The sequence below is a fragment of the Allobosea caraganae genome, from assembly GCF_003351345.1.
Taxonomy (GTDB): domain Bacteria; phylum Pseudomonadota; class Alphaproteobacteria; order Rhizobiales; family Beijerinckiaceae; genus Allobosea; species Allobosea caraganae.
Map to the genome: position 1 here is coordinate 165589 of NZ_QQTO01000021.1, position 111689 is coordinate 277277.

Sequence of the window (111689 nt, forward strand, 5' to 3'; positions counted from 1 at the left end):
ACGCCGCCGCGCGCCCTGACGGCGCGGATCGCCGCGTTGAGCGCCTCGTCGCCTTCGCTGTCGAGATTGGCGTTGGGCTCGTCGAGCACGACGATGAAGGGATCGCCATAGAGCGCGCGCGCCAGCGCGATCCGCTGGCGCTGGCCGCCGGAGAGGGCGGCACCGGCCTCGCCGATCGGCGTCTCGTAGCCCTGGGGCAGGCCGAGGATGAGCTCATGCGCGGCGGCGGCGCTGGCGGCCGCGATGATCGCGCCGGGTTGGGGCGCGGCGTCGAACCGGGCGATGTTCTGCGCGATCGTTCCGTCGAAGAGCTCGACGTCCTGCGGGAGGTAGCCGACATGCCGGCCGAGATGCTCGCCCCATTGGTCGAGGGCGGCGCCATCGATGCGGACGCTGCCCTTCAATGCCGGCCAGACGCCGACCAGCGCGCGCGCCAAGGTCGACTTGCCCGAGCCGGTGGGGCCGATGATGCCGACGGCATCGCCTGCGGCCATGCGCAGGAAGGCCCCGCTCACGACCGGCCTGGCCTGTCCAGGAGGCGCGACGAAGACGGTGTCCGCCAACAGCTCCCGCACAGGCGCCGGCAGCGGCAGCCGCTGCTCGCGTGGCGGGACCTGCGCGAGGCTGCGCGCCAGCCGGTGATAGCCCTGGCGCGCGGCGACGAAGCCCTTCCAGTGGGCGACTGCGGTCTCGATCGGCGCGAGCGCGCGCGCAGTCAGGATCGATCCGGCGATGATCGTGCCGGAGGAGATCTCGCCGTGGATGGCGAGATAGGCGCCGAGCCCGAGCGCGGCCGATTGCAGGACCAGCCGGAACACCTTGGCGAAGGCGCCGATGCCGCCGACGACATCGCTGGCGCGCAAGGTCTCGCTGACATGGCGTTGGCTGATTGCGGTGTAGCGTTCGAGGAAGGCCTGGCGCATGCCGAGCGCGGCCATGGCCTCGGCATTGCGCTTCGTGGTCTCGATCAGCTCCGCGCGCCGCGCGCCGATCTCGGCCAGCGCCTGCGCGGGCGCCCGGCTGCGCTGCTCGGTGAGCAGGGCGAGCGCGACGATGACCAGCGCGCCCCCCACCGCCAGCCAGCCGAGCCAGGGGTGCAGCAGGAAGCTGACGACCAGGAAGATCGGCATGAACGGCATGTCGAACAGGGCCGTCGGCCCCAGCCCGGAGAGGAAGCCGCGGATCTGGTCGAGGTCGCGTATCGCGGTCGTCGCCTCGCTGCCGCGCAGCCCGCGGAGCGGAAATTCGGCCACGGCCTGGTAGACGCGCGGCGCCAGCAACTGGTCGAAGCGCGCGCCGATCCGCGCCAGCATGCGCGAGCGCAGGCCATCGAGCGCGCCTTGCAGCAGGAAGGCGGCCAATACGATCGCGGACAGGGCAATGAGCGTCGCGACGGACCTGCTGGTCAGGACGCGGTCGTAGACCTGCAGCATGTAGAGCGAGCCGGTCAGGTAGAGGATGTTGACCAGGCCGGAGAAGATCGCGACGCCGCCGAACCACGGGCCGCAGGCGCGCAGGGCCTGCCAGACCTCCCGGGATTCGCCATTTCGCGGCGCGTTGCTCATCTCACGCTACAGCTCCCTTGCGACAAGGCCCGGCGCGGTGCCGGAACTGTAGGCGATCCCGCGATCGTTCACAGCAAGAAAGTGAGGTATGCAATACTTGAGCCAGCTACTTTTCTGCTTTCTTGCGGAGTAGTCCGCTGAGCTTTCCCGTTTGGCTGATGTGATCAGGCGAAGCTCTAAATCATCAGCTCGAAGTGAATGCGCGCCCGGCCGGCTCCTTCGCGGGCAGGCTTGCAAGCTTCAGCTTGGAGCCGGGCGCGGGCCAAGCCGAGCGTCGGCTTTCGGTAGAGATCGCCGGTCGGGCTGCCTGACCGCACGGCGCCGGATCAGGCGACGAGGTCACGCGCCGGCACGGCCTCGCCGCGCGAGACGCAGAGGATGTTGCCGAACATCTGGTTCACCGTCTTGGCGAAGTTGTCGGCGGCGATCGCCGCCAGATGCGGCGTCACTACGAGGTTGTCGAGCGTGAGCAGCGGGCTGTCGGCCGGCAGCGGCTCGACCGAGAACACGTCCATCGCGGCGGCGTGGATCTCGCCGGAGCGCAGGGCATCGACCAGGTCGGGCTCGACTACGACGCCGCCGCGCGCGACGTTGATCAGAACCGCTGTCTTCTTCATCGCGGCGAAGGCGGCCTTGTCGATCATGTTGGCGGTTTCGGGCGTCAGCGGGCAATGCAGCGAGACGATGTCGGACTGCGCCAGCAGGTCGGGCAGCGAGGCGTGCCTGACGCCGAGCGCGGCCTCCTCGCCGGCGTCGAGCGGCTGGCGCTTCGAGTAGAGGATCTTGCAGCCGAAGCCCTGGAGCAGCCTGGCGACGTTCATGCCGATGGCGCCGAAGCCGACGATGCCGACGGTCTTGCCGGAGAGCATGAAGGTCTCGCCCGGCAGCCGCCCGCCGCGCCACTCGCCCTGCTTCAGCTCGGCATGGCCATAGGAGATGAAGCGCAGCGCCGAGAGCATCAGCCCGAGCGTGAACTCCGCGACCGGTATCGCGTTGCTGCCCGTGGTGCGCGCGACCCTGATGCCGAGCGAGCGGGCCGTCTCGACGTCGAGATTATCGATGCCGACGCCCCATTTATGCAGCAGCTTCAGCTTCCTGGCGGCGCGCAGCACGTCGCCGGAGACGCCGACCTGGCCGGCGATGGCGTAGTCTGCGTGCTCGATGATCTCCTTCAGGTGCTCGTCGCCGCGCGCGGTGCCATGAGTGAGCGCCATGCCGGGCGGCAGCAGGGCGCGCAGCTTGTCGGCGCGCTCCGGCGTCATCGGGTCGAGAACGACGATGGTCTCAGTCATGTCCGGTCCAGTGTCTTGAAGGGTCAATTGGTCGAGAAGCTGACGCCGGCACGCGCCAGCCCGCCGGAGATCGCAACCGGCGTGCCATCGGCGCGCCAGCAGGCCGCGCCGGTCAGCGTGCCGTCCGGGTTGAAGGCGATGGCGTTCATGCCGCCGGCGACGCGCTGGACGCGGGCGATGACGTGGCCGCGCGCGGCGAGTTCCGCGGCCACGGCGTCGGGGATCGCCGCCTCCAGTTCGAGCGCGCCGCCCTCGGTCCAGACGCGCGGCGCCTCGACCGCCTCCTGCAGGCTCATGCCGTGGTCGATCAGGTTGACGATCGCCTGCAGGGCCGAGGGGAAGATGCGCAGCGCGCCGGGCAGGCCGAGCGCGAAGGCGAGCTTGCCGTCGCGCAGGGCCATCATCGGCGCCATCGAGGTGAAGACGCGCTTGCCGGGCGCGATCGAGAGTGCGCGGCCGGGATGCGGATCGAAGTTGAACATGTAGTTGTTGGCGATCATCCCGGTGCCGGGGATCTGGGTGCAGGCGCCGAACAGGCCGTTGATCGTCTGCGTCGTCGCCACGACATTGCCGGCTGAGTCGGCCACCGTGACATGGGTGGTATCGGCCGATTCCCCGCCCGATATCCCGGCGGCCCAGCGCTTGGCCTGCCCCATCTCGATCTGGGCGCGGCGCTCGCGCGCATAGGCCTTGTCGATGAGTTGCTCGACCGGGACCTTGATGAAGGCCGGATCGGCCGTTGCCACCGCCCGGTCGGCGAAGGCGATCTTCAGCGCTTCCGCCAGCAGGTGAACGGCATCGGCCGAGCCGAAGCCGAGCGCGCCGATATCGTAGCCCTCGAGGATGTTGAGCATCTGGACGATATGCACGCCCGACGAGGAGGGCGGCGGCGGGCCGACGATCTCGTAGCCGCGATAGAGGCCGCGCACCGGCTCGCGCTCCGCGACCTTGTAGGCCGCGAGATCGGCCTGATCGATCAGGCCGCCATTCTCCGCCATGAAGTGCGCCAGCGCCTCGCCGAGCGGGCCGCCATAAAGGGCGGCCGGGCCGTTCGCGGCGATCAGCTTCAGGCTTCGGGCATAATCGGCCTGCACCAGCCGGGCCCCAGTGGCGAGCGGCTGGCCGGCGGGCAGGAACAGCGCGGCGAGGCCGGGATCACGCGCGAGGTCGGCGATGTGGTCGGCGATGCAGGCGGAGAGGTAGGGGCTGACGATGAAGCCGCGCTCGGCCAGCGCGATGGCGGGCTGCAGGACCTCGGCAAGCGGCAAGGTGCCGAAGCGCGCCAGCGCCTCGCACCAGCCGGCGAGCGCGCCCGGCACCGCGACAGCCTTGGGGCCGATCAGGTTGAGCCGGTCGCGCACGTCGCGCGCCTTGCCGATCTCGTGCGAGAGCGGCTCGTACATCGTGGCACTGGCTTTGGCCGGCGCGGTCGAGAGCCCATCGAGCACGACATGGCGGCCATCGGCCATGCGGATATGGGCGACGCCGCCGCCGAGGATGCCGACCATCATCGGCTCGACCACCGTCAGGGCGAAGAGCGAGGCGACGGCCGCGTCGACGGCATTGCCGCCGGCGAGCAGCATCTGCGAGCCCGCCGCCGAGGCGAGGGGATGGTTGGTGACAACCATGCCGCGCGAGCCGGTGGCGGGCCGCTTCTCGCAGGTGAATTCGGCGACGCGGGGCGGGAGGGGGGCGGAGTTCACAGGTTGCCTCGATTGATCTGCTTCATGGCGTGGGGCGCCATCTTGGTCGTGCTGGAGGGGCGGCGATCGTCTCGCGGACTCTCCTCAGTGTCTGACCGATAAAGAAAGCGATGATTTCAACGGTTTGAGAGTTGAACACAACGGTGCCGTCATCCCGGGCAAGCGCAGCGCAGTCCCGGGATCCATCGTAGAGCGCGGTTCCCTACGATGGATCCCGGAGCTCCGCTTCGCTGCGTCCGGGATGACGGCGCGTTTGAGCCGGATGAGACATCCTTGAAATCGCATAAGGCATTTCAGACCGGCCACTCGGAACCGACCTCTCAGGCTTCGACCTTGCCGGCGAAATGCGCGACGAAGCGGGCGCAGATATCGGTCAGCTTCTCGGTCAGCGCCGCGCCGGTCTCGGCCGAGCACAGCCGGGGATCGCCCTTGGCGACACCGAAATTATAGGTCTCGTCGTATTCGTTGGGCATCGCCACCTCGGCGCCCTCGAAGCTCGCGGTGCCCAGCCCGGTGAATTGCAGGTCGAGGATCGGATCGCGCTTCAGCGGCTTGCCGTCCGGGATCAGGTCCTTGCGGATCAGCTCGGGGAAGAGATGCAGGCCGATGCTGGTCAGCGGATCGGCGCCGTGGCCCGCGACCGCGGCGGCTTTCTCGGCGCCAAGGATGCCGGGCAGCAGGCCGTAGCCGATGCGCCAGAGATAGAGGCTCGGCAGCACGATCTGCTCGCGCAGGTAGAGTTCGCGCGCGACCTCGGCGATCGGCCCGACATTGCCGCCATGGCCGTTGATCACGATGAGGCGGGTCAGGCCGTTGCGGTGCAGCGAATCGACCATCTCGGCGATGACCGTGGTCAGCGTCGCCTGCGAGATCGCGATGCCGCCCTTCATCGAGCCGAACCAGTCGGCACCGCCGAAGGGCAGGACGGGCGCGACCAGCGTGCGCACGCCGGCCTTCGAGGCGCGGATGGCGGTCAGCTCGGCGATCTTCTCGGCCAGCAGGTAGTCGCCCATCGGGGCATGCGGGCCCTGATCCTCATGGCTGCCCATCGGCAGCAGGATGACCGGGTTCTCGTCGAGGAGCTTGCGCGCCTCGCCGCCGGTGATGGTGCCCATATGGACGAGCGGGTCGGTCTTGGTGGCCATGGGTCGTTTCCTGGTGGTTGGTTACAGGATTGGGACAGGCTCAGCGGCCTGCCCTGCGGAAAACGGGTGGCGCGGCTGCGGGCTTCATTTGGCCGCCTCCGTGGTGCGTGGGTCGACCGCGTCGCGCAGGGCGTCGCAGAGCAGGTTCATCGCCAGGATGGTCAGGGTCAGGGCGGCGCAGGGCCAGAGCAGCAGCAGCGGCGCCTGCTCCATGGTGGCGCGCGCGCCGCGGATCATCAGGCCCCAGGACGGGGACGGCGGGACCACGCCGAGGCCGAGGAAGGACAGGCCGCTCTCGATGACCACGGCGGCGGCGACGGTGAGCGACAATTGCACCAAGACCGGCCCGGCGATGTTGGGCAGCACCGTGCGCAGCAGCATGTACCAGGTCGAGGCGCCGAGCGCCCGCGTCGCCTCGACATAGTCGCGCCCGCGCACTGCCCGGACCTCGGCATAGGTCACCCGCGCGAAGCCCGGCAAATAGAGCACCGAGAGCACCAGGATCAGCGTCGCCGCGCCCGGGCCGAGCAGGGTCACGACGAGCAGCGCCAGCAGCACCGGCGGAAAGCACAGGATGACGTCCATGCTGCGCACCGAAAGGAAGGCGACGACGCCGCGCGACCAGCCGCCGATCAGCCCGAGCAGGATGCCGGCGACGCCTGCCACCAGCGCCGCGGCGAAGGCGACGCCGAGGCTGGTGCGCGCACCCCAGATCAGGCGCGAGAGCACGTCGCGACCGAACTCGTCGCGGCCGAGCCAGGCGCCCGGCATCGGGCCGGAGAGGCGGCGGGCGATGTCCTGCCGAACCGGATCGGGCAGGCCGAACAGAGGGGCGGCGAGCGCGGCGAGGATGATCAGGGCGACGAGAGCGCCCGGGAGCCAGAGCCGCTTCATGACGCGCTGACCCGCGGATCGAGCGTGGCATGGAGGAATTCGACGATCAGGTTGATCAGCAGGAAGAGCACGGAGATGGTCAGGACGATGCCGACGACCATCGGGTAGTCGCGACCCTCGACCGCGCGCAGCAGCGGCGTCGACAAGCCTGGCCAGTTGAAGACGTATTCGACCAGCACGGTGCCGCCGAGCAACGTGCCCATGTGCAGGCCGAGCACGGTGATGACCGGGTTCAGCGCGTTGCGCAGCACGTGGACGAAGAGCACGCGGCCCGGCGCGAGCCCCTTGGCGCGGGCGGTGCGGACATAGTCGTTCGCCAGCGCGTCGAGCATCGCGGCCCGCGTCATCCGGAACAGCACGGCGGCGAGCCCCTTGCCGATGGCGATGGCCGGCAGGGTCAGGAGCTTGAGGTGCAGGACGGGGTCCTGCGTCAGCGGGGCAAAGCCGCCGGCCGGCATCAGCCTGAGCGTCTGGGCGAAGATCAGTACAAGCAGCGTGCCGACGACGAAGACGGGGACGGCCAGCAGCAGGGCGGTGACGCCCGACGCGACCTTGTCGAAGGTGCCGCCGCGATGCAGCGCGGCATAGACCCCGGCCGGCACGCCGACGACGATCGCAAGCAGCGTCCCGGCGAAGATGAGCTCGAGCGTGCGCGGCAGCCGCAGCGCGATCTCGCTCAGGACCGGATAGTCGTCGACCAGCGAGTTGCCGAGGTCGGCCCGGAGCAGCCCGCTCAGGAAGGCGCCGTATTGCACCAGGATCGGCCGGTCGAGCCCGAGCTTCTCGCGCAGCTCGGCGACCGAGGCGGGGTCGGGCGAGATGCCGCCGGTCGAGAGCAGCAGCTCAGCCGGATCGCCCGGCACCATGTGCAGCGCCAGGAAGACGATCGTCGCGACGATCCAGGCCAGGACCAGCGCGGTCGCAACGCGGTGCGCGAGCCAGGCCGCATTCATCCGAAGAAGGTTTCCTCGAGCATGCAGCCGGACGATGTCGTCAGCGCTCCCGGCAGGTTGGTGAAGCCCTTGACGCCCTTGTCCATGCCATAGCCCTGCGAGCGCCAGGCCAGGCCGACGAGCGGCACCTCCTCCAGCGCCGCGCGCTGCATGTCCTTGTAGATGGCGACGCGCTTGGCCTGGTCGAACTCGGCGCGGCCCTTGGCGAGCGCTGCGATGGTGCGGGGAGCGTCGACCTTGAAGGAGCGGCCATGGCTCGGCGAGAGCGTGGTGTCGAGCACCACGGTCAGCCCGTCCGGGTCGTTATTGTCGGCGGAGACGCCGTGGATGGCCATGTCGTACTGGCCGCGCGAGCCGCGGCTGACGCGGGTCGACCAATCCGGCAGCTGCAGCTCGCACTGGATGCCGACCGCGGCCAGGTGCTGCTGCACCACTTCCGCGGTGTCCTTGTGCATGCCGAACTGCGCGGTGGCGAGCAGCGTCGTCTGGAAGCCGTTGGCGAAGCCGGCCTCGGCGAGCAAGGCCTTGGCGCGGGCGGGGTCGTAGTTCCAGCCATGCGCCAGCTCGTTGTCGTACCAGGGCGTGCCCTCGACGATGGGCAGGCCTTCGAGCGACTTGCCGCGGCCGAAGAAGGCGGCCTTGACGATATCGTCGCGCTTGATCGCATGGGCGACGGCGCGGCGCACGCGCGGGTCGTTGAAGGGCGGCTTGGTGCCGTTGAACAGCACGTCCATGAACGGCCCCTCGACCGAGTCGAGCTTGAGGCGCGGATCGGCCTCGACGGCCGCCATCGACTGCCAGGGCACGTATTCGATCATGTCGACATCGCCCGAGACGAGCGCGGCATTGCGCAGGTTCTCGTCGGCATAGACGATGAACTTGATGCCCTTCAGCTTGGGGAAGCCGGGCTTGTAGAACTTGTCGAAGGCGACGAGGTCGAGCGAGGTGCCACGCTCCTGGCCGGTGAGCCGGAAGGGGCCGGCGCCGATCGGCTCGTTCGCAGCCGATTTCCGCCAGATGATGAAGGTGTTGTAGTTGCCGAACCAGGTCGGCAACGTCGCCTCCGGCTGCTTGGTGACGAGGCGGATGGTGCGCGGATCGGGGATCTCGATGCGCTCCACGCCCTGGAACTGGGCGCGCATGTAGGCGGTCGACTTCTCGCCGGCGATCTGCTCGATCGACCACTTCACGTCCTCGGCGGTGACCGGCTCGCCGTTATGGAAGAGGCAGCCCTGGCGCAGCTTGAAGACCCAGGCGCCGTCGCCGTCGATCGACCAGGATTCCGCCAGCTCGCCGCGCAGCTCGCCATTGGGGCCATAGCCGACGAGGCTGCGGTTGATCAGCATCTTGACCGTGCCGGCCGAGGCGCCGGTGCTGACCCAGGGCTGGAGATTGGGCGGGAAGGCCGAGAGGCCGTAGCGAATGATGCCGTTGGCGCGCTGGGCCAAGGCTGGCCGGGAGAGGAGCCCCGTGGTCAGCAACGGCGCTGCAAGACCTGCTCCGAGAACGGTGCGGCGTGAGATCGTCATCGGCTGATGCTCCCCTTATGGCGGGTGGCTGTGGCGTTCCCTTGTCCAGCAAGAAGAGCGCCATTCCGCATCGTCCGCCACCCATTTGATGCATGGCCTCCATGCGTCATGTATACGTGGTGGATGTTTTGCCGTCGACGGCCTAGCTGGCTATAGATCATGACGGGAAACCGGGGCGGATGAGACAACCATGAGGCGGCGCGAGGCGCAGGAGCCGGCCGGAAAACCTGCGCGCGAGCAGGTCTACCTCTACGTGCGCGAGCAGATCCTGCGCGGGCGCTTCACCGGCGGGTCGTTCATCGAGGAGGAGCAGATCTCCTCGGCGATGGGGGTGTCGCGCACGCCGGTGCGCGAGGCGTTCCACCGGCTCGAGGCCGAGCGCTTCATCGACCTGCTGCCGCGCCGCGGCGCGCAGGTCAGGCAGGTGACGGCGCAGGAATTGGCGGATCTCTACGAGACCCGGCGGATGATCGAGGGCTACGCCGTCGCGCGGATCTGCCGCGAGAAGATCGCGGTGCCGCCGGAGATGGCGGTGATCCTCGACAGGATCGAGGAGAGCGCCGGCGGCGACCATTTCGAGCGGGTCGAACTCAACCGGCGCTTCCACTTCACCATGATCGCCGCGCTCGGCAACGACGTGCTGTCGGAGCTCTACCAGTCGCTGGGATCGCGCCAGCAGCGCGTCGCGATGACGGCGCTGGCCGCGGACCCGAACCGGATCGACCGGATCAGGGACGAGCACAGGACGCTGCTCGCCGCCCTGCACGCGCATGACGAGGGCGCGGCGCTGGCGGTGCTGGAGCAGCACCTGCGCCCGGTGTTCGGCGTGGTCTCGCGCCTGCCGGGATATGCGCTTGCCGAGGGCGGCGCGCAGGACTGAGGTCTGCTGCGACCAAGCGGCAACCTCTCCGCGTCATCCCGGACAAGCCGCGAAGCGGCGCCGCTCCGGGATCCATCGTAGGGAACTGCGCTTTACGATGGATCCCGGAGCTCCGCTTCGCTCCGTCCGGGATGACGGCGCTTGATTCTGGCAAATCACAGCATGTTCGAGCCGCCCGCCGGATCAGGCCTCATAGCCGAAGGGGTCGTCCACCGAATGGGCAGGCTGGGTGAACCAGTGGGCGCCATCCTCGGCCATGTAGATGATGTCCTCCAGGCGCACGCCGAACTCGCCGTAGATGCAGATCATCGGCTCGTCCGAGAAACACATGCCGACCTGCAGCGGCGTCTTGTTGCCCTTGACCATGAAGGCCTCCTCGTGGACGTCGAGGCCGAGCCCATGGCCGGTGCGGTGGGGCAGGCCGGGCACCTTGTAGCCCGGGCCGAAGCCGGCCGCCTCGATGACGCCGCGGGCGGCGGCATCGACCGCCTCGCAGGGCGCGCCGAGCACCGCGGCTGCGAAAGCGGCGAGCTGCGCCTTCTTCTCCAGGTTCCAGATCTCGCGCTGGCGGGCATTCGCCTCGCCGAAGATGTAGGTGCGGGTGATGTCGGAGCGGTAGCCGCCGACCTTGGTGCCCATGTCGATCAGCACCATGTCGCCATCGGCGAGCGTCTGCGGATAGGGCACGCCATGGGGATAGGCGGTGGCCTCGCCGAACTGGGCGGTGCCGCTGGTCCAGCTCATCCCGAGCTTGCGATGGGCGCGGTCGAGGAAGTCGATGGTCTCGGTCGTGGTGACGCCGACCTGGAGGGCGCGGGCGGCGGCGCGGTGGACCTCCATGGTCACGTCCATGGCGCGCTGGATCAGTGCGATCTCGGCCGATGACTTCAGCTGCCGGCAGGTGGCGGTGACCGGGCTGCCGCTGGTGAAGGAGTAGCGGTTGCCGGCCTTGCGCAGGCCGTCGACGATGAAGAAGGGCGTGTGCGGGTCGAGCGCGACAGAGCCGCTCTCATAGCCCATGCTGCGGATGGTATCGACGACCAGCTCGGTCGGGTCCTCATGCTCCTCCCAGCAGCGGACATCGTCGCCGAAGCGCATCAGCTCGCGCGTCTTCGGCTCCTCGAAGGTGGGGCTGAGATAGACGACCTCGCCCTCGGCCGGGATGATGGCGCCATGCAGGCGCTCGGTCAGGCCGAGCTGGATGCCGGTGAAGTAGTTCAGGCTGGTCGAGGTGTCGAGATAGAGCGCCTGCAGCCCCTGCTCGCGCAGCAGAGCCTGTGCCTTCTCGATGCGGGCCTTGTATTCCGTCACCGCGATCGGCTCGATGCCATCCGTCATCGGCTTCAGCTTGGCGAGTTCCTCCGCGAAGCTCGACCCACCCACTCCGATCGTCATGCGTCCTGGTCCTCGTCATCGGCCCGACGCTTTCAGTCGCGCAAGGGGCGTTGCAATGCGCCGCGTCCGACGTCAGGGGGCTTGTGCTGATCCTGCGTCACCGGCGGCCAAATCTGTCCGAGCCCGCGCGCAGTTCCTAGCCGTGCTGGACGCAGGCCGGGCATGAGTTGATGCAGTGGCTTGCGATGGAGCGGGACGCTTCAACCCGCCTTCAGCGAGAAACCGCCATCGACGACGAGGTGCTGGCCGGTGATGAAGGAGGCTTCGGGCGAGGCCATGAACAGGATGGCGGCGGCGATGTCCTCCGGCTCGGCGAAGCGCTGGAGATAGGTGCCGGCGAGCATGCGGTCGCGCACCTCCTGCGGCAGGGCGCGCAGGATGTCGGTGTTGGTATGGCCGGGCGCGACGGCGTTGACCGTGATCGCCGGAGCCAGCTGCTTGGCCAGCGTCTTGGTCAGGTTCACCACGCCGGCCTTGGCGGCGGAATAGTCCATCACGCCCTCGCGGCCGCACTGGTCGAGCCCGCGCACCGAGGTGACGTTGATGATGCGGCCGCTGCCTTGCGCCAGCATATGGGGCGCGACGGCCTGGCAGCAGAGGAAGACGCTGACGAGGTTGGTGTTGAGCGTCTGGAGCATCTCCTCCGCCGTGCGCTCCTCGAAGGGCCGGGGATGGCTGGCGCCGGCATTGTTGACGAGGATGTCGATGCGGCCGAAGCGCGCCGCGACCTCGCCGATCGCCCGCTTCACGTCATCGGAACTGGTCACGTCGCCGAGCACGGTCTCCATCGTCAGACCCTCGGTGGCCGAGCGCGCCTTCATCTCGGCGAGGCTGGTCTCGCCCTTGCCCATGATGGCGACGCGGGCGCCCTCCTGGGCGAAGCGGCGGGCGGTCGCCGCGCCGATGCCGCGTCCTCCGCCAGTGACGAGGGCGGTCAATCCTGCGAGCCGTGCCATGGGTATGTATCCTTCAGAAGCCGTAGAGTGCGGTGGGGTTGTCGACGAGGATGCGGCGGCGCGTCGCCTCGTCGCCGGCCCAGTCGAGCAGCAGGTCGAGGAGGCCCGCGTCGTCGGGCTTGTCCGTGAGCGCGAGATGCGGCCAGTTCGTCGCCCAGACCATGCGCTCGGGCGCGGCGCGCACCAGCGCCTTGGCGAGCGCGCCGACATCGCCGTAGAGCGGTGCGCCGAGCTTCGAGGTCTCGTAGGGCGCGGACAGCTTCACGTAGACGCGGCCGGTCTCGACCAGGTCGAGCAGGCAGCGGAAGGCTGGGTCATCGACCGCGACGGGCTCCAGGTACTTGCCGACATGGTCGATCACCACCGTGCAGGGCCAGGCGCGGATCTGCGCGGCGTAGTAGGGCAGGCGGCGGCCGTCGCACTGGAACTGGACGTGCCAGCCGGCCTCATGCGCCTTGGCGGCGATGGCGTCGAACTGCTCGATCGGCACGGCTGCGCCGCCAAGCAGGTGGAAGCGGGCGCCGCGCATGCCGGCCGCGGTCATGCGGGCCATCTCGTCAGGGCTGATCGAGGCATCGACTACCCCGACTGCGCGCGCCGTATCGAGTCCGAAGGCCGCGACGGCGTCGAGCGTGCAGCGGTTGTCGGTGCCGTAGGCGGTGGGCTGGACCACGACCGTCCTGGTGAGGCCGAGCCGGCGCATCACCTCGCGATACTCGGCGACGCCGGCATCGGGCGGCTGCGCCAGCGCGGTCGGCGCCAGCGGATAGCGCTGGTCGAGGATGTGGATGTTGGTGTCCACGGCTCCGGGCGGCGCCTTGAGGCGCGGCCCGGGCGATGCGGCGGGATCGATCATCGCATTGCCTCTTTCAGCGGCTCTTCCGAACGTTTGGTCGGGAACCTGGATGGTGAAACACCTCCCTTCCCCCTGGCGGGGAAGGGTAATGGGGATGGGGGGCGAACGACGGGGGTGAAGCGCTGCTTGTCGAGGCGAAACGGCAAAATACGGAAACGATCGCCTCGACTTTTCGCCCCCCACCCCAACCCCTCCCCGCAAGGGGAGGGGCTCCCGCGCCCCACCCGGCTTACGGCATGTACTGGCCGCCATTGACCTCGATGATCTGGCCGGTGACGTAGCCGCTGGCCGCATCCGAGGCGAGGTAGAGGAAGGCGCCGGTGCATTCCTCGGCGACGCCGAGCCGGTTCATCGGCACGGTCGCCTGCATGGCGGCGAGCTGCTCGGGCGTCGAATAGCGCTTGTGGAAGGGCGTGGTGATCACGCCGGGCGAGACGGCGTTGACGCGGATCTTGGCGCCGGCGAGCTCCTTGGCCCAGCCGCGCGTCGCGGTCGAGACGAAGCCCTTTGACGCCGCATAGAGCACCGCGCCGCCGCCGCCGCCATTGCGGGCCGCGATCGAGGTGACGTTGATGATGCTGCCGCCAGTTCCCTGCGCCTGCATGTGCCTTGCGCCCTCGCGGACGAAATGGATGACGTGGCGGATGTTGAGGTCGATGACGTCGTCGATCAGCGCGTCGTCATAGTCGCCGATCGGCACGCGCCTCACCAGGCCGCCGGCATTGTTGACGAGAACGTCGAGCCGGCCGAGCCCGGCGACCGCCTCAGCGACGATGCGCGCGGCCGAGCCGTCCTTGGTGACGTCGCCGCCGACGAGGATGGCGGTGCCGCCGGCCGCCTTGATCTTGGCCGCGACGGCCTCGGCCTTGTCCTTGCTCGCGTTGTAGTGGACCGCGACCTTGGCGCCGGAGCGGGCGAAGCCCTCGGCCGCGGCGGCGCCGATGCCGGTGCTGGCGCCGGTGATCAGGACCGCCTTCCCCGCCAGGTCGGGAAAGGTCGGCGCGGCAGCTGAACTCGTCATGGCAAACTCCATAGGCAGTCTGGTGAAGAGAGGGCGGGCGGGCTTATTTCAGCACGCTCGGAAGCCAGAGCGTCAGCGCCGGCACGTAGGTGACCAGCGCCAGCACGACGAGCATCGGGATGTAGAACACCATGATGCTCTTCGAGACGGCTTCCATCGAAACCTTGCCGATGGCGCAGCCGACCGCAAGCGTCGGGCCGACCGGCGGCGTGAGCAGGCCGATGCCGAGGTTGAGGATCATGATGATGCCGAAATGCACGGGGTCGACGCCGAACTGCTTGACGATCGGCAGGAAGATCGGCGTGCAGATCAGCAGCATGGGCGCGAGGTCCATGAAGGTGCCCAGCACCAGCAGCACGACGTTGATCAGCAGCAGCAGCGTGTACTTGTTATCGGCGACGGCGAGGAAGAACTCGGCGGCGCGCTGGGGCACCTGCATCAGCGCCATCATGTAGCCGAAGGCGACGGAGAAGCCGATCATCAGCATGACCATGCCGACCGTGCGCACGACGCGCCCGACCAGGATGTGCAGCTCCGACCACTTGTAGTCGCGGTAGATGAACATGGTGACGCAGAACGAATAGATGCAGGCGACAGCGGCCGATTCCGTCGGGGTGAAGATGCCGCCCAGGATGCCGCCGAGGATGATGAGGACGGTCAGCAGGCCCCAGAACGCCTCGACGACGATCTTGAGCGAGCGGCGCAGCGGAATGACCTCGCCCTTCGGGTAGTTGTTCCTGCGGGCGATGACCAGCACCAGCACCATCAGCGACAGGCCGAGCAGGAAGCCGGGGATCGCCCCGGCGAGGAACAGGTCGGCGATCGAGACCGAGCCGCCGGCCGCCAGCGAATAGATCACCGCGTTGTGCGAGGGCGGGATCAGCAGCGGCTGCAGCGAGCCGGAGACGGTGACGTTGACCGCGAACAGGCGCGGATAGCCCTCGCGGATCATCTGCGGGATCATCACCGAGCCGATCGAGGCGGTATCGGCCACCGACGAGCCGGAGATGCAGCCGAAGAAGGCCGAGGCGAGGATGTTGACCAGCGCCAGGCCGCCGCGGATCCAGCCGACGAAGATCTTGGCGAGGTTGACCAGCCGCTCGGCCATGCCGCCCTCGGCCATGATGCCGCCGGCGAGGATGAAGAAGGGGATGGCGAGCAGGGCGAAGTCGTCGGTGCCGTCCGAGACCTTCAGCATCACCGCCTCGAGCGGCAGGTCGGTGAACAGAGCGGCGAGGATGGCGCCGAGGCCGAGCGCATAGGCGACCGGCATGCCGACCAGGCACAGGATGGTGAAGGAGCCGAGGAGAACGAGCAGATCCATGGCGGCTTATTCCGTGCTGATCGGGGCAAGCGCGTCGTCGCGCTCATGGGCCGCCTGGAAGAGACGTCCGGTCCAGAGCCGCTCGATCACGAACAGCGTGGTGATGGCGCCGCCGATCGGGATCGGCAGATAGGTCAGGCCGACCGAGAGCCAGGGAAATTCGGCGATCGACTGGTAGAAGGTCGTCTGCACCAGCTTGGCGCCCCAGACGAACATGAACAGGCTGGTGCTGGCCATGCAGAGCTCGACGACCCAGCCGATCATCGTCCTGGCCGCGCCGCTCAGCATGTCCGGGATGATGTTGACGGCGATGTGCAGGTTCTCGCGGTAGCAGATCGCGGCCGACAGGAAGGAGAACCAGATCATCAGCAGCACCGCCATCGGCTCCGGCCAGGAGGCGGCGACGTTGAGCACGTAGCGGGTGAAGACGCCGTAGGGGATGATGAGCGTGATGACGACGAGGCATGCCCCGGCAATGATCATCGTGAGCCTGGACACGAGGTCCATGGCACGGACATAGGCCTGCATCATGTGAGGTTCCGCCGTTCGGGGAAGGCCGGCCCCACCCGCGAGCCTGCGGGCGGGGCCGGTGTCAATCCGGCCTCAGGGCCGCCGCGCTCACTGCACCTGCGAGATGCGCTCGATCATCGTCTTGTGCTCGGCGCCGAACTTGTCCCAGACCGGCTTGACCGCCGTCTGGAAGCGCTTCTTCTCCTCCGGCGAGACCGTGGTGACGACGACGTTGTTCGCCTTCATGTCTTCCAGCGACTTCTTTACCATGTCCTGCCAGAGCCCTCGCTGCTCGGCCTGGGCCTCCTTGCCGAACTTCATGACCAGCTTCTGGTCTTCGGGCGAGAGCGTGTTCCAGACCCGCTTCGAGAAGACGATGATTTCCGGGATCATCAGGTGCTCGGTCAGGGAATAGTACTTGGCGTAGTTGTAGTGCTGCCCGGACGCATAGCTCGGCTCGTTGTTCTCGGCACCGTCGACGACGCCGGTCTGCAGGCCGTTGATGAGCTGGTCGAAGCCCATGGCGACGCCGTTGCCGCCCATGTCGTTCATCATCTGCACGAACATGGGGTTGCCCATGGTGCGGATCTTCTGGCCCTTCAGGTCCTCCATCTTGGCCACGCCGCGCTGCTTGCCATAGATGTTGCGGGCGCCGCCATCCATCCAGGCGATGCCGATCAGGCCGGTCTTGTCGTTGGCGGTGATCTTGGCGAGCAACTCGTCGCCGATCGGGCCGTCGACGACCTTGTGCATATGGGCGCTGTCGCGGAAGAGATAGGGCAGGTTGAGCACGTTGAGCTCGGGGATGACCGGGCCCATCACGCCGACCGAGACGCGCGCCATGGCGAGCGCGCCGACCTGGGCCTGCTCGAGGAACTCCTTCTCGCCGCCGAGCTGCATCGACGGATAGACCTGGACCTTGAGCCGGCCGTTGGTGGCCTTCTCGAGCTTGGCGCCCATGCGCTCGACGGCCTCGACCGTCGGATAGCCCTTGGGATGGACGTCTGCCGATTTGAGGGTGAGGTTCTGCTGGGCGAATACGGGGCTGAATAGGGCCGTGCCGAGCATGACGGCTCCGGCCACAGAAATCGCTTTCGCGAATGACATGGTTGATCTCCTCCCGGTATGGCCGGTCGTTGCCGGCTTCCTGGCGCATACGAGCAGATTTCGAGAGCCTGTCTCGTCACGCCGATGAACGCAGTCTGCGTCTCTGTATGGTAATGTCAAGCGTACCATGGCGCGAATTGCCAAAGTTATCAGACAACTTTGGTATAGGCTGTAATTTATACGCTGGCTCTCAACGCAATATGGCGGCTACGGAAGTCAATCCGCGCCGCTATAGCTGCCAGTTACTTTCGGACTCGTCCGCGATCCCGCTCGCGCCCGCGTCCCCTCCAGCCCAGCCGTCTTGTCTCTCTTGCGGCCGGTGCGACACTGGAATATCAGATATGAGACTTCAGGCACAAGCCCCTTCGACCTGTCGGGCGGCCGGGAGCAAAGCGACGCGCATGGTTCTGGTCCGCCCAAAATCCCTCAAGGAATTGACGCTCGACGAATTGCGCCGGCGCATCATCGACGGGCGCATCGGCTTCGGCGAGGCGCTGTCGGAGAATGCGCTCGCCAGCGAGCTCGGCGTCAGCAAGACGCCGGTGCGCGAGGCGCTGATGCAGCTCAGGACCGAGGGGCTGGTCGACATCCAGCCGCAGCGCGGCACCTACGTGTTCCGCCTGGAGGCCGAGCAGGTGGTGGCGATCTCCGAGCTGCGCGCGGTGCTGGAGGTGGCGGCGATCGGCATGGCGATGGAGCGCGCCCCCGACGGGCTCATTGCCGGCATGGAGCGCATCCTCGCCGAGATGGAGCGCGCCTTCGCGGAGGGCGACATCGTCGGCTATCGCACCGGCGACGGCGAGTACCATCAGCTCATGGTGGCGATGAGCGGCAACGACTACCTGGCCGATGCCTACGCGCTGATCACCTTCCGGCTCCAGGCCCTGCGCTCGCGCCTGTCGCGCAATGCCACGCTGAACCAGCGCTCGATCGACCAGCATCGCGAGATGCTGGCGCTAGCGAGGGCGGGGAGGGGCGAAGAACTCAAGGCGCTGCTCGCCTCCCATGCCGGCAACACGCAGAGCGACTATCTGGCGCTGCTGCATGCAGGCAAGGAAGCGCTCGCGTCCTGAGCGTGCTCGGCTGCACGGAATCTGCACGAAATGCCTGAGCTTCTGCGCAGCCGCTCCCTTTAGGCTGCAATCGGCGCCGCTATCCCGGTGGCATGAGACGCCGCCGTCCGCCGCCTGAAGCCCTGCCCCGCCTGCCATCCAGCCTCGCCAGGGATGGCTGGTGGCTTGTCCCTCCCAAAAAGCCGCTAGCCGAAGCCCGCCCCGTCATCGCGGCGGATGCCCCTGCGCGCGCCGCGCCCCTGCTCCTCTTCCCCCGCCTCAAGGTGCAACGCCCATGACCGACCAGACCTACGGACCCGCCGCGCGCGAATGGCTCATGACGCGATTGCAAACCTGCCTCATCGCGTGCGCTTCCCTGATCCTGCTGGCGGACTGGCTGTTCTACGGGCGTCGGCTCGGCATTTCCGTGCTGCTGTTCATGGTCGCGCTGGGCGCCTTCTCCCTGATCGCGAACGGGCTCAACGCCCGCCGGAAGGAGATCGCGACCGCGGTTGCGATCCTCATCGTCGCGCTGATTCCGCTGGTCGAAAGCACCAACCTGCTCGCGCTCGCCTTCGGCGCGGCTGGCGTGAGCGCCTTCGCGTTGATGGTCTCCGGGCATTGGCAAGGCGCGCTGGCGACGCGGCTGTGGGCGATGCTGGGCCTATACGCTGCCGGACCCTGGCGCTCGGCTGCTGCCGCGCTGCACGAGCATCGCGGCAGGCGGGTGATCGGGCAGCGGCAGACGCTGCTCGGCCGCCTCTCGCTCTGGATCGTGCCGCTGCTGCTCTGCGGCGTCTTCCTGATGCTGTTCGCCTCGGCCAACCCGCTGATCGACCGCTGGCTCCATGCCATCGACATCTACGCGCTGCTGGGGATTCTCGATAGCTCGCGCATGATCTTCTGGCTGATCGTCGCCGGCCTGACCTGGCCGCTGCTCTATGTGACCGCGCGCAAGCAGCGTGTGGCGAAAGTGCCGGCTGCCAAGCTGGAGACGACTGAGGCCGAGGAGAAGCCGGCCGGCCTCGCGCTGCTGTCGGACGGCACGATCCTGCGTTCGCTCGTGCTGTTCAACCTGCTCTTCGCCATGCAATCGTCGATGGACGCGGCCTATCTCTGGGGCGGCGTCGCGCTGCCGGACGGGATGAGCTACGCGGCCTATGCCCATCGCGGCGCTTATCCGCTGATGGCGACGGCGCTGCTTGCGGCCGGCTTCGTGCTCGCTGCGCTGCGACCGGGCTCCAGCGCCGAGCGCTCGCCGCTGATGCGCCGGCTGGTCTATCTCTTCGTCGGGCAGAACGTGCTGCTGGTGGTCTCGTCGATCCTGCGGCTCGACCTCTACGTCGCGGCCTATTCGCTGACGATGCTGCGCGTCGCCGCCTTCATCTGGATGGGGCTGGTCGCTTTCGGGCTGGTCATGATCATCGCGCGCATCGCGCTCAACCGCTCGAATGGCTGGCTGGTCGGCGGCAACCTGATCGCGGCCGGAATCGTGCTGTATGCCTGCAGCATGGCGAATTTCTCCGACGTCATCGCGCGCTACAACATCCGCCATGCCTTCGAAGGAGGGCGTGGGCTCGACCTTTGCTATCTCTCAAGCCTGGGGCCTCAGGCCGTTCCCGCGATCGACCACTTCATCGCCCAGCGCCGCGCCCAGGGCGACTTTGACGGCAGCACCGTCAAGGCGTTGAGCGCGCGCCGGGACATGCTGGCGGCGCGGGTCGAAAATCCCAGGCGGGACTGGCGAAGCTGGAGCTTTGGCGATCACCGGCTTTGGCGCTATCTGAAAAAGCGCCGCGCCGCCGGCGCGCCCGATTTGAAGCCCAGCCAGCCGACCGAAGGATAGGACTTCTCCGTGCATCGCATCCTCGTCGTCGACGACGATCCGCATATCCGGGACGTGATCTGCTTCGCGCTGGAGAAGGCGGGGATGGCGACCGAGATCGCCCGCAACGGCAGCGAGGCGCTAAAGCTGGCCGAGCTGCGCGTGCCGGATCTGATCGTGCTCGATATTGGCATGCCCGAGCTCGACGGGCTGGAGGTCTGCCGCCGGCTGCGCCGGACCTCGGAGGTGCCGATCCTCTTCCTCTCGGCGCGCTCGGACGAGATCGACCGCATTCTCGGGCTCGAGATGGGTGGCGACGACTACGTCACCAAGCCGTTCAGCCCGCGCGAGCTGGTGGCGCGGGTCAACGTCATCCTGCGCCGGATGAACGGGAGCGGGAATGGTGAGGCGCGCGAGGCGAAGGCGCTGAGCCATGGCGAGCTGGCGCTCGATCCGGCGCGCCGCTCGGCTGCGTTCGCCGGACGCGAGCTCGGCCTGACCGCTATCGAGTTCGCCATGCTCGCGGCGATGCTGGCGCGGCCGCGCGTGGTGCTGGGGCGCGAGCAGCTGATGAGCGCGGCTTATGACGGCAAGGTCCATGTCTCCGACCGGACCATCGACAGCCATATCCGCAACATCCGGGCGAAATGCGCCGCCGCCGGCTGCGCCAGCGCGATCGAGACCGTGCACGGCGTCGGCTTCCGGCTCGGGGCCTGCGAGGCAGAGCGCTGATGGCGCCGGTGCGCCGCAAATGGCGGCCGACGCTGAGCATGATCGTCTTCGTCGTGCTGGTGACGGTGACGATGCTGCCGCTGATCGGCCTGTTCTTCTTCCGGCTCTACGAGAACCAGCTGATCCACCAGACCGAGTCGGAGCTGATCGCGCAGACGGCGGCTATCGCCGCGATCTATGCGCGGGAGGTCGAGGCCGATCCTGCGGCGCGCGCGCTGGCGCGGCCGGCAGGCTCCCAGGCTCCGACCCGCGACGAGTATCGCTCGCTCGCCGCCCGCGAGCAGGCCATGCGCACGCCGGTCGGCGACTATCATCCGATCGAGCCGAGCCTCGACCTTGCCGGCGACGACATCCTGCCGCGCCGGCCCGATGCGCGCGAGCCGGCCAAGCCCGCCGACCCGGCCTTTCTGGCGATCGGCGCCAGGCTGGCTGGCATCGTCACGGCGACGCAGGACGTGACGCTGGCCGGCTTCCGCATTCTCGATCCGAATGGAACGGTGATCGCGGGACGCGAGGAACTCGGCCGTTCGCTGGCCGATGTCGAGGAGGTCGCGACGGCTCTGCGCGGGCGCTATGGCAATGCGCTGCGCGTGCGCATCTCTAACTCGCCGGCGCCGCCGCTCTATTCCTGGAGCCGCGGCACCGGCATCCGCGTCTTCGTGGCGATGCCTGTGATGGTCGATCAAGCGGTGGCGGGCGTCGTCTATGCCTCGCGCACGCCCAACAACATCTTCAAGCACCTCTTCGCCGAGCGGCGGAAGGTGATCTTCGCCGGCCTCGCCATCGCGCTCGTCACGGCGCTGATCGGCTTCGTCTTCGCGCGCACGATCACGCGGCCGATCCATGGGCTGATCGCGCAGACGCAGGCGATCGGCCATGGCGAGCGGGCGCAGGAGCCGCCGCCGGCGCATTACGGCACGCGCGAGATCGCCAGCCTGTCGCAGAGTTTTCACGAGATGGCCGAGCGGCTCTCGGAGCGCTCGGCCTATATCAGCACCTTCGCCACCCACGTCTCGCACGAGCTGAAATCGCCGCTGACCTCGATCCAGGGCGCAGCCGAGCTGATGAAGGATTCCAGCGCTTCGATGAGCGAGGAGCAGCGCCAGCGCTTCCTTGGCAACATCATCGACGATACCCACCGCCTGACCCGGCTGCTGGATCGGCTGCGCGAGCTGGCGCGCGCGGATAATCCGCAAATGGCGGGCTCGACCACGCTTCAGGCGGTGGTGGGGCTGGTTCGCGATGCGTTTCCGGCGCTGATCATCACGGTCGAGGGCGAGCCCGAAAGCGTGCTCGGGCTGTCGCCCGACAATGCGCTGATCGTCCTCTCGCATCTCGCCGACAACGCGCAGCGCCACAACGCGAAGAACCTGCGCATCGCGGCGAGGCAGGTGAATGATAGACTTGAGCTGCGGGTGAGCGACGATGGCGACGGCATCGCGGCCAGCAATCGCGGGCGCATCTTCGACCCGTTCTTCACGACGCGGCGCGAGAGCGGCGGCACCGGCATGGGTCTCGGCATCGCCCAGTCGATGCTGCGCTCGCATGACGGGGCGATCGCGCTGGAGCCCTCGGAGGCCGGGACCGCCTTCACGATCCGGCTACCCTGGGCCGGGTGCGGTGGCATGCCAGCTTGACGCCCGGGCCTGCTCTGCTCCAGACTGCGCGCATTCCAGGGAGATCCCCGGCAAGGGGCTGAGAAACCGCTGGCAGACCGGGCAACCGGGAAAGCGCGCGGAAATCCTTCGAACCTGATCCGGTTCATACCGGCGGAGGGATTGGATTTCGCGGCACGCGCCGGCAGCCCCACGGGTTGCAGAACTCCTTCCCCAAGCCGGGCGAGGAGATTGCGATGAGAGGCCCGCCACACACCACATTTCGCCGGGCGGAGATCGGCTCGCCAGCCGGCGTGCCCGTGATTCCGGCCCAGACCGATATCGCCATCATCGGCGGCGGGCTGATCGGCCTGTCGATCGGCTGGCGGCTGGCGCGGCGCGGGCTCGACGTCACCGTGTTCGAGCGCGGCACGACCGGGCAGGGCGCCAGCCTCGCCGCAACCGGGATGCTCGCCGCCGCCGCCGAGCTGGAGCCGGGAGGCGAGGAGCATGTGCCGCTTTCGCTGGAGAGCCAGCGACTCTGGCCGGGCTTTGCCCGCGAGCTGGAGGCCGATAGCGGGCTATCGATCGATTATCGCAGTGATGGCGTGCTGCTCGTCGCGCTCGGGCGCGAGGAGGTCGAGCGGTTGCGCTTCCGGCATGAGGCGCAGAAGCGGGTGGGGCTTTCGGCGCAATGGCTCGGCGGGCCGGAGGCGCGGGCGCTGGAGCCGGGTCTGCGGCCCTCGGTGATCGCCGGCATCTTCTGCCCCGACGATCACCAGGTCGATCCGCCGCGCGTGATGGCGGCGCTGCGGCAGGCCTATCTCGCGCTCGGCGGGCATCTGGTCGAGGGCTGCGAGGCCGAGCCGGAGCTGGCCGGCGGGCGGGCCGTCGGCGTCGTGACGCCGGGCGGTGTCTGCAAGGCGCGGGTCGTGCTCGTGGCCGGCGGCGCCTGGACGAAGCTCGCGGGGCTCGACATTCCCGTGCGCCCGCTCAAGGGCCAATCGCTGGCGCTGCGCAGCACGCCGGAGACCGGCGGGCTCTCGCGCGTGGTCTGGACCGAGCAGGTCCATCTCGCGCCGAAGAGCGACGGCACGCTGATCGTCGGCGCCACCATGGAGGAGCGTGGCTTTGACGACACGGTCACCGCCGGCGGCGTCTATGCCCTGCTCGACGGCGCGCGCCGCGCCTTACCCTCGATCGAGGAGATGCCGGTCGAGGCGATCTGGACCGGCTTCCGCCCGACCTCGCTCGACGATGCGCCGATCCTCGGCGAGACCGGCATCGCCAACCTGCTGGTCGCGACCGGGCATCACCGCAATGGCTATCTGCTCGCACCGGTGACGGCGGCGGCGCTCGAAGAACTCATCACCGACAACCGCATCACGGGGCCGGCGGCGCATTTCGGCGCGGCCCGCTTCGCGGCCATCAAAGCATTTTCAAGCGAAGTGGAGACCGGTTCGCGTCAAGAAAATGCGTCCACGCAAGAAGAGGCTGCAGAATGAAACTCATCGTCAATGGCGAGGACCGCGACAGCGCGGCCAAGGACCTCGCGGCGCTCTGGCAGGAAGAGACCGCCGAGCTTGAGCTGTCCGGCCCGCAGGGCTTCGCCATCGCGCTGAATGGCGAGGTGGTGCGGCGCACAGAGTGGTCGCAGACGCCGCTCTCCAGCGGCGACCAGGTCGAGATCATCCGCGCGTTCTCGGGAGGCTGATATGCCCGCAAAGACTGAAAACCTCGTCATCGCCGGGGTGGAGCTGTCCTCCCGGCTGTTCATCGGCACGGCCGGTTATCCCAATCAGCGCATCATGCTCGATGCCGTCGAGGCCAGTGGCTCCGATCTGGTGACGCTGTCGCTGCGGCGGATCTCGCTGCAGGGCCATGGCTCGGACACGGCGCGGCTGCTCGCGGGCAGGCGCTTCCTGCCGAACACGGCCGGCTGCGAGATGGCGCGCGACGCGATCCTCACGGCCGAACTGGCGCGCGAGGCGCTCGGCACCAACTGGATCAAGGTCGAGGTCATCGGCGACCGCGAAACGCTCTATCCCGATGTCGGCGAATTGCTGGAGGCGACGCGGCAGCTGGTGGATCGCGGCTTCGTCGTGCTGCCCTATTGCAACGACGACCCGGTCATTTGCGCGCGGCTGGCCGATCTCGGCGCGGCGGCGGTGATGCCGATGGGCTCGCTGATCGGCTCGGGCATGGGCGTCGCCAATCCCGCCAATCTGGAGCTGATCTGCGCTCGCTCGCCGGTACCGGTGATCGTCGATGCCGGGATCGGCACGGCCTCGGATGCGGTGATCGCGATGGAGCTCGGGGCGAGCGGCGTGCTGCTCAATACGGCCGTGGCGAAGGCGGATGATCCGGTGCGGATGGCGCGGGCCATGCGCCACGCGGTCGAGGCGGGGTACGAGGCGCGGATGGCGGGGCGCATCCCAAGGCGCGGCCGGGCCGAGCCGTCGAGCCCGCAGCTCGGGTTGGTCGGTTCGTGAGGGCGCTGCCCGACCGGTTGCTCGTGGTTACCGACCGGCATCAGGCGCGGCGGCCGCTGGAGGAGGTGGTCGCGGCTGCGCTCGAGGGCGGGGCGCGGTGGGTGTGGCTGCGTGATCGCGATCTTGAGGCCGGTGAGCGTAGGGAGCTGGCGCAGCGGCTCTTGCGGCTGACCGAAGCGGCCGGGGCGGTGCTGACGATTGGCGGGGATGCCGGGCTGGCGGCGGAGGTTGGGGCGTCGGGCGTGCACCTGTCATCCGCCATGTTGGAAACGGGCAAGATTGCCTCCCCCGTCATGGTCGGGCTTGTCCCGACCATCCACGCCTTTGCGCGGGATGGGCTGGGCGTGTCGCTAATCGAAAGCCCGCGCCCACCGCCAGCGTTGCAAGACGTGGATGCTCGGCACAAGGCCGAGCATGACGGGGAGGGCGTCAGGGCGTTGCTTGGCATGTCCGCACATGGCGAGGCGGATATCCGTGCAGCCATTGCAGCGGGAGCCGATTACGTCACGCTGAGCCCGGTCTTCGAGACGGCGAGTAAGCCGGGCTATGGCCCGGCTTTAGGGTTGGCTGCAATCGAGCGCGCGGCCAAGCTTGGCGTTCCGATCATCGCGCTCGGCGGTGTCACGCCGGAGCGGGCAGCGCAGTGTCTGGAAGCTGGCGCCGCAGGTATCGCGGTGATGGGCGAGGTGATGCGGGCAGACGATCCGGCTGCGGTCGTGCGTCGCTATATGGAAGCACTACGGTCCTCCAGCTCGCGCGGGGAACCCTCTCCCGGATGGGAGAGGGCAGGGTGAGGGCCGGACGTCAGACACTGTAGCCGTGAGCTGACCACGGCTCTGTTTCCGTTTCACTGGTTTGCCGTTCGGCCCTCATCCGCCGCGGCCGCGGCACCTTCTCCCGCACGGGAGAAGGGAAGAGAGCCGCTCGCCCGGTCGGGCTGTTTGCGCCCGTCCGGAGGAGGACGGCCGGCTCAGAGATCCTCGACCCGGCTGAAGCGCACGATCGAGTCCGGGCGCTCCTCGATGCCGGGCAGCAGCTCCAGGCCCAGCCCCGGCTTGTCGGTCATGGTGATCATGCCGTTCTCCGCCTTGGGCAGCTCGGTCACCAACTCGGTGTACCAGCCAGTGTAGAAGGCCCGCACCGATTCCTGGATCAGCGCGTTGCGGGCGTGCAGCGAGAAGTGGCAGGAGGCCGCGTAGACCACCGGACCGGTGCAGTCATGCGGCGCCACCGGGGTGTGCCAGGCCTCGGCCATGCCGGCGATCTTGCGGGCTTCCGAGAGGCCGCCGCACCAGGACAGGTCGAGCATCACCACGCCCGCCGCGCCGGTCTCCAGGTAGTCGCGGAAGGAGTGGGTATAGGCCAGCGTCTCGGAGGCGCAGACCCAGGCCTTGGAGTGGCGGGCGTATTCGCCGAGGTCGTGGACGTTGTCGAGGCGGAACGGGTCCTCGTGCCAGTAGGTGTCGAACTCGGCCAGCCGCTCGGCCAGTTTCTTCGCCATGGGCAGGCTCCAGAGCGAGTGGAACTCGACCATGATGTCCATCTTGTCGCCGACTGCCTTCCTGATCTTGCGGAAGGGCTCCAGCGCCGTGTTGAGCTCCTGGGGCGAGATGTCCCAGCCGGCGGTGCGCTCGGCGGCGATGTCGAAGGGCCAGATCTTCATGCCGGTGATGCCCTGCTCCAGCAGGGAGTGGGCAAGCTCGTCGGCGCGGTAGAGGAAGCCTTCGAGGTCCTCGTAGGGGCCGCCCTGCTCGCCGACATGCCAGTTGGCGACGGCCTGCGAGCGGGCGTCGCGGATGTACTTGTAGCCCGCGCAGGTGTTGTAGGTGCGGATCGTGTCGCGGGTCTTGCCGCCGAGCGCGACCGAAACCGGCTGGCCGATCGCCTTGCCGTAGATGTCCCAGAGCGCGATGTCGACGGCGGAGTTGCCGCGCGTCTCGACGCCGGAGCCGCGCCAGCCGAGATAGTTGTTCAGGCTGGCATTGCGCGCCTCGATCTGGAGCGGGTCCTTGCCCAGGAGCTTCGGCGCGACGCTCTCGTGCAGGTAGGCCTCGACCGCGGCGGCGCCCATGAAGGTCTCGCCGAGGCCGACGAGCCCTTCATCGGTGTGGAGCCTGACCCAGACGAGATTGCCGAATTCGGTCAGGCGGATGGTTTCGACGGCTGTGATCTTCATCTTCAATCTCAAGCGATCGACTTGGCGTAGCGGCTGATAGCGTCTGCCGTCGGCGTGGTGCCGGCGCCGGGACGCTGTGGCCGCAGGAAATAGCCGTCGACGACATTGGCGGGCTCGACGAAGGCGTCCTTGATCCAGGGGATGTATTCCAGCAGCGGCGTAGCCTGGTGCCAGTAGGAGAGGTGGACATGGACCTGGCTCATCTCGCCGGCATGGGGCGCGACGGGCAGGCGGCTGGCCAGCGCCAGCTCGGCGACCTGGATGTATTCGGTGATGCCGCCGAGGCGGGTCACGTCGGGCTGGACGTAATGGATCGCGTCGGCGGCGATGAAGGCGCGGAAGGCGTCGAGCGAATAGAGCTGCTCGCCGAGCGCGACCGGGATCGAGGTCGACTTTGCCAGCGCCGCATGCGAGCCGACATCGTCGTACCAGAGCGGCTCCTCGAACCAGAGGATGTCGAGCCCCTCGGCGCGGGCGCAGAAGCGCTTGCAGGTCGGCAGGTCCCATTTGCCGTTGCCGTCGATCGCCATGGTGACATGGTCGCCGATGGCGCGGCGCACGGCTTCCAGGCGGTGGATGTCGGTGCCGATATCGGCATGGCCGACCTTGATCTTGACGCGCCGGAAGCCGTCGCGCTCGACCGCCATGCGGGCGCCTTCGACGAGCTCGTCCTTGGGGATCGAGAGCCAGCCGATATCGGTGTTGTAGGCGTCGAGCTTCTGCTTGGTGGCGCCGCCGAGCAGGTGCCAGAGCGGCACGCCGGCCTTCTTGGCCTTGAGGTCCCAGAGCGCGACGTCGACGGCGGCGAGCGCGAGCTGGGTGATGCCGGCGCGGCCGACCCATTGCAGGGCGGGGTTGCGGGCGAGCTTGAGCCAGAGCCGCGTGATCTCGGAGGCGTCCTCGCCCATCAGCAAGGGCGCGTAGCAGTCGCGGATGCAGGAGGTGATCAGGCGGTCGGAGGGCAGATCGGCATGGGTGCCGGTGAAGCCGTAGCCCTCAAGGCCGTCCTCGGTGACGATCTTCGTGCCGACGACGCCCCAATGGCTGATGCGGTGGGTCGAGTCGGCGATCGAGCCGCCAGTGACCGGGATGTGCAGGATGAAGGGTTCGATACGGGCAATTTTCATTGTTGAACCTTAAGTGATCCGGCCGACTGATCGTCATTGCGAGGAGCGCAGCGACGAAGCAATCCAGGGGGAGTGCGTGAGGCCCCTGGATTGCTTCGCTGCGTTCGCAATGACGCGGATTGAATAGCCTTGATCGAAGCCTATCTCGCCGGCCCGGGTTTGCGCTGCTCACCCGGGACGACGTGATCTGCTTCCAGTGCATCGCAAGTCACGATGCGGGCCTTCCGATCAGTTGGTGCCGCGGATCTTGGCGAGGTCGGCCTTGAGACGCTCGATCGTCTCCTTGCCGATGGTCGCCTCGTGGCGCTGGTACACGGCGGCGGTCGCCTCGCGCATCTTCGTCAGCTCGGCTGGCGCGACCTCGGAGACCTGCATGCCCTGCTTCTTCAGGTTCTCGAACGACTTGTCGTTGAGCTCGCGCGAGACGCGGCGCTCCTCGTCGCGGCCGACGATCGAGCAATCGGTCAGGATGGTCTGCTCCTCCGCGGAGAGCTGGTCCCAGAGCTTCTTGGAATAGAGCGCCAGGAACGGAGTGTAGGCGTGGCGCGTCATCGTCAGGTATTTCTGCACCTCGTAGAGCTTGGAGGTGTCGATGGTGACGAGCGGGTTCTCCTGGCCGTCGATCGCGTGCGTCTCCAGCGCGGCGAAGACCTCGCCGAAGGCCATCGGGGTGGCGTTGGTGCCCATGCTCTTGAAGCTGTCGAGGAAGATGTTGTTCTGCATCACGCGGACCTTGAGGCCGGTGAGCTCGTCGGCCTTGGAGACGGCGCGCTTCGAGTTGGTCAGGTTGCGGAAGCCGTTCTCCCAGTAGGACAGGTTGACGACGCCGAAGCCCGGCAGCTTGTCGGAGATGTACTTGCCGAAGGCGCCGTCGAGGACGGTGTCGGCCTCCTTCTCGTTGCTGAAGAGGAAGGGCAGGTCGAAGACGCCGAGCTCGGGCATGATGCCGACCAGCGGCGAGGAGGAGGTGATCACCATCTCCTGCGTGCCGGCGCGCAGCGCCTGCGTCGCCTGCAGGTCGCCGCCGAGCGCGCCGCCCCAGAAGGCCTGGAGCTTGAGCTTGCCGCCCGACTTGTCGGCCATGCAGGCCTTCATCTTGGCGACGCCGTTGCCGACCGGATGGTCCTCGTTGATGCCGTTGGAGACGCGGATGTTGCGCTCCTTGATCTGGGCCTGGGCGGCGGTGCCGGCCAGCGCCGCGAGGGCTACGCCGGCCAGGATCGAGACGAGACGGGTTTTGAACATGGCTTTCTCCCTGTTTGCCTTGTTGTGGGTTGGGATCAGCGACCGCTCAGCCAGGCGAGCGGAACGGTCACGAGTTGCGGGAACAGGATCATCAGGAACATCATGATCGACTGGGCGACCAGGAAGGGCCAGACCCCCTTGATCACCAGCGTCATCGGGATGCGCGCCACGCCGCAGACGACGTTGAGCACGATGCCGACGGGCGGCGTGATCAGGCCGATGGCGTTGTTGATGATGAAGAGCACGCCGAAATAGATCGGGTCGATGCCGGCCTGCTTGATCACCGGCATCAGCACCGGCGTCAGGATCAGCACCGTCGGCGTGAAGTCGAGCGCCGTGCCGACGACCATCACCAGCAGCATGATGATGATCATCAGGACGGTCTTGTTGTCCATGAAGGGCGCGAGGATGCTGGTGAGCTCGGCCGGGATGTTGGCCTGGGTGATCAGCCAGGCCGAGACGACTGCGGCGGCGACGAGCAGCATGACGGCGCTGGTCGTCTTCGCCGCCATCAACGTGACCTTGTAGAGGTCCTTCGGCTTGAGCTCGCGATAGACGAACATGCCGACCACGAGCGCGTAGACGGTGGCGACGACGGCGGCCTCGGTCGGCGTGACGATGCCGAAGCGGATGCCGCCGAGGATGGCGATCGGCATCAGCAGCGCGAGCGAGCCGTCCCAGGTCGCCTTCCAGCGCTCGGCGCCGGTGCGGCGCGGCAAGACGGTGATCTTGTCGTGGCGGCAGACGATGAACCAGGCGATGACCAGCGACAGGCCGATGAGCAGGCCGGGCACGACGCCGGCGAGGAAGAGCCGGGTGATGGAGAGGTTGGCGGCGACGCCGAAGACGATGAAGCCGATCGAGGGCGGGATGATCGGGGCGATGATGCCGCCCGACGCGATCAGGCCGGCGGAGCGGCCGGTGTCGTAGCCGGCCTGGCGCATCATCGGCAGCAGGATCGAGGCCAGCGCGGCGGTGTCGGCCGCGGCCGAGCCCGAGAGCGAGGCCATGATGATCGAGGCGAAGATCGCGACGTAGCCGAGGCCGCCATGGAGATGGCCGACCAGCGAGAGCGCGAAGTTGACGATGCGCTTCGACAGGCCGCCGGCATTCATCAGCTCGCCGGCGAGGAGGAAGAACGGGATCGCCAGCAGCTGGAACGAGTCCGCGCCGACGATCATGTTCTGGGCGATGATCTGGGTGTCGAAGACGCCGAGCCAGAACATCAGGCAGACCGCGCAGACGATCAGCGCAAAGGCGATCGGCATGCCGAGCGCCATCGCTCCGCAGAGCGAGAACAGGAAGATGGCGACGGTCATTCCAGGTGCCCCTTCAGGTCGCGCGAGGGGCTGTTGCTGTAGTCGCCGACGAACTCGTCGAGTTCGTAGGAGGCGAGCTTTCCGGTGAGGGCCCGGTAAAGGCGCGCCAGCGTGATCAGACCGATGCCGATGCCGGCGAAGTAGAGCACGCCGTAGACGTAGCTCATGCTCAGGCCGGTGACGGGGGCGACGGAGGAGGCGTTGATCTCGTGCTGCTTGAAGGTGCCGTCGAGCAGCATGACGCAGCAGATCAGGATGATCAGGTCGCTGAGGACCATGCAGACCAGCCGGCCGTTGCGACCGAGCGTGCCGACGAAGGTGTCAACGCCGAGATGGCCGTTCTCGCGCATCACCACGACCGCGCCGATATAAGTCAGCCAGACGAAGAAATAGCGCGACAGCTCCTCCGACAGGTCGAGGCCCGAGTTGAAGAGATAGCGCAGCACGACATTGCCGAAGACCATCACCACCATCCCGGCAAGCAGGATGACGAGGATGGCCTCAAGCGCGCGTAAGACCCATCGCTCGGCCGTTGCTAGCATTGAGCGCTCCTTTTGAGATTTCTTGGCGGGTTTCTTGTCGTCGGGCGGGCGGCGGCGGCTTTCGACCGGCGCCGGCCCTGTTCGATATCGGCTTGCGCGCTCTTGAGCAGGACGACCATGGCCGCGCGCGCCTGATCGGGCTCGCGCCCGGCGATGGCGTTCGCGACGTCGCGATGCAGCGTGATCGAGGCCTGGATCCGCACGGGATCATGCATGGACAGCCGGAACGAGGCCTTCAGCATGGCGTGCAGGATCGGCGAAAGCTGGACCAGCAGGATATTGTCGGAGGCGCGCAGGACCGCGTCGTGGAAGCGGAAATCCGCAGCCTCGTGCATGGCCCGGTCCGGCGCGCCGACCATGCCGGCGAGGGCGGCCATGATGGAAGCGACCTGTTCGGAGCTGCCGCGCTCGGCCGCGAAGGCGCAGGCAGCGGGCTCGATCATGCTGCGCAATTCGAGCAGGTCGCGCTCGAAGCCGCTCGCCATGTCGGCATCGCTGAGCCACTCCATCACCTGCGGGTCGAGCAGGCGCCAGGACGAGAGCGGCTGGATGCGGGAGCCGACGCGCGGGCCGGTGACGATCAGGCCGAGCGCCTGCAAGGTCTTGGTCGCCTCGCGGATGACGGTGCGGCTGAGTTCGAAGCGCTGGGCGAGCTCGTCCTCGCGCGGCAGCGTGCCGCCCCGGCCGATCTCGCCGGCGACGATCATCCGCCCGAGGCGGTCGACCAGATGCGCATGGAAACTCGACGGGCGGCTCATGCCGAAGGTCATATCATACGATGAATGACCGGCAAGCCTGGGTCGCGATTAGACTATGGACTCAGGGGGGACGACCTGGTGCGCCGCTCTCTTCCCTTCTCCCCCTGCGGGAGAAGGTGTCCCGGCAGGGCCGGATGAGGGGTCGCGCTGCCCTCTATCGCTGAGTTTGGTTGAAGCTTTGCACGGTAACCGTCGCGCGACCCCTCATCCGTCTCGGCTTTGCCGAGCCACCTTCTCCCGCAGGGGGAGAAGGGGAGCGCGCTTTCCGGCGCGGCGGCGTTCGGCGGCCGCGCCTCAGTGCACGCCTGACACCCCAGCGTTGACGAAGTTGCGCAGCTCGGACGTCTCCGGCGCGGCGAAGAGCTGCTTCGAGGGGCCGCTCTCCCAGATCTTGCCCTGGTGCATGAACACGGTCGTATCCGCGACGGTGCGGGCGAAGTTCATCTCGTGGGTGACGAGCAGCATGGTCATGCCGGCCTTGGCGAGCTTCTCCATGACGATCAGCACCTCGCCGGTCAGCTCCGGATCGAGCGCCGAGGTGACCTCGTCGAAGAGCATGACCTTGGGCCGCATCGCCAGCGAGCGGGCGATGGCGACGCGCTGCTGCTGGCCGCCGGAGAGGTTGTCCGGGTAGGAATCGAACTTCTCGGAGAGGCCGACCTGGGCCAGCACGTCCTTGGCCAGCGTCATCGCATCGGCGTTGGAGACGCCCTGCGTGATGCGCGGCGAGAGCATGATGTTCTGCCCGACCGTGAGGTGCGGGAAGAGGTTGTAGCTCTGGAAGACGATGCCGACATCCTTGCGCAGCTCACGCAGGCGCTTGGGATCCTGGTCGACGGTATGGCCGGCGACCTCGATGCGGCCGGCCTGGAAGACCTCCAGTCCGTTGATGCAGCGCAGGAGCGTGCTCTTGCCCGAGCCGGAGCGGCCGATGATCGCGACGACCTGGCCGGCGTCGACGCTGAGCGAGACCCCCTTGAGGACCTCGAGCGTGCCGAACTTCTTGTGGACTTCGTCAATGACTACGGCTGGCATTCATCACCTTTTCGAGATGTCGGCTGAGCCGGGAGAGCGGGAAGCAGATTGCGAAGTAGATCGCCCCCACCAGCGAGAAGATCTGGAAGGCTTGGTAGGTCGCGTTGTTGACCAGCATGCCGGCGCGCATCAGGTCGACGAAGCCGACGACCTGGACGATCGAGGTGTTCTTCACGAGCTGGACGAGGAAGCCGACCGTGGGCGGCAGCGAGATGCGCGCGGCCTGCGGCAGGATGATGTAGCGGTATTGCTGGCCGCGCGTCAGCGCCAGCGAGGCTGAGGCCTCCCATTGCTGGCGCGGCACGGACTCGATCGAGCCGCGCCAGATCTCGGCGAGATAGGCCGAGACGTAGATCGCGAGCGAGGCCGAGGCCGCCAGGAAGGGCGGCAGCTCGATGCCCACGGCAGACAGCCCGTAATAGCTCATGAACAGCACCATGAGCACGGGAATCGACTGGATCACCAGGATGTAGCCGGCCGCGAAGCGGCGCAGCAGCTTGATCCGCGACAGGCGCATGATGGCGAAGACGCCGCCGAAGATGCCGCCGATGACGAAGGCGATGGCGGTGAGCGCCAGCGTCCAGCTCGCGGAGCGGAGGATGAAATAGGCCTCGGGCCAACCGAAGGTCTGCATCAGGCGGCCTCCCCATGCGCTTCGGCGACGCGGGCGAGCCCGGAGACCTGGGGGAAGATCCTGCGGCCGAGCCAGTTCAGGAAGAGCTTCAGCGAGAGCGCCAGCACGAGGTAGATGATGGTGACGATGATGTAGGTCTCGAAGCTGCGGAACGTGTCCTGCTCGATGATCGCGGCAGTGCCCGAGAGCTCCTGCACCGAGACGAAGGAGCAGATGCTGGAGGCCAGCATCATCAGCACGAACTGGCTCGACAGCGCCGGCCAGACGCGGGCGAAGGCCGGCTGCAGCACGACGTACTGGAAGACCTGGCGCTTGCTCATCGCCAGCGCCAGCCCGGCCTCGACCTGCGACTTGTGGATCGAGTCGACGCCGGCGCGGATGATCTCGGTCGCATAGGCGGCGAGGTTGAGCGTCATCGCCAGGATCGAGGCCTCGAGGCCGTTCATGCGGATGCCGATCTGCGGCAGCCCGAAGAAGATCATGAAGAGCTGGACCAGGAAGGGCGTGTTGCGCATCAGCTCGACATAGGCGTCGACGATGTAGCCGGCCCAGCTGCCCGCGAGGCTGCGCAGCGCGCTCATCAGCGTCGCGAGGATGAGGCCGAGCGCGATCGCGACGAAGGACAGCGCGATGGTCAGCATGACCCCGTTCAGGATCATCGGCCATTTGGAAATGACGTCTTGGAAGAGCAACGGCGCGCTCCTTCGGCCTTCGAGGTCGAGGGTCACCGGCGCGACACGGACTATGTCGCGCCGATATTTTGGAGATCGGCGGAAAGGCCCCGAGCCCTCATCCTGAGGAGCGGGCTGCAAGCCCGCGTCTCGAAGGATGTTTCAGAGGGCGCTGGATCATCCTTCGAGACGCCGCTGACGCGGCTTCTCAGGATGAGGGCTGTGTTTCCGTTCGATCCCCAGGCGGATCAGAAGGTCGGCAGCGGCGGCAGCGGGCCGCCGACCCACTTCTGCGAGATCGCGTCGAGCTCGCCGTTCTGCTTGACGTAGTAGATGAAGTTGTTGAGCCACTGGCGCAGCTCGTAGGCGTCCTTGCGCATGGTCATCGAGTTGGGCTGCATGCCGAAGACGAACTTGAGTTCGGTCTCGGTCTCGCCGCGCGCCTTGATGGCGGCGTTGGCCTGGGCGTCGGGGCCGGCGATGGCCTCGACCTGACCGGAGAACAGCGCCTGCATGGTGGTGGCGTCGTCCTCGAAGCGCAGGATGGTGAGGTTCAGCTCCTTCTCGCGGCTGGTGAACTCGCGCTCGACGCTGGAGCCGCGGTTGACGCCGACCTTGCGGCCCTTGAGGTCGTCCCAGGTTTTGATGGCGACGCCCTTCTTGGCGTAGATGCCGGTCTGGAAGGCGCTGTAGGGGATCGAGAACATCACCGCCTTGGCGCGCTCGGGCGTCGGGGCCAGCGTGGCGACGAGGAAGTCCACCTTGTTGGCTTCCAGCGCGGGGATGCGGGCCGGCGGGGTGAGCTGCACCAGCTCGACCTTGACGCCGAGATACTTGCCGATCAGCGCGATGACGTCGGCATCGTAGCCGATCGCGTTGCCTTGCGAGTCGACCGAACCGTAGGGCGGGGCGCCGATCAGCACGCCGATGCGGACCGAGCCGCGCTTGACGATGTCGGTGATGCTCTGGGCCGAGGCCTGGCCGGCCATGGCGAGAAGGCTGCCGCCAAGGGCGAGAACGGCCGCGGCGGTCTTGAGGTGTTTGAAGAACTTCATGGGTCGTTCCTTGTTTCCCGGCTTATTTTCGTTGTGATCCGGCTTCGTCGCGTCCGGTTCCATGGAGAGCGTCAAGGCGTGTTGCGGCCCTCGCGCACGACATTGATACAGGCCTCGCCCTTGAGGCGGCGACCGACGTTGTCCGCGATCGTCTGCTGCCGCCGCCGGATCGTGCCGGTGGTCCAGCCTGACATGTGCGGGGTCATGACGATATTGGGCAATTCGTGGAATGGCAGAGCCGAAGGCTGCGGGTTCGCACGGCCGGGACCCGGATACTGGTACCAGGTGTCGATGATCGCGCCGCCGATCGTCTTCTGCTTCAGCGCCTCGTAGAGCGCGGCCTCGTCGATGGTCGGGCCGCGGCCGACATTGATGATCACGGCGTCCGGCCGCATCTTCGCGAGGGCGTCCGTGCCGACGATGCCCTTGGTCTCGTCGGTGAAGGGCACGGAGACGACGATGGCATCGGCCGAGCCCCAGAATTCGTCGAGCTGGTCGAGCGTGAAGGCGCGGTCGACCAGGGCGGAGGTCGCGACCTTGCTGCGGTTGGCGACGACGACCTTCATCTCGAAGGCTTTCGCGCGCGCCGCGATCGCCTTGCCGATATGGCCGAAGCCGAGCAGGCCGATGGTCGTTCCGGCGATCTCGCCATGGACGCGCTCCGGCGCGCCGGCCCAATACGTCCACTGGCCCTTGCGCAGGTCGGTATCGGCTGAAGAGAGCGGGATGTTGCGGGCGAGCAGGGCGCTCATCACGTATTCGGCGATGGCCTGCTCGTGGCCGAAGCAGTTGCAGAGAGTGGTCGCCGGCGGCAGCGCGGCGAGGTCGACGGCGTCGTAGCCGGCGCCCGGCACGTGGAAGAGCTTCAGCCCGGGCGGCACCGGCAGGCTGGCGTCGAACTTGGTGGCGACGATCACGTCGGCGGCGGCATAGGCCTCGCGATCGGCACCCGAGAGCACGTCCGGCAGCACCCGGATATCGGCCTTGGCGTCGAGCAGCTCGGCGAAGCCGTTGCTGAAGGAGGCGGCGTTCTCGCCGTGGAATACGATACGCATGGGGCTAGCAGGCTTTCCGTTTAGTCAGGCGCCGAGCAGGGGCTCGACGCTGCAGTCCAAAAGAGAGGGGTCGATCCTGGCCTCCATCACGTCGAACATGCCGTCGACGAAGGCAACGAGGGCGTCGGAGGCCGCGACGGCGCGCTCGACATGGCGGTTGGCGACCGCGTTCAGCACGGCGATATGGCAATCGGTGGTGCCGTCGAGATTGCTGTCGCCTGACGTGAAGCTGTGATGGATGAAGCCGATGCGCCGGAAGATCGTGTGCAGCGGCCGCAGCGTGTGCTCGAGGAAAGGCTCGCTTGCCGCCGCCAGGATCATCTGGTCGATCTTGCGGTCGAGCGTGTTGAACTCGGCGAGCGTGAGAGAGTCCCGCTTCTCGCGCAGCAGGCGCTCCATGTGCAGCATCTGGTTGCGGTCCGACTGGCTGGCGCGCTCGGCCGCGAGCTGGATGACGAAGCGCTCGATGTCGCGGCGCAGCCGCAGCAGCACGCGCTCGCGGGCGAGGTCGATCGGCGCGATCTGGAGGCCGTGGCGCGGGCGGATGACGATCAGCGTGTCGGCGGCGAGGCGGTTGACGGCGTGGTGCACGGGCGTGCGGCCGAAGCCGGTGGCATCCTGAAGGTCCTGCATGGTGAGGAAGCGGCCCGGCCTGAGCTCGCAGCGGACCAGCATCTCCTCGAGGCGCTGATAGGCGAGCTCGAAGAAGTTGATCCGGTTGCGGCGCTTCTTCGGGGCGTCGGTATCGCCGATCTCGACCAGCCGCGGCTGGCTCCTTCCCTTGGCCATCTTACGCTTCCTCTATGGCTAGGCTCGTTCTCCGGCCCGGCTCTGGAAGAGACAATAATCGTATTGTGATATTTTACAAGCGCCCTTATGGTCGCCTCGTTCCGCGCCGCCGAGAGTGCTTGAGGCCGGCAGCATGACAGAAAATCGCAGCGTTCCACAGTCCCGGCTGATGAAGGACGCGCGCCGCCAAGGGAGGCAGGCTTTGCAAGGGAGGCAGGCTTTGAAGATCACCGCGATCGAAACGCTGCGGACGGAGGAGTTCGCCAATGTGCTCTGGGTGCGCGTGCACACCGATGCCGGGGTGATCGGCCTCGGCGAGACCTTCTACGGCGCGGGTGCTGTTGAATCGCACCTGCACGACACGCTGGCGATGCGGCTGCTCGGCAAGAACCCGCTGCATATCGAGGCACTGCACAAGGAGATGACCAACCTGCCGATGGCCCAGGCCTCGACCGGGGTGGAATCGCGGGCAACCTCGGCGGTCGACATCGCGCTCTGGGATCTGTTCGGCAAGGTCTGCGGCCAGCCGGTGCACCAGATGCTGGGCGGCCTCTGTCGCGACAAGCAGCGCATCTACAACACCTGCGCGGGCTACAAATACGTGCGCTCGCACAACATCAAGCCGGTCTCGACCTGGAACCTCGGCGAGTCTGATGGCCCCTACGAAGACCTCGACGGCTTCATGAACCGCGCCGACGCGGTGGCCGAGAGCCTGCTCGAAAGCGGCATCACCGCGATGAAGATCTGGCCGTTCGACCCGCCCGCGATCGAGAACCAGGGCCTCTCCATCACGCCCGAGCAGATGAAGAAGGCGATCGAGCCCTTCGAGAAGATCCGCAAGGCGGTCGGCGACAAGATCGAGATCATGGTCGAGTTCCACTCGCTCTGGAACCTGCCGACCGCGATCAAGATCGCCAGGGCGCTCGAGCCCTACAGCCCGACCTGGTACGAGGACCCGATCCGGATGACCTCGCCGCAGGCGCTGGCTGAATACGCCCGTTCGACGACGGTCTCGGTCTGCGCCAGCGAGACGCTGGGCTCGCGCTTTCCCTACAAGGACATGCTCGACCGCGACGCGATGCATGTCGTGATGGTCGACCTGTGCTGGACCGGCGGCCTGACGGAAGGCCGCAAGATCGCGGCGATGGCCGAGACCTATCACCGCCCGTTCGCGCCGCATGACTGCATCGGCCCGGTCGGCTTCGCCGCGGCGGTGCATGCCTCGTTCAGCCAGCCCAACACGCTGATCCAGGAATCGGTGCGGGCCTTCTACACCGGCTGGTACAAGGAGCTGGTCACCGAGATCCCGGTGATGAAGGATGGCTACGTCCTGCCGATGGAGGGGCCGGGCCTCGGCACCGAGCTGCTGCCCGCCGTCTTCGAGCGCTCGGACCTGACGGTCCGTCGCACCAGCCTTTGAGGATCAGCCCATGAGCAACCCGCTTTTCGATCTCACTGGCCGCACCGCGCTCGTCACCGGCTCCTCGCGCGGCCTCGGCCGAGCCATGGCCGAGGGTCTCGCCAAGGCCGGCGCCAAGGTGCTGGTCAACGGCACCGATCCGGCGCGCGTCGCGATGGCCGTCGAGGAATTCCGCGCGGCCGGCCATCAAGCCGATGCCGTGGCCTTCAACGTCACCTCGGAAGCCGAGGTCGTCAGCGCCTTCGAGGCGCTCGATGCGGCCGGGACCGCCGTCGACATCCTCGTCAACAATGCCGGCATCCAGTTCCGCAAGCCGATGGTCGAGCTGGAGACTGCCGATTGGCAGCGCGTGCTCGACACCAACCTGACCAGTGCCTTCGTCATCGGCCGCGAGGCGGCCAAGCGCATGATCGCGCGGGGCTACGGCAAGATCATCAATATCGGCTCGCTGACCTCGGCGCTCGCCCGCGCCACGGTCGCGCCCTATACGGTCTCGAAAGGCGGCATCAAGCTGCTGACCCAGGCGATGGCGGCGGAATGGGCCGCGAGCGGCATCCAGGCCAATGCGATCGGCCCCGGCTACATGATCACCGACATGAACCAGGCGCTGATCGACAACCCCGAGTTCGACGCCTGGGTGAAGGGCCGCACGCCGGCCAAGCGCTGGGGCAAGCCGGAGGAGCTGATCGGCGCGGCGGTGTTCCTCGCCTCGCCGGCCTCGGACTACGTCAACGGCCAGATCATCTATGTCGATGGCGGCATGCTGGCGGTGCTGTAGGTCTCGCCTGGTCGCCGGAAACACGCCCGTCATCCCGGACAAGCGGCGAAGCCGCGCCGCTCCGGGATCCATCGTAGGGCTCCGGAGCTTTACGATGGATCCCGGGACTGCGCTGCGCTTGCCCAGGATGACGCGGTGAGGTTTTCACCAAATTCATGAACGAGCTGTTGCGCCATGGCCGCCTGATCTTCTACCGCGAGATATAGCTCCTCACGCGGGACGTTCCGGCCATGGCCCTGTTCGAGAACATGCTGATCCTGGTGCTGGTGGCGATCGTGCTGCTCCAGGTCTCGCGCCGGCTCTCGGTTCCCTATCCGACCATGCTGGCGCTGGCTGGCGTGCTGGTCGCGGCGCTGCCTTGGGCGCCGGATATCGCCATCGATCCGCAGCTTGCGCTGGCGCTGTTCATCGCGCCGGCGCTGCTCGATGCCGCCTATGATTTCGCGCCGCGGGAGGCGCGCCGCTTCTGGCTGCCGCTCTTTGCGCTCGCCGCCATCGCGGTGGTGCTGACCACCGCGGCCGTCGCCTGGGCCGGCGTGGCGATCGTCGGGCTGCCGTTGGCGGCCGCGATCGCGCTCGGCGCGCTGGTCGCACCGCCCGATGCCGCGGCTGCCACGGCCATGCTCGGCCGCTTCGCCCTGCCGCGCCGGACCGTGACCGTGCTCAAGGGCGAGAGCCTGTTCAACGACGCGGTGGCGCTGCTGATCTTCAGCGCGGCAGTCGTGGCTGCGACCTCGACCGAGACCTCGACGGCGCAGATGTTCGGCATCGCCATCGCGGTGCCCGGGGGCGTCGTGCTCGGCATCCTGTTCGCGCGCTGCTACCTGATGATCGCGCCGCACCTGGCCGGCACGCTCGGCGGCAGGTTGCTCGAGTTCGTCGCGGGCTTCGGAGCCTGGATCATCGCCGAGCGCCTGCATCTCTCCGCGGTCATGACGATGGTCGCCCTCGCCATGACGCTCGCGCGCTATGGGCCGGAGCGGCAATCGCCGCATGACCGGATCCATTCCTACGCGATTTGGGAGGTCGTGGTCTTCCTGCTCAACGTGCTCGCCTTCCTGCTGATGGGGCTGCAGGCGCGCGCCATCATCCTCAGGCACGATCTCGACCAGCTCTGGCCGGCCCTCAGCTTCGCGGGGATCGTGCTGCTGATCGCCATCGCGGTTCGGCTGGTCTGGGTGCTCTTCTACAACAGGCTGGTGAATTACTGGCCCCGACTGCTGGGACCCCTGACGCCGCCGACCCTGGCGCAAGGCATTTTGGTCGGCTGGTGCGGCATGCGGGGCGTGCTGACGTTGGCTGCTGCGCTGGCCTTGCCCATGGGCTTCCCCGGCCGCGACCTCATCCTGCTCAGCGCGCTCGCCGTCGTGCTGGGCACGCTGATCCTGCAAGGCCTGACGCTTGGGCCGTTGATCACGCTGCTGAATTTCGCGCCGGACGAATCCTTCGACGAAGCGGTGACCAAGACCCGGCTCGCGCTGCTCGATGCGGCGCTCGGCGAGCTCGGTGGCAATGAGAGCGATGCGGCCCAGCACCTGCGCGAGGCCTATCTCAGCGACCGCGCCACGGCCGAGAAAGGGCTGCATCCGCGCTCTGTCGGCGACATCAACGACCTGTGCCGGGACGGCATTGCCGCCAAGCGGGCCAAGCTCGCGGCGATGCGGCGCAGCGGCGAGATCGAAGACGACGTCTTCCACGCGATGCAGGAGGAGCTCGACTGGATCGAGCTTGCCGCTTCGCCGCCGGACTGGGTGGAGATCGAGGAGAGCTGATTGCCGCTTGGTCCAACCTCAGCCCTCATCCTGAGGAGCCGCGAAGCGGCGTCTCGAAGGATGCTCCAGTTTGCTCCGACAGTGATCGCTGGAGCATCCTTCGAGACGCGATCTGCGATCGCCCCTCAGGATGAGGGCTGTGGTTCCGGGCGGCTCTCGTGGAGCTTCAGACCCGCGTGCCGCCATCGGCCATGATCACCGAGGCGGTCATGAACGAGGCCTCGTCCGAGGCGAGCCAGAGGATCGGCCAGGCGACCTCCTTCGGATCGGCCCAGCGGCGCTGGATGTTGTGGTCGACCTTCTCGGTGCGCAGGTCGTGCTCGGTCTTGCCGGTCGCGGCGAAGCGGCGGACGTGGAACGGCGTCAGCGTCAGGCCGGGGCAGACGGCGTTGACGCGCACGCCGCGCTCGGCCTCCTCGAAGGCGAGCGTCTTGGTCAGCGAGATGATGCCGGCCTTGGCGACGTCGTACTGGCCCATGCCGGCGCGCGGGTTGTAGGCGTGGGTCGAGGAGATGTTGACCATCGCGCCCTTGCCGGACTGGCGCAGGGCGGGGAGCGCCTCGCGGGCGAGATAGGCGTAGCTCAGCAGGTTGACCGAGAGGATTTTTTGCCAGGTTTCGGCCTTGGCCTCGTCGAGCGGCTCGTAGGAGCGGATGCCGGCATTGTTGACGAGGATGTCGAGCCTGCCGAAGGCATCGAGCGTCTCCTTGACGATGGCGGCGGCCGAGGCCTCCCGGCCGACATCGCGGGCGATCTCCAGCACCTGCGCGCTCGGAACCTGCTTGCGGATATGCGCGGCGACCTCGGCCAGCGCGCCGGCGTCGATATCCACCAGCGCGACCTTGGCGCCCTCCGAGGCGAAGACCTCGCCCGTCGCCGCGCCGATGCCGCCGGCCCCGCCGGTGATGATCGCGGCCTTGCCGCTCAGACGTGCCATCTCGTTCGTCCTCTTCAGTTCGGTCTCAGCCGATCAGCGTCGCGGTCGATTCCAGCGCCGCCTGGCCGCGAATGACCCGCCAGAGCCAGACGAGGCTGTAGAACGCCATCAGCGCGCCGCAGAGCGGGATGGCGGCGTACCACCAGCCCTTGTCGAGCCGCAGGAACGGCGTGGTCTCGCCCGACATCTGCATGAACTCCCAGCCATAGAAGGCGAGGATCAGCGCGAAGGCGAGCATGGCGAGGTTGATCAGGATTTCGAGCGCGCGCTGGGCCTGATGCGGCAGCAGGTCCTCGAAGATCATCACCCGGTAGAGCGCGCCCTCGCGCCAGAGCGCCAGCGAGGTCAGCATCACGATCCAGATGAAGAGCAGCTCGACGATCTCGTCATAGCCCTGGATGGTGAAGAGCGGCAGGAGGCGCAGGATGATCGCGGCGCCGAGCAGCACGAACAGCGCCAGGAAGCAGGCAATCGCTGCGTACTTGCAGATAATCGCGACGCCGCGATCGGCGGCCTTGAGCAGGTCAGGGATCATCGCGCCACTCCGTAGCCGAGCAGGTTGGGCAGCCAGAGCGAGATGGCCGGGATGTAGGTGATCAGCATGAGCACGCCGACCAGAGCCAGCACATAGGGCCAGATCTCGCGCGTGAGATCGGCGATCGAGACCTTGGCGATGCCGGCGACGACGTAAAGGCACAGGCCCACGGGCGGCGTCACCAGGCCGATCATGATGTTGAGCACCAGGATGACGCCGAAATGGATCGGGTCGACGCCGATCTTCAGGATGATCGGCAGCAGCACCGGATAGGCGATGATCATGATGGCGATGCCCTCGATGAACATGCCGAGCAGCAGCAGCACCGCGTTGATGATCAGCAGGATCACCCAGGGCTCGGAGGACATCGAGAGGAAGGCGTTGAGGATGGCGTTGGGGATCTGCTGCTGGATCAGCACCCAGCCGAAGGGGGCGGAGACGGCGATGATGAACATCACCTGCGCCGTCTGGCGGGCGGTGTCCCAAAGCACCTCGACCGTGTCGTTCCAGCCGAGCTCGCGATAGATCCAGCGGCCGAGGATGAAGGCGTAGGCGGCTGCGACCACCGCCGCCTCGGTCGGCGTGGCGATGCCGGTGAAGATGACCAGCAGGATGGTCGGCGGCAGCAGCAGGGCCGGGCCGGCCTTGGCGATGATGCCGGCAGCCACGCGGAACGGCGGCAGCGCGTCGCCGCGCGGCAGGTTCATGTGCTTGGCGACGGCGGCGATGACGGCCATCAGCGCCACCGCCATCAGCAGGCCGGGGATGATGCCGGCAAGGAAGAGCGCGCCGACCGAGACATTGGCCAGGCTGCCATAGATGACGAAGGGGATGCTCGGCGGGATGATCGGGCCGATGGTCGAGGACACCGCGGTGATCGTCGCGGCGAAGCGGCCGGAATAGCCGGCCTTGGTCATGGCGCGGTGCTCGATCACGCCCATGCCGGCGGCGTCCGCCACGGCCGAGCCGGACATGCCGGCGAAGATCACGCTGCCGATGACGTTGACATGGGCGAGGCCGCCGCGAATCCGGCCGACGCAGAGCTGCGCCACCTGGAAGATGCGCTCGGTGGTGCCGCCGACATTCATCAGGTTGCCGGCGAGCACGAAGAACGGGATCGCCAGCAGCGGGAACGAGGTCGTGCCGGCATAGGTGCGCTGGATGAAGATGATCAGCAGGTCGGGCCCAACCGTCGCGGCCATGGTGACCGCGGCGATGAGCCCGAGCGCGACGGCGATCGGAATGCCGAGCAGGATGACGACGCAGACGGAGAGCAGGATCGACGTGATCAGCATGAGGCCGGTTGCTTTGAGAGAAGAGCAAACCGGCGCGCGAGCCCGCTCCGGTCATGACGATGCCTGCCGCTGGCAGAGCATGTTCCAGTTGAGCGAAGACCTCTCCGCGTCATCCCGGACAAGCGGCGGAGCCGCGCAGCTCCGGGATCCATCGTGGGGCTCCGGAGCTTTACGATGGATCCCGGAGCTCCGCTTCGCTCCGTCCGGGATGACGACTGAGGGTGTTCCGCCCGGCGCACCATAATCGGCGTCAGGCGCGGGCGGCTGCGACCAGCTTGGTCCAGGCGGTCCAGGTGTCCTCGCCCAGCGCCTTGCGGAGCTGGTCGTAGGCCGGGCCCATCTTGTCGCGGAACGGGCCGACATCCGGCCTTGTGATCTCGACGCCGGCCTTCTGCATGGCGGCGAGGTTGGCGTCCTCGTTGTCGCGCACGCCCTTGCGCGCGGCGGCGCCGGCCCTGGTGCCTTCTTCCGTGACGATCTTGCGCTGCTCGTCTGTGAGCTTGGTTGTCCAGGTGCGCGGGTTGGCGCAGAACATGATCGAGGCGTAGATGTGCCTGGTCAGCGCGAGATGCTTCTGCGCCTCGTAGAACTTGGCGGCGAAGGTGGTGCCGACCGGATTGTCCTGGCCGTCGACGACCTTGTTGGCGAGCGCGAGATAGACCTCCTGGAAGGCGATGGTCTGGGTGCTGGCGCCGAGCGCCTCGAAGGCGGCCTTGATCGCCAGTTCAGGCGGCACGCGGATCTTCAGGCCCTGCACGTCGGCTGGCTGGTTGATCGGCTTGCGGCTGTTGGTGACGGCGCGAAAACCCCATTCGAAATTGGCGATCCAGGTGAAGCCGGCGGTCTTGAGCTGTTCGGCGATCCAGTCGCGCCCGGTGACGTCGAGCGTCTTGTGGGCGTGTTCGTAGCTGTCGAACTGGTAGGGGATGTTGATGACGCCGATGGTCTTCGACAGCGCCTCGATATTGGCCGGGTTGAGCAGCATCATGTCGATGGCGCCGAGCCGGGTCTGCTGCGCCGCCTCGACCGGCGAGCCCAGCGCATTGTTCGGGAAGATCGTGATCTTGACCTGACCGTTGGTGCGCTCGGCGATGCGCTTCACCATCGCCTCGCCTTCTGTATGCACGGGATGGGTGACGTCGGCGGGGTGGGTCAGGCGCAGCTCGACCGCGGCGCGCGCGGGGATGATGCTGGGCGCATAGACCGCCAGCGCAGCGCCGGCGCCGATCACGGTGCGACGCGTCAGTTTCGTGGTCGAACTCATGGCTTCCCTCCCCGGAGCGCCGCACGTTGGCGGCTTGCCGTCGCTGCGGCTGATGCCGGCGACAGTCGCGTTTCCTCATGGCCCGGCTGAGCCGGACTCGACGGGCCATCTGATGCGACCCTGATTGAAATCTTGCATGCAAGAAAAGCGGCGGTCAATCGTTTTGAGGCGCGCCGCCCTCGGTTGCCGCCTTGAGCGAGGTGAGCAGGCCGGAAAGGCCGTTGCGGACATGCTCGCGCATGGTGCGCGCGAGCTTTTCGCCATCACGGGCGCTGAGCGCGTCGAGGATGAGCTGGTGCTCCTGGATCGCTGCCTTCCAGCGCGTCGGCCAGCGATTGGAGGAGAAGCGGGCGCGGTCGACCCGCAGCGCCAGCAGTTCCCAGACCCAGACCAGGATGGAGTTGTGCGAAAGCTCGACGATCCTGCGGTGGAAGGCCTTGTTGGCCTCGAAATAGCCGGGCAGCTCGTCGCGGGTGTGGTGCAGCAGCATCTGGTAGTGCAGCAGTCCGATCTCGGCGATGTCCTCGTCGGTGACATGGGCGACTGCGAGTTCTCCGGCCAGGCCCTCGATCACCACGACGACATCGATCAGCGAACTCAGTTCGTCGGGGTCGAGTTCGGAGACGACGGCGGAGTAGTTCGGCAGCGCGCGCAGCAGCCCGTCCTGCGTCAGCGTCTTGATCGCTTCGCGGACCGGGGTGCGCGAGACGCTGAACTGCTCGCAGAGCTCGCGCTCGTTCAGCCTTGTGCCGGGCGCCAGCACGCCGGTGACGATCATGTTGCGCAGGACCGCGACGGTGGTGCTGTGCAGCTTGCCCTTGCGCCGGCCGGGCTCAGGCGTCGGCAAATGGGCCAGCAGGGAGGCCAGCGGGGTGGTGTCGTTGCTTTCGGTCATGGCGATCCCGGCGGGTAGATCGCCTATTAGAGCGCCAAAACTCTTGCATGCAAGATGTATGCGGTGTCGCGGGAGGTCCGGCTTGAAGCGGGCGAGCTCCAGCACACTCCGTCATGCTCGCCCTTGTGGCGAGTATCCACGCCTCGAACGCTCATCGCAGGCAAAGACGTGGATGGTCGGGACAAGCCCGACCATGACGGCGTGGGGCGGCCTTGTAAGAGGCAGGCGTAGGTGGAGGCCTTAGCCCGCCCGCCCGGCCTTGAGAATGTCGTCGACCAGGCGCTGCGACTCCAGCGCCTCCTCGCCGGTCACGACGGGCTCGTGACCCTTCTCGATCGCGTCGAGGAAATCGGCGATCACGGCGCGGTGGGCATCGTGCGGGAAGTCCATGATGTTGGCGCCGCTGCCGGTGCTGCCCTCGGCCTCGACGACCTCGTTCGTGCCGTCGAGGAAGGCGAGCTCAAGCCTTCCGCCGACCAGCGAGGCGTGGCCCTTGGTGCCGATGATCTCGATGCGCTCGGGATGGCCGGGATAGGCAGCGGTGGTCGTCATCAGAGTGGCGGGCGCGCCATTGCCGATCTCGAGCAGGGCCGAAACGTAGTCCTCGGTCTCCATCTTGTGCAGGCCGGTGGTGCGGACCTGCGCGGCGACGACCTTGGTGACGCCGACGAGCGAGCGGAACAGGTCGAGAGAGTGGATCGCCTGGGTCAGCAGCACGCCACCGCCGTCGCGGGCCATGGTGCCGCGGCCGGGCTCGTCGTAATAGGCCTGCGGGCGCCACCAGGGCACGGTGATCGAGGCGGCTTCGAGCGTGCCGAGCTCGCCACCCTTGAGGGCGCTCTTGAGACGCAGGCTCGCCGGGCGGAAGCGATGCTGCAGCGTGACCGCAAAGACCTTGCCGGATTTGCGCGCGTTGGCGACGAGCTGCTCGCCGCGGGCGGTGGTCAGCTCCAGCGGCTTCTCGACCAGGACGTGCTTGCCGGCCTCAAGGCACTGCGTCGAGGCTTCGAGATGGCTGCTCGGCGGCGTCAGCACGATCGCGGCATCCACGCTCGGGTCGGCCAGCGCGGCGGCGAGGTCCGTCGTGGTCGGGAAGGGGAATTGCTCCGCATAAGCCGCAACGCGCTCGGCCGAACGGCTGACCGCCCAGCGCACGTCGGCGCGGTCGGCAAGGTCGAGCAGGCTCTTCGAATGCGGCAGCGAGGCCGGGCCGAGGCCGACGATGATGACTCCGAGCTTGCGTGTCACGCGGGCGAATCCTCTTTCAATCGGGCTTGTTGTCGTGAGTTCAGCGCGGCTTGACCGGCACGCGCACGGCATTCGCCTGCGCCTCCAGCGCCAGGCGGCAGACGGTGAAGACGTGCTGCTGCGACATCGCGGTCTCCGTGCGGTTCTGCACGTCGGCAATGAGGTTGCGGAAATAGGTCAGCGGTTCCTTGGAGGCGTCGATATGGCGGGTGCCGGAGCCATCGACCAGGAAGACGTGGTCGGTGCCGGGGCGGCCGGCGATGTCGACATATTTGCGCAGCTCGATCGTGCCCTTGGTGCCCAAGATTGTCAGGCGGCCGTCGCCCCAGGTCGGCAGGCCGTCGGCGGTGAACCAGTCGACGCGGATATAGCCGCCGGCCCTGTCGCTGCGCAGCAGGACCTCGCCGAAATCCTCGAAGCCGGGCAGGTCGTTATCACCAAAATGACCGACGCTGGAGGCGACGATCTCGGCGTCCGTGGAGCCGGTGAAATGCAGGAACTGGTCGATCTGATGTGAGGCGATATCGGTCAGGATGCCGCCGAAATACTGCGTGTCGAAGAACCAGGACGGGCGGATGGGGCGGTTGAGCCGATGCGGGCCGACGCCGAGCGTCTGCACGACGTTGCCGATTGCGCCATCGGCGATCAGCTTGCCGGCGATGATCGTGGCGGGAACGATGAAGCGCTCGGAGAAGCAGACCGAGAAGATGCGGCCGGTCTCCTTCACCGCCGCCTCGACGGCGGCGAGCTGGTCGAAGCTGGTGACGCCCGGCTTGTCGACCATGAAATCCTTGCCGGCCCGCATGGCGCGGACGGCGACGGCGGCGCGCTCCGAGGGGATGCTGGCGCAGGCGATCAAGTCGATCGTGGGGTCGTCGAGCAGCCTGTCCGCATCGACCGGCTTCAGCTCGGGAAAGCGCTCCTTGAAGCCCGTAAGCACGCGCTCGTCGCTGGTGCGGGGATCGAAGCCGACGCAGGTCGCGCCGGCTGCGATGAGATCGCCGACCATATGGAAGATATGGCGGTGGTCGAGGCCGATGGCAGCGAAGCGCATGTCAGAGCATGAACCCGAAACGGAAGAGGCCTTCGGACGCGATCATGCTGCAACTCCTTCACTTCGTGGGGCAGGGACTGGGCCCGGAGGCCCAGCTTCTTATCGCAGCCCTCACCCTGAGGAGCCGCTTTAGCGGCGTCTCGAAGGGTGAACCAGTGGGCTTCCGAACCTCCTGGAGCATCCTTCGAGACGCGCTTCGCGCTCCTCAGGATGAGGGCTGAGGCAACGAGGCCTCAGCTTCGGCGCGCCTCATTGCGGCGCGTTGTGGCCGACGCCGATTTCCTGGTCCCAGCGGCGGAAGGCGGCGACGAGACGCTCGGGCGTCAGCGGCGGCCGGGTCGGCAGCTTGGTGATCAGCTCGTCGTAGTGCGGGCGGCCGTACTCCTTGAGCACGTCGCGGCTTTCCTGCGAGGCCATCGAGAGCGGCACGTTCTTCACGGCCGGGCCGGGGTAGAAATAGCCCTTGTCGTAGGTCGCGGCCTGCGCTTCCGGCGTGAGCATGAAGGACATCAGCGCGAGCAGTACCGCGATCTTGTCGTTCGGCACGCCGCGCGGGATGCACATGAACTGGGTGTCGGGAATCCAGTGCGTGTTGTCGAGCACGAAGGTCTGGGCCTCCTTCGGCACGATGCCGAGCACGCGCGGGTTGATGTCCCAGCCCAGCGTCGAGACGATGACGTCGCGGGTGCCTTCGCCGAGCTCCTTCATCGTCGCGGCGGTGCCGCCCGGGTAGTAGTCGACGCCGGAGCCGAGCTCCTTGAGATAGGCCCAGGTCTTGTCCCAGCCCTTGGCGGGATCGCTCGGGTCGCTGTCGCCGAGGATGTAGGGCATGCCCTGCAGGAAGGTCCAGCCGGGGCCGGAGTTGACCGGGCGGGCATAGGTGAAGCGCTTCGGGTTCTGCTTGACGTAGTCGAGGAATTCCTGCGCCGTCTTCGGCACCTTCTTCAGGCGGTCGGCGGCGTATTCGAAGAGCGGGCCCGATGGCGAATAGGCGACGGCGACGCCCTCGTTCTGGCCGAAATTGCGCTGCATCATCAGCGCCTGGTCGTGATAGACGGCCTCGGCCTTGGGCAGCTTGTCGGCATGCGCCTTCCAGACGTCGACCCAAAGGCCCTGCTGGATTCCGTCCGACATGGCGCCGGGGCCGGTCAGGACGAGGTCGATGTCGACGCGGTTGGCCTGCTGCTGCGCCTTGAGCTTGGCCGGCAATTCCGGCGACGGTGCGCGCGAGAAGTTCAGGCGCGAGATCAGCTTCGGATTTTCCTTGGCGAAGCGCTCGAGCGAGACCTGCGTCAGCTGCAGGTTGCCGGCGACGTCGATGATGTTCAGCGACACGGGGCTGGAGGGAAGCTGCACGCCCTGGGCGAAAGCGCCGGTGGCTTGCAGCGCGGCAAGGCTGGACGCGCCAGCAATCACGCCGCGGCGGGTAATCTCGACCATGATCTCTCCCTAAGGTTAGCCCCTCTTTTCTGCGTCAGCGCATGGGGCGTTGCATGCATACTAGTACACCACTCAATACCGCGCTAGCGGGGCAGGCCCGTCCGGCGCGGGGATTTTTTGGACGGCATGCGACGGAAGGCTGAGACATCGCTGAGTTGATACCTCAGATTCTGAGTTGCGTACCTCATGCCTTCGATGCCATCATTGCCCTATGGGGATCGATGGGCTGCGCATGACTCTGGTCGATGTCGCGAGGGAGGCGGGGGTCTCGCTCGCCACCGTCGATCGCGTGCTGAATGGCCGCCCCGGCGTGCGCGGGCCGACGGTGACCCGGGTGAAGGCCGCGATCGAGAAGCTGGGCTACCGGCCGGACCCGATCGCCTCGCGGCTCGCCCATGGCGGCAGCTTCCGCTTCTGCTTCATCCTGCCCACCGGCACCAACACGTTCATGACCAATCTCGGCGACGCGGTGACGGAGGCCGCGAGCCTGATCGCTGGCCAGCGCGCCTTCATCGACATCCGCCAGACCGATGTTTTCGATCCCGATGCGCTGGCGACGGCGCTGGAAGGCATCGAGAGCCATTATCACGGCGTCTCGGTCGTGGCGCTCGACCACCCGAGGGTGAGGGCGGCGATCGACGATCTGGTCGGCCGCGGCGTCGCGGTCGCGACCCTGGTCTCGGACGTGCCGACCAGCCGGCGGCAATGGTATGTCGGTATCGACCATACCGCGGCCGGGCGCACCGCCGGCACGCTGATGGGCCGCTTCGCCGGCGCGCGCTCGGGCCCGGTCGGCGTCATCGCCGGCTCGCTCAGCCTGCGCGACCATGTCGAACGCCAATTCGGCTTCGGCCAGGTCGTCGGCGATGAATATCCAGCCCTGCGCATCCTGCCGACGCGGGTCGGGCGCGACGATCGCGAGCGGACGCGGGTGGCGGCGCAGGCGATCCTGGCCGAGCATCCCGACCTCGTCGGCATCTATAATATCGGCGCCGGCAACCAGGGCATCGCCGATGCGCTGGAGGAGGCCGGGCGCACCCGCGAGGTCATCCTGATCGGGCACGACCTCACCGTGCATACGCGCCGGCTGCTGCTGCTCGGCGTGATGGACGCGATCATCAACCAGGACCCGGGCCACCAGGCCCGCTCGGCGGCGCGGCTGCTGCTGGCGCATTGCACCGGCGAGCCGATCGTGGCGGCGCAGGAGCGTATCCGGATCGACATCTTCCTGCGGGACAACCTCCCGTAGCGGCCGGCGCCAACGAGCGCTGAGCCGATCAAGAACGACAAGAGCCAAGAACGACAAGACTTCGAGGAAACGTTGGGAGAACGAGAATGCCGACGAATGTGAAGGGCCCGGCCATTTTTCTGGCCCAGTTCGCGGGCGATGCCGCGCCATTCAACTCATGGGACGCGATCTGCCGCTGGGCGGCCGGCCTTGGCTACGAGGGCGTGCAGCTGCCGAGCTGGGACGGGCGGCTGTTCGACCTCGCCAAGGCGGCGGCGTCGAAGGGCTATTGCGACGAGATCGCCGGGGTTGCCAAGAGCCACGGCCTCGCGATCACCGAGCTTTCGACCCATCTGCAGGGCCAGCTCGTCGCGGTCAATCCGGCCTATGACACGGCCTTCGACGGCTTCGCGCCGCCGCAAGTGCATGGCAAGCCCAAGGAGCGCCAGGCCTGGGCAGTCGAGCAGATGAAGCAGGCCGCGAAGGCCTCGCGCCATCTCGGGCTCGACGCTCACGTCACCTTCTCCGGCGCGCTGGCCTGGCCCTATGTCTATCCCTGGCCGCAACGGCCGGCGGGTCTGATCGAGGCGGCCTTTGCAGAACTCGGCAAGCGCTGGACGCCGATCCTCGACGCGTTCGACGAGGTCGGCGTCGATGTCTGCTATGAGATCCATCCCGGCGAGGACATTTTCGACGGCGCGACCTTCGAGATGTTCGTCGATGCGGTCGGCGGCCACAAGCGGGCGGCGATCAACTACGATCCCAGCCATTTCGTGCTGCAGCAGCTCGACTACCTCGCCTTCATCGACATCTACCACGAGCGGATCAAGGCCTTCCACGTCAAGGATGCCGAGTTCAATCCTGACGGGCGCCAGGGCGTCTATTCCGGCTACCAGCCCTGGGTCTCGCGGGCCGGGCGCTTCCGCTCGCTCGGCGACGGGCAGGTCGATTTCAGCTCGATCTTCTCGAAGATGGCCCAATACGGCTACGATTCCTGGGCGGTGCTCGAATGGGAATGCGCGCTGAAGCATCCCGAGGATGGTGCGCGCGAGGGCGCGGAGTTCATCCGCAGCCATTTGATCCGGGTCACCGAGAAGGCCTTCGACGACTTTGCCGGGGCCGAGACCGACACCAAGCAGATCAATGCGATGCTCGGCCTCTGACCTGGCCGGGACAATCGCAGCAAGACCAAGAACGACGACACGGCGGGAGGCCGCGATGGCAAGGCAAGGGCTGAAAGCGCCGACGGGACGAATCCGCCTCGGCATGGTCGGGGGTGGCGAGGGCGCCTTCATCGGTGGTGTCCATCGCATGGCGGCGCGGCTCGACGATCGCTACGAGTTCGTGGCGGGCGCGCTGTCCTCGACGCCGGAGAAAGCGAAGCGCTCCGGCGAGGCGCTCGGGCTCAAGCCCGAGCGCAGCTACGACGACTTCGCCGCCATGGCGAAGCGCGAGGCGCGGCTCTCGAATGGCATCGAGGCGGTGTCGATCGTCACGCCGAACCATGTCCATGCCGCAGCGGCGATGGCCTTCCTCAAGGCCGGCATCCATGTGATCTGCGACAAGCCGCTGACCACGACGCTCAAGGATGCGCTCAGGCTGAAGAAGCTCGCGGATGAGAGTGGCCTCGTCTTCATGGTGACGCATAACTACTCGGGCTACCCGATGGTGCGGCAGGCACGGGCCATGGTCGCTGCCGGCGAGATCGGCGAAGTCCGCGTCGTCCAGGTCGAGTATGCGCAGGACTGGCTGACCGAGAAGCTCGAGGATAGCGGCCAGAAGCAGGCCGACTGGCGGGTCGACCCGGCCCGCTCGGGGGCGGGCGGCTGCGTCGGCGATATCGGCACGCACGCGCATCATCTCGCCGGCTTCGTCACCGGGTTGGGCGTTGCCGAGCTGTGCGCCGAGCTGACCACCTTCGTCCCTGGCCGCCGGCTCGACGACAACGTCCAGATCCTGCTGCGCTACGAGAACGGTGCGCGCGGCATGCTCTGGGCCAGCCAGGTCGCGCCCGGCAACGAGAATGCCTTGAAGCTCAGGGTCTATGGCAGCAAGGGCGGCCTGGAATGGCGCCAGGAGCATCCGAACCAGCTCGTGTTCACGCCGCTCGGCAAGCCGGTGCAGACGCTGTCGCGCGGCATGGGCTATGTCGATGGCGCCGCGTCGCGGGTGACGCGCATCCCGTCCGGCCATCCCGAGGGATACCTCGAAGCCTTCGCGACGCTCTACAGCGAGGCGGCCGAGGCGATCGAAGCGGCGCGGAGCGGCGGCAAGCCGGACAAGGCGGTGATGTTCCCCGGCGTCGATGACGGCGTCGCAGGCGTTGCCTTCATTGAGGCGGCAGTAAAATCCTCGGCCAAGGGCGCCGCCTGGGTGAAACTGGGGGGCGGCTGAGCCATGGCCTTCGTCCTCGAAGCCCGCGAGATCGGTAAGTCGTTCGGCCCCGTCGAGGTGCTGCGCGGCATTCCGCTCGCGCTCAAGGCGGGCGAGGTCCATGCCGTGATCGGCGAGAACGGCGCCGGCAAATCGACGCTGATGCGCATCCTTTCCGGGCATTTGCAGCCGAGCGCGGGCTCGCTGGCCATGGATGACGCGCCGACCGTCTTCGCCAACCCGGTCGCTGCCGAGAGCCGCGGCATCGTTCTGGTGCATCAGGAGATCCTGCTCGCGCCCGATCTCTCGATCGCGCAGAACCTCTTCCTCGGCCGCGAGATGCGGCGCGGGCCCTTCGTCGACGATGCCGCGATGAACCGCATCGCCGCCGCCAAGATGGCGGAGCTCGGCGCGCGGCTCGATCCGAACACGCCGATCCGCGAGCTGTCGATCGCGCAACGCCAATTGGTGCAGATCGCCCGCGCGCTCTTGGCGCCGCACCGCGTCGTGATCTTCGACGAGCCGACCGCGACCTTGTCCGGCGTCGAAGCGGAGGCGCTGTTCCTGGCGATCCACGAGCTGAAGGCCAAGGGCGTCGCGGTACTCTACATCTCGCACCGGCTGCCGGAGGTGAAGGCGATCACCGACCGCGTCACCGTGCTGCGCGACGGCCGCCATGTCGCGACGCGCGATGCGGCCGAGCTCGACCCCGCCGGCATGGCCCGGCTGATGGTCGGGCGCGACATGGCCAATCTCTATCCGCCGCGCACGCCGGCGCCTGAAGGCGAGATCGTGCTGGAGGCGCGCGACGTCGCGGTGCCCGGCTATGTCGAGACGGCCTCCTTCGCGCTGCGCAAGGGCGAGATCCTCGGCTTTGCCGGGCTGATCGGGGCAGGGCGCACCGAGCTGTTCGAGGGGCTCGTGGGCTTGCGCCCTTGCCGCGGCGAGGTCAGGCAGGAGGGCAAGCCCGTTAGCTTCCGCGACGCCGCGCAGAGCATGGCGGCCGGCATCGTCTATCTGAGCGAGGACCGGAAGGGCAAAGGTCTGCTCTTGCAGCAGGACCTGCGGGTGAACCTGACTCTGGCGGCGCTGTCGCGCTTCGCCAAAAGCGGGCTCGTCGCCGAAAGCCAGGAATGGGCCGAGCTCGACAAGGCCATCGCCGCCTTCGACATCCGCGCGCGGCGCAAGGAGATGCTCGCCGGCCAGCTCTCGGGCGGCAACCAGCAGAAGCTGCTGCTCGCCAAGATGATGCTACTGGAGCCGCGGATCGTCATCATCGACGAGCCGACGCGCGGCATCGACATCGGCACCAAGGAGCAGATCTACCGCTTCATCGCCGAACTGGCGGCGCAAGGCCGCTCGATCGTGGTGATCTCCTCGGAAATGCCGGAGCTGATCGGGCTCTGCCACCGCGTCATCGTGATGAAGGCCGGCCGCATCGCCGGCGAGGTGACCGGAGACGAGATCGCCGAGGATCCGATCATGTTCCTCGCCACCGGAGTCCATGAAGAGGAGGTGGTCGAAATGGCCGCCGGCGCAGCATGACCGAGAACGCCATACCGACCACGCCGCCGCCGGAGCGCCGCCGCTTCGCCTTCGACCTGCGCGCGGCCTCGCCCTTCATCGCGCTCCTCGCGCTGATCCTGCTGGGCGCGGTGGTCAACCCGGACTTCCTCACCGCCTCGAACCTGACCAACGTGGTGACGCGCTCGGCCTTCATCGCGATCATCGCGGTCGGCGCGACCTTCGTCATCGCCGGCGGCGGGCTCGATCTCTCGGTCGGCTCGATGGCGGCCTTCACCGCCGGGCTGATGATCCTGACGCTGAACAAGCTCGGCGGGGCCGAGACCTCGACGCTGCTGATGGCGATGGGCGTCGCGCTGATGGTCAGCGCCGCGTGCGGGCTGTTCAACGGGCTCTTCGTCACCATTGGCAAGATCGAGCCCTTCATCGTCACGCTCGGCACCATGGGCATCTTCCGCTCGCTGGTGATCTTCCTGGCGGCGGGCGGCACGATCACGCTGCGCGATTCCGGCATGCGCGAGATGTACCGGCCGATCTACTTTGGCTCGGTCCTGGGCATCCCGATCCCGGTTCTCGCCATCCTGGCGGTCGCCGGCCTCGGCGCGCTGCTGCTCTACAAGACGCCGTTCGGCCGGCATGTCGTCGCCATCGGCTCGAACGAGGATGTGGCGCGCTATTCCGGCGTGCCGATCAACCGCGTCAGGCTGCTGACCTACGTCATCCAGGGCGTCTGCGTCGGCATCGCCGTGCTGATCTACGTGCCGCGGCTGGGCTCGGCGACGCCGACCACTGGGCTGCTCTGGGAGCTGCAGGCGATCACCGCCGTCGTCATCGGCGGCACGGCCTTGCGCGGCGGCGTCGGGCGGATCTGGGGCACGGTCGCGGGCGCCGTGATCCTCGAACTCGTCGCCAACATCATGGTGTTCTCGAACTTCGTCTCCGAATACCTCGTCGGCGCGGTCCAGGGCTCCATCATTATAATCGCCATGCTCGTGCAGCGCAGCTTGCAGCGGGCGCGGTGACTATGCCCGGGGAGAGTCACCCGGCAACGGCTGATGGCTCAAACAGAACGAAACGGAGGGAGAGAACGATGAAACATGTGATCCTGAAATCGCTGGCCGTGGCCGGCCTCGCAGCCGGCCTGTCCAGCGCAGCCTTCGCGCAGCCGAAGACCGTAACGATCGCGGTCTCGATCCCGGCCGCGACCCATGGCTGGACCGGCGGCGTGGTCTATCATGCCGAGGAGACGGCCAAGCAGCTCGAGAAGCTGCATCCGGGCCTCAAGGTCATCGTCAAGACCTCGCCGGACGGGGCGGCCCAGGCCAACGCGCTGGAAGACCTGATGGCGCAGAAGGTCGATGCGCTGGTGGTGCTGCCGTTCAACTCGGACGAGCTGACCAACCCGGCCCGCGAGGTCAAGAAGCGCGGCACCTTCATCACTGTGGTCGACCGCGGCCTGAAGGACGCCTCGATCCAGGACATCTACGTTGCCGGCAACAATCCGGAATTCGGCCGCGTCGCGGGCAAGTACTTCGTCGACAACCTGAAGCAGGGCAATGTCGTGGTCTTCCGCGGCATCCCGACCGTGATCGACGAGGAGCGCGTCACGAATTTCGAGAAGGCGCTGGAAGGCTCGGGCGTCAAGGTCATCGACAAGCAATACGCCAACTGGAACCGCGACGACGCCTTCCGGGTGATGCAGGACTATCTCGCCAAGCATCCGAAGATCGACGCGGTCTGGGCCTCGGACGACGACATGGCGCTCGGCATCATGGAGGCGATCCGCCAGTCGAAGCGCGAGGACATCAAGTTCGTGCTCGGCGGCGCCGGCATGAAGGACATGATCAAGAAGGTCATGGACGGCGACAAGATGATCCCGGCCGACGTCTCCTATCCGCCGGCGATGATCGCGACCGCGATGAACGTCACCGCCGCGCATTTCTACGGCAGCGCGCCGATGCGCGGCACCTACGTGCTCAACGCCCAGCTGATCACCAAGGACAACGCCAAGGACCACTACTTCCCGAACTCGCCGTTCTGAGAGCCGGCCCGATAATTCTACTGGCGAGGTCGTCTGACGCGCCTGTCTGCGCTTCGGTGCTCATGTACAAAAGTACGCTCCGCTCCGGTTCTCGACAGCCACGCCAGTCGACTCGCGCCAGCGAATTCTCGAACCGCCTCTGGCGGGAGTTATGCCCCGGCTCTGGCCGCCAAGATTTGCCGTGAAGGCAAGCTTGGCGGCCGTTTCGATTTTGCGCGGTGCTTGCGGCGCTCGACTCCTCGCAATGGCGGCGGGAGGACAGTCCCGGCGGGCCTGTGGATAAAATTTTTGACGTCTCCGATCTTTTTTAGCGGTATTGAACCGGTTCAATGGCAGCGTTGATTCTTCGGCGCAGTGGTTTTGCGCGCGGATGCGGCGGGGCTCCCGCCAGGGCTTGCAGTATCTCCGCAGTATGCAGATGCAAAAGAGCGCTGACATCTGTTGCGCTATCCGGCGTTCAATAGCCGTGCTGCGACTTAATAGTCTATACTTTTAGGGCTGGCTTGGATGTGAGCTTGAGCCTGTCTCACTTCATCATGACAGGGTTCTGAAACGACCGGCCAAGGCGAAGATTAGCCGGCTTGAAATACGCGAAGTTGCGTCACGCGACCGTCATCCACCAGTCCTACCGAGGCCTCGTTATCAAGCGAGGCAGGCATGACACGTCGCAACGTCCTTCTCATCGTCGTCGACCAGTGGCGAGCCGATTTCATCCCGCATCTGATGCGGGCCGAAGGGCGCGATCCCTTCCTGAAGACGCCGAACCTCGACCGGATCTGCGCGGAAGGGGTGACCTTCAGCAACCACGTCACGGCCTGCGTGCCCTGCGGCCCGGCCCGCGCCAGCCTGCTCACCGGGCTCTACCTGATGAATCACCGCGCCGTGCAGAACACGGTGCCGCTCGACCAGCGCCATTTCAACCTCGGCAAGGCGCTGCGCGCCATCGGCTATGACCCGGCGCTGGTCGGCTACACCACGACGACGCCGGACCCGCGCACGACCGCGCAGAAGGACCCGCGCTTCCTGGTGCTCGGCGACCTGATGGACGGGTTCCGCTCCGTCGGCGCCTTCGAGCCCAACATGGACGGCTATTTCGGCTGGGTGGCGCAGAACGGCTTCGAGCTGCCGGAGAAGCGCGAGGAGATCTGGCTGCCGGAGGGCGAGGATTCCGTGCCGGGCGCGACCGAAAAGCCGTCGCGCATCCCGAAGGAGTTCTCGGACTCGACCTTCTTCACCGAACGGGCGCTGACCTATCTCAAGGGCCGCGCCGGCAAGCCGTTCTTCCTGCATCTCGGCTATTACCGGCCGCATCCGCCCTTCGTCGCGCCGGCGCCCTACCATGCGATGTACCGGCCGGAGGACATGCCGGCGCTGGTGCGGGCTGAATCGCCCGAGGCGGAGGCCGCGCAGCACCCGCTGACCAAGTTCTACATCGACTCGATCAAGCGCGGCTCGTTCTTCCACGGCGCCGAGGGTTCGGGCGCGACGATGGACGCGGCCGAGATCGCCCAGATGCGTGCGACCTATTGCGGCCTGATCACCGAGATCGACGATTGCCTCGGCCGGGTCTTCGCCTATCTCGACGAGACCGGGCAGTGGGACGACACGCTGATCGTCTTCACCAGCGACCATGGCGAGCAGCTCGGCGACCATCACCTGCTCGGCAAGATCGGCTTCAACGACGAGAGCTTCCGCATCCCGCTGGTGGTCAAGGACCCGCGCGGCGCAGACGACAAGCGCGGCGCGATCGAGCCCTCCTTCACCGAGAGCGTCGACGTGATGCCGACCATCCTCGACTGGCTCGGCGGCGAGGCGCCGCGCGCCTGCGACGGTCGCTCGGTGATGCCGTTCCTGAGCGAGGGCCGGCCGGCGAATTGGCGGACCGAGCTGCACTACGAGTACGATTTCCGCGACGTGCACTATTCGCAGCCGGAGCAGGTTCTGGGCCTGCACATGGACCAGTCCAGCCTCTGCGTGATCCAGGACGAGCACTACAAATACGTCCATTTCGCCGCGCTGCCGCCGCTGTTCTTCGACCTCGCCAAGGATCCGAACCAGTTCGTCAACCTGGCGGATGACCCCGCCTATGCCGCGCTGGTGCGCGACTACGCCCAGAAGGCCCTGTCCTGGCGGCTGACCCATGCCGACCGGACGCTGACGCATTACCGCTCAAGCCCGCGCGGGCTCGAAGAGCGCGACCCCAACGCCATCCCATCAGGAGACGAAGCATGGTCGGTTCCCTCACGCGTCGCGGCGCAATAGCGCTCGGCGGCTCCGCCCTCATCCTGCCGCGCTTTGCGATCGCGCAGGCCGATAACCGCCCCTCGATCACGATCGCGGTGCAGAAGATCGCCAATTCCAACCAGCTCGACGTGCTGCGCGAGCAGTCCAATGTCGGCGAGCGGATCTTCTTCTCGTCGCTCTGGGAAGGGCTGATCGGCCGCAACTGGCTCGGCGGCCTGAACACCATTCCCGGCCTCGCGACCGAGTGGAAGCGCATCGACGACAAGACCGTCGAGTTGAAGCTGCGCCAGGGCGTGAAGTTCCACAATGGCGACGAGCTCACCGCCGAGGACGTCGCCTTCAGCTTCAGCAAGCAGCGCATGTTCGGCGACAGCCAGCCCGTGGTCGGCAAGACGATCTCGGCCGATTTCGTCGTCGGCGGCGGCCGCGCCGGCAAGGAACTGCCGGCGGAAGTGCCGGCGGTGGCGCGCCGCTCCTGGCCGGCCCTGCTCGGCGTCGAGATCGTCGACAAGTACACGGTGCGCTTCGTCAACGGCACGCCGGACGTGACCATCGAGGGGCGCATCTCGCGCTATGGCAGCGAGATCATGAACCGCCGCGCCTTCGACGAGGCCGCGACCTATAATGACTGGGCCGTGAAGCCGGTCACGACCGGCCCCTACAGGGTGGCCGAGTACCGTCCCGATGTCTCGCTGCTGCTCGAAGCGCATGACGAGTACTGGGGTGGCCGCCCGCCGCTGAAGTCGATCCGCTTCGTCGAGGTGCCGGAGACGGCCTCGCGCATCAACGGGCTGCTCTCGGGCCAGTACACGTTCGCCTGCGACATCCCGCCGGACCAGATCTCCCAGATCGAGAAGAACCCGGCCTTCGAAGTGCAGGGCGGCACGATCCTGAACCACCGCCTCACCGTGTTCGACAAGAACCATGCTCAGCTGCAGAACCCGCTGGTGCGCCGCGCCATGACGCATTCGATCGACCGGCAAATGATCGTCGACTCGCTCTGGGCCGGCCGCACCACCGTGCCGAAGGGGCTGCAATGGCCCTATTACGGCGAGATGTTCGTCGAGGATTGGTCGGTGCCGGCCTTCGACCTCAAGCTGGCGCGCGACCTCGTCAAGCAGTCCGGCTACAAGGGCGACCCGATCCCCTATCGCCTGCTCAACAATTACTACACCAACCAGACTCCGACCGCGCAGATCCTGGTCGAGATGTGGAAGGAGGCCGGGCTCAACGTCGAGATCCGGATGGTCGAGAACTGGCAGCAGATTCTCGAGCGCACCCCGACCCGCGCCGTGCGCGACTGGTCGAACTCGGCGCCATTCAACGACCCGGTCTCGTCCATCGTCGCCCAGCACGGCCCCAACGGCCAGCAGCAGCAGGCCGGCGAATGGAGCAACGCCGAGCTGAACACGCTCTCGGTCGAGCTGGAGACCTCGACCGACCGCGCCCGCCGCAAGGCCGCCTTCCGCCGCATGCTGGAAATCGCCGAGCGCGAGGACCCGGCCTATACCGTGCTGCACCAGAACGCGACCTTCACCGCCAAGCCGAAAGCCATCGCCTGGAAAGCCGCCCCGGCTTTCGCCATGGACTTCCGTGCCGGCAACTGGGGCCGGCAGAGCTGATCCCCATCCATCACGGCGCGCCCCTCAAAGGGCGCGCCGCTTTCGTTTCGACGCCGGCCTTTTCTCTCGACGCCAGCTTTTCCTTTGCGCCACCAGGAGGGTTCGATGACTGGACTCACTCGCCGCCATACGCTCGCTCTCGGCGCCGCCTCGGCCGCCGGCCTGATCCTGCCGCGCTTCGCCATCGCGCAATCGGATAACCGGCCCTCGATCACCATCGCGGTCCAGAAGATCGCCAATTCCAACACGCTGGAGACGCTGCGCGAGCAGTCCAATGTCGGCACACGTACCTTCTACAGCTATGCCGAGGCGCTGATCGACACCGATTGGGGCGGCGACCTCTCGCTGCGGCCCGGCCTCGCCACCTCCTGGCGACGCATCGACGACCGCACCCTGGAGCTGAAGCTGCGCCAGGGCGTCAAGTTCCATAATGGCGACGTGATGACGGCCGAGGACGTTGCCTTCTCCTTCGGCGTCGACCGGATGTGGGGCGGCTCGGCTCAGACTGGCCAGAGCGGGCTGTTCGGCTCGGTCACCGGCGGCGCGGTCGGCAAGCAGCCGCCGGCCGAGGTGGTCGCGGTCGCCAAGCGTGCCTTCCCGAGCTTCGAGACAATCGAGATCGTCGATCCGCAGACCATCCGCTTCGTCAACAAGACGCCGGATGTGACGCTGGAAGGGCGCCTCTCGCGCAATATCGGCATCATCGTCTCGCGCCGCGCCTTCGCCGAGACCGCCTCCTGGCTCGACTGGGCCCGCAAGCCGATCGGCACCGGCCCGTACAAGATCGCCGAGTTCAAGCCGGACCAGTCGCTTACGCTCGTCGCTCATGACGAATACTGGGGCGGCCGCCCGCCGCTGAAGAGCATCCGCTTCGTCGAAGTGCCCGAGACCTCCTCGCGCATCAACGGCCTGCGCTCGGGCGAATACGACTTCGCCTGCGACATCCCGCCGGACCAGATCGGCGAGATCGAGAAGGACCCGCGCGCCGAGGTGCTGGGCGGGCTGATCGGCAACCATCGCCAGACCGTGTTCGACAAGACCCATCCGCAACTCGCCGACCCGCTGGTGCGCCGGGCGATGACCCATGCGATCGACCGCCAGACCATCGTCGATGCGCTCTGGGGTGGCCGCACCCGCGTGCCGAAGGGCCTGCAATGGGAGTTCTACGGCGACATGTTCGTCGCCGATTGGGATGTGCCGGCCTTCGACATGAACGAGGCCAAGCGGCTGGTGAAGCAGTCCGGCTACAAGGGCGACACGATCCCCTACCGCCTGCTCAACAACTACTACACCAACCAGGTCGCGACCGCGCAGGTGCTGGTCGAAAGCTGGCGCGAGATCGGGCTCAACGTCCAGATCGAGAGCAAGGAGAACTTCCCACAGGTCCTGGCCAAGGGCCCGACGCGGGCGGTGCGCGACTGGTCGAACAGCGCCTCCTTCAACGACCCGGTCTCCTCGATCACCTCCAGCCATGGCCCGACGGGCCAGCAATGGCAGGTCGGCGAATGGACCAACGCCGAGATGGGCAAGCTCTCCGACGTGCTGGAGAGCTCGACCGACCGGACCCAGCGCAAGGCCGCCTTCCGCCGCATGCTCGAGATCTGCGAGCGCGAGGACCCCGCCTACACCGTGCTGCACCAGACGGCGAACTTCACCGCCAAACGCAAGGATATCCAGTGGAAGGCGGCGCAGTCCTTCGTGATGGATTTCAGCGCGCGTAACTGGGGCGGTATCCGCTCGTGAGCGAGAGGCTCGACAGGTTCGGCAGCGTCGAGACCCCGCTGGTCGACATCCGCGGGCTCACCGTCTCCTTCGACGGGGTGAAGGTGCTGCACGGCATCGACCTCTCGATCGCGGCGGGCGAGGCGGTCGGCCTCGTCGGCGAATCCGGCTGCGGCAAGTCGGTGACCTGGCTCGCCGCGCTCGGCCTGCTGCCGAAGAAGGCCAGCATCACCGGCAGCGTCAGGCTCGACAGCACCGAGCTGATCGAAGCCAAGCCCGACGTGCTCGACAAGGTCCGCGGCGGGCGCATCGCCATGATCTTCCAGGACCCGGCGAGCGCGCTCAACCCGGTGATCCGGCTGGGCAAGCAGGTCGGCGAGGCGCTGGCGCTGCATCGCGGCCTATCGGGCGGCGCGGTCAAGGCCGAGGCCAAGCGGCTCTTCGACCTCGTCGGCATTCCCGATGCGGCGCGCCGGCTCGACGCTTTCCCGCATGAACTCTCCGGCGGCCAGAACCAGCGCGTCATGATCGCGATGGCGCTCGCCGGCCAGCCGGACCTGCTGGTGGCCGATGAGCCGACGACCGCGCTCGACGCGACGATCCAGGCGCAGATCCTCGAATTGCTCGGCGACATCCGGCGCGAGACCGGCATGGCGCTGGTGCTGATCAGCCACGACCTCGGCGTGATCTCGCAGACCTGCGACCGGGTCTGCGTGATGTATGCCGGGCGCATCATCGAGACGGCCGAGGCCGTCGAGCTGTTCCAGCAGCCGCTGCATCCCTACACGCAGGGGCTGATCGCGGCGCTGCCGCCGCTCGAGGGCGTGCGCCGCAGGCTCGACCCGATCGAGGGCAACGTCCCCGAACCCTGGAACCTGCCGCCCGGCTGCGCCTTCGCACCGCGCTGCCCGCGCCACAGCGAAGCCTGCGATGCCGGCGTGCCGCCGCTCGCCATGAAGGCGCAGGGCCGCTTCGCCGCCTGCATCAAGACCGCGCAGGCCCAGTCGGCGCGCACGTCGGAGTTCGTCTTCGCATGAGCGCGCCGCTGCTTCAGGTCCGCAATGTCGCGCGGTATTATTCGATGCGCCGCGGCCTGCTCGGCCGCCCGGTCGATGTCCGAGCGGTCGATGGCGTCTCGCTCACCGTCGAGCGCGGCAAGACGCTCGGCGTCGTCGGCGAATCCGGTTCGGGGAAGTCGACCACCGGCCGCCTCGCGCTCGGGCTGGAGAAGCCCGATGCCGGCGACGTCCTGTTCCAGGGCTCGGCCCTGCCGGCGCTCGGCACTGCCGAGTGGCGCAAGGTCCGGGCGCGGATGCAGATGATCTACCAGGATCCGCTCGGCGCGCTCGACCGGCGGCTCTCGATCCTCGAACAGGTGCGCGAGCCCTATGACGTCCATGGCATCGGCGCTGCCAAGGAGCGCGATGCGCTCGCGGTGAAGCTGCTGCAATCGGTCGGCCTGCGCGCCGACCAGGGCGAGCGCTATCCGCACGAGCTCTCCGGCGGCCAGCGCCAGCGCGCCGTGATCGCTCGCGCCTTGGCGACCAAGCCCGACCTGCTGGTCTGCGACGAGCCGGTCTCGGCGCTCGACGTCTCGATCCAGGCGCAGGTGATCAACCTGCTGGTCGACATCCAGCAGGAGCTCGGCCTCGGCCTGCTCTTCATCAGCCACGACCTCAAGGTCATCCGGCAGGTCAGCCACCGCGTCGCGGTGATGTATCTCGGCCGCATCGTCGAGGAGGGCGAGGCCGACCTGCTGCTCTCGACCCCGGCGCACCCTTACACCGAGGCGCTGGTCTCGGCCGCGCCGGTGCCGGGGCGGCGAGCCCGCCCGCGCATCGTGCTGCAGGGCGACCCGCCCAATCCCGCGGCGCGGCCCTCGGGCTGCGCCTTCCATCCGCGCTGCCATGCCGCGCGCGAGCGTTGCAAGGTCGAGAGCCCGGCGCTGCTGCCGCTGCCCGATGGCCGCCTGACCGCCTGCCATGTCGCGCATGACCAGGCCAACTTCCTGAAAGCCGCAAGCTGATGCTGCGCTTCTTCTTCATAAGGCTCGGCCGCGCGGCGCTCACCGTCGCGCTCGTCGTCACCTTCGCCTTCATCGTGCTCAGGCTCTCGGGCGACCCGGCGCTGATCATCATGAGCGTCGATGCGCCGCCCGAGGCCATCGCCGCCTTCCGCAAGGCCTGGGGCCTCGACGATCCGATCTGGCTGCAATACCTGCGCTATTTCTCGGCGATCGGGCAGGGCGAGCTCGGACAATCGATGCGCGACGGCCGGCCGGCAATCCAGCTCGTGGCCGAACGCATCCCGGCGACGCTGGCGCTGACCTTGCCTGCCCTGGCGCTGAAGCTCGGCATCGGCATTCCCGCCGGGATCTACGCCGCGCTGCACCGCGACAGCCTGACCGACCGCATCGTCATGATCACGGCGGTGGCCGGCTTCACCATTCCGAGCTTCGTGCTCGGGCTCGTGCTGGTGCTGATCTTCTCGGTGCAGCTCGGCTGGCTGCCCTCGGGCGGGCAGGAGAGCTGGCGCCACGCCATCCTGCCGGTGCTGACGCTCGGCATCGGCGGCGCGGCGGTGCTGGCTCGCTTCACCCGCAGCGCCATGCTGGAGGTGCTCGGCCAATCCTATATCCGCACGGCCAGCGCCAAGGGCGTGCCCTGGGCTCAGGTGGTGCGCGGCCATGCCCTGCCGAACGCGGCGATCCCGACCGTGACCATCGTCGGCTTCATGGTCGGCAGCCTGATCGCGGGTGCGGTCGTGGTCGAGAGCGTGTTCTCCTGGCCCGGCGTCGGCCGGCTGCTCGTGGTCGCCGTCTCAAATCGCGACCTTGCCGTGGTGCAGTGCATCCTGCTGCTGGTCGCGGTCACCATGGTCAGCGCCAACCTGATCGTCGACCTGCTCTATGGCGTGCTCGACCCGCGCCTGCGCAGCGGCGCCAAGGCCGGGGGGCATTGAGATGGCCGATATCACAGCCTCAGCCGCCCCGGTCGTCGCCAGCAAGGCCGCGCCGAAGCCGAAGAAGCGCATCCCGCTGCTGGTCTGGTTCGGCATCATCTGGATCGGTTTCATCATCGTCGTGGCTGTGTGCGCCGACTGGATCACGCCCTATCGCTTCACCGCCTACGACCTGCGCAACCGGCTCTCGCTGCCCTTCCACCCGCTGCACTGGCTCGGCACCGACGAACTCGGCCGCGACGTGCTCTCGCGGCTGATCATCTCGATCCGCATCTCGCTGCTGGTCGCCTTCGGTGCGACGGTGATCTCGGCGGTGTTCGGCACCTTGATGGGCTTCATCGCGGCGCATTTCCGCGGGCTGGCCGAGCAGGCCGTGCTGATGCTGGCAGACTTTCAGGCGGCGATGCCGTTCCTGATCCTGGCGCTGTCGGTGTTGGCCTTCTTCGGCAACTCGCTGTCGCTCTTCATTTGCCTGATGGGGCTCTATGGCTGGGAGCGCTACGCCCGCATCGCACGCGGTCTCGCCATCTCGGCCGGCGCGCAGGGCTATGCCGGCGCGGTCAGACAGATCGGCGCCACGCCGTCGCGGGTCTATCTGCGCCACATCCTGCCGAACATCGCCTCGACGCTGATCGTCTCGATGACGCTGACCTTCCCCGAGGTGATCCTGCTGGAGAGCGGGCTCTCCTTCCTCGGCCTCGGCGTGCAGCCGCCGATGACCAGCCTCGGCAACATGGTCGGCTATGGCCGCGAGTACCTGACCCGCGCGCCCTGGATCATGCTGGCCCCGGCCTGCACGATCGTGCTGACCACGCTCGCCGTCAGCCTCGTCGGCGACTGGCTGCGCGACCGGCTCGACCCGACTCTTCGCTGAGGACTTAGCCTATGACCACCACCAAGCCTGCGGCCGACAAGGTCGTCATCTGCGTCTTCGACGGCCTGCGCCCGGACTTCATCACGCCGGAGCAGACGCCGAACCTCGCCCGCTTCGCCGGGCAGAGCACCTGGTTCCGCGAGGCGCGCAGCGTCTTCCCGTCGATGACCCGCGTCGCCACGACCTCGATCGCCACCGGCGCGCCGCCGCGCGTGCATGGCATCATGGGCAATGCCTTCCTGTTTCCCGAGGTCACGCGCGAGCATGTGCTCGACCTCGGCCGGGCCGACGACATTGCGCTGGCGGAAGAGAAGACCGGGGGCCGCTTCGTCGAGGCCGAGAGTTTTGGCGACGTGCTGGCCCAGGCCGGCAAGAAACTCGCCGTCGTCCATACCGGCTCGGCCGGTTCGGCCTATCTGATCAACCCGTCCGTCCGAGCGAACGGGCACTGGACCTTTTCGATCTTCGGGCGCGACCACACGCGGACACCGGAGGCGGTCGACGAGGTGATCGCGCGCTTCGGGCCACTGCCGCCGCGCACCCTGCCGCGCTTCGAGGAGACCGACTATGCCGAACAGGTCTTCCGCGAGCATGTGCTGGAGACGCTGAAGCCGGATGTCGCGCTGGTCTGGTTCAACGAGCCCGACACCTCCTTCCACTATCGCTTCCTCGGCTCGCCGGAGACGCTGAGCGTGCTCAAGCATGTCGATGCCGCCTTCGGACGCATCCTCGACTGGGTCGCGGCGCAGCCCGATGCCGAGCGCTATGCGGTGGTCGCCGCCTCCGACCATGGCCAGATTTCGAGCAGCGATGCGCTCGACCTCGCCGGCCTGATCAATGCGCAGGGCCATGCCGGCCGCCGCGCCGCCGAGCGGGTGCTCGAAGGCGCGAGCTTCGCCATGACCGGCGGCAACATGGGCGAGATCCGCATCCTCGAGGGTGGCATTGAGAGGCGCGATGCGATCGCGGCCTGGCTGCGCGAGCAGGACCTGCTCGGCATGCTGTTCTCGGCGGCGCGCAACGAGGTCGAGGGCGAGGTCGAGGGCAGCTTCGCGCTGCCGCTGGTCGATCTCGGCCATCGCCGCCAGCCCGACATGGTCTATGTGCTGCGCTCCGGCAACGAGGCCGACGCCTACGGCAATCCCGGCCTCGGCCTGATCACCAAGGGCGACGTCCCGGTCGGCGGCGGCATGCATGGCGGCCTGAACCGCTACGAGCTCAATACGGTCCTGATGGTGCAGGGCGAGGGCTTCGAGGCGGGCCGCACCGAATCCGGCCCGAGCGGCATCATCGACATCGCCCCGACCGTGCTCGGCCTGCTCGGGCTTGCGCCGGCCGCCAGCATGGTCGGCCATTCATTGGCGAGCGCGAATGGACTGGAACTGCGCCCGCGCAGCTTCGAGGCGGGGGCGGGCGGCTTCCGTCAGATGCTCGACATCGTCGACCGCGGCGGCGCCCGCTTCGTGGTGCAGGGCGGCCGCGCAGCTTAAGCCCGAGGCGGAGCGCCTCGCCCTTACTCGGCCTCTTCGGCCGAGGGAGCAGGGGCGCGGCCACGGGCGGGGCCGGCAGGAGGGGCTGGTGCCGCCGAGCCGGCGCGGGCCTGGTCCAGGCATTGCGCCATCTCGGGCGAGCCGACCAGCATGCCGCGGCCCTGGCAGCGCTGGCTCGATTCGACGAGGTCGCCGGTCGGCCGCCGCTCCGAGGACGGGGAGGAGGAGAACATGGACGAGACTGTGGAGCAGCCGCCCAGGAGCACGACCGCAGCCGCCGCAGCAATCAAACGCATCAATCAATCCCCATTACGCAAGTGAATCCCCGCGCCATGGTGCGGAATGAGCGGCGCGATTTCAATGGGTTGTCGTCGCTGCGCCGCAGCGAGACGGCGCGCGCGCCTTCAGAACGACGAGCAGGCCTGGTTCGAGCGGGTCACGGTGGTGTTGCCGGCCGTCGTCGTGGTCTGGTTCGTGGTGCAGTTCATCGGCTGGGCCGGTGCCGGCGTGGCCGCAGGCTGGCTGCCCTGGGTGCGGTTGAAGTCCTTCCAGTTCTGGTCTTCGCGCCTCTGCCAGTCGCGCTCCTGGGCCGCGGCCCGATCAGCGTCGGCGGAGCGGGAGGCGGCGGCGGTGTCCATGCATTGCGCCAGCTCCGGCGAGCCGGCAGCGAAGCCGAGGTTCTGGCATTGCTGGCTTTCGGCGATGAGGTCCCTGCGGCGCTGTCCCTCGGGTGAAACGCACCCGGTCAAAACAAGTGCGGTGGCGATCAGGGGAAGCAGCAGGCGCATAGGCGAAGTCCTTGTGGAAGTCCTGAACCCTACACGGCTCCAGCGGCTTTGCCACGGGGGGTCGCTTGTCTGCGTGCCGGATTTTGAAATGCGAAGGGCCGGCGCATCGGGGATGCGCCGGCCCTTCCATTGGTACTTGTCGTCGGCTCAGCGCTTGGCGCGGGCGACGATCTGCGTCGGGTTGACGAAGCGCAGCGCGATCACCAGCCAGATCAGCGTCGTCACCATGTAGACCACGGCCATCGCGTCGATCGACTGCACGGCGCGGACGCCGGCGGCGAAGACTGCGTAGTAGAGCGCCACCACCAGCGTCTGGCTGGTCGGGCCGGCCGTCAGGAAGGTCAGCTCGAACATCGCGATGGTGCGGACCAGCACCAGGAGCAGCGCCGCCAGGATGCCGGGCATGAGCAGCGGCAGCAGGACGTGGATGAAGAGCTTGAAGGTGTTGGCGCCGAAGACCCGCGCCGCGGCCTCGATCTTCGTGTCGATCTGCTCGATGAACGGGATCATCACCAGGATGACGAAGGGCACGGTCGGCACGAGGTTGGCGAGCACGACGCCGGACATGCTGCCGGCGAGGTTGAGCCGGTAGAGCACCGTCGCCAGCGGGATGCCGAAGGTGATCGGCGGCACCAGCAGCGGCAGCAGGAAGAGCAGCATCACCAGCTTCTTGCCGGGGAAGTCGCGGCGGGCCAGGGCATAGGCGGCGGGCACGCCGAGCAGGCCTGAGAACAGCACCACCAGGAAGACGATCTGGAAGGTGACGCTGAGCACGTCGCCGAGCTGGAACTCGGCCCAGGCGGCGGAGTACCAGCGCGTCGTCCAGCCGGCCGGCAGCCAGGTGCCGAGCCAGCGCGTGGCGAAGGAGCTCGTGACCACGGTCGCGATCATGCCGAGCAGGTTGAGCAGGAAGAAGCCGATCAGGAACCAGTTGGCGGCGGCCCAGAGCTTCGTGGAGAGACGGGTATCGGCAACCATGTGGCTCAGCCCTTTCCGCCGCCGGCCGGACCGCGATAGAGCATGCCGCGCGCGGCAAGCACCAGAACGACGATCGCGAGCTGGACGAGGCCCATGATCATCGCGACTGCGGATGCCATGGAGTAATCATATTCCTCGAAGGCCGCCTGATAGGCCGCGATCGAGATCACCCGGGTCGGACCCGCCGGCGCGCCGAGCAGCACGGCGGAGGGGAAGACCGAGAAGGCCTGCACGAAGGACAGGCAGAAGGTGATCGCGAGGCCCGGCAGCAGCAGCGGGAAGAGGATGTTCTTGAAGCGCTCCCAGGGACCCGCGCCCAGCGTCGCACCCGCCTGTTCCAGCGCCGGGTCGATGCCGGTGAGGTAGGAGAGCGTCAGCAGGAAGGTGAAGGGGAAGCCGGTGATGACCAGCGAGAGCATCACGCCCCAGTAATTGTGCAGGAGCTTGATCGGCGTCGAGATCAGCCCGATCGTCATCAGGGTGCGGTTGAACCAGCCTTGCGGTCCCAGATAGTTCAGCAGGCCCTCGGCGACGAGCACGGTGCCGAGCGTGATCGGGATCACCAGCAGCGTGGTCAGCAGGCGCTGGTGCTTCATCAGGCGGACGCGGAAGGCGATCGGCACCGCCAGCACCAGCGTGGCGATGGTGACGGGCAGAGCGAGCCAGAGCGTCGTCGCGATCGTGCCGTACAGGAACGAATCCGAGAAGAAGCGGGTGTAGTTGGCGAAGGCGTTGCCCGCCTTCGGCGTGAAGGACAGGAACAGCCCGTACAGGAACGGGTAGATGAACAGCGCCACGACGAAGAGCGCCGCCGGCAGGACCAGCATGGTCAGGCCGTCGAGCCCGCGCGCGGCGAGCCTCTGTTTCAGGGGAATGGCGTTGACCGCCTCGACGGAGCTCATGCCTTGCCCCCGGTGAAGACGAGCACGCGGTCGGGATCGGCGCCGAGCGTGACGGTGGCGCCGGGCTGGAGCTTCTGCTCGGCAAGGAAGGAGAGGCTGGTGCCGTCCTCCATCTTGGCGAAGCCGACGAACTCGCGGCCGCGGAACTCGGTCGAGACCAGGTTGGCGACGAGGCCGCTCTGGCCAGGCGCGTTCGGGTGCAGGTCTTCTGGCCGGATCGCGACCCAGGCGCTCTGCCCGACGGCGACGCTCTCGCGGACGCGGCCGGTCACGGTCGCGCCGCCAATGGCGATCTGGGCCGTGCCGCCGTTGACGGCGGTGACCTTGCCGGCAACCGTGTTGCGGAAGCCCATGAACTCGGCGACGTCGAGATGGTCGGGCCGGGAGAACAGGTCTTCGGGCGTGCCGACCTGCCGAACCACGCCTTCGCGCATCACGACGATGCGGTCGGCGAGCGAGAGCGCCTCTTCCTGGTCGTGCGTCACGTAGATCGTGGTGGCGCCGAGCGTGTTGTGGATGCGGCGGATCTCGGCGCGCATCTCGAGGCGCAGCTTGGCGTCGAGGTTGGAGAGCGGCTCGTCCATCAGCACGAGCGGCGGCTCGACGACGATGGCGCGGGCGATCGCGACGCGCTGCTGCTGGCCGCCCGAGAGCTGGCCGGGCAGCTTCTCGGTCTGGCCCTGCAGGTGCACCAGGGCGGCCGCCTCGGCGACGCGCCGGTCGGCCTCGGCCTTGGGCACGCCGCGCATCTTCAGGCCGAAGCCGATGTTCTTGTTCACGCTCATATGCGGGAACAGGGCGTAGTTCTGGAAGACCATGCCGAAGCCGCGCTCTTCCGGGCGCAGCTGGTCGATGCGCTTGTCGTCGAGCCAGATGCCGCCGCCGGTCGCGGGCAGCAGCCCGGCGATCAGGTTCAGCGTCGTCGACTTGCCGCAACCGGACGGGCCTAGCAGGGCGATGAACTCGCCCTTGGTGATCGTCAGTGAGACCTCTTTCAGCGCGTTGAAGCTGCCGAAATCGCGACTGAGTTTGTCGAGCTTGAGCTCGCGAAAGTTCGCTGCGTGAATCGTCATGGGGCCACGTGGTTGGAGCGGACGTTGGTGACGTGCCGGGACTGGCGATGAGGGAACAGGCCGGTTGGAGCCTGGCCGGTTTGGTAGCTGTATAGCCGAGTTAATTGCGCTTGGCGTCGCCGATTTCGTCAGGCGGAGTGGCCTTGAGCGGCTTGTTCTGAGCCATGGTTTCCCCTCCTGGCGATCGGATGTCGCCTTTTCGGTGTTCGTTCGCGGATCGTCTCGAAGCCTCGCCTGCGCGCATTCTCCGGAGCGATTCACGTCACGGCGGTTGACGTCGTGATGTGCTGATAAGTATGCTAGTATACTAGTGAACGAGGGCGTTGCAATGGCCATTTCCGCTGCTCGCCAGGGCACCGACCAGATCCACCGCGCCCTGCGCGCCGACATCCTCAATGCGGCTCTGCTTCCGGGCGAGGCGATGTCCGAGGCGCGCATGGCGGTGCAGTTCGGCGTCAGCCGCACGCCGGTGCGCGAGGCCTTCAAGCGGCTGGTCGAAGAGGGCTTTCTGGTGGTCGTGCCGCAGGTCGGCACCTTCGTGGCGCCGATCGACCTCGCGGCGGTCTATGACAGCCAGTTCGTGCGCGAGACCCTGGAGTGCCGGACGGTGTCGCTCGCGGCCGAGCGAATCAATGCTGCCGGCAAGGCGGCGCTCGACAACCTGATCGCGCAGCAGCGCATGGCGCTGAAGGCCGGCGACCGGCCGAACTTCTTCCGGCTCGACGAAGATTTCCACACCGAATTGTCGCGGCTCTCCGGTCACCCTCTGGTCTGGAGCCTGATCGAGAGCGTCAAGGCGCAGCTCGACCGGGTGCGCTGCCTGTCGCTGGAGACGCCGTCCTGGTCGGACATGATCATGAGCCAGCACGAGGAGATCGCGGCCTGCGTCGGCGCCGGTGACGCGGCAGGAGCGGAGCGGGCGATGCGGGCGCATCTGCGCACGGTGTTCGACGCGATCGAGGCGATCGCCCGCAACCATGTCGACGCCTTCGACAAGGGCGCGGCTGCAAACAAGTAGCTGGCCGGCTACCGGCGCCGGCTGCTCATTTCGATGTGCCGGCTCCAGCGCGAGAGCGCGAAGCAGATCAGCCAGTAGATCGTCCCGGAGAAGGCATAGGCCTCCATGTTCATGCCGACCCAGCTCGGATCGGCGAGCGAGGCTTGGGCGATGCCGAGCAGGTCGAGGATCGAGACCACGAGCACGAGCGTGGTGTTCTTGACCAGCGCGATGAACTCGTTGGTCATCGCCGGCAGCGAGATGCGCAGCGCCTGCGGCAGGACGATGAAGCCGGTCGCCTTCCAGTAGCCCAGGCCGAGCGCGGTCGCGGCCTCGCGCTGGCCGGCGGGCAGTGCCTGCAGGCCGCCGCGCACGGCCTCGGCCATATAGGCGGCGATGACGAAGCCGAGTCCGATCACGGCGCGCGCCAGCCTATCGATGCCGATGCCGCCGGGCATGATCAGCGGCAGCAGCAGCGAGGCCAGGAAGATCACCGCGATGATCGGCACGCCGCGCCAGAACTCGATGAAGAGCACGCTGACCAGCCGGATCACCGGCAGCTCGGATTGGCGTCCGAGCGCGAAGGCGATGCCGAGCGGGATCGCGATCAGGCTCGAATAGATCGAGATGAACACGGTCAGCATCAGCCCGCCCCATTCGCGGGTCTCGACCGGCCTGAGGCTCAGCCCGCCGCCGAGCAGCCAGATGCCGAGCAAAGGCAGCACGACCAGCGCGGCGAGGCCGAGCTTCAGGCGCAGGCGCGCGGGAGCGAAGACGATGGCGGCGCCGGCTAGCACGAAGATGATGCCGGCGAGGTTGACGCGCCAGCGCTCGTCGGGCGGGTAGAACCCGTACATGAACTGGCCGAAGCGGGCGCGCACGAAGACCCAGCAGGCGCCGCCGGCGGTGCAATCGTTGCGTGAGGTGCCAGACCAGCTTGCGTCGATCAGCGCCCAGCGGATCAGCGGCACGGCGATCCAGAGCACGAAGAGGCCGATGGCGAGGGTGAGCACGCCGGTTGCCGGCGTGCCGAACAGGCGGGTGCGCCAGCTTTGGGCGGCAGTGGCGCTCATCGCGTCACCAGCGCGATCCTGGCATTGTACCAGTTCATGAAGGCGGAGACGGCAAGGCCGATCACCAGATAGACCGCCAGCGTCATCGCGATGATCTCGATCGCCTGGCCGGTATTGGTCAGGGCCGAGCCCATGAACAGGCTGACGATGTCAGGATAGGCGATGGCCGCGCCGAAGGACGAGTTCTTCAGCACGTTGAGGTACTGGTTGGTCATTGGCGGGACCATGATCCGCATCGCCTGCGGGATGGTGACGAGGCGCAGGATCTGGGGGCGGCGCAGGCCGAGCGCCGAGGCCGCCTCGGTCTGGCCGTGCGGCACGGCCTGGATGCCGCCGCGGACGATCTCGGCGATGAAGCCGGCGGTGTAGGTGACGAGCGCGGCGAGCAGCGCCACGAATTCGGGGATGACGACGAAGCCGCCGCGATAGTTGAAGCCGCGCAGCACCGGCACGTCCCAACGCGTCGTCAGGCTGGCATAGGTCACGGCCAGGACCGGCACGAGGATGACGAGGACGAGGCCGATCGTCAGGACGGGTGCGTCCTGGCCGGTCCGCTCCTTGCGCAGCCGGGCCCAGCGCGCCACCAGCCATTGCGCCAGCCAGGCGAGCAGGATCGCCAGCAGGGCCCAGCGGAAGTTCGCCGGCGCATCGGGCAATGGGATGGTCAGCCCGCGGTTGTTCAGGAAGGCGACGCTGAAGACGCTGAGCGAGTCGCGCGGCGCCGGCAGGGCGGCGATGACGCCGAAATACCAGAACAGCACGAAGAACAGCAGCGGGATGTTGCGGACGAACTCGATATAGGCGCCGGCGATGGTCGAGAGCAGCCAATGCGAGGAGAGCCTGGCGATGCCGACGACGAAGCCGAGCAGGGTGGCGAGCGCGATCGCGATCACCGTGACCAGCATGGTGTTGGCGACGCCGGCCCAGAACAGGCCCAAGATGTTGTCCTGCTGGGTATAGCCGGTGAGGACGAAGGGCACCTCGATGCCCGAGGTCCGCCAGAGGAAGTCGAAGCCCGAGGCGATGCCGGCCTTGACCATGTTCTCCGACGCGTTGCGTACGAAGTAGACGATCAGGCCGACGAGCCCGAGCAGCAGCGCGGCCTGGTAGAGCAGGCCGCGCACGCGCTTGTCGTTGATGAACGCGAGAGCCTTGTCCAAGGCGTCAGGCCTTCAGGCCAGCCTCAGGCTCTCACTGGAAGGGCGGGGTGAAGAGCAGGCCGCCCTTGCTCCAGAGCTGGTTCTGGCCGCGCTCCATCTTCAGGGCCGAGCCCATGCCGACGGTGCGCTCGAAGCTCTCGCCGTAATTGCCGACCTGCTTGATCGCCTTGTACATCCAGTCGTCGGGCAGGCCCATCATGGCTCCGAAGCCGCCCTCGGCGCCGAGCAGGCGACGGACTTCCGAGTTCTTCGAATTGGCCTTCATCTCGTCGACATTGGCGGAGGTCACGCCGAGCGCCTCGGCGGCGATCATGCCGTTCAGCACCCAGCGCACGATCAGCTGCCAGCGCTCGTCGCCCCAGCGGGTGACCGGGCCCTGCGGGTCGTTCGAGATCGGCTGGGTCAGGATGACGTGGTCGCCCGGGACCTTGAGCTTGACGCGCTGGCCGGCGAGGGCGCCGACGCCGGCGGTATAGGCGTCGCAGCGGCCGGAATCATAGGCGGCGATGGCGTCGTCGTTCTTCTGGAAGTTGGTGATGGTGACCTTGAGGTTGCGCTCGCGGAACCAGTCGGCGGCGTTCTTCTCCTCGGTCGAGCCGGCGGCGACGCAGACCGAGGCGCCGTCGAGATCGGCCGCCGTCTTGGCGTTGGTCGACTTGCGGACGATGAAGGTCTGGCCCTCGTAGAAGTTGATGCCCTGGAAGTTCAGGCCGAGCGTGGCGTTGCGCGAGAAGGTGATGGTCGAGTTGCGCGAGAGCACGTCGACCTGGCCCGATTGCAGGATCGGCCAGCGCTGCTGCACCGAAGTCGGCGTGTACTTGACCTTGCTGGCGTCGCCGAGGACGGCGGCTGCCAGCGCCCGGCAATAGTCGACGTCGATGCCGCTCCACTCGCCCTTGTCGTTGGCGAAGGAGAAGCCGGGCAGGCCGAGATGCACGCCGCATTCGAGATTCCCGCGCGCCTTGATCGCATCGAGCGTCGGGCTGGGCGCGAGCTGTTGCGCCGTGGCGGTCGAGGCGCCGCCGGCAAGGAGCAGCGCCGCAATCAGATATCTCATGATGTGTTCCCCGGTTTTTTGATGCGCTTTTGAGGCTGCGCTGCGCGACTATGCAACAGACAGGCCGCAGCCGGTAGCTCGCCTTTCGGCACAGTCGGTTTGGGATCGCAGCCCATCCTCGCCGTCATTGCGAGGAGGCATAGCCGACGAAGCAACCCAGGGGGACCGGGTGAGCGAGACGCCCCTGGGTTGCTTCGCTGAGCCTGTACTCGGGCTTGCCGAAGGCAAGACCCGGGTGCTCGCAATGACGGCGAGGACGGGGCCAGCAGCTTCAGGCCACCGACATGGTGAGCGGTGGTTTCACCTCGGTGGGGAGCGGCGAGATGTAGCCCTCCGCGCCGACGCGGGCCTTGAGGTCGGCCTTGGCGGCTTCCATCAGCGCGGGATTCGAGAGCACGGCGGCGCCCGTTGCCGCCATCGCCTTGGCGACCTGGATCATGGCCTTGTGCGCGGCGGGAGCCTTGCCTTGCGCCACGACCTGCCAGGTGTGGAAGGGCGTACCGATCGCGACCGTCGGGGCATGGGCCTGCACGGTCGGCACCACCCAGCTGACGTCGCCGACATCGGTCGAGCCGATCATCGGGTTGCGCGGCGCATCCAGAGGCACGGTGAAGTCGGCCAGCGGCGCGTCGGTCTGGGCCAGGCCGATCGAGCGCCAGGACGAGGCGATCTCCTGCGGCGACAGCGTCGCGCGGATCTGGCGGGCGAAGTCCTTGTCGGCATCGTCGAAATGCGGCGGGCCGAGCTCTTCGAGGATATCGTGCATGGCGTGCTCGAGCGGGCCGTTGCCGACGACGTTCGAGACGGCGCTGACGATGCGCATCTCCATCTTGGTCTCGGTCATCAGCGCCGCGCCCTCGGCGATCTTGCGGACGCGCTGGACCAGTTCGAGCATGCCCGGCAGGTCGCGGGCGCGGATCGAATAGCGCACGCGGGCATGGGCCTGCACGACGTTGGGCGCGATGCCGCCGGTGTCGAGCAGGGCGTAGTGGACCCGCGCGTCGCTCGGCATGTGCTCGCGCATGTAGTTGACGCCGACATTCATCAGCTCGACGGCGTCGAGCGCGCTGCGGCCGAGATGCGGCGAGGCGGCGGCATGGGCGGCGCGGCCGGTGAAGACGAAATCGGCGCGGGTATTGGCGAGCGAGAGCGGCGGGGTGACCTCCCAGAAGCTCGACGGGTGCCAGGAGATCGCGACGTCGGCGTCCTCAAAAGCGCCGGCGCGGACCATGAAGGCCTTGGCGGCCCCGCCTTCTTCCGCCGGGCAGCCATAGTAGCGCACGCGGCCGGGGATCTTGTTCTCGGCGAGCCAGTCCTTCATCGCGGTGGCGGCGAGCAGTGCCGCAGAACCGAGCAGGTTGTGCCCGCAACCGTGGCCGTGGCCGCCATCCTCGATCGGGGCGTGCTGGGCTACTCCCGCCTCCTGGCTCAGGCCGGGCAGCGCATCGTACTCGCCGAGGAAGGCGATGACCGGGCCGCCTTCGCCGGCCTCGCCGATCACGGCTGTGGGAATCTCGGCGACGTTCTCGGTGATCCGGAAGCCCTGATGGCGCAATTCGGCGACATGTTCGGCGACCGAGCGCGCCTCGGTGTAGCAGACCTCGGGCATGCCCCAGACCCGCTCGCTCAGCGCGATGAAGCGCTCCTTGCTGGCATCGACATGGCGCCAGAGATCGTTTCGGTTGTCCATTTTAGTCTCACGGTGATGAGGAACGCGCCATTTGAGCAATTGGTGTGCCAGCCGTCCAGCGACTGGAGGGCGTAACGTCAACCGTTGCGCTGCACAATTGACGCATCGGTTGGCACATGCCTTGCTCTCGGGTCTCGGGGAAATGAGGGCTGAAGCCCTCGCGAGGTTACGTGGGTCTGAGGACCAGTGGAGGTTCCATGAACGAGCATAAGCTGCAGAAACTGATCGATGATGTGAAGGACGGAGGCCTGTCGCGGCGCTCGTTCATGCGGAAGGTGGTGGCTGCAGGCATCGCCGCTCCGATCGCCAGCCAGATGCTCGTCTGGAACGGCGTGGCGATGGCGCAGGCGTCGCTGCCCTACAAGCCGACCAAGGCCGGCGGCGGCGGCCCGCTGAAGCTCCTGCTCTGGCAGGCGCCGACGCTGCTGAACCCGCATTTCGCCAGCGGCACCAAGGACCAGATCGCCTCGCGCATCTTCTTCGAGCCGCTCGCCGGCTGGGACAAGGAGGGCAACCTCACCCCGCAGCTCGCCGCGGAGGTTCCGACCAGGGCGAATGGCGGGCTTTCCGCCGATGGCAAGGAGGTGATCTGGAAGCTGAAGCCGGGCGTCAAATGGCATGACGGCAAGCCGCTCACCGCCGACGACGTCGTGTTTACCTGGGAATATGCCGCCGATCCGGCGACCGCCGCCTACACCACCGGCGCCTACACCGACATCAAGGTCGAGAAGATCGACGACCTGACCGTCAAGGTCATCTTCAAGCAGCCGACGCCGTTCTGGGCCGACGCCTTCGTCGGCGTGACCGGCCAGATCCTGCCGAAGCATCATTTCGGCGAGTACAAGGGCGCCAAGTCGCGCGAGGCGCCGGCCAACCTGAAGCCGGTCGGCACCGGCCCCTACAAGTTCGTCGACTTCAAGCCGGGCGATATCCTGACCGGCGAGCGCTTCGCCGACTACCACGTCAAGAACCAGCCGCATTTCGACACGCTGGAGGTCAAGGGCGGCGGCGACGCGGTCTCGGCGGCGCGCGCCGTGCTGCAGACTGCCGAGTTCGACTATGCCTGGAACCTGCAGGTCGAGGACGAAGTGCTGAAGCGCATGGAGACCGGCGGCCGCGGCAAGGTCAGCACCGTGGTCTCGGGCGATATCGAGTTCATCATCCTCAACACCACCGACCCCTGGACCGAGGTCGACGGCGAGCGCTCCAGCGTCAAGACCAAGCACCCGACCCTGACGGACCCGAAGGTGCGCGAGGCGATCAACCTGCTGATCGACCGCGAGTCGGTGCAGAAGTTCATCTACGGCCGTGGTGGCATCGCGACGGCGAGCTTCGTCAACGAGCCGAAGCAGTTCAAGTCGCAGAAGCTGAAATACGAGTTCAACATCGACAAGGCGAACAAGATCCTCGACGACGCCGGCTACAAGCGCGGCTCCGACGGCATCCGCGAGAAGGACGGCAAGAAGCTCAAATACGTCTTCCAGACCTCGATCAACGCCCCGCGCCAGAAGACGCAGGCGATCATCAAGCAGGCCTGCCAGAAGGCCGGCATCGACCTCGAGCTGAAGTCGGTGACCGCCTCGGTCTTCTTCTCGTCGGACGTGGCGAACCCCGACACCTACACCAAGCTCTATGTCGACATGGAGATGTACACCACCACGCAGCCGCAGCCCGATCCCGAGCGCTTCCTCAACCAGTTCGCCTCGTGGGAGGTCGCCACGAAGGAGAACAAGTGGCTCGGCCGCAACGTCTCGCGCTACTCCGATCCGGCGGCCGACGAGGCCTACAAGGCGGCGCAGAAGGAGCTCGACCCGGCCAAGCGGGCAGCGCTCCTGATCAAGGTCAACGAGATCTTCTGCGAGGCGAACGTGATCCTGCCGCTGCTGTCGCGCACCCGCGTCGCCGCGGCCGTGAACAACCTGGCGCATGACCATAGCGGCTGGGACGTCGACACCTGGAACCTCGCGGCCTGGTATCGCACCTGAGCATGGCGACGCCCGTCGCGGAACCGTAACGCACTTCCGCGACGGGCGGGACCGCCGCTTCATCGACCCGGCTCGGCCGGATCGATGAAGCGGGTGGCAGCATGGCCCTTCCGAGCCGCCGGCCCAGCCTGCGGCTCACGCCCAACGATAAAGAGATATCTCCATGGCGACCTATCTCATCCGGCGATTATTGATCGCCATTCCCAGCCTCCTGGCCATCAGCCTGATCCTGTTCACGGTTCTGGCGCTGGCCCCGGGCGATCCGTTCGAGGAACTCGCGACCAATCCCAACGTACCGCCCGAGGTGCGCGCCGCGCTGCGGGCCAAGTTCGGCATCGATGACCCGGTGATGGTGCGCTATTTCCGCTGGCTCGCCGCGATGGCGCAGGGCGACTGGGGCTTCTCCTTCGCCAGCCGCATCAACGTCGACTCCCTCATCCTGCAGCGCGTGCCGACCACGCTCTTCGTCGTCGGCTCCTCGCAGCTGCTCGCGCTGGCGATCGCGCTTCCGGTCGGCATCTACGCGGCGACGCGGCCGTATTCGCTCTTCGACCAGATCGCCAACACGCTCGCCTTCGTCGGCTTCTCGCTGCCGACCTTCTTCACCGGCCTGCTCTTCATCCTGCTGTTCTCGATCTACCTGGACTGGCTGCCCTTCGTCTATCGCTCCGACATCGCCGCGACCGGCTGGCGCTGGTACTGGGAGATGCTGCGGCAGGCGATCATGCCGATCACGGTGCTCGGCCTGTTCCAGGCGGCCTCCTATACGCGCTACGTGCGCTCGGCCGTGCTCGACGTGGTCAGGCTCGACTACGTCACGACGGCGCGGGCCAAGGGCCTGAGCGAGCAGAAGGTGACGATCCGCCACGTCGCGCGCAACGCGCTGATCCCGGTCGTCACGCTCGTCGCGCTGCAGATGCCCGCCGTGTTCGGCGGCGCCATCGTCACCGAGCAGATCTTCCGGGTCCCCGGCATCGGCTCGCTGCTGATCAGCGCCATCCTCTCCAACGACACCCCGGTGGTGATGGCGGTGACCTTCGTCTTCGCCTGCCTCGTCGTCCTCTTCAACCTCATTGCGGATTTGCTTTATGGCTGGCTCGACCCTCGCATCTCCTTCCGCTGAACCGGCCGTGGCCGCGTCGGCGCGGGGCGTGTCGGTCTCGCCGGCGCGCGAGACCTGGCGCCGCTTCCGCCGCCACCGCCTGGCGATGATCAGCGCGCTCGTGCTCGGCATGCTCATCCTCGGCGTCGTCGTCGGGCCGTTCCTGTGGCCGGTGGCGATCAACGAGATCGACTTCTCGGCACAGCTGCAGGGCCCGTCCTGGGCCCATCCGTTCGGCACCGACGATCTCGGCCAGGACATCCTGGCCCGGATGATCTATGGCGGGCGCATCTCGCTGGCGGTCGGCCTTGCGGCCATGGTCGTGGCCACGTTCGTCGGCGTCATCGTCGGCGCGCTCGCCGGCATGTCGCGGCGCGCGCTCGACCCGTTCCTGATGTGGGTGACGGACCTGTTCCTGTCGCTGCCGCAGCTGCCGCTGCTGCTGCTGGTGATCTACCTGTTCCGCGAGCAGCTCAAGGCGGTGTTCGGCCTGGAGGGCGGCGTCTTCGTCCTGATCGTCGTCGTCATCGGCGGCCTGCGCTGGATGCCGGTGGCGCGGCTGGTCCGGGCGCAGTTCTTCTCGCTGCGCGAGAAGGAATTCGTCGAGGCGGCCAAGGCGTCGGGCGCGACGAGCTGGCGCCAGATGGTCCACCACATCCTGCCCAACGCGATCGGCCCGGTCATCGTCGCCGCCACGATCGAGGTCTCGTCCGCCATCATCGCGGAATCGACGCTCTCCTTCCTCGGCCTCGGCTTCCCGCCTGACATCCCGACCTGGGGGCGGCTCCTGTTCGACGCGAAGGACCAGCTCGACGTCGCCCCGCATTGGGCGATGTTCCCAGGCGCCGCAATTTTCCTTACGGTGCTCTCCATCAACTTCATCGGCGACGGCCTGCGCGATGCGCTCGACCCTCGTCGCGTGATCTGACAATCGAAACGACCGGAAACCGCACATGGCCAGCCCGATTCTCTCCGTTTCCAACCTGACCACCTCCTTCCGCGTCGAAGGCTTGTGGCGCCCGGTCGTCAAGGGCATCTCGTTCGAGATCGCGCCGAAGGAGACGGTCGCGGTCGTCGGCGAATCCGGCTCGGGCAAGAGCGTCACCGCGCTCTCGATCATGCGGCTGACGCCCCCCGGTTCGAGCAAGATCGAGGGCTCGATCAAGCTCTCCGGCAAGGAGCTGCTGACGCTGCCGGAGCCCGAGATGCGGCACATCCGCGGCAACGAGGTCGCGATGATCTTCCAGGAGCCGATGACCTCGCTGAACCCGGTGCTGACCATCGGCTTCCAGATCGCCGAGGCGCTGATCCTGCACCGCGGCCTGTCGCGCTCGGAGGCCGAGGCCGAGACCATCCGCCTGCTCGAGAAGGTGCGCATCCCGGCGGCGAAGTCGCGCTTCCACGAATACCCGCACCGCTTCTCCGGCGGCATGCGCCAGCGCGTGATGATCGCGATGGCACTGGCCTGCAAGCCGAAGCTGCTGATCGCCGACGAGCCGACCACCGCGCTCGACGTGACGATCCAGGCGCAGATCCTCGAGCTCATCAAGGTGCTGCAGGAGGAGGAGGACATGTCCGTCCTCTTCATCACGCACGACATGGGCGTGGTCGCCGAAATCGCCGACCGCACGGTGGTGATGTATAACGGCCAGGCCGTCGAGACAGGGCCGACCGAGGACATCTTCGCCCGGCCGACGCATCCCTACACCCGCTCGCTGCTCTCGGCCGTGCCGAAGCTCGGCTCGATGGGCGGCCACACGCGGCCGATGCGCTTCCCGGTCGTCGACCGCGCCACCGGCCTCTCCGACGTGCCGACCGAGACCTCCGACACGGTGGCGCCCGCCAGCGAGCGGCCGGTGCTGGAGGTCAGCGGCCTGACGACGCGCTTCGAGATCCGCGCCGGCCTGCTCGGCGGGGTCAAGGGCCGGGTGCACGCGGTCGAGAACGTCTCGTTCAGCCTGCAATCGGGCGAGACGCTGGCGCTGGTCGGCGAATCCGGCTGCGGCAAGTCGACCACCGGCCGCTCGGTGATGCGCCTGATCGAACCGCTCTCCGGCTCGGTGCTGCTCGACGGCGAGGACGTGCTGAAGCTCGACCAGCGCACGCTGCGCGACCGGCGCAAGCGCATGCAGATGATCTTCCAGGACCCCTTCGCCAGCCTCAACCCGCGCATGAATGTCGGCGCCGCCATTGCCGAGCCGCTGATCATCAACGGCCTCGCCACCCGCTCGCAGGCGCGCGAGAAGGTCGCCGAGCTGCTGCGCCGCGTCGGCCTCCTGCCGGACATGGCGAGCCGCTTCCCGCACGAGTTCTCGGGCGGCCAGCGCCAGCGCATCTGCATCGCGCGTGCGCTCGCGGTCGAGCCGCGGCTGATCGTGGCCGACGAATCGGTCTCGGCGCTCGACGTCTCCGTGAAGGCGCAGGTCATCAACCTGATGCTCGAGCTGCAGGAGCGGATGAAGCTCGCCTATCTCTTCATCTCGCACGACATGGCGGTGGTCGAGCGCGTCAGCCACCGTGTCGCGGTGATGTATCTCGGCGAGATCGTCGAGATCGGCCCGCGCGAGGCGGTGTTCGGCAATCCGCAGCACCCCTATACCAAGCGCCTGCTGGCGGCGGTGCCGGTGCCCGATCCGGCGCGCCGGCTGGAGAAGCGCCCGGTCTCGAACGACGAGATCAAGAGCCCGCTGCGCGCGCCCGACTACGTGCCGCCGGTGCGCCAGTTCCGCGAGGTCTCGCCGGGCCATGCGGTGATGATCTGGGGTCAGGAATGGGAGACGCAGCCGGCCATCGCCAAGGTGGCGTGAGCCGCTTTCGATCGTCTGGAGCGAAGCCATCGAGGCCCGGCATGGGATCCCATGCCGGGCCTTTCGCTTCAGGCGCTCCGCTCAGCGCAGTACCTGCGAGGCGCAGCAGAAGTCGCGGACCGCGAGGGCCGGGGCCGGGTTCTTCAGGTGGCAGACCGAGTTGGGCTGCTGCGGCAGCGAGGGGCGCTCCAGCGTGTAGGCCTTGCATTGCGGCTCGTCCTCGCAGGCCTTGCGACAGACGTCCCCCTTCATCTCCCGCGTCAGGATAAAGCTGCGGTAGTCATTGCCGGGCCGGTTGGTGCTGTAGTCGAGCTTGGCTTGCGGCGCAGGGCGCGGCAGCTCCGCCTCGACCGGCAGCGACGCCTTCCACATCTCGTGCTCGAGGTCTTCGCCAAGCCCGTCGATCGATGGCGAGGCGTTCATGGCGAAGCCAATGCCGCTGCCCCAATAGACGAAGCGCGCCATGAACTGATAGTTCAGCGTGGAGCTACCCCAGGTCCAGACGCCGGAGTGCACGGCGCTGTAGCTGTCATCCTCGTTGTGCCGCAGCCTGGTTCCGACGCTGTAGAACCAGCGATCGCCGAGATCCACTTTTGGCCAGTCGCGCGGGCCGGTCTTGAGCAGGCCGAAGCGGGGTTCGAAATGACGCATGAACAGGGCCATGTCTCTGGCGGAGATGATCCAGCCGGCCCATGACGACATGAAGGGCTGGACGAGGCTGATATGGGCCGCGCCGGCGCCGGCCGGCTCCAGCACGAGCCGGCGGCAAGCCTCCTCATAGGGCTGGCCCGTGACCTGCTCGACGATCAGGCCGAGCACCTGGAAATTCTTGTTCTCGTACTGGTGCTTGCCGCCGGGGTCCTGGAACAGGCGCAGCTTGATCGTGTCGCGCATCTGCTCGGCGAGGCTGAGCTTGTGCTGGTCGATATTGGCGTCGCCGATGCCGCTGGTCTGGGTGAGGAGCTGCGCCACCGTGATCGAGCTGAAGCGCCGGTCGGCCGGGCGGCCGTAGCGGGCGAAATAGCCGGCCAGTACGGCGCCAAGTGGCGCGTCGTATTGCAGGCGGCCGGCCTCGACCAGCTTGACGATGCAGATGCCGGTAATGACCTTCGAGACGCTGGCGACCGGCTCGGGCTTGAGCGGCGAGGTCGCGCCGCTCTTGTCGCTGCCGACGATGTGCCCGTCGCGGATGATGGCGACGCTGCTCCGCTTCAACTTGTGCTTGGCGGTCCAGGCGCGGTAGGCGCCGAGCATGCGTTCCGCCACAGCATCGGCGCGAGCTGGGCCGGGCGCAGCCAGGGCCACCGCGATCCCCAGAAGCGCCGCCGCCGCGATCCGAAACCCGTTCATTGGCCGCCCTCCGAACCCTCCTGAAAAGGGGTAGCGGCACAGCTTTCTCGGGCCATCCCCCATATGGAGGACGAAACCTTTCGCATCTGGAGGCTAGTCTTCAGTCAGGATGAGTGTTCGGGCCGGGGGGCTACCGTGATGCGTCGTTCCGCTTACAGCATATGCTCCTGATGCGGCGCCGTTCGCGGCTCGCAAGGCGTTCCAACCCGCTTCTTGGTGGCTCGGGACGGTCTCTAGCGCGACCGGACCGGCAGCTCCGCGCCGCGCAGCAGGGCCGCGACCTGGCTCTGCTGGCGCATCCCGGTCTTCTGGAAGATGCGGGCGAGATGGGTGCGCGCGGTCGAGATGCGCACGTGCTGCTCCTCCGCCGCCTCGGCCAGCGACAGGCCGGAGGCGAGGGCCGAAGCGAATTTCGCCTCGGTCTCGGTCAGGCCGAAGAGCTGCTGCGCCGCTGCGACCAGATCGGCCGCCGGCTCCAGCGGCCGGATGGCGATCATCACGCTGGGCGAGGCGCTTGGCAGGCCGTAGCCCGGCGGCACCGGCAGCACGCACAAGGAGAGGTTGCAGCCCTCGGCTCCGGCGGCATGCGCCTGCAGGTGGGTGCGGCGGGCATTCGGATCATGCGCCGGGGCGAGCGTCTGCGCGACCAGGCGCTTGAGCGCGGCCTGATCCTGCGCGCTGCGGGCGAAGATGCGGCCGGTGCGCAGGCCGAGCGCGCCCTCCGGCTCGGCCAGGAACTGGTCGGCCGTCTCGTTGGCGTAGACCAGCCGCATCTGCGGATCGGCGATGACGATGCCGACGGAGAGCGTGTCGAGCGCAGTGCGCGCCATGTCCCGCTGCAGCGTCAGGAAGCCGATATGGCGGCGCAATTCGGCGACGCGGGTCATGATCGGCGTCAGGCGTTCGAGCAGGGCTGCGTCCTGTGCGTCGAAGGCGTCCTGGTTGCGGCCGCGCTGCACGTCGAAGAACCAGAAGGAGGGGCCGGCCTCCAGAACGCGGCTGCCCAGGCCGCCATACATGTCCTGCGGCGCCATCCATTCGCGCCAGACGCGGCTGGCGCGCAGGCGCTCCTCGCCGATCAGGGCGTGATCGGCATAGGTCTGGCCGATCGGCACCTTGTTGAGCGTCTGGCCGAAGGAGACGAACTCTTCGGCGAACTCCTCATAGGCGCGCTGGTGCATCACAGGATCGAAATTGGTGGTGACGGCGTCCTCGGGACCGAGGTCCGGCCCGACGCGGGCGAAGCAGGCTTTCGACCCGCCGAAGAGTTGCCGTATCTGTTCGACGGCGGCGGGCATCTGCTCGGCGTCATAAGCGCTGAGCAGAAGGCTATCGATCGTCGCGACGACCGCATCGAGATTCGCGCGCGCCATAGCCAACTCCAGCGCCGCCGGACGTGTCACGGTGCGTCACGCGGTTCGCCCCTGCCGCGCTCATTCGCCGCCGTTTTCGCCCTCAGCATGATCGGGCAGAACCCAATCGATACCGCGTTGGCGTGTTTATGGAAAGTCCAAAAACGATCCAATGTGAGCCGGCGGCTTTTATCCGCGGGCGTGCAGGAAATCCTGCAGCGCCGTCGCGGTGGGCAGCGCCTCGAAAACCCCGACGCGCTGCGTCACCAGCGCACCGCAGGCAGCGGCGCGGCGCAGCGCCTCCTTGAAGGGCAGGCCCGCGACCAGGCTCGCCGCGAGCCCGGCGGCGAAGGCATCGCCGGCGCCAAGGCTGTCGACCGCCTCGATGGCGAAGGCGGGCTGCCGCAACGCCGGCTCGCCCTTGCGGAAGGCGATCGCCCCGGCGTTGCCGCGGGTGACGACCAGCGTGTCCGGTCCGTGCTGGAGGATGGAATGCGCCAGCCGCTCGTCCTCGGTGGCCGCGGCATCCGAATTGCTTGCGGGCGGCAGCGCCTCCGCAAGGGCAGAGGCTTCGCTGGCATTGACGATGAGGATCGAGGTGTTGGCGAGAATCTCCGGCTTCACCGCGCGGAAGGGCGAGGGGTTGAGCAAGGTCCTGATCCCGGCCTGGCGCGCCAGCCGGAAGGCCTCGATGATCGGCGCGTCGGCAATTTCGAACTGCGCCAGCACCAGACCGGCCTGCCGGAGCGCGTCCGCCACGCTTCCGACATCCTGCGCGGACAAGGACAGGTTCGCACCAGCGTGAACGGCCAGACAATTCTCCCCGGTAGCATCGGTAAAGCCGACGCCACCACCCGTTGCACCGGGAAACTGCTTCAGCATCGTCAGCGGCAGGCCGGCCCGGCGCAGCGCCGGGGCGGCAAAGACGGAGAGGGGATCATCGCCAATGGCCATCAACCCGTCGACCGCGGCGCCGAGCCGCACGGCGCCAACGGCGAGATTGAAGCCCTTGCCTCCCGGCTCTACGGTCAGCATATCGGCGCGGAGCGATTCACCCGCGGCCGGGAAGCGTGCTACCTTGGCCGAGCAGGCGACGACGAAACTGCCTAGAACGAAGATGCTGCTCGCCATGCCTGCTCACCCCTCACCCTGACCCCATCATAGCCAGTGCCGCGCAGAAGCACGCGAATGCAGCCCCCGTTCGACACCGATCCCGCGACAGCCGCGTCGGCAAGGCCCTCCTTGCCGAACCTGATCGCGCTGCGTGACGATACCGCGAAGCCGCTCTACCAGCAGCTCGAGGATCAGCTGACGCATCTGATCGGCGAGGGCATCCTGCCGGCCGGAACGACGCTGCCGGCGGAGCGGCAACTGGCGGAGAAGCTCAAGATCAGCCGCGCCACCGTGCAGCGATGCTATAACACGCTGCGCCAGCGCAAGCTCCTGAGTGCGCATGGCCGCCTCGGCTCGATCGTCCAGGGCATGGGCGCGCGGCTGCACCCCGGCATGGACCGGCTCAAGGGCTTCACGGAGGAGATGCGCGAGCTCGGGCGGGTGCCCTCGTCGCGCATCCTGGAGCGGGCCGTGGTGGCCGACCGCTCGATCGCCTCGATCTTCGGCCTGTCCTCGAACGCGCTCTTCCTCAAGCTCGTGCGCATCCGCAGCGGCGACGACGTGCCGATGTCGCGCGAGGTCGCTTGGTACAATCTCCAGATCGTGCCCGAACTGGCCCAGGCCGACCTGTCGCAATCGGTCTACGCCGTGCTGCAGACGCTGGGCGCGCCGCTCGTGCTCTGCGAGCAGACCATCGAGGCGGCGGCGCCGACCGAAGAGGAATGCGCCGTGTTCGGCTTCGAGCGGCCGGTGCCCTGCCTGCTGATCAAGCGCCGCAGCTACAGCCGCGACAGCAGCATGGTCGAATATGTCGAAGGTCTGTTCCGGGGCGATGCCTACTCCTACAAGCTGTCCCTGCGAGCTTGAGCATTAGGCCTTTCGGACCCCCGATCATCCCCCATTTGCATGACGCCTGAACCGGCCCGCGCCGGTCAGATGCCGCCATGTGCAACGCCGCCGCATCGCCCTGCGCCACAGGCCATGTCCGGATTTCGCCGCCGATCCCGTTTGACCCGATGAGAGGGCGCGGCAGGCGCGCCCTCCGGCGACAGCGATAGCGGACGGGGGCGAAGCGATGGAACCGGGCGAGCCGCAAGGCAGGATCGGAGAAGGCCGGCAGGGTCCAGCCCGTACGGCCGTTGAGATGAAGCGGCTCGAACTGAAGTTCCGCCGCTATGTCGGCTGGCTTCCGCTGCTGCTCTTTCTGGTGCCGGTCGCGGGTTTTGCGCTCGTTGGGCTCGCGATCTCCTCGGGATCGGGCTTCGGCGTGATCGGCGGCATCCTCGGCTTCCTGCTGATCGTGATCACTGCCCTGGCCGGTGTGGCGATCTCCCTGGCGATTCCGGCCGCGGTCATCGGCGTCTTCGGCTATCTGGTCTGGTCCTATTACAGGAAATCGAAAGCGGGCTCGCCGCAGCCGGCGGGGGGCGGCCAGGCCGCGGCCCTCGTCCAGCCGCAGGCGCAGAACCTCGCGCAATTCTCGGGCGAGATCGCGATGCTCGAGGAGCTGCGCCAGCGGCTCGCGGCGGAGGCGAGGCGGCGAGTCCGGCTGTTCGTGCCGCCGGCGCTCGTCTTGGGGCTGCTGCTGGCGTGGGCCTTCACCTCGCTCGGCAACTCCGGCTCGCGAAGCAGCGGCTCGCCGCTCTTCGTCTACCTCTTCATGCTGGGCTTTGCCGGCATCGGCAGCTGGGTCTATGCGGTCGGCGGTCCCGGCGCGCGCTATGCGCTCGCCTTCAAGCACGAGCTCGTGCCGCGGCTGCTCAAGGCCTATGGCGATCTCCAGCACAGCATCGGCACGATGCCGCCGCTCGGCAGCCTGTGCAGCTACGGCGTGCTGCCGGGCCATGACCAGGCCAGTGCCGACGACGTGTTCGAAGGCACCTATCGGGGCCATGCGATCCGGATCAGCGAGATCGACCTGACCCGCAAGAACGATGACGATGACGTCACGACCTTCCATGGCGTCCTGATTGACCTCGCCGTCGCGACGCCGTTCCGCGGTACGACGGTCGTCGCCGACAAGGCCGAGCGCGGCGGCCGCTTCTTCTCGGCGCCCGACGGGCTGATGCCGGTCAGGCTCGAAGACCCGGTCTTCGACGAGATCTACGGCGTCTATGGCAGCGACCAGATCGAGGCGCGCGCCGTGCTGACGCCGGCCGTGATGCAGCGCCTGCTGGTGATGTCGGACGGGAAGAGCTTCTTCCCGCCGCGCTTCCTGATCGAGGGCACGCGGATGAGCTTCGCGCTCAGCCGCTACCATCCCGGCAGCCTGTTCGAGCCGCCGGGGCTGGAGAGCCAGGATGCCGCCGCGCATCTCGCCAGCCTCGAAGGCGATCTCGCGATGATCTTCGGTCTCGCCGACGCGATGGTCGAGATGCACATCGCCGTGCGGCCGAGCACGGAATTCCAGCAAGGGGGCAAGCGATGACGTGGGTTCTGTTGGTGATCCTGCTTGGTGGAGCGGTCGGGCTCTACATCTGGTACGCGGCGATCGTGACGCGCCGGAACAAGGTCGACGAGACGCTGGGCGGCATCGACGCGCAACTGCAGCAGCGCCACGACCTGATCCCCAACGTGCTCGCCATCGCGCGCCGCTTCATGGAGCATGAGAAGACGCTGCTCGAGGAGATCACCGCACTGCGCACCAAGGTGGCGCCGCAGGTCGGCGAGCGCGACTTCGCCAAGATCGGCGAGAAGTTCCAGGCCGAGGCCAAGCTCGGCGCCGATCTGACGCGGCTCTTTGCCGTCGCCGAGAACTATCCGGACCTGACCTCGTCGGGCCCGATGATCGAGGCGCAGCGCAGCTATAACGAGGTCGAGGCCAACATCGCGGCGGCCCGGCGCTTCTACAACAGCGCCGTCGGCGACCTGCGCAACGCGGTGCAGATCTTTCCGGGCGGGCTGCTTGCCGGGGTCGCCGGGGTGAGTACGCTGCCGCCCTTCTACGAGACGACCGAGGCGGCGCGGGCGCCGGTCAACGCGGTCGACCATCTCTGACGTTGAGGAACTCGCCATGAGAACGGTGCTGGCCGCTATGCTCGCATTTGCCGCTTCGGTCGCCTTTGCCGCCGAGGCCTTGCCCGGCCTGCCGAAGCAGCGCGACTACGGGCAGTTCCGCGTCAGCCTGATCAAGCAGGGCTGGCAGCCGACGAAGCTGCCGGGCGCCGACGAATGCTGGGAGGGCGACAAGCGCTGCACCGGCCGCGCCGAGATGTTCGCTTGCGCCGGCACCGGCGCCGCCAACTGCCTCTTCATCTGGAAGAAGGCCGGGACGCTGATCGAGGTCGCCACCAAAGGCGAGGAGCAGGCGATGGTCAGTGGCCTGCGCTGCCGCGAGGGCTGCAAATAAGCGCTTACTCGACCCGCTCGATGATGCGGCCCTGGCGGCCGTTGACCGTGACAGTCGGGCTCTTGCAGATGTCGACGCCGAACAGGAGCTGCTCGCGCGGCCGCCGGCCGAGCACGATGCGGATATCGTAGGCGCAGGCGCTGCCGGGCACGGTGATGGCGCGCTGCTCGCGCTCCATCAGGTTGGGTCCCATCCGGTCCGGCCCCCAATGATCCTCATTTGCCGGCGCGAGATGGATGCCGCGGATGACGTCGCCGGTGCCGTTGACGATGGTGACCGAGCGACCTTGTTGAGCGGCTGCGGCGCTGGTCAGGGCGACGAGCGCCGCCAGAAGTGGGAGGGCTCGCATCAGGGCTTCCACTGGCCGGGAATGGCGCGGCGCGCCTGGATGGTCGCGGTCGGGCTTTCTCCGGCCGAGAGCCAGAGGCGGCCGTCGATCGACAAGCCGGTGTAATAGGGCCTGGTACCGTCCAGCAGTTTGCGCAGCTCCGCCGGCGTTCCCGGGTCGATCGCGAGCTTGCCGACCGAGCCGAGCCGCTTGTTCTCAGCCACGATCGTATAGGAGCCGAGTGGGCAAGGCGGCACCTGGCACATGACCGGATGATAGGTGACGGTGAAGCGCCCGTCATAATCGGGCTTGGATGCGGGCGACTGCGCCGGCGCCTGCTGCGCCAGGATCAGCGCGGCGGCGATGAGGCCGGGTCGGATGCTTCCGCGCATGGGCGCACTCCACGAGTCGGCGTCATCGCAACATGTTTCCCGCCCGCCTTGCGTCCCTCATCTGGAGGACGCCGCTCCTGCCCGGCTCCTCGACAGTGATGCGCGGGTGGCGATGAGGGCCATGCCCATCCGGCTTCCTGGGATGACGATGAAGCAGCCGATCGATCTGGAACGGGAACGCTGGATCAAGGTCCGCGCGCTGTTCGACGATCTGGTCGAACTCGCCCCCGCCGAGCGCCAGGTGGCGCTGGCGCGCTCGATCCTGCCGCGGGAATTGCTTGATGAGGCACGGGCGTTGCTGGCCGCTGCCGATAGCGCGGGTGATTTCCTCGAGCGCGGCGGCGCGACCGGGCTGACGGGCGGGGTGGCGGCTACGCCGGGCTACCAGTCGCTTGCTTCCGGTGCGCGGGTCGGCGCCTTCCGCGTGGAGGCGCTGATCGGGCGGGGCGGGCAGGGCGAGGTCTATCGCGCCGCCCGCGCCGACGGGCAGTTCGAGCAGGTCGTCGCGCTCAAGCTGCTGCGCCCGGAGGCCGCCGACCATGTCGAGCGCTTCCGGACGGAGCGGCAGATCCTCGCCGGGCTGGAGCATCCCGCCATCGCGCGCCTGATCGACGGCGGCACTGCGCCGGACGGGCGGCCCTATCTGGCGATGGAGTTCGTCGACGGCGCGCCGATCACGACCTATTGCGCGGCGGGGCGGCTCGGCCTCAAGGCGCGGCTCAGGCTGTTCCAGACCGTCTGCGCCGCGGTGGCCTATGCCCACCGCAACCTGATCGTCCACCGCGACCTGAAGCCCGGCAATGTGCTGGTGACGCCGGAGGGGCAGGTCAAGCTGCTCGATTTCGGCGTGGCGCATATCCTGGCCGAAACCGGCAATGAGGCGCTGACGCAGGCGATCCTGACGCCGGATTATGCCGCGCCCGAGCAGTTCGAGGGCCGCCGGCCAACCACAGCCACGGACATCTACGCGCTCGGCGGCATCCTGTTCGAGTTGTTGACCGGCCGCTCGCCCTGGCGGCTCCGGGACACGCCCTTCGCCGGAGCCCTGCGCATCATGCAGGACGCGCCGCCGCAGCCGAGCAAGGTCATGGCCCGGCAGGAGGCCCCGCCCGTGCCGGGCGAGCAGGTGCGCGGCGATCTCGACGTCATCATCCAGAAGGCGATGCGCTACGAGCCGGAGGCGCGCTACGAGAGCGTCGCGGCCTTGTCGGAGGATATCGAGCGGCATCTGGTCTTCCTGCCGGTCGCGGCGCGGGCGGGCGATTTCGGCTACCGGGCCCGGCGCTTCCTGCGCCGCAATCGCGGCCGGCTGCTGGCGGCGACGGCAGTCATGGTCGTGCTGGCGGGCGGCGTCGGCGGCGTGCTCTGGCAGGCGGGGAAGGCGCGGGCGGCGCGGCAGAGCGCCATCATCGAAAGCGAGCGGGCCTCCGCCGTGCGCGACTATGTCATGCTGCTGCTGCGCACGGCCTCGAGCGCCGGCGGCCCGAGCTTCGCCACTGCCAAGCAGGTGCTGGACGCCACCGCCGCGCAACTCGGGCGCGAGGCGAATGGCGGCTCCGTGACGCTGCTCGGCACGCTCGGCGAGCTCTATGCCGAGCTCGACGATTTCAACGCCGCTGCCCCGCTGCTCGAGCGCTACATCGCCATCGCAGAGCGCAACGGCGACGGGTGGGCCTTGGCCAATGCGCGCCAGACGCTCGCGGCCGTCTCGGTTCGCCGGGGACAGCTCGACCAGGCCGCGGCGCTGCTTGGCCAGGCCAAGGCGTTCTGGGCTGGGGACGCCGGCGCCTATGCCAGGGAACAGGCCGAGGCCGCCGGGATCGAGGCCGGCTTGCTGCGCGAGCGCAGCCAGCGCGACGAGGCGATAGCGCTACTGCGCGGCGCGATCTCGCGCCTGTCGGCTCTGCTCGGCGAGGGCGGCGACGGCATCGCGACGCTGCATCACAATCTCGGCGTCCATCTGCTCGAAGCCGGCCGGCGGGACGAGGCCGAGGCCAGCCTCAAGACGGCGCAGCACTTGCTGGAGCAGCAGGGGCGGACGCGCTCGGCGACCGGCATCGGCGTGATGAACAACCGCGCCGCGATCGCCTTCCAGCGCGGCGACGTCGCAGCGGCGGAAGGGATGTGGCGCGAGGTGATCGCGCTGCGGCGCGAGCTCTACGGCCCCTCGATCGCGCTTGCGGCGTTGCAGCTCAATCTCGGCCGCCTGCTGCTGACGACGGGGCGGGCGGAAGAGGCCTTGCCGGTTCTCGAAGAGGCATTGGCGATCGGCACGGCCTTTGCCGGCGAGACGAGCCCGGTGACGATCATGCTGCGCCAGAGCCGGGGGCTCGGCCTGCTGGTGCGCGATCGCGATGGCGAGGCGGCAGTCGAGATCGACAAGGCGCTGGCGGCCTCAGCCCAAGCCTTCGGCGCGCAGCACATCTATTACGGCATGGCGCTCTCGGTGCGGGCGCAGCTCTATTTGCGGGCCGCCGACTGGACTCGGGCCAGGGCCGATATCGATGCGTCCGAAGCGATCCTCGACAGGGCCGGGCCGGCTGGTGCGGTCCATCTGGTCGAGGTCAGGAAGCTGCGCGAGATCCTGGAGCAGAACGCCAAATAAGCCGGCGGTTCAGCCGCCCTGAAGCTCGCGGAAGAGCCAGGCCTTGGCCTGGAGCCAGTCGCGCCGGACGGTGCGGGCGCTGATGCCGAGGATGCGCGCCGTCTCCTCCTCGCTGTAGCCGGCGAAGAAGCGGCACTCGACCACCTTCACCAGCCGCTCGTCGACCTGCTCCAGCGCGGCGAGCGCGTCGCTGATCCTGACGACGTCGCCATCGTCGACCTCAGGCAGCTCGTCATGCTCCTCGTCGAGCGGTACGGCCCTGATGCCGTCGCCGCGCTTGCGGCTCAGGCGGGCGCGGGCTGCGTCGACCAGGACATGGCGCATCGCGGTTGCGGCGCTGGCGAGGAAATGCTCCTCGCTGTTCCAGCCGCGGCTCTGGCGCAGCTTCAGGTAGCTCTCGCTGATCAGCGCCGTGGTCTGCAAGGTCGCGGGGCGGCCGGCCCGCAGCCGCTCGCGATGGGCGATTGTGTGAAGTACGTCATAGAGCGAGCGCGTCAGGTGGTCGAGTTGTAGCGGCGGGGCCGGCGCTGCGCCGTCTCCGTGGGGCTGATCCGGGTCGACATGATCCTGAGCCATGCCCGCAGCCTAGCCGAGGCGTACGCCCATGACCAAGCAAGGTGCTCAAAGAAATTATTTTCGAATGTCCGAAACCGGATGCCGTTCTCGTGAAACCAACCAGGAGACACTGCAGCACGGGAACGGCCAATGACACTCGCAATCGATTTCGGGCCACGGCATGAGGCCCACTTCACCACCGCCCGGCCCACACGCCACAGCAATGACGACGCGGTCAGCGACGGAACGGCGGTGTTCCTGGTCACCGAGGACCTGCGCATCCTCTCGCGCAACCGCGATGCGACGCGCCTGACGGGCGAAGGCATCGTCGGGGACGACCGGTTCAGCACCCGCAGCGCGAACTTCAACGCCCGGCTCCAGGGCTGGATGCGGCGCAACAAGGCCGGCGCGATGATGCCGGAGCTGCGGCTGGCGCTGGAGACGCGCAGCGAGCGGGTCCTGGCCGTCAGCGTCACGCCGATCGGCGCCTTCGCCGACGAGACCAGGTCGATCTTCGCCATCGTCGTCCGCGATCACAGCCGGGCGATCCGCTCCAGCATCGCCGCGATCAAGGTCTTCCACGGACTGACCCCGAGCGAGGCCAAGATGCTCGGCCTGGTCTGCGAGGGGCTCGACACGATCGCCGCCAGCGAGCGGCTCGGCATCGCCAAGACGACGGCGCGCACCCATCTGCAGCGGCTCTTCGCCAAGACCGGCACGACGCGACAGAGCGAGCTCGTCCATTTCGTCGTCAGCTTCGTTCCCGGCGCGGAATAGCGCTGGCCGGCCGCGCCGAACTGCCGTTTAGGCCGCCAGCTCCGGCGGGCAGGGCGGCATCTCGCGCAGGAAGCGGTAGCGGCCATGCTGCTTGATGGCGTCGAGGTCGTGCGAGACGATGCCTTGCGGCCGGACGATCTCGACGCCGACATGGTCGCCATCGAAATCCAGCACGGCGAAGCCGCAGCGCGCGTCACCGTCGAGACCACGCCCGCCGGAGAAGGCGAGCGAAGGCAGCCAGAGATGGCGCAGGCCATCGATGCTGCGGTCGCGGTGCTTGTGCAGGTGGCCGCTGACGACCAGCCGGATATCGGCCCGGCACAGGCGCTGCACCAACTCGCCGCGCGGCGCCGGGCCGAGCGATGCGATGCTCGGCAAGGCCTCGTCCGGGCTTTCGACGAAGAGCGGCTTGTGCAGCACGAGCCCGACCCGGTCGCCCCTGCTCTCCGCGAGCATCGCGTCGAGCCAGTCGTTCTGCTCGGCCTCGCGGGCGAGGCCGGAGCCGAAGAGTTGGGCGTTGACGCCGAGCAGGGTCCAGCCGTCCAGGCGGAAGCGCCAGCGGTCGGCGCCGATGAAGGTGTCCCAGCGCGCGAGGCGGGCTTCGTTGACGATCTGGTTCGGGTCCTGGCCCGGCGGCTCGTCGCCGATATCGTGATTGCCGGGCAAGGGCAGCACGGTGCCCGGCAGCAGGGCCAGCGCCGTGGCGGCGAATGCCATCTCGGCGTCGCTGTCGGGCCCGTCGATGCAGAGGTCGCCGTTGACGATGGTGCAGGCGGCGTCGACCCGGGCGGCGGCGTCGCGGGCGAGCAGCCAGTTCTGCCAGAAGAAGCCGTGGGTCGGCGAGAGGTGCGGGTCGGAGAGGAAGACGACGCGGGTCATGCGAAGCTCAGGTTGTAAGAGCGGAAATCCATGTAGTAGAGCGGGTAGTGCGTCCACTTCACGGCCCGGCGCTTGGCGAAGTATTCGCGTACGGGATAGAGGATGAGGGCCGGCGCCTCGGCCTCGTATTCGTCGAGCAGGCGCAGCCAGAGCCGCTTGCGCTCGGCCGGCTCGGTCGCGAGGCGCAATTCGTCGCTGATCGCGTTGAAGGTCGTCGGCCGCCAGAAGCCGGATTTCTGGATGAAGTAGTCCTTCGCCATGTGCACCAGCAGCCCGCCGCCGAGCGGGTCGGGGAAGCGGAAGGCGATCGAGGTCGGCCGGACGTCGGCGCCGGGGTTCACGACCTGCGACAGGTTCTCCATCGTCTCCAGCCGGCTCTTGACGCCAACGGCCTCCCACATCTGCTGGATGACCTGCACGGCCAGCAGCATCTGGAGGTAGTAGCCGGGCGTGATCCGGATCACGATCTCCTGGCCGCCATAGCCCGCCTGCTTGAGCAGGGCGCGGGCGCGCTCGGGATCATAGGTGAAGCCGCGGCGGTCGGCATCGTAGAGCGCGCCGAACGAGGGCGTCTGCAGCGCCGCCATGCGCTTGAACTCCGGCCCCCAGAGCGACTGGCCGAGCGTGTCGTAGTCGACCGCATAGTTCAGCGCCTGCCGGACGCGGGCATCCTGCAGCACCGGGTTGCGGGTGTCGTAATAGAGGATATGGGCGAATTCGAGCGGCACATCGACCGCTTCCAGCGTCTTGTGGCCGGCGAGCGTCTGCGCCTGCTCGGGCAGGAGGTTGGTGATCAGGTCGTAATCGCCGGCATGCAAACCGGCGAGCCGGCTCGACGCCTCCGGCACCACGGTGAAGACGATCTGACGCAGGGGCGGCTTGCCCATCCAGTACTCGTCATGGCTTTCGAGCACGGCGCGCTGGTCGCGCTGGAACGAGGCGAGGCGGTAGGGGCCGCTGCCGACCGGCTTCTGGCGCAGGCCGGCCTGGCCCTGCTCGTTGTAGAACTTGGCCGAATGGATCCAGCCGCCATAGGCGGCGAGGCGCTGCGGCATCACCACGTCGGGCGTCTTGGTGCGGAACAGGACGGTGTCGCGCGATTCGGCTTCGACGCCGGCGAGATGGCCAAAATTGATCCGGCCCTCATGGTGCTGGACCTGCGGGCCATACATGCGCTCGGGCGAGAAGGTCGAGAGCACGTCGTCGGCCGAGAGCACGGTGCCGTCATGCATGCGCACGTCGCCGCGGAGCTTGACCTCCCAGGTCAGCGGATCGCGCTGGCGCAAGGAGGTGGCGAGATGCGGCACGAGATGCTGGCCGCCCTCCTTGGCCTCCTTCAGGAAGTCGCGGCGCCAGAGCGTGTCGAAGACGTTGTCGGTGACGCGCAGGCCGACATTGGAGATCGCTTCGAGCGGCTCCAGCGTCGCAGGCAGCGCCTGGACGGCGACGCGCAGGACAGGACGCGTATCGCTCTGCGCCCGCGCCAGCCGGGGCAGGAAGGCAGGGGCGGCGAGGCCGGCGGCCAGGACGTGACGACGGGTGACCATGGCAGGCGCTCCTAGCGGGAGCGCGTTCCATGATCCCCGGCCGTTACAGCGCCATGACGAGTTTCGGACCTTTTGGAAACAGAGCCCTTACCCAGAGGAGCCTCCCCCGTCATTGCGAGCGCAGCGAAGCAATCCAGGGGGTCTCGCTCGCGCAATCCCCCTGGGTTGCTTCGTCGCTGCGCTCCTCGCAATGACGGAGGTGGCGGGCCTAGTGAATCTCAGGCTCGGCGATCTTGGCGGTGCCTTCGAGATAGTCGAAGTCGCAGCCCTTGTCGGCCTGCTGGATATGGGCGGCCGACATCTTGCCGTAGCCGCGGGCATAGTCGCGGTTCGGCGGCGACCATTTGGCCAGCCGCGCGGCGATCTCGGCGTCGCTGAGCTCGACCGAGATGCCGCGCGCCTCGACATCGACCGCGATGATGTCGCCGGTCTGCACTGCTGCGAGCGGGCCCTTGATATAGGCCTCCGGCGCGACGTGGAGCACGCAGGCGCCGTAGCTGGTGCCGGACATGCGGGCGTCGGAGATGCGCAGCATGTCGCGCACGCCCTGCTTCAAGAGCTTCTTCGGGATCGGCAGCATGCCCCATTCCGGCATGCCGGGGCCGCCGACCGGGCCGCAATTCTTCAGCACCATGATGTGGTCGGCGGTGACGTCGAGGTTCTCGTCGTTCACGGCGCGCATCATCGCGTCGTAATCCTCGAAGACCAGGGCCGGCCCGCGATGCTTGAGCAGGCGCGGCTCGGCGGCCGAGGGCTTGATGACGCAGCCATTGGGGGCGAGGTTGCCCTTGAGCACGGCAAGCCCGTTCTCGGTCGAGATTGCGCGGTCGAGCGGGCGGATGACGTTGTCGTCATAGACCTTGGCGAGCGCGATGGTCTCGGCGATCGGCTTTCCCGTCACCGTCATAGCGTCGGTGTGGAGCTTGCTCTCGAGCTGCTTCAGCAGCGCGGGCAGGCCGCCGGCATAGAAGAAATCCTCCATCAGGAATTCGCCGGAGGGCCGCAGGTTGGCGATCACCGGCACCGTGCGCGAGAACGTGTCGAAATCATCAGGCGTCAGCGGCACGCCGGCGCGGCCGGCCATCGCGACGAGGTGGATGATCGCGTTGGTCGAGCCGGCGACCGCCATATGGACGGTGAGCGCGTTCTCGAAGCTCTTGCGGCTGAGGATGCGGTCGGGCGTCAGGTCTTCCCAGACCATCTCGACGATGCGCTTGCCGGCGGCCGCGGCCATGCGCGGGTGGGCGGCGTCGGCGGCGGGGATGGCGGAGGCGCCGGGCAGGGTGAGGCCCAGGACCTCGGCGTGGCTCATCATGGTTGCGGCCGTGCCCATCACCATGCAGGTGCCGTAGGAGCGGGCGATGCCGCTCTCCATGTCGCGCCACTGGCCGTCGGTGATGTTGCCGGCCTCCTTCTCGGCCCAGTACTTCCAGACGTCGGCGCCGGAGCCGAGCACCTTGCCGGCCCAGTTGCCGCGCAGCATTGGCCCGGCCGGCACGAAGATGAAGGGCAGGCCGGCGCTGCAGGCTCCCATGATCAGGGCCGGCGTGGACTTGTCGCAACCGCCGAGCAGCACCGCGCCGTCGAGCGGGTGGGAGCGGATCGATTCCTCCGTCTCCATCGCCAGGAAGTTGCGATAGAGCATGGTCGTCGGCTTCTGGTACTGCTCCGAGGCCGACATCACGGGTATCTCGACCGGGAAGCCACCCGCCGCCCAGACCGCGCGCTTCACCGCCTCGGCGCGGTCGCGCAGATGGGTGTGGCAGGGGTTGATCTCGGACCAGGTGTTGATGATGCCGATGACCGGCTTGCCCATGAACTCCTCATGGTTGAAGCCCATCTGCAGCGCCCGCGAGCGATGGCCGAAGGAGCGCAGGTCGCTGGCGCCGAACCAGCGGAAGCTGCGCAGGGTCTCGGGCGTCTTGCGGGGATGGGTCATCGGCGGTTCCTCATTGGTCTTATTCGAGACGTCATCCCGGACGGAGCGAAGCGGAGCTCCGGGATCCATCATAGAGCACTGCGCTTTACGATGGATCCCGGAGCGGCGCCGCTAAAGCGGCTGTCCGGGATGACGGCGCGGGTGATGGAAAGTGGCGCCTATTCCGCCGCCGCGCGCTGGGCGCTCCAGCCGGCGACGATGCGGCGCAGTTCGGTGCGCTCGCCCTCGTTCAGCTCGGGCAGGCCGGGCAGGCGCACCGGGCCGACCGGGGTACCGAGCAGGCCGAGCGCCTCCTTGACCACCGTGACGTTGGCGCCGTTGCCGTATTTGGTGCGCATGGTCTCGAAGCCGGCGATCTCGCTGACCAAAGCACGGGCGCGGTCGTAGTCGTTCTTCTCCAGCGCCTGCCAGATCGCCAGCGAGCGCTCCGGCGCGACGTTGACGAGGCCGGAGGTGAAGCCCCGCGCTCCGAGCGCGTGGAAGGGCGCGGCCCAGCCCTCGGCGAGGCCGCAGATCCAGTTAGCGCTGGTGCCCTCGGTGGCGCGGACGCATTCGGCCAGCAGCATGACGTTGGTCGAGGCGAACTTGACGCCGGCGACGTTGGCATGGGTCGCGACGCGGGTGAGGTCCTTCACGCCGATCGCGTCCGAGCGGATATAGGCGACGACGGGTACGTCGAGCGCCTCGGCGATGGCGATGATGTAGTCGGCCTGCGATTGCGGCGCGGCGAAGGGGTCGAGCGGGTGATGCACCATCACCGCGTCGCAGCCGGCCCTGGCGGCGAGCTTGCCGGTCGCGACCGCCTCGCGCAGGGAGCGGCCGATGCCGGCCGTGACCAGCGCCTTGCCGGCGGCGGCCTCGGCCGCGACGGCGTGGCTGCGCACGACCTCGTCGGTGGTCATCGGATAGAACTCGCCGGTATTGCCGGCGGAGACGATGTTGTGGATGCCGGCCTCGGCGATGCGCCGGACGATCTTGCCGGTGACGGTCCAGTCGGCCTCGCCGTCACTGCCCCAGGCGGTGACGTGCACGCCGGAAATGCCGCGCAAAGCGCTACGCACGCGATCATTCGTCATAGGCCAGTCCCTCCGCATCCGCGCCGAACACCTGCCGCACATGGCTCTTGGCCGAGCGGACGATGTGGCTCCTCATCCTTTGCTCCGCCAGCGCCGGGTCATGCGCTGCCAGAGCGGCGAAAATTCCCTGATGCTCGACGAAGCCCTGCCGGCGCTCGGAGTTGACCGCCAGCAGCGCGATGCGCTGGGCGTGGTCGTACATGCGCTGCCCGTCGAGCCGGCGCTCCAGATAGGCGCAGCCGGAGATGCGGTGGATCATGCCGTGATAGGCCTCGTTCAGGTTGACGAGGTCCTCAAGCGCGCTGTGATCGGTGGCGTGCTCCATCTCGTCGATCAACCGCGCCATCTCGACGATCTCGCTGTCGCTGATGTGGTTGGCGGCGATATGGGTCATGACGCTTTCGAGCGCGGCCCGGCCGAGCGCCATCTCCAGCGCCTGCCTGGCGGAGAACTCGACGAAGACGCCGCGGCGCGCCTCGGTGCGCACCAGCCCCTCGCTCTCCAGCTTGCGGATGGCGTCCTTGACCGGCGTCGTGCTGACGCCGAGCATCTCGGCGAGCTGGCGCTCGTTCAGCCGCTCGCCATTGCGGAAGCTGCCGGCGACGATCGCCCGGCGCAGGCGCTCATGCACGTGCTCGCGCAGGGAGCGCAGCAGGTGAGGGGCGACGGGTTCGATCGTGGTCGGGTCGAGCATCATGGTTCCAGCAGGTGAGTCGGCCCGGCTCGGAATCCCGATCCAGGCAACAACCCTGCATCGTCAGCAAATACCAAAACATCAAGCCGAAGCAAGTCTGAAATTTCAGATTTCAAATGCGAAAGCCTGTGCTATGTCGTCACTCCAAGAGGCCCGCCAAGGGCCGTGCCGGCTGCGCAGCGCAGCGGCGAACCAACCCAAGGGAGGACGACTTGAGCCATTTGACCCGACGCGCCGTGCTTGCCGGCGGCGCCAGCCTTCTCGCCGCTCCCGCCGTGCTGGCCCAGACGGCCTATCCCGCCGGCAAGGTCGTCACCATCGTGGTGCCCTTCGCCGCCGGCGGCACGACCGACCTGCTCGGCCGCATCCTGGCCGAGCGGCTGGCGGCCCGGATGGGCGGGCGCTTCATCGTGGAGAACCGCGTCGGCGCCGGCGGCAATACGGGGGCGGCGACGGTCGCCCGCTCCGACCCGGATGGCTACACGCTGACCATGGGCACGGTGTCGAGCCATGCGATCAACCCGGGCGTCTACATCAAGATGCCCTATGACCACATCAAGGACTTCGCGCCGATCTCGCAGGTCGCGAGCGTGCCGAACATCCTGATGGTCAATCTCGACCTGCCGGCCAAGACGGTGCCGGAGCTGATCGCCCTGCTCAAGGCCAATCCCGGCAAGTACTCGTTCGGCTCCTCGGGGGCGGGAACCTCGACGCATATGGCGGCCGAGCTGTTCAAGGTCTCGACCGGCACCGACATGGTGCACGTGCCCTACCGCTCAAGCGGGCAGGTGACCCAGGACCTGCTCTCGGGCCAGATCCAGCTGACCTTCGACAACATCACCATCGCCTGGCCGCATGTCGAGGCCGGCAAGATCCGGGCTCTCGCCACCGCGACGCCGGAGCGGCTGCCCATCGCCAAGGACCTGCCGGCGCTGTCCGAGTACATTCCCGGCTATGCCGCTGCCTCCTGGCACGGCTTCTTCGCGCCGGCGAAAGTGCCGAAGGAGGTCGTCGCCCGGCTCTCGACCGAGACGCAGGCGATCATGCGCGAGCAGGCTGTGATCGACCAGCTCAAGAAGCTCGGCGTCGATCCCGTCGGCTCGACCAGCGAGGAGTTCACCACCTACATCGCCGCCGAGACCAAGCGCTGGGCCGAGGTGGCGCAGAAGGCGAATGTGAAGATTGAGTGAGAGCAGTTGCCGCAAGGCGTGCTCCCGTCATTGCGAGGAGCGTAGCGACGAAGCAATCCAGGGGGATTGCGCGAGACCCCCTGGATTGCTTCGCTACGCTCGCAATGACGGTATCTGTTTCCCGCCCCAACCGCCGAGACGTTGAACCATGATCCTTACCCCTGAGAACCGCGAAAAGTTGAAGCGCGTCTCGACCGCCACGCTGACCACCGCCCTGTTCAAGCGCGGCTTCCGCAACGCCTTCATCCAGGATGTCAGGCCGGTGGGCGCCAATGCGCCGCGCATGGTCGGGGAGGCCTATACGTTGCGCTACATCCCGGCCCGCGAGGATCTCGATCATCTCGGCGTGTTCGCCGATGTCGAGCACCCGCAGCGCAAGGGGGTCGAGGCCTGCCCGCCCGGCCATGTCATGGTGATCGACAGCCGCAAGGACCCGCGCGCGGCCTCGGCCGGCGCGATCCTGGTGACGCGCCTGATGCAACGCGGCGTCGCCGGCATCGTGACCGACGGCGGTTTTCGCGATTCGCCCGATATCGGGGCGCTGCCGTTCCCGTCCTATCACACCCGCCCGAGCGCCCCGACCAACCTGATCAGGCATCACGCGGCCGATCTCAACGTGCCGATCGCCTGCGGCGACGTCGCGGTCTATCCCGGCGACATCGTCGTCGGCGATGGCGAGGGCGTCTGCGTCCTCCCGGCCCATGTCGCCAACGAGGTGGCCGAGGAAGCCTACGAGCAGACGGCCTATGAGGATTATGTCGAGGAGCGCGTGCGCGCCGGCGACTCGATCTTCGGGCTCTACCCCGCCAACGAGGCGACCAAGGCAGCCTTCGCCGCCTGGCGGCCGAGCTGGAAGTGAGGTCGTAGGCCAGCGAGACTGACTCCAGCCCTCATCCTGAGTGTCTGACTGGACATTCGAGCCCTCACCCTGAGGAGCCGCTTTAGCGGCGTCTCGAAGAGTGAACCAGTGGGCTTCCGAACCTCCTGGAGCATCCTTCGAGACGCGCTTCGCGCTCCTCAGGATGAGGGCTCAGGGAGCTATGAGTCAGACTCTCAGGATGAGGGCTGAGGGTCTGACAGGCTCTACGCCGCCGGGGCGAAGACCGGGATCGTCAGATCGACGCAGAGCAGCGGCGCGAGGCAGGCCTCATCGAGCGCGATGCCGAGCCCGCTTCCGCCTGGGACGGCCGAACTGCCACCGTCGACGCCCGGCAAGGCGGGCGAGGCGAGCTCCCAGAACAGCGGCGTCTCGTCGAGCTGCATCTCCAGCATGGTGAAGCCGGGCAGCGCCGCGCAGGCCTGCAGGCTGGCGGCGTGGCAGACCGGGCCGGTCGGGTTATGCGGCGAGACCTCGACGCCCTGCCTCTGCAGTTCTTCGGCGGTGCGCAGCATCTCCGCGACGCCGCCGACATATTTCATGTCCGGCATCATCACGTCATAGGCGCCGGCCCGGGCGAAGGCGAGGAAGGCCTCGGCGCCGACGAACTCCTCCAGCCCGGCGAGGCGTGTGCCGCGCGCGTTCAGGCGCGAGCGCAGGGCGCGCAGGACCGGCATGGTCTCGGTATTCTCGATGATCGGGCATTCCAGCCAATGCAGGTCGAAGGGCGCGACGGCCTCGATCAGTTCGCTCGCCATCGCATCGTCGAAGCGCCAGTGGCAATCGACCATCAGGCGCCGCCCCGGGCCGATCGCGGCGCGCGTCGCGGCGATGCGGGCGAGGCCGGCCTGCATCGCGGCCGCTCCTTCGCCAGCGGCGCAGCGCTCGCGCGTGACCTCGTCGAAGGGCGCGATCTTGAAGGCCGCGAAGCCGCGCGCCACGGCATGGGCGGCGCTGGCGGCAAAACCCTCCGGCGAGCGGTCGGCGGTGCGGCGGTTGATATTGGCGTAGAGCGGGATCGTGGCGGCGGGATCGCCGCCGAGCATTGCCGCCAGGCTCGTGCCGGCGCGCCGGGCGGCGGCGTCATGGCAGGCGACGTCGAAGGCGGTGCGCAAGGCGGCGATGGGCTGTGCCAGGCCGGCGAGCGGCTCGTCGCCAAAGCCCCGTTCTATCCAGCGCGGCAGGTTCTGCGTGGCGGCGTCGATCAGCCCGCGCTCGCGGCCGTTCAGGCTGGCCTCGCCGATGCCCTCGACGCCGGAGGCGAAGCCGACGCGCAGGAAGGCCCAGATCGTCTTGGGGCTGATGCGGGCGAGCTGCAGCCGGACGCGGCGGATCGGGTCAGCGCGGGTGATCGTCATGGAACGGCTTCCGGGGCGAGGGCCATTTGCGCCAGCAGGTCCTGCCGCGTCTTGGTGACATGGGCTGCGGTCAGCACGCCGCTCGCCTCGGCGTCGCGGTCGCGCAGGGCGCGGATGATGTGGTCATGGTCGCTGGCGACGCCGCCCAGCCGCTCCGGCCGGTAGCCGAAGCGCGACCAGAGCGCGGCCAGCAGCAGCCAGTGCCGGTCGAGCACGGAGAGCGCCTCGTGATTGCCGGGGATCTCGTAGATGCGGCGGTGAAAGCGCTGGTTGGTCTGGACCGCTTCGCGGAAGTGGCCCTGCTCGGCCAGCCCGAGACGCTCTTGTTCGAGAGCCTCGATCTCGGCGAGGTCGCGCTCGGTGACCGCGGTCGCTGCTTCGCGCGCCAGCGTCACCTCCAGGGCGATGCGCATGCTGAAGAGATGGCCGACATGGCGTCGGTCGATGCTGACGACGCGGGCGCCCTTGTTGGCCTCCGCGACGACGAGCCCCTCGCCCGCCAGACTCCGCAGCGCCTCGCGGATCGGCATGTGGCTGGCGCCGTAGCGGCCGGCGAGTTCGTCGATGCGCAGCCTCGAGCCGAAGGCGAGCACGCCGGAGACGATCTCGTCCCGAATCTGGTCCTTGATGGCGTCAGCGCGGATTTGGCCCATTTGATTTGATCAAAAATCTGGTATGTTTGCCCGTGTCAATGAAAAATATTCTCGTATTTGATCATATTGGAGAAGAACGTGCTTGTATGGGACTGGGGACGCCGTGTGCTCGGCGCGGCGGCGGCGGTTTTCGCGCTGGCCGGGGCTGCGCGGGCTGAAGGATGGCCGGAGCGGCCGGTCACGATCATCGTGCCGAGCCCGGCGGGCGACGGCTCCGACATCGCGGCGCGGCTGATCGGCGAGAAACTGCGGATCGCGCTCGGGCAGGGCTTCGTCGTCGAGAACCGGCCGGGCGCCGGCGGCGTCATCGGCTCCCTGGCGACGGCGAGGTCGGCGCCGGACGGCTACACCTTCATCATGGCCAATGCCGGCTCGCACGGCATCAATCCGGCGACCTATGTCAACATTCCCTATGACGCCCAGGCGGATTTCACGCCGATCTCGCTGATCTACCGCGCGCCCAACATCTTCATCGCGAGCCCGAAGCTGCCGGTCTCCAGCATGAAGGAGCTGGTGGCCTATGCGAAGGCGAACCCTGGCAAGCTCAGCTTCGCCTCGGGCGGCGCCGGCTCGTCGGCACACATGAGCACCGAATACCTCAAGGTGCTGACCGGCATCGAGGCGACGCATGTGCCCTATCGTGGCGCCAGCCCGGCGCTGAACGACATCGTCTCAGGCCAGGTCGAGTTCATGGCGGTGAACCTGCCGCCGGCGATCGGGCTAGTGAAGGGCGGGCAAGTCAAGCCGCTCGCCGTCACCACGCTGAAGCGGGCTCCGGCCTTGCCGGACCTGCCGACCGTCGATGAATCCGGCGTCAAGGGCTTCGAGACCGTGGCCTGGTTCGGCCTGCTCGGGCCGAAGGGCCTGCCGCAGCCGATCGTCGACAAGCTCCATGCCGAGATCGCGAAGGCCTGCGCCGACAAGGAGGTGCAGGAGAAGCTCGCGGTGCTCGGCGGTGAGACGGTCTGCAACAGCCCGGCGGAGTTCCGCAGCTTCCTGGCCGCCGATATCGCGCGCTGGAAGGACGTGGCTGCGAAGGCCTCGATCAAGATCGAAGCTCAGTAGCAGCGTTTCCCCCGGCCGAGACGGCGCCGCGGCGCGTGTTGACGGGGGCGGGCTTCTCTGGAAGAAGCGACGCTCCCGGAAAGGCGGACCTTTGTCGCCATCAGCTCAGGGTGGCCTCGTGACATCGGAAGCCGCGCGAAACTTCATCGATCGCGTCCGCGACCGCTCCGTCGTCATCGGCATCATCGGCCTGGGCTATGTCGGCATTCCGCTGGCGCTCGCGGCGCTGCGCCAGGGCATCAGGGTCATCGGCTTCGATGTCAATCAGGCGCGCATCGACGAGCTCAATGCCGGTCGCGGCGCATTCAAGCACATCCCGGCGGAGGAGATCGCCGCGGGCGTGCAATCGGGCCAGTTCGTCGCGACCGGCGATTTCAGCCGGCTCGGCGAGCCCGACGCGCTGCTGATCGCGGTGCCGACGCCGCTGACCAAGCAGCGCGAGCCCAACCTCTCCTATGTGGTCAAGACCAGCGAGGCGATCGCAAGCTGCCTGCGCAAGGGCCAGCTCGTCGTGCTGGAATCGACGACCTATCCCGGCACGACCAACGAGGTGATGCGGCCGATCCTCGAGCAAGCGAGCGGCCTGACCAGTGGCCAGGACTTCTTCCTGGCCTTCTCGCCGGAGCGCGAGGACCCTGGAAACGAGCATTTCGGCACCTCGACGATCCCGAAGGTCGTCGGCGGCGACGGGGCGGACGCGCTCGCCATGGCCGATGCGCTCTATGCGGCCATCGTGGTCAAGACCGTGCCGGTCTCATCGACCGCGACGGCGGAGGCGGTGAAGCTGACCGAGAACATCTTCCGCGCCGTCAACATCGCCCTCGTGAATGAGCTCAAGACCGTCTACGCCGCGATGGGCATCGACGTCTGGGAGGTGATCGACGCCGCCAAGACGAAGCCCTTCGGCTTCATGCCGTTCTATCCCGGGCCTGGCCTCGGGGGGCACTGCATCCCGATCGACCCGTTCTACCTGACCTGGAAGGCGCGGGAATACGACATCACCACGCGCTTCATCGAGCTCGCAGGGCAGATCAATTCCGGCATGCCCTATCTCGTGGTGAACCGGCTGGCTGAGCTGCTCGACACCCAGCTGCGCAAGAGCATGAGCGCCTCGCGCATCCTCGTCATCGGGCTCGCCTACAAGAAGAACATCGAGGACATGCGCGAGAGCCCCTCGCTCAAGCTGATCGAACTGATCGAGCAGCGCGGGGCGCAGGCGGCCTATCACGACCCGCATATCCCGGTGGTGACGCCGACCCGGAGCTACCCCTGGCTCACCGGCCGCGCGAGCGTGCCGCTGACGAGAGAGCAGCTGGCCGAGTTCGACGCCGTGCTGATCGCCACCGATCATGACGGCGTCGACTACGCCCTGCTGGCGGAGGCCTCGAAACTGGTCGTCGATACGCGCAACGCGTGTGCCCGTCACGGCTTGCACGGCGCGAATATCTTCAAGGCATGATATAAGGATGCCTGAAGGCGCCGGCACGGCACGGGAATCCATGCCGCCGGGGCGGCGATCGCACCAAAGCGGGCCGGCAGATTTCGCGTTGTGACGTATCGTCAACTTGCGAATCCGGGGATAGGTTCAGGGGGTATTGGCCTATCCGACAGGGGAGGTGCGAGACGCTGGCGAGTTTACCTGATCAAGGCTACTCATCTCAGGATCGTGGGAGTTAAACTTGATGGTCCACCGCGATCTCATGCGCCATCGCTTTGTTACTTGTAGGGGCGTTCAGGCCAAGCTATTCAAAATCCAAATGATCCGTTGGCATGATCATGCTCCAGCGAGCCGGCGGTGCGGGGGTACGAGCTTTTCCATGCCGTACCTGCGGAGCTCGGCAGGATATTGCTCCTGCACAGGTACTGGAACAGGCCGGCTATCTCGATGCTAAGTGAGCAGTCATCCGGTTTGACTACCAGGCCTCCGCCAGTCGCTGTCGTTCTCTATAAGCCCGATGCCGCGCTGCTCGATCGTCTGCTCGTGCCCCTGACCGGCGATGGGCACAGGCTGATGATCTTCGTCAACGGGCCGATCGACGAGGCTTCCGAAAGGCTGATCGCAACGTTCGAGAATGCGCTGATCATCCGCTCCGCCGAGAACCAGGGGCTGGGTTTCGGGCTCAACCGCCTCGTCGAGGCGGCTAGGGACGAGGGCGCCAGCCAGATTCTGTTGATGGACCAGGATAGCACGCCCCAACCCGGCCTTGCCGCCAGGCTCGCCGGTGTTCTGGCCAGCCGCCAGGCGCAAGGGCGCAGGCTGGCCGTGGTCGGCCCGCGGCTCGTTCCTCCGCATGGCGAGAACTACCGGCGCCTGCGCTACGCATGGCGGGACAAGGCCGAAGGCACCGTCTATTTTACGCCGACCTCCGGCTCGTTGGTCCCGATTGCCGCCTGGAACGAGATCGGACCTTTTCGAGCGGAGTATTTCATCGACGGGATCGACGTCGAATGGGGATTGCGGGCCTTCGGCAAAGGCTACGATTCGCTTGTGGCTTCGGAGATCACGCTCGACCATCGCTGGGGCGAGCCGACTGCGGCATGCGAAGCCCGCACGCCGCAGATTTTGCGGTATCCCCGGCTGAGGTGCTTTTTCTATATCCGCAACAGCGCGGCGATGCTGAGGCTTCCATACGTTGCGCCGGTGTGGAAGCTCAAAGTGAGCGGGCGCCTTGCGATGCAGATTGGCCTGCTGTTGTTCTCGCGCCGGTTCGGCTGGGAAACCCGGCAGCTTGTGTGGCGCGCTCTGCGCGATGGTTGGCACAATCGATTAGGGGCGGCGCCGGCCGAAATTGCGGCGAGCAGCTAGAGTTCGCCCTCGCATTCTTCGTTATTGGCTTCCATGATCTTCTCGGTCGATTTCGCCGCCGCGGCAAATGCAAAGGGGAACCCTGGCTCGGCATGACGTTCTCCCGCGCGCTGGACCGTTGTTTGTCGCTTATTCCGAAGCCTCAGGCGGATTGGTTTTGGTCGCAGCAATGGAGGCCCGCTCGCGACCGGTGATCCGGGTTGATTGCTCGTGCATGACGGGGCTTGGCGCCAAGGCTGGGTTGGCTGGCGAAATTTGACGAGTGCGCGCGACGATAGGCAGGTGGCTTACGAATGGGCTGCGAATATGGCACGACGGGTGATGAGATACGGCGTTCGTTTCCCGACCGGCTTCCTGGCTTAGCGATTCATCGGCACCCATGTCATCGGCCAAGCGCTTCGGCGTCTTCTCGACCACATTCGCGCGGCACGTCGCGAAGAAGCTCGCCACGCTGACCATCGGCGGCGTGTTCGTCAGCGATGGCGCGCAAAGGCTCAGGCGCAAGCTGGCGCGCGAAGCTGCCGCGGTGAAGGGCGTCGGGCCGATCGCCATCGTCGCCCATGCCTATTATCCGGAGCTGCTGACGGAGATCCTGAAGCAGCGTGCGCTGCTTTCCGGCGCTGTTCCGCTTCATGTCACGGTTCCGCACGACAAGCGGGAGCAGGCCGAGGCCATCGTCGCCGGGAGCGACCATGTGCACCTCCATTCCGTGCCCAATCGCGGGCGCGACGTCGCCCCTTTCCTGAGCCTGCTCAATGCGGGTGAATTGGACCGCTACGACATCGTCCTCAAGGTGCACACCAAGCGCAGCCCGCATTTGCTCGACGGCAACATCAGGCGAAAGCTGCTATTCGCCCTGCTGTTCGGCGAGAGCAACGCCAACCGGCGGGTCATGAACCTGTTCGCCGATCCCACCGTCGGCGTCGTCGGTTGGGGCGGCTGCTATCACAAGAACCCGGCCTATTGGACGGACAATAAGGCGCGCGCGCTCGATCTGGCGGATCGGATGGGAGCAGGGGACGTCGCCCGGCTCGGCTTCTTCGAAGGCACGATGTTCTGGGTCCGGCCGGCGGCACTGGAGCCGCTCAGGCGCCTGGGCCTTGCCGTGGAGGATTTCGAGGCCGAGCAAGGCCAGACGGATGGAACGCTGCATCACGCCCTGGAGCGCTGCTTCACCATTGCGGCATGGTCGGCCGGCTATGACGTCCTCGACCTGGGCGGACGGGTCCTCGACGCCGGGCGGCCAGGTGGCCCGGCATCGTCCGGTGCGATCAGGTCGCAGCCGGCGCGCAGCGCCGGAGCGGTCGGTCAGCCGCGATAGGTGAACTCGGAGCCGATCTCGCGCAGGAGCGGCGCGGTGCGGTCCTTGTCCGACAGGCGGGCGTCCTCGGCGGAAATCGGCCAGGCCACGCCGATATCGGGATCGTCCCAGCGCACGCCGGCATCGTGGTCGCGGCTATAGTAGTCGGTGACCTTGTAGATCACCTCGACATCCTCGACGAGCGTGCAGAAGCCGTGCAGGAAGCCGGTCGGAACCCAGAGCTGGCGCCAGTTCTCGGCGGAGAGCTCGACGGCGACATGCCGGCCATAGGTCGGCGATCCCACGCGGATATCGACGGCGACATCGAGGATCGCGCCCTTCGTCACGCGGATCAGTTTGCCCTGCGCCCTCGGCTCTTTCTGGTAGTGCAGGCCGCGGATCGTGCCGCGGGCGGCCGAGGCGGAGTGGTTGTCCTGGACGAAGCGCACTGGCCCGGCCGCCTCCTCGAAGCGGTCGGCCCGGAATGCCTCGGAAAAGAAGCCGCGGGCATCGCCGATTCGCGTCGGCTCGATCAGCAGGGGGCCCTCGATGGGCAGCGTCTCGATCTTCATGGCCGATCTCTCACCCTTACCGGTGCCAGTGCTGCTCGACGAGGAGCCGCTCCAGATATTGCCCATAGGGGCTCTTGCCCAGCTCGAGCGCCAGTGCCTTCAACTGGGTATCGTCGATGAAGCCGTTCTGCCAGGCGATTTCCTCCGGGCAGCAGATGCGCATGCCCTGGCGCTTCTCGATGGTGCGCACGAAGTTGGCGGCGTCGGTCAGCGAATCCGGCGTGCCGGTGTCGAGCCAGGCATAGCCGCGGCCCATGCGCTGCACATGCAGGTCGCCGCGTTCCAGATAGGCGCGGTTGACGTCGGTGATCTCGTACTCGCCACGCGCCGAAGGCTTGACCGCCTTGGCGA

101 protein-coding genes and 1 riboswitch (2 of these 102 only partly in view) are annotated in these 111689 nt (G+C 67.6%); of the genes, 43 read left to right on the plus strand and 58 right to left on the minus strand.

The genetic code is table 11. The features are described 5' to 3' along the window. From DWF00_RS15025 to DWF00_RS15055, 7 genes are all read right to left on the minus strand, one after another. Positions 1-1565, minus strand: partial view of a type I secretion system permease/ATPase gene (locus DWF00_RS15025; RefSeq protein WP_114829550.1) — the 5' portion only. Its footprint begins 163 nt before the window's first position; only the first 1565 of its 1728 coding nucleotides appear in the window; it begins with the start codon at positions 1563-1565; the stop codon falls past the left edge of the window. 326 nt (positions 1566-1891) lie between these two features. Next, positions 1892-2857 carry a 2-hydroxyacid dehydrogenase gene (locus DWF00_RS15030; protein WP_114829549.1) on the minus strand — a complete coding sequence of 322 codons (966 nt, stop codon included), beginning with the start codon at positions 2855-2857 and terminating at the stop codon, positions 1892-1894. A 23-nt stretch (positions 2858-2880) separates the two neighbouring features. Beyond that, positions 2881-4485 carry a gamma-glutamyltransferase gene (gene ggt / locus DWF00_RS15035; RefSeq protein ID WP_114829603.1) on the minus strand — a complete coding sequence of 535 codons (1605 nt, stop codon included), beginning with the start codon at positions 4483-4485 and terminating at the stop codon, positions 2881-2883. Between the two features lie 395 nt (positions 4486-4880). After that, positions 4881-5705 (minus strand): creatininase family protein, encoded by an 825-nt coding sequence (locus tag DWF00_RS15040; protein WP_245973951.1) that lies wholly within the window; start codon positions 5703-5705, stop codon positions 4881-4883. An 84-nt stretch (positions 5706-5789) separates the two neighbouring features. Next, a complete protein-coding gene (locus DWF00_RS15045; protein WP_114829548.1) occupies positions 5790-6599 on the minus strand; it encodes an ABC transporter permease in 810 nt (269 codons plus the stop codon). Beyond that, complete coding sequence (locus DWF00_RS15050) at positions 6596-7552, minus strand: ABC transporter permease (RefSeq protein ID WP_114829547.1); 957 nt, start codon at positions 7550-7552, stop codon at positions 6596-6598. The genes DWF00_RS15045 and DWF00_RS15050 overlap by 4 nt, the downstream gene beginning before the upstream one ends. Further along, positions 7549-9081, minus strand: coding sequence for an ABC transporter substrate-binding protein (locus tag DWF00_RS15055; RefSeq protein WP_114829546.1), 1533 nt, complete (start codon positions 9079-9081; stop codon positions 7549-7551). Before DWF00_RS15055 ends, DWF00_RS15050 begins: the two co-directional genes overlap by 4 nt. A 190-nt stretch (positions 9082-9271) precedes the next feature. Between DWF00_RS15055 and DWF00_RS15060 the strand changes: the two genes are divergently transcribed. Continuing rightward, the gene (locus DWF00_RS15060) at positions 9272-9961 is read left to right on the plus strand and encodes a GntR family transcriptional regulator (protein WP_114829545.1); all 690 of its coding nucleotides are present in this window, start codon (positions 9272-9274) and stop codon (positions 9959-9961) included. Positions 9962-10144: 183 nt separating this feature from the next. On the opposite strand, the gene DWF00_RS15065 is transcribed toward DWF00_RS15060, so the two are convergent. From DWF00_RS15065 to DWF00_RS15095, 7 genes are all read right to left on the minus strand, one after another. Further along, positions 10145-11356: a M24 family metallopeptidase gene (locus DWF00_RS15065; RefSeq protein WP_114829544.1), complete on the minus strand. Its 1212-nt coding sequence runs from the start codon at positions 11354-11356 to the stop codon at positions 10145-10147. 200 nt (positions 11357-11556) lie between these two features. After that, positions 11557-12312, minus strand: coding sequence for an SDR family NAD(P)-dependent oxidoreductase (locus tag DWF00_RS15070; protein ID WP_114829543.1), 756 nt, complete (start codon positions 12310-12312; stop codon positions 11557-11559). Between the two features lie 13 nt (positions 12313-12325). Beyond that, positions 12326-13168, minus strand: coding sequence for an amidohydrolase family protein (locus tag DWF00_RS15075; RefSeq protein WP_114829542.1), 843 nt, complete (start codon positions 13166-13168; stop codon positions 12326-12328). A gap of 229 nt (positions 13169-13397) precedes the next feature. Continuing rightward, on the minus strand, positions 13398-14189 hold the full coding sequence (locus DWF00_RS15080; protein WP_114829601.1) for an SDR family NAD(P)-dependent oxidoreductase: 792 nt from the start codon (positions 14187-14189) through the stop codon (positions 13398-13400). A gap of 43 nt (positions 14190-14232) precedes the next feature. Beyond that, on the minus strand, positions 14233-15513 hold the full coding sequence (locus DWF00_RS15085) for a TRAP transporter large permease (protein ID WP_114829541.1): 1281 nt from the start codon (positions 15511-15513) through the stop codon (positions 14233-14235). A 6-nt stretch (positions 15514-15519) separates the two neighbouring features. Then, positions 15520-16044, minus strand: coding sequence for a TRAP transporter small permease (locus tag DWF00_RS15090; protein WP_114829540.1), 525 nt, complete (start codon positions 16042-16044; stop codon positions 15520-15522). 87 nt (positions 16045-16131) lie between these two features. Beyond that, positions 16132-17130 (minus strand): TRAP transporter substrate-binding protein, encoded by a 999-nt coding sequence (locus DWF00_RS15095; protein WP_114829539.1) that lies wholly within the window; start codon positions 17128-17130, stop codon positions 16132-16134. A gap of 401 nt (positions 17131-17531) precedes the next feature. Here DWF00_RS15095 and DWF00_RS29455 point away from each other — a divergent pair, with 401 nt between their 5' ends. The 8 genes from DWF00_RS29455 (at position 17532) to DWF00_RS15135 (ending at position 25620) form a co-directional block, all read left to right on the plus strand. Then, positions 17532-18203 (plus strand): GntR family transcriptional regulator, encoded by a 672-nt coding sequence (locus DWF00_RS29455; protein WP_181832659.1) that lies wholly within the window; start codon positions 17532-17534, stop codon positions 18201-18203. A 274-nt stretch (positions 18204-18477) separates the two neighbouring features. Further along, on the plus strand, positions 18478-20028 hold the full coding sequence (locus DWF00_RS15105; protein ID WP_114829538.1) for a DUF4153 domain-containing protein: 1551 nt from the start codon (positions 18478-18480) through the stop codon (positions 20026-20028). 9 nt (positions 20029-20037) lie between these two features. After that, positions 20038-20739: a response regulator gene (locus tag DWF00_RS15110; RefSeq protein WP_245973953.1), complete on the plus strand. Its 702-nt coding sequence runs from the start codon at positions 20038-20040 to the stop codon at positions 20737-20739. Further along, positions 20739-22376 (plus strand): ATP-binding protein, encoded by a 1638-nt coding sequence (locus DWF00_RS15115; protein WP_114829537.1) that lies wholly within the window; start codon positions 20739-20741, stop codon positions 22374-22376. Before DWF00_RS15110 ends, DWF00_RS15115 begins: the two co-directional genes overlap by 1 nt. Positions 22377-22404: 28 nt before the next feature. Next, positions 22405-22535: riboswitch (TPP riboswitch) on the plus strand. Positions 22536-22591: 56 nt separating this feature from the next. Then, on the plus strand, positions 22592-23839 hold the full coding sequence (gene thiO, locus DWF00_RS15120) for a glycine oxidase ThiO (protein ID WP_114829600.1): 1248 nt from the start codon (positions 22592-22594) through the stop codon (positions 23837-23839). Continuing rightward, positions 23836-24048: a sulfur carrier protein ThiS gene (gene thiS / locus DWF00_RS15125; protein WP_114829536.1), complete on the plus strand. Its 213-nt coding sequence runs from the start codon at positions 23836-23838 to the stop codon at positions 24046-24048. The genes thiO and thiS overlap by 4 nt, the downstream gene beginning before the upstream one ends. Before the next feature lies 1 nt (position 24049). Continuing rightward, positions 24050-24826, plus strand: a complete 777-nt coding sequence (gene thiG, locus DWF00_RS15130; protein WP_114829535.1) for a thiazole synthase — start codon at positions 24050-24052, stop codon at positions 24824-24826. Continuing rightward, a complete protein-coding gene (locus DWF00_RS15135; RefSeq protein ID WP_114829534.1) occupies positions 24823-25620 on the plus strand; it encodes a thiamine phosphate synthase in 798 nt (265 codons plus the stop codon). Before thiG ends, DWF00_RS15135 begins: the two co-directional genes overlap by 4 nt. Positions 25621-25796: 176 nt before the next feature. Here the strand turns inward: DWF00_RS15135 and DWF00_RS15140 are convergent, their stop codons facing one another. The 12 genes from DWF00_RS15140 to DWF00_RS15195 all read right to left on the minus strand — a co-directional run bounded on the left by DWF00_RS15140 (position 25797) and on the right by DWF00_RS15195 (position 37232). Beyond that, a complete protein-coding gene (locus tag DWF00_RS15140; protein ID WP_114829599.1) occupies positions 25797-27002 on the minus strand; it encodes a mandelate racemase/muconate lactonizing enzyme family protein in 1206 nt (401 codons plus the stop codon). 8 nt (positions 27003-27010) lie between these two features. Further along, positions 27011-28129: a mandelate racemase/muconate lactonizing enzyme family protein gene (locus tag DWF00_RS15145; RefSeq protein ID WP_114829533.1), complete on the minus strand. Its 1119-nt coding sequence runs from the start codon at positions 28127-28129 to the stop codon at positions 27011-27013. A 228-nt stretch (positions 28130-28357) separates the two neighbouring features. Next, positions 28358-29374 carry a TRAP transporter substrate-binding protein gene (locus DWF00_RS15150; protein ID WP_114829532.1) on the minus strand — a complete coding sequence of 339 codons (1017 nt, stop codon included), beginning with the start codon at positions 29372-29374 and terminating at the stop codon, positions 28358-28360. A gap of 35 nt (positions 29375-29409) precedes the next feature. Next, the gene (locus DWF00_RS15155) at positions 29410-30693 is read right to left on the minus strand and encodes a TRAP transporter large permease (RefSeq protein ID WP_114829531.1); all 1284 of its coding nucleotides are present in this window, start codon (positions 30691-30693) and stop codon (positions 29410-29412) included. Further along, positions 30690-31235 carry a TRAP transporter small permease gene (locus tag DWF00_RS15160; RefSeq protein WP_245973961.1) on the minus strand — a complete coding sequence of 182 codons (546 nt, stop codon included), beginning with the start codon at positions 31233-31235 and terminating at the stop codon, positions 30690-30692. Before DWF00_RS15160 ends, DWF00_RS15155 begins: the two co-directional genes overlap by 4 nt. Then, positions 31229-31993: a FadR/GntR family transcriptional regulator gene (locus tag DWF00_RS15165; protein WP_181832658.1), complete on the minus strand. Its 765-nt coding sequence runs from the start codon at positions 31991-31993 to the stop codon at positions 31229-31231. The genes DWF00_RS15160 and DWF00_RS15165 overlap by 7 nt, the downstream gene beginning before the upstream one ends. A 294-nt stretch (positions 31994-32287) precedes the next feature. Beyond that, on the minus strand, positions 32288-33028 hold the full coding sequence (locus DWF00_RS15170) for an amino acid ABC transporter ATP-binding protein (RefSeq protein ID WP_114829529.1): 741 nt from the start codon (positions 33026-33028) through the stop codon (positions 32288-32290). Next, positions 33009-33662: an amino acid ABC transporter permease gene (locus tag DWF00_RS15175; RefSeq protein ID WP_114829597.1), complete on the minus strand. Its 654-nt coding sequence runs from the start codon at positions 33660-33662 to the stop codon at positions 33009-33011. Before DWF00_RS15175 ends, DWF00_RS15170 begins: the two co-directional genes overlap by 20 nt. Continuing rightward, complete coding sequence (locus DWF00_RS15180; RefSeq protein ID WP_114829596.1) at positions 33662-34321, minus strand: amino acid ABC transporter permease; 660 nt, start codon at positions 34319-34321, stop codon at positions 33662-33664. Before DWF00_RS15180 ends, DWF00_RS15175 begins: the two co-directional genes overlap by 1 nt. 260 nt (positions 34322-34581) lie before the next feature. Next, positions 34582-35388, minus strand: coding sequence for a transporter substrate-binding domain-containing protein (locus DWF00_RS15185; protein ID WP_114829528.1), 807 nt, complete (start codon positions 35386-35388; stop codon positions 34582-34584). Positions 35389-35459: 71 nt separating this feature from the next. Continuing rightward, positions 35460-36443 carry a 2-hydroxyacid dehydrogenase gene (locus DWF00_RS15190; RefSeq protein ID WP_114829527.1) on the minus strand — a complete coding sequence of 328 codons (984 nt, stop codon included), beginning with the start codon at positions 36441-36443 and terminating at the stop codon, positions 35460-35462. A 24-nt stretch (positions 36444-36467) separates the two neighbouring features. Further along, entirely contained in the window at positions 36468-37232 is a 765-nt protein-coding gene (locus DWF00_RS15195; protein WP_114829526.1) for a GntR family transcriptional regulator, read from the minus strand. A gap of 220 nt (positions 37233-37452) precedes the next feature. Between DWF00_RS15195 and DWF00_RS15200 the strand changes: the two genes are divergently transcribed. The 3 genes from DWF00_RS15200 to DWF00_RS15210 all read left to right on the plus strand — a co-directional run bounded on the left by DWF00_RS15200 (position 37453) and on the right by DWF00_RS15210 (position 41202). After that, positions 37453-38652, plus strand: a complete 1200-nt coding sequence (locus DWF00_RS15200) for a mandelate racemase/muconate lactonizing enzyme family protein (RefSeq protein ID WP_181832657.1) — start codon at positions 37453-37455, stop codon at positions 38650-38652. Positions 38653-38662: 10 nt separating this feature from the next. Beyond that, positions 38663-39430, plus strand: a complete 768-nt coding sequence (locus tag DWF00_RS15205) for an SDR family oxidoreductase (RefSeq protein WP_114829524.1) — start codon at positions 38663-38665, stop codon at positions 39428-39430. Positions 39431-39660: 230 nt separating this feature from the next. Beyond that, the gene (locus DWF00_RS15210) at positions 39661-41202 is read left to right on the plus strand and encodes a cation:proton antiporter (RefSeq protein WP_114829523.1); all 1542 of its coding nucleotides are present in this window, start codon (positions 39661-39663) and stop codon (positions 41200-41202) included. A gap of 166 nt (positions 41203-41368) precedes the next feature. Here the strand turns inward: DWF00_RS15210 and DWF00_RS15215 are convergent, their stop codons facing one another. The 8 genes from DWF00_RS15215 to DWF00_RS15255 form a co-directional block, all read right to left on the minus strand. Then, positions 41369-42139: an SDR family NAD(P)-dependent oxidoreductase gene (locus DWF00_RS15215; protein WP_114829522.1), complete on the minus strand. Its 771-nt coding sequence runs from the start codon at positions 42137-42139 to the stop codon at positions 41369-41371. A gap of 25 nt (positions 42140-42164) precedes the next feature. After that, entirely contained in the window at positions 42165-42674 is a 510-nt protein-coding gene (locus DWF00_RS15220) for a TRAP transporter small permease (RefSeq protein ID WP_114829521.1), read from the minus strand. Then, the gene (locus tag DWF00_RS15225) at positions 42671-43969 is read right to left on the minus strand and encodes a TRAP transporter large permease (protein WP_114829520.1); all 1299 of its coding nucleotides are present in this window, start codon (positions 43967-43969) and stop codon (positions 42671-42673) included. Before DWF00_RS15225 ends, DWF00_RS15220 begins: the two co-directional genes overlap by 4 nt. Positions 43970-44219: 250 nt before the next feature. Further along, the gene (locus DWF00_RS15230; protein ID WP_114829519.1) at positions 44220-45233 is read right to left on the minus strand and encodes a TRAP transporter substrate-binding protein; all 1014 of its coding nucleotides are present in this window, start codon (positions 45231-45233) and stop codon (positions 44220-44222) included. Between the two features lie 154 nt (positions 45234-45387). Continuing rightward, a complete protein-coding gene (locus tag DWF00_RS15235) occupies positions 45388-46128 on the minus strand; it encodes a GntR family transcriptional regulator (protein ID WP_114829518.1) in 741 nt (246 codons plus the stop codon). A gap of 240 nt (positions 46129-46368) precedes the next feature. Next, on the minus strand, positions 46369-47376 hold the full coding sequence (locus DWF00_RS15240) for a Gfo/Idh/MocA family protein (protein ID WP_245973965.1): 1008 nt from the start codon (positions 47374-47376) through the stop codon (positions 46369-46371). 40 nt (positions 47377-47416) lie between these two features. Then, the gene (locus DWF00_RS15245) at positions 47417-48430 is read right to left on the minus strand and encodes a Gfo/Idh/MocA family protein (protein WP_114829516.1); all 1014 of its coding nucleotides are present in this window, start codon (positions 48428-48430) and stop codon (positions 47417-47419) included. A gap of 249 nt (positions 48431-48679) precedes the next feature. Beyond that, complete coding sequence (locus tag DWF00_RS15255; protein ID WP_114829514.1) at positions 48680-49870, minus strand: extracellular solute-binding protein; 1191 nt, start codon at positions 49868-49870, stop codon at positions 48680-48682. A 211-nt stretch (positions 49871-50081) separates the two neighbouring features. Between DWF00_RS15255 and DWF00_RS15260 the strand changes: the two genes are divergently transcribed. The 14 genes from DWF00_RS15260 (at position 50082) to DWF00_RS15325 (ending at position 67949) form a co-directional block, all read left to right on the plus strand. Beyond that, complete coding sequence (locus DWF00_RS15260; protein ID WP_114829513.1) at positions 50082-51119, plus strand: LacI family DNA-binding transcriptional regulator; 1038 nt, start codon at positions 50082-50084, stop codon at positions 51117-51119. Positions 51120-51205: 86 nt separating this feature from the next. Beyond that, the gene (locus tag DWF00_RS15265) at positions 51206-52261 is read left to right on the plus strand and encodes a sugar phosphate isomerase/epimerase family protein (protein WP_114829512.1); all 1056 of its coding nucleotides are present in this window, start codon (positions 51206-51208) and stop codon (positions 52259-52261) included. 55 nt (positions 52262-52316) lie between these two features. Next, positions 52317-53492, plus strand: a complete 1176-nt coding sequence (locus tag DWF00_RS15270; RefSeq protein ID WP_114829511.1) for a Gfo/Idh/MocA family protein — start codon at positions 52317-52319, stop codon at positions 53490-53492. 3 nt (positions 53493-53495) lie between these two features. Next, on the plus strand, positions 53496-55016 hold the full coding sequence (locus DWF00_RS15275) for a sugar ABC transporter ATP-binding protein (RefSeq protein ID WP_114829510.1): 1521 nt from the start codon (positions 53496-53498) through the stop codon (positions 55014-55016). Then, positions 55013-56017 carry an ABC transporter permease gene (locus tag DWF00_RS15280; RefSeq protein ID WP_114829509.1) on the plus strand — a complete coding sequence of 335 codons (1005 nt, stop codon included), beginning with the start codon at positions 55013-55015 and terminating at the stop codon, positions 56015-56017. Before DWF00_RS15275 ends, DWF00_RS15280 begins: the two co-directional genes overlap by 4 nt. A gap of 68 nt (positions 56018-56085) precedes the next feature. Beyond that, positions 56086-57036: an ABC transporter substrate-binding protein gene (locus tag DWF00_RS15285; protein WP_114829508.1), complete on the plus strand. Its 951-nt coding sequence runs from the start codon at positions 56086-56088 to the stop codon at positions 57034-57036. A 657-nt stretch (positions 57037-57693) separates the two neighbouring features. Continuing rightward, positions 57694-59298, plus strand: coding sequence for a phosphoric/sulfuric ester hydrolase PehA (gene pehA / locus DWF00_RS15290; protein WP_114829507.1), 1605 nt, complete (start codon positions 57694-57696; stop codon positions 59296-59298). Then, positions 59265-60902: an ABC transporter substrate-binding protein gene (locus DWF00_RS15295; protein WP_114829506.1), complete on the plus strand. Its 1638-nt coding sequence runs from the start codon at positions 59265-59267 to the stop codon at positions 60900-60902. The genes pehA and DWF00_RS15295 overlap by 34 nt, the downstream gene beginning before the upstream one ends. A 105-nt stretch (positions 60903-61007) precedes the next feature. Next, positions 61008-62645: an ABC transporter substrate-binding protein gene (locus DWF00_RS15300; protein WP_114829505.1), complete on the plus strand. Its 1638-nt coding sequence runs from the start codon at positions 61008-61010 to the stop codon at positions 62643-62645. Further along, on the plus strand, positions 62642-63661 hold the full coding sequence (locus DWF00_RS15305) for an ABC transporter ATP-binding protein (protein ID WP_114829504.1): 1020 nt from the start codon (positions 62642-62644) through the stop codon (positions 63659-63661). The genes DWF00_RS15300 and DWF00_RS15305 overlap by 4 nt, the downstream gene beginning before the upstream one ends. Continuing rightward, positions 63658-64650 carry an ABC transporter ATP-binding protein gene (locus DWF00_RS15310; protein WP_114829503.1) on the plus strand — a complete coding sequence of 331 codons (993 nt, stop codon included), beginning with the start codon at positions 63658-63660 and terminating at the stop codon, positions 64648-64650. The genes DWF00_RS15305 and DWF00_RS15310 overlap by 4 nt, the downstream gene beginning before the upstream one ends. After that, positions 64650-65585 carry an ABC transporter permease gene (locus tag DWF00_RS15315; protein ID WP_181832656.1) on the plus strand — a complete coding sequence of 312 codons (936 nt, stop codon included), beginning with the start codon at positions 64650-64652 and terminating at the stop codon, positions 65583-65585. Before DWF00_RS15310 ends, DWF00_RS15315 begins: the two co-directional genes overlap by 1 nt. 1 nt (position 65586) lies before the next feature. Next, positions 65587-66459 carry an ABC transporter permease gene (locus tag DWF00_RS15320; protein WP_114829501.1) on the plus strand — a complete coding sequence of 291 codons (873 nt, stop codon included), beginning with the start codon at positions 65587-65589 and terminating at the stop codon, positions 66457-66459. Positions 66460-66470: 11 nt separating this feature from the next. Continuing rightward, a complete protein-coding gene (locus DWF00_RS15325) occupies positions 66471-67949 on the plus strand; it encodes an alkaline phosphatase family protein (protein ID WP_114829500.1) in 1479 nt (492 codons plus the stop codon). Between the two features lie 23 nt (positions 67950-67972). Here the strand turns inward: DWF00_RS15325 and DWF00_RS15330 are convergent, their stop codons facing one another. The 5 genes from DWF00_RS15330 to DWF00_RS15350 all read right to left on the minus strand — a co-directional run bounded on the left by DWF00_RS15330 (position 67973) and on the right by DWF00_RS15350 (position 71690). Then, positions 67973-68245, minus strand: a complete 273-nt coding sequence (locus tag DWF00_RS15330) for a hypothetical protein (protein ID WP_114853043.1) — start codon at positions 68243-68245, stop codon at positions 67973-67975. 108 nt (positions 68246-68353) lie between these two features. Next, a complete protein-coding gene (locus tag DWF00_RS15335; protein WP_114829498.1) occupies positions 68354-68737 on the minus strand; it encodes a hypothetical protein in 384 nt (127 codons plus the stop codon). A gap of 147 nt (positions 68738-68884) precedes the next feature. Continuing rightward, positions 68885-69715 (minus strand): ABC transporter permease, encoded by an 831-nt coding sequence (locus DWF00_RS15340; protein WP_114829497.1) that lies wholly within the window; start codon positions 69713-69715, stop codon positions 68885-68887. Between the two features lie 5 nt (positions 69716-69720). Next, positions 69721-70617, minus strand: coding sequence for an ABC transporter permease (locus tag DWF00_RS15345; protein WP_114829496.1), 897 nt, complete (start codon positions 70615-70617; stop codon positions 69721-69723). After that, positions 70614-71690: an ABC transporter ATP-binding protein gene (locus DWF00_RS15350; protein ID WP_114829495.1), complete on the minus strand. Its 1077-nt coding sequence runs from the start codon at positions 71688-71690 to the stop codon at positions 70614-70616. Before DWF00_RS15350 ends, DWF00_RS15345 begins: the two co-directional genes overlap by 4 nt. 328 nt (positions 71691-72018) lie before the next feature. Between DWF00_RS15350 and DWF00_RS15355 the strand changes: the two genes are divergently transcribed. Beyond that, positions 72019-72708 carry a GntR family transcriptional regulator gene (locus DWF00_RS15355; RefSeq protein ID WP_114829494.1) on the plus strand — a complete coding sequence of 230 codons (690 nt, stop codon included), beginning with the start codon at positions 72019-72021 and terminating at the stop codon, positions 72706-72708. A gap of 8 nt (positions 72709-72716) precedes the next feature. Here the strand turns inward: DWF00_RS15355 and DWF00_RS15360 are convergent, their stop codons facing one another. From DWF00_RS15360 to DWF00_RS15375, 4 genes are all read right to left on the minus strand, one after another. Beyond that, complete coding sequence (locus DWF00_RS15360) at positions 72717-73760, minus strand: amino acid ABC transporter permease (protein ID WP_114829493.1); 1044 nt, start codon at positions 73758-73760, stop codon at positions 72717-72719. Then, positions 73757-74920 carry an amino acid ABC transporter permease gene (locus tag DWF00_RS15365; RefSeq protein ID WP_114829492.1) on the minus strand — a complete coding sequence of 388 codons (1164 nt, stop codon included), beginning with the start codon at positions 74918-74920 and terminating at the stop codon, positions 73757-73759. The genes DWF00_RS15360 and DWF00_RS15365 overlap by 4 nt, the downstream gene beginning before the upstream one ends. A 31-nt stretch (positions 74921-74951) precedes the next feature. Then, positions 74952-75977, minus strand: coding sequence for an amino acid ABC transporter substrate-binding protein (locus DWF00_RS15370; RefSeq protein WP_114829491.1), 1026 nt, complete (start codon positions 75975-75977; stop codon positions 74952-74954). 271 nt (positions 75978-76248) lie between these two features. Continuing rightward, complete coding sequence (locus tag DWF00_RS15375) at positions 76249-77667, minus strand: M20 family metallopeptidase (protein ID WP_114829490.1); 1419 nt, start codon at positions 77665-77667, stop codon at positions 76249-76251. A 197-nt stretch (positions 77668-77864) separates the two neighbouring features. Between DWF00_RS15375 and DWF00_RS15380 the strand changes: the two genes are divergently transcribed. The 4 genes from DWF00_RS15380 to DWF00_RS15395 all read left to right on the plus strand — a co-directional run bounded on the left by DWF00_RS15380 (position 77865) and on the right by DWF00_RS15395 (position 83561). Beyond that, entirely contained in the window at positions 77865-79652 is a 1788-nt protein-coding gene (locus DWF00_RS15380; protein WP_114829489.1) for a peptide ABC transporter substrate-binding protein, read from the plus strand. 163 nt (positions 79653-79815) lie between these two features. After that, entirely contained in the window at positions 79816-80775 is a 960-nt protein-coding gene (locus DWF00_RS15385) for an ABC transporter permease (protein WP_114829488.1), read from the plus strand. After that, positions 80741-81682, plus strand: a complete 942-nt coding sequence (locus tag DWF00_RS15390) for an ABC transporter permease (protein WP_114829487.1) — start codon at positions 80741-80743, stop codon at positions 81680-81682. The genes DWF00_RS15385 and DWF00_RS15390 overlap by 35 nt, the downstream gene beginning before the upstream one ends. A 25-nt stretch (positions 81683-81707) precedes the next feature. Next, entirely contained in the window at positions 81708-83561 is a 1854-nt protein-coding gene (locus DWF00_RS15395; protein ID WP_114829486.1) for an ABC transporter ATP-binding protein, read from the plus strand. Between the two features lie 81 nt (positions 83562-83642). Here the strand turns inward: DWF00_RS15395 and DWF00_RS15400 are convergent, their stop codons facing one another. The 3 genes from DWF00_RS15400 to DWF00_RS15410 all read right to left on the minus strand — a co-directional run bounded on the left by DWF00_RS15400 (position 83643) and on the right by DWF00_RS15410 (position 87394). Beyond that, positions 83643-84911, minus strand: coding sequence for a serine hydrolase (locus DWF00_RS15400; RefSeq protein WP_181832655.1), 1269 nt, complete (start codon positions 84909-84911; stop codon positions 83643-83645). 233 nt (positions 84912-85144) lie between these two features. Continuing rightward, positions 85145-86284: a helix-turn-helix transcriptional regulator gene (locus tag DWF00_RS15405; protein ID WP_114829484.1), complete on the minus strand. Its 1140-nt coding sequence runs from the start codon at positions 86282-86284 to the stop codon at positions 85145-85147. Positions 86285-86452: 168 nt separating this feature from the next. Further along, positions 86453-87394 (minus strand): ribokinase, encoded by a 942-nt coding sequence (locus tag DWF00_RS15410; RefSeq protein WP_114829483.1) that lies wholly within the window; start codon positions 87392-87394, stop codon positions 86453-86455. Between the two features lie 57 nt (positions 87395-87451). Between DWF00_RS15410 and DWF00_RS15415 the strand changes: the two genes are divergently transcribed. The 4 genes from DWF00_RS15415 (at position 87452) to DWF00_RS15430 (ending at position 90725) form a co-directional block, all read left to right on the plus strand. Continuing rightward, positions 87452-88243, plus strand: a complete 792-nt coding sequence (locus tag DWF00_RS15415; RefSeq protein WP_114829482.1) for a GntR family transcriptional regulator — start codon at positions 87452-87454, stop codon at positions 88241-88243. Between the two features lie 277 nt (positions 88244-88520). Then, positions 88521-89804 carry a DUF3137 domain-containing protein gene (locus tag DWF00_RS15420; RefSeq protein ID WP_181832654.1) on the plus strand — a complete coding sequence of 428 codons (1284 nt, stop codon included), beginning with the start codon at positions 88521-88523 and terminating at the stop codon, positions 89802-89804. Then, positions 89801-90373, plus strand: a complete 573-nt coding sequence (locus DWF00_RS15425) for a LemA family protein (RefSeq protein WP_181832653.1) — start codon at positions 89801-89803, stop codon at positions 90371-90373. The genes DWF00_RS15420 and DWF00_RS15425 overlap by 4 nt, the downstream gene beginning before the upstream one ends. A 16-nt stretch (positions 90374-90389) precedes the next feature. Next, on the plus strand, positions 90390-90725 hold the full coding sequence (locus DWF00_RS15430) for a hypothetical protein (RefSeq protein WP_147283704.1): 336 nt from the start codon (positions 90390-90392) through the stop codon (positions 90723-90725). Between the two features lie 4 nt (positions 90726-90729). Here DWF00_RS15430 and DWF00_RS15435 read toward each other — a convergent pair whose 3' ends face one another. Together DWF00_RS15435 and DWF00_RS15440 are read right to left on the minus strand one after the other, a co-directional pair. Then, positions 90730-91074 carry a hypothetical protein gene (locus tag DWF00_RS15435; RefSeq protein WP_114829479.1) on the minus strand — a complete coding sequence of 115 codons (345 nt, stop codon included), beginning with the start codon at positions 91072-91074 and terminating at the stop codon, positions 90730-90732. Continuing rightward, positions 91074-91445, minus strand: a complete 372-nt coding sequence (locus DWF00_RS15440) for a hypothetical protein (RefSeq protein WP_147283703.1) — start codon at positions 91443-91445, stop codon at positions 91074-91076. Before DWF00_RS15440 ends, DWF00_RS15435 begins: the two co-directional genes overlap by 1 nt. A 148-nt stretch (positions 91446-91593) precedes the next feature. Between DWF00_RS15440 and DWF00_RS15445 the strand changes: the two genes are divergently transcribed. Then, positions 91594-94050: a serine/threonine-protein kinase gene (locus DWF00_RS15445; protein ID WP_181832652.1), complete on the plus strand. Its 2457-nt coding sequence runs from the start codon at positions 91594-91596 to the stop codon at positions 94048-94050. A 9-nt stretch (positions 94051-94059) separates the two neighbouring features. Here the strand turns inward: DWF00_RS15445 and DWF00_RS15450 are convergent, their stop codons facing one another. Next, positions 94060-94626, minus strand: a complete 567-nt coding sequence (locus tag DWF00_RS15450; protein WP_114829476.1) for an ECF-type sigma factor — start codon at positions 94624-94626, stop codon at positions 94060-94062. 129 nt (positions 94627-94755) lie between these two features. Here DWF00_RS15450 and DWF00_RS15455 point away from each other — a divergent pair, with 129 nt between their 5' ends. Beyond that, entirely contained in the window at positions 94756-95382 is a 627-nt protein-coding gene (locus DWF00_RS15455) for a helix-turn-helix transcriptional regulator (protein WP_114829475.1), read from the plus strand. Positions 95383-95409: 27 nt separating this feature from the next. Here the strand turns inward: DWF00_RS15455 and DWF00_RS15460 are convergent, their stop codons facing one another. From DWF00_RS15460 to DWF00_RS15480, 5 genes are all read right to left on the minus strand, one after another. Next, a complete protein-coding gene (locus DWF00_RS15460; protein WP_114829474.1) occupies positions 95410-96261 on the minus strand; it encodes a metallophosphoesterase family protein in 852 nt (283 codons plus the stop codon). Further along, positions 96258-97808, minus strand: a complete 1551-nt coding sequence (locus DWF00_RS15465) for an ABC transporter substrate-binding protein (protein ID WP_114829473.1) — start codon at positions 97806-97808, stop codon at positions 96258-96260. The genes DWF00_RS15460 and DWF00_RS15465 overlap by 4 nt, the downstream gene beginning before the upstream one ends. Before the next feature lie 208 nt (positions 97809-98016). After that, positions 98017-99747 (minus strand): L-arabinonate dehydratase, encoded by a 1731-nt coding sequence (gene araD, locus DWF00_RS15470; RefSeq protein WP_114829472.1) that lies wholly within the window; start codon positions 99745-99747, stop codon positions 98017-98019. 158 nt (positions 99748-99905) lie between these two features. Beyond that, complete coding sequence (locus DWF00_RS15475) at positions 99906-100823, minus strand: dihydrodipicolinate synthase family protein (protein ID WP_114829471.1); 918 nt, start codon at positions 100821-100823, stop codon at positions 99906-99908. Next, positions 100813-101520 carry a GntR family transcriptional regulator gene (locus DWF00_RS15480; RefSeq protein WP_245973972.1) on the minus strand — a complete coding sequence of 236 codons (708 nt, stop codon included), beginning with the start codon at positions 101518-101520 and terminating at the stop codon, positions 100813-100815. The genes DWF00_RS15475 and DWF00_RS15480 overlap by 11 nt, the downstream gene beginning before the upstream one ends. A gap of 209 nt (positions 101521-101729) precedes the next feature. Here DWF00_RS15480 and DWF00_RS15485 point away from each other — a divergent pair, with 209 nt between their 5' ends. Together DWF00_RS15485 and DWF00_RS15490 are read left to right on the plus strand one after the other, a co-directional pair. Further along, positions 101730-102707 (plus strand): Bug family tripartite tricarboxylate transporter substrate binding protein, encoded by a 978-nt coding sequence (locus tag DWF00_RS15485; protein WP_114829470.1) that lies wholly within the window; start codon positions 101730-101732, stop codon positions 102705-102707. 148 nt (positions 102708-102855) lie between these two features. Further along, complete coding sequence (locus tag DWF00_RS15490; RefSeq protein ID WP_114829469.1) at positions 102856-103566, plus strand: ribonuclease activity regulator RraA; 711 nt, start codon at positions 102856-102858, stop codon at positions 103564-103566. A gap of 224 nt (positions 103567-103790) precedes the next feature. On the opposite strand, the gene DWF00_RS15495 is transcribed toward DWF00_RS15490, so the two are convergent. Next, entirely contained in the window at positions 103791-104942 is a 1152-nt protein-coding gene (locus DWF00_RS15495) for a mandelate racemase/muconate lactonizing enzyme family protein (protein ID WP_114829468.1), read from the minus strand. Continuing rightward, positions 104939-105595 (minus strand): GntR family transcriptional regulator, encoded by a 657-nt coding sequence (locus tag DWF00_RS15500; RefSeq protein ID WP_114829467.1) that lies wholly within the window; start codon positions 105593-105595, stop codon positions 104939-104941. Before DWF00_RS15500 ends, DWF00_RS15495 begins: the two co-directional genes overlap by 4 nt. Positions 105596-105673: 78 nt before the next feature. Here DWF00_RS15500 and DWF00_RS15505 point away from each other — a divergent pair, with 78 nt between their 5' ends. From DWF00_RS15505 to DWF00_RS15520, 4 genes are all read left to right on the plus strand, one after another. Continuing rightward, positions 105674-106660, plus strand: a complete 987-nt coding sequence (locus tag DWF00_RS15505) for a Bug family tripartite tricarboxylate transporter substrate binding protein (RefSeq protein WP_181832651.1) — start codon at positions 105674-105676, stop codon at positions 106658-106660. Positions 106661-106778: 118 nt separating this feature from the next. Then, positions 106779-108119, plus strand: coding sequence for a nucleotide sugar dehydrogenase (locus tag DWF00_RS15510; RefSeq protein ID WP_114829465.1), 1341 nt, complete (start codon positions 106779-106781; stop codon positions 108117-108119). A gap of 552 nt (positions 108120-108671) precedes the next feature. After that, positions 108672-109466: a glycosyltransferase family protein gene (locus tag DWF00_RS15515; RefSeq protein WP_181832650.1), complete on the plus strand. Its 795-nt coding sequence runs from the start codon at positions 108672-108674 to the stop codon at positions 109464-109466. A 379-nt stretch (positions 109467-109845) separates the two neighbouring features. Continuing rightward, positions 109846-110787, plus strand: a complete 942-nt coding sequence (locus DWF00_RS15520) for a rhamnan synthesis F family protein (protein ID WP_114829463.1) — start codon at positions 109846-109848, stop codon at positions 110785-110787. Here DWF00_RS15520 and rfbC read toward each other — a convergent pair. Both rfbC and rfbA read right to left on the minus strand, forming a co-directional pair. Next, the gene (rfbC, locus tag DWF00_RS15525) at positions 110775-111338 is read right to left on the minus strand and encodes a dTDP-4-dehydrorhamnose 3,5-epimerase (RefSeq protein ID WP_114829462.1); all 564 of its coding nucleotides are present in this window, start codon (positions 111336-111338) and stop codon (positions 110775-110777) included. The two genes, DWF00_RS15520 and rfbC, sit on opposite strands and share 13 nt — an antisense overlap. A gap of 16 nt (positions 111339-111354) precedes the next feature. Next, positions 111355-111689: the 3' end of a glucose-1-phosphate thymidylyltransferase RfbA gene (rfbA, locus tag DWF00_RS15530; RefSeq protein WP_114829461.1), read on the minus strand. It continues 547 nt past the right edge of the window; 335 of the gene's 882 nt are visible here — the last part of the coding sequence; its start codon lies beyond the right edge, outside the window; its stop codon occupies positions 111355-111357.

What these genes read in the sequence shown, in the direction of transcription:
- DWF00_RS15030 (WP_114829549.1), bottom strand. Translation starts at nt 2,857, where the DNA reads ATGACTGAGACCATCGTCGTTCTCGACCCGATGACGCCGGAGCGCGCC.
- ggt (WP_114829603.1), bottom strand. Translation starts at nt 4,485, where the DNA reads ATGGTTGTCACCAACCATCCCCTCGCCTCGGCGGCGGGCTCGCAGATG.
- DWF00_RS15040 (WP_245973951.1), bottom strand. Translation starts at nt 5,705, where the DNA reads ATGGCCACCAAGACCGACCCGCTCGTCCATATGGGCACCATCACCGGC.
- DWF00_RS15045 (WP_114829548.1), bottom strand. Translation starts at nt 6,599, where the DNA reads ATGAAGCGGCTCTGGCTCCCGGGCGCTCTCGTCGCCCTGATCATCCTC.
- DWF00_RS15050 (WP_114829547.1), bottom strand. Translation starts at nt 7,552, where the DNA reads ATGAATGCGGCCTGGCTCGCGCACCGCGTTGCGACCGCGCTGGTCCTG.
- DWF00_RS15055 (WP_114829546.1), bottom strand. Translation starts at nt 9,081, where the DNA reads ATGACGATCTCACGCCGCACCGTTCTCGGAGCAGGTCTTGCAGCGCCG.
- DWF00_RS15060 (WP_114829545.1), top strand. Translation starts at nt 9,272, where the DNA reads ATGAGGCGGCGCGAGGCGCAGGAGCCGGCCGGAAAACCTGCGCGCGAG.
- DWF00_RS15065 (WP_114829544.1), bottom strand. Translation starts at nt 11,356, where the DNA reads ATGACGATCGGAGTGGGTGGGTCGAGCTTCGCGGAGGAACTCGCCAAG.
- DWF00_RS15070 (WP_114829543.1), bottom strand. Translation starts at nt 12,312, where the DNA reads ATGGCACGGCTCGCAGGATTGACCGCCCTCGTCACTGGCGGAGGACGC.
- DWF00_RS15075 (WP_114829542.1), bottom strand. Translation starts at nt 13,168, where the DNA reads ATGATCGATCCCGCCGCATCGCCCGGGCCGCGCCTCAAGGCGCCGCCC.
- DWF00_RS15080 (WP_114829601.1), bottom strand. Translation starts at nt 14,189, where the DNA reads ATGACGAGTTCAGCTGCCGCGCCGACCTTTCCCGACCTGGCGGGGAAG.
- DWF00_RS15085 (WP_114829541.1), bottom strand. Translation starts at nt 15,513, where the DNA reads ATGGATCTGCTCGTTCTCCTCGGCTCCTTCACCATCCTGTGCCTGGTC.
- DWF00_RS15090 (WP_114829540.1), bottom strand. Translation starts at nt 16,044, where the DNA reads ATGATGCAGGCCTATGTCCGTGCCATGGACCTCGTGTCCAGGCTCACG.
- DWF00_RS15095 (WP_114829539.1), bottom strand. Translation starts at nt 17,130, where the DNA reads ATGTCATTCGCGAAAGCGATTTCTGTGGCCGGAGCCGTCATGCTCGGC.
- DWF00_RS29455 (WP_181832659.1), top strand. Translation starts at nt 17,532, where the DNA reads ATGGTTCTGGTCCGCCCAAAATCCCTCAAGGAATTGACGCTCGACGAA.
- DWF00_RS15105 (WP_114829538.1), top strand. Translation starts at nt 18,478, where the DNA reads ATGACCGACCAGACCTACGGACCCGCCGCGCGCGAATGGCTCATGACG.
- DWF00_RS15115 (WP_114829537.1), top strand. Translation starts at nt 20,739, where the DNA reads ATGGCGCCGGTGCGCCGCAAATGGCGGCCGACGCTGAGCATGATCGTC.
- thiO (WP_114829600.1), top strand. Translation starts at nt 22,592, where the DNA reads ATGAGAGGCCCGCCACACACCACATTTCGCCGGGCGGAGATCGGCTCG.
- thiS (WP_114829536.1), top strand. Translation starts at nt 23,836, where the DNA reads ATGAAACTCATCGTCAATGGCGAGGACCGCGACAGCGCGGCCAAGGAC.
- thiG (WP_114829535.1), top strand. Translation starts at nt 24,050, where the DNA reads ATGCCCGCAAAGACTGAAAACCTCGTCATCGCCGGGGTGGAGCTGTCC.
- DWF00_RS15140 (WP_114829599.1), bottom strand. Translation starts at nt 27,002, where the DNA reads ATGAAGATCACAGCCGTCGAAACCATCCGCCTGACCGAATTCGGCAAT.
- DWF00_RS15145 (WP_114829533.1), bottom strand. Translation starts at nt 28,129, where the DNA reads ATGAAAATTGCCCGTATCGAACCCTTCATCCTGCACATCCCGGTCACT.
- DWF00_RS15150 (WP_114829532.1), bottom strand. Translation starts at nt 29,374, where the DNA reads ATGTTCAAAACCCGTCTCGTCTCGATCCTGGCCGGCGTAGCCCTCGCG.
- DWF00_RS15155 (WP_114829531.1), bottom strand. Translation starts at nt 30,693, where the DNA reads ATGACCGTCGCCATCTTCCTGTTCTCGCTCTGCGGAGCGATGGCGCTC.
- DWF00_RS15160 (WP_245973961.1), bottom strand. Translation starts at nt 31,235, where the DNA reads ATGCTAGCAACGGCCGAGCGATGGGTCTTACGCGCGCTTGAGGCCATC.
- DWF00_RS15165 (WP_181832658.1), bottom strand. Translation starts at nt 31,993, where the DNA reads ATGAGCCGCCCGTCGAGTTTCCATGCGCATCTGGTCGACCGCCTCGGG.
- DWF00_RS15170 (WP_114829529.1), bottom strand. Translation starts at nt 33,028, where the DNA reads ATGCCAGCCGTAGTCATTGACGAAGTCCACAAGAAGTTCGGCACGCTC.
- DWF00_RS15175 (WP_114829597.1), bottom strand. Translation starts at nt 33,662, where the DNA reads ATGCAGACCTTCGGTTGGCCCGAGGCCTATTTCATCCTCCGCTCCGCG.
- DWF00_RS15180 (WP_114829596.1), bottom strand. Translation starts at nt 34,321, where the DNA reads ATGATCCTGAACGGGGTCATGCTGACCATCGCGCTGTCCTTCGTCGCG.
- DWF00_RS15185 (WP_114829528.1), bottom strand. Translation starts at nt 35,388, where the DNA reads ATGAAGTTCTTCAAACACCTCAAGACCGCCGCGGCCGTTCTCGCCCTT.
- DWF00_RS15190 (WP_114829527.1), bottom strand. Translation starts at nt 36,443, where the DNA reads ATGCGTATCGTATTCCACGGCGAGAACGCCGCCTCCTTCAGCAACGGC.
- DWF00_RS15195 (WP_114829526.1), bottom strand. Translation starts at nt 37,232, where the DNA reads ATGGCCAAGGGAAGGAGCCAGCCGCGGCTGGTCGAGATCGGCGATACC.
- DWF00_RS15205 (WP_114829524.1), top strand. Translation starts at nt 38,663, where the DNA reads ATGAGCAACCCGCTTTTCGATCTCACTGGCCGCACCGCGCTCGTCACC.
- DWF00_RS15210 (WP_114829523.1), top strand. Translation starts at nt 39,661, where the DNA reads ATGGCCCTGTTCGAGAACATGCTGATCCTGGTGCTGGTGGCGATCGTG.
- DWF00_RS15215 (WP_114829522.1), bottom strand. Translation starts at nt 42,139, where the DNA reads ATGGCACGTCTGAGCGGCAAGGCCGCGATCATCACCGGCGGGGCCGGC.
- DWF00_RS15220 (WP_114829521.1), bottom strand. Translation starts at nt 42,674, where the DNA reads ATGATCCCTGACCTGCTCAAGGCCGCCGATCGCGGCGTCGCGATTATC.
- DWF00_RS15225 (WP_114829520.1), bottom strand. Translation starts at nt 43,969, where the DNA reads ATGCTGATCACGTCGATCCTGCTCTCCGTCTGCGTCGTCATCCTGCTC.
- DWF00_RS15230 (WP_114829519.1), bottom strand. Translation starts at nt 45,233, where the DNA reads ATGAGTTCGACCACGAAACTGACGCGTCGCACCGTGATCGGCGCCGGC.
- DWF00_RS15235 (WP_114829518.1), bottom strand. Translation starts at nt 46,128, where the DNA reads ATGACCGAAAGCAACGACACCACCCCGCTGGCCTCCCTGCTGGCCCAT.
- DWF00_RS15245 (WP_114829516.1), bottom strand. Translation starts at nt 48,430, where the DNA reads ATGCGCTTCGCTGCCATCGGCCTCGACCACCGCCATATCTTCCATATG.
- DWF00_RS15255 (WP_114829514.1), bottom strand. Translation starts at nt 49,870, where the DNA reads ATGGTCGAGATTACCCGCCGCGGCGTGATTGCTGGCGCGTCCAGCCTT.
- DWF00_RS15260 (WP_114829513.1), top strand. Translation starts at nt 50,082, where the DNA reads ATGGGGATCGATGGGCTGCGCATGACTCTGGTCGATGTCGCGAGGGAG.
- DWF00_RS15265 (WP_114829512.1), top strand. Translation starts at nt 51,206, where the DNA reads ATGCCGACGAATGTGAAGGGCCCGGCCATTTTTCTGGCCCAGTTCGCG.
- DWF00_RS15270 (WP_114829511.1), top strand. Translation starts at nt 52,317, where the DNA reads ATGGCAAGGCAAGGGCTGAAAGCGCCGACGGGACGAATCCGCCTCGGC.
- DWF00_RS15275 (WP_114829510.1), top strand. Translation starts at nt 53,496, where the DNA reads ATGGCCTTCGTCCTCGAAGCCCGCGAGATCGGTAAGTCGTTCGGCCCC.
- DWF00_RS15280 (WP_114829509.1), top strand. Translation starts at nt 55,013, where the DNA reads ATGACCGAGAACGCCATACCGACCACGCCGCCGCCGGAGCGCCGCCGC.
- DWF00_RS15285 (WP_114829508.1), top strand. Translation starts at nt 56,086, where the DNA reads ATGAAACATGTGATCCTGAAATCGCTGGCCGTGGCCGGCCTCGCAGCC.
- pehA (WP_114829507.1), top strand. Translation starts at nt 57,694, where the DNA reads ATGACACGTCGCAACGTCCTTCTCATCGTCGTCGACCAGTGGCGAGCC.
- DWF00_RS15295 (WP_114829506.1), top strand. Translation starts at nt 59,265, where the DNA reads ATGGTCGGTTCCCTCACGCGTCGCGGCGCAATAGCGCTCGGCGGCTCC.
- DWF00_RS15300 (WP_114829505.1), top strand. Translation starts at nt 61,008, where the DNA reads ATGACTGGACTCACTCGCCGCCATACGCTCGCTCTCGGCGCCGCCTCG.
- DWF00_RS15310 (WP_114829503.1), top strand. Translation starts at nt 63,658, where the DNA reads ATGAGCGCGCCGCTGCTTCAGGTCCGCAATGTCGCGCGGTATTATTCG.
- DWF00_RS15315 (WP_181832656.1), top strand. Translation starts at nt 64,650, where the DNA reads ATGCTGCGCTTCTTCTTCATAAGGCTCGGCCGCGCGGCGCTCACCGTC.
- DWF00_RS15320 (WP_114829501.1), top strand. Translation starts at nt 65,587, where the DNA reads ATGGCCGATATCACAGCCTCAGCCGCCCCGGTCGTCGCCAGCAAGGCC.
- DWF00_RS15325 (WP_114829500.1), top strand. Translation starts at nt 66,471, where the DNA reads ATGACCACCACCAAGCCTGCGGCCGACAAGGTCGTCATCTGCGTCTTC.
- DWF00_RS15330 (WP_114853043.1), bottom strand. Translation starts at nt 68,245, where the DNA reads ATGCGTTTGATTGCTGCGGCGGCTGCGGTCGTGCTCCTGGGCGGCTGC.
- DWF00_RS15335 (WP_114829498.1), bottom strand. Translation starts at nt 68,737, where the DNA reads ATGCGCCTGCTGCTTCCCCTGATCGCCACCGCACTTGTTTTGACCGGG.
- DWF00_RS15340 (WP_114829497.1), bottom strand. Translation starts at nt 69,715, where the DNA reads ATGGTTGCCGATACCCGTCTCTCCACGAAGCTCTGGGCCGCCGCCAAC.
- DWF00_RS15345 (WP_114829496.1), bottom strand. Translation starts at nt 70,617, where the DNA reads ATGAGCTCCGTCGAGGCGGTCAACGCCATTCCCCTGAAACAGAGGCTC.
- DWF00_RS15350 (WP_114829495.1), bottom strand. Translation starts at nt 71,690, where the DNA reads ATGACGATTCACGCAGCGAACTTTCGCGAGCTCAAGCTCGACAAACTC.
- DWF00_RS15355 (WP_114829494.1), top strand. Translation starts at nt 72,019, where the DNA reads ATGGCCATTTCCGCTGCTCGCCAGGGCACCGACCAGATCCACCGCGCC.
- DWF00_RS15360 (WP_114829493.1), bottom strand. Translation starts at nt 73,760, where the DNA reads ATGAGCGCCACTGCCGCCCAAAGCTGGCGCACCCGCCTGTTCGGCACG.
- DWF00_RS15370 (WP_114829491.1), bottom strand. Translation starts at nt 75,977, where the DNA reads ATGAGATATCTGATTGCGGCGCTGCTCCTTGCCGGCGGCGCCTCGACC.
- DWF00_RS15375 (WP_114829490.1), bottom strand. Translation starts at nt 77,667, where the DNA reads ATGGACAACCGAAACGATCTCTGGCGCCATGTCGATGCCAGCAAGGAG.
- DWF00_RS15380 (WP_114829489.1), top strand. Translation starts at nt 77,865, where the DNA reads ATGAACGAGCATAAGCTGCAGAAACTGATCGATGATGTGAAGGACGGA.
- DWF00_RS15385 (WP_114829488.1), top strand. Translation starts at nt 79,816, where the DNA reads ATGGCGACCTATCTCATCCGGCGATTATTGATCGCCATTCCCAGCCTC.
- DWF00_RS15390 (WP_114829487.1), top strand. Translation starts at nt 80,741, where the DNA reads ATGGCTGGCTCGACCCTCGCATCTCCTTCCGCTGAACCGGCCGTGGCC.
- DWF00_RS15395 (WP_114829486.1), top strand. Translation starts at nt 81,708, where the DNA reads ATGGCCAGCCCGATTCTCTCCGTTTCCAACCTGACCACCTCCTTCCGC.
- DWF00_RS15400 (WP_181832655.1), bottom strand. Translation starts at nt 84,911, where the DNA reads ATGAACGGGTTTCGGATCGCGGCGGCGGCGCTTCTGGGGATCGCGGTG.
- DWF00_RS15405 (WP_114829484.1), bottom strand. Translation starts at nt 86,284, where the DNA reads ATGGCGCGCGCGAATCTCGATGCGGTCGTCGCGACGATCGATAGCCTT.
- DWF00_RS15410 (WP_114829483.1), bottom strand. Translation starts at nt 87,394, where the DNA reads ATGGCGAGCAGCATCTTCGTTCTAGGCAGTTTCGTCGTCGCCTGCTCG.
- DWF00_RS15415 (WP_114829482.1), top strand. Translation starts at nt 87,452, where the DNA reads ATGCAGCCCCCGTTCGACACCGATCCCGCGACAGCCGCGTCGGCAAGG.
- DWF00_RS15420 (WP_181832654.1), top strand. Translation starts at nt 88,521, where the DNA reads ATGAAGCGGCTCGAACTGAAGTTCCGCCGCTATGTCGGCTGGCTTCCG.
- DWF00_RS15425 (WP_181832653.1), top strand. Translation starts at nt 89,801, where the DNA reads ATGACGTGGGTTCTGTTGGTGATCCTGCTTGGTGGAGCGGTCGGGCTC.
- DWF00_RS15430 (WP_147283704.1), top strand. Translation starts at nt 90,390, where the DNA reads ATGAGAACGGTGCTGGCCGCTATGCTCGCATTTGCCGCTTCGGTCGCC.
- DWF00_RS15435 (WP_114829479.1), bottom strand. Translation starts at nt 91,074, where the DNA reads ATGCGAGCCCTCCCACTTCTGGCGGCGCTCGTCGCCCTGACCAGCGCC.
- DWF00_RS15440 (WP_147283703.1), bottom strand. Translation starts at nt 91,445, where the DNA reads ATGCGCGGAAGCATCCGACCCGGCCTCATCGCCGCCGCGCTGATCCTG.
- DWF00_RS15445 (WP_181832652.1), top strand. Translation starts at nt 91,594, where the DNA reads ATGAAGCAGCCGATCGATCTGGAACGGGAACGCTGGATCAAGGTCCGC.
- DWF00_RS15450 (WP_114829476.1), bottom strand. Translation starts at nt 94,626, where the DNA reads ATGGCTCAGGATCATGTCGACCCGGATCAGCCCCACGGAGACGGCGCA.
- DWF00_RS15455 (WP_114829475.1), top strand. Translation starts at nt 94,756, where the DNA reads ATGACACTCGCAATCGATTTCGGGCCACGGCATGAGGCCCACTTCACC.
- DWF00_RS15460 (WP_114829474.1), bottom strand. Translation starts at nt 96,261, where the DNA reads ATGACCCGCGTCGTCTTCCTCTCCGACCCGCACCTCTCGCCGACCCAC.
- DWF00_RS15465 (WP_114829473.1), bottom strand. Translation starts at nt 97,808, where the DNA reads ATGGTCACCCGTCGTCACGTCCTGGCCGCCGGCCTCGCCGCCCCTGCC.
- araD (WP_114829472.1), bottom strand. Translation starts at nt 99,747, where the DNA reads ATGACCCATCCCCGCAAGACGCCCGAGACCCTGCGCAGCTTCCGCTGG.
- DWF00_RS15475 (WP_114829471.1), bottom strand. Translation starts at nt 100,823, where the DNA reads ATGACGAATGATCGCGTGCGTAGCGCTTTGCGCGGCATTTCCGGCGTG.
- DWF00_RS15480 (WP_245973972.1), bottom strand. Translation starts at nt 101,520, where the DNA reads ATGATGCTCGACCCGACCACGATCGAACCCGTCGCCCCTCACCTGCTG.
- DWF00_RS15490 (WP_114829469.1), top strand. Translation starts at nt 102,856, where the DNA reads ATGATCCTTACCCCTGAGAACCGCGAAAAGTTGAAGCGCGTCTCGACC.
- DWF00_RS15495 (WP_114829468.1), bottom strand. Translation starts at nt 104,942, where the DNA reads ATGACGATCACCCGCGCTGACCCGATCCGCCGCGTCCGGCTGCAGCTC.
- DWF00_RS15500 (WP_114829467.1), bottom strand. Translation starts at nt 105,595, where the DNA reads ATGGGCCAAATCCGCGCTGACGCCATCAAGGACCAGATTCGGGACGAG.
- DWF00_RS15515 (WP_181832650.1), top strand. Translation starts at nt 108,672, where the DNA reads ATGATCTTCGTCAACGGGCCGATCGACGAGGCTTCCGAAAGGCTGATC.
- DWF00_RS15520 (WP_114829463.1), top strand. Translation starts at nt 109,846, where the DNA reads ATGTCATCGGCCAAGCGCTTCGGCGTCTTCTCGACCACATTCGCGCGG.
- rfbC (WP_114829462.1), bottom strand. Translation starts at nt 111,338, where the DNA reads ATGAAGATCGAGACGCTGCCCATCGAGGGCCCCCTGCTGATCGAGCCG.